The following is a 110359-nucleotide window of genomic DNA, read 5'->3' as shown; positions in this document are numbered from 1 at the left end:
TTGATTGCGTCGGCCGACTGGAAGGGGGCCGATCTCGGTGATCTCGTCGAGACACAGATGGCGCCCTTCTATGCGGGTGACACCTATGAGATTGCAGGGCCGTCCCTTGCGTTGGTACCAGTCGCGATCGAGAATCTCGGCATGGCGATCCACGAGCTGGCGCTGAATTCGCTGCGCAACGGTGTTCTGAAAAATCGAACCGGCGCGATCTCCGTGCAATGGGCGCTTGCCCAACGGGGGCCGATCCGAGGCTTCTCAATCACATGGGAAGAGCGTGCCGAACCGGGAAGCAAAGGTCCGAGTTTTCCGCACTCCGGGTTCGGAGCAGTCGTGCTGAGGCGCAGCGTGGCGCAAGCGCTGAGCGCGACGGTGGACGTCATCTGCGGTGACGGGGTGCTCCGGTGGCGGTTGGCGGGACAGGCGGACCGTTTCCTGGAGCCATACCAGACCGCCTCGGAGCCGCGCGCGACTGATGGGTTATAGCGGCTCTGCGGCTCGCGCAGTCACCTTGCCAGGTGCTGGCGAGGTTCATTCATGTATTTGTCGAGATCACTGCGCGCTGGCCCGACACGACCGAAAATCTCGCGCGCGACCAAGGGCGTCAAACCGTATTTGGCAATGAATTCCGCGAGGTCGTAGTGCCCGTAATAGACGGCTTCCAACGGATTGATGATCTTCGCGCGCCCTCGTTTTGCAGGTGCAGACGGTATGCTCCCATCGGAAGCGGGCTGGTGCTGTGCCATCTCAGATCTCCTGATGCCCTATGACGTCGGTGTTCGCTTCGCAGCGCCGACCTGTGGGACACCCAAAGTGCTCCAAACGGCTTTTTGTTCCCTGTAGAAACCTTCGAGCGCTACGGAAGAAATGGTTCGCCGCTGTCGCATCGTCAGGGTGGGCAGGGGCGGTCGGTCGATTTGGTCAGTCGATCTTTCCCATCAGCGCCGTGCCGAGACTGCCCATCGCGAACGAAGCGCCGAAGGCGAAGATTTGCATGAGTAGGGCGACGGGTTCGATTGAGCCATTGTGTCCAAGCGCCTGGGGGTTCTGGGCAACGATCACCAGAGCGGTCATTGTTCCCAACAGGAAGCCGGACGACAGGTGCCAAAAGAGAAAACGCAACAAGCTAGGCATTTTCCACCTCCGTGGATGAAAGGCGAGTGCCTTTGGCAACAGGGGCTGTCGCAAGCTGCGCTCAATCGGAATTGATCGCCTCGCGGCCCACACGTTCCTCCAGCATCACCAGGCTGGATTGCAGGCGGAGAAGCTTCTTCCGATTGTCGGCAACGAGCGCTTTGATCACCTTGGCGCGGTTGATGCCGGGCGCCGCGCGAACGACCTCGCGCGCATCCGCAAGGATTGCGTCGATCTCGTGTTCGAGCCCTTTCGTCATTTGCCGCAGCATCACCAATTGGTCTTCGAGCCGATGTTCATCCGCATCTGCATCGAGATAAGGCAGGTTGTGTGGTCCAGCATCGAGCGTCGGCGCTTCCTTGCCCATCACCGTGCACTCCTCCGGCAGCCGAACCGGCTAGCACGCAATTGGTTCCCAGCATTTGATTTCGCTGGGCTAACGTGCGGTCCGGGAGGCTGCAATTGATCTTCGTTGTTATCCGGCCGTGACTTCAGAGTCTCCGGATCACGGACGCCCGATCGAAACTGTATTTGAGCGGGAGCGCCAACAAGGCGGTGCTCGTGTGCGGCATCGTTGGCTCTATTGCGACTTCTTCGGCCCGCGCCGTCTCAGAAATCGAGCAAGCTGCGCTTCATCCGTTCGAAGGCCGTTGGCGGGCTTCACGTTGCGGCTTGCACGCGGGATAGTTTCGTCCGGTTTTGAAAGAGCGAGAACGGCCGGATGGACATAGCTCTTGCGGCAAACGGCAGGCGTGTTGTGGAGGACTTCCGCCGCCGCCTCGCACATTTGCTTGACTGTCGGGTGCCGGCCCTCCTGCAGGGCTTGTCGCGCGACAGCAAAGGCAGCAACACTTCCCGCCCAGGTTCTGAACGTCTTGGCGGAGATCGGGGTGCCGGAAATATCGGCGAGGTAACGATTGAAACGGCCGGACTCGATAGGTTTAGCCTTGCCGTCGGGCCCCACTGACACGAAGAGCTGCCGCCCGGGAAGTTCGGCAATCTCCTCCAGAATCCGCTGTAGACGGGGATTGCGCAGGCGCCTTCGGATCCGCTGCCCGCCCTTGCCCTTGAAGTTCAGCTCGATGCGGCCGTCGCGGATCCTGACATGTCGCTTGAGAAGCGTAACGGCGCCGTAGCTCCCGTTCTGTTCCACGTAGCTCGAATTCCCGATGCGAAGAGGTGCTTGATCGAGCAGGGCTGTCAGTACAGCAAGAATTGTGGTCGGGTTGTCAATCGGCCCATTCATCTGTTTGCGGACGGTTCGCCGCATCCGCGGAAGCGCTTTGGCAAAGGTCGGAAGCTGGTCGTACTTGGCGCGGCTACGCAATTTCTGCCAGGCATCGTGATAGCGATATTGTTTCCGGCCGCGCGCATCATAACCGGTTGCCTGAAGGTGACCGTTCTTGTTCATGCAGATCCAGACACGCTCGTAGGCTGGCGGCAGTCCAAGCGCCTCGATGCGCGCAATGATGCCGGGGTTCTTCAGGGGCGCGCCGTTCGGGCGTCGATAACAAAAGCCGTTCGCTGTGCGCGACCGGCTGTAGCCCGGTTCCTTGTCTGAAACGTAGACAAGATCGGGCTCAGCCGGTGATGCACTCTGGCCATCTCCAATCAGATCCGCCCCATCAACAAGAGGACCAACAGGACGACGACCAGAACGCCCAGGAGACCGGATGGCCCGTAGCCCCAACTCGAAGAATGGGGCCATGCGGGAAATGCGCCAACCAGCAGCAGGATCAGGATGATCAGCAGTACGGTTCCAAGCATCTTACGGTCCTTCCGCTATTTGTGCCGTTGGTTGATAATCATTGCAGGACCTCGATGACCTCGCGGGTCTGCGGATTGATGAGCACTCTCCGGTCGTTAAGGACCACGTAGCCATAGGTAGGCTGATCCGGGATCGTATGGATCTCGACGGTGTCGGGAAGGCGCGTTCCGACCACCAAGTCGCCCTGATAGACTACGGAAGGGCTGCTCTGCTCAAGGACGTATGTCTTAACTTCACCGGGCACGACAACGGTCGTCTGCGCCACGGCGATACCGCCGAAGGCGAGGCCCGCGAATACACCTGCTAGGATGATTTTCTTCATGATCAAGCCTCCTAACTTGCGGGGGACTAACCGACGAGCACGGGAATGGTTCCGAAATGCCGCAACCAGCGTCGGGCGGAGCGGGGCGGGTGGGCGAGCGTCTTCGGTCGGTCGCAAGGGTGCCGTGACGATGTCTATTAGCGGCTCAGCATCCGTTGCCTATCCAACGGAGATATCGCGCTTTTTCGCGCTTTAGCTCCGGGTCCGGTTCGATGGACTGCGGCCGGTCGATCAACTTGGCCGGAACCCGCGGTCGTCCTCCGAGTTTATTTGTCGAACAGGAGGAACGATGGTGAAAACGATCGAAACGAATGTCGACGCCGGTGCCGAACGTGGCTTCGAGTGTCAGTTGGCGATGAGCGATCAATTTAGGCTCCTGACGGAATGTGCCGAACGTGCCGGTTGGTCGTGGGACGAAATCGCGATCGCTTTGCTGGACTTGACGGATGATTATGTCGCCGCCATGCGCACGCCGTTGGAAGCCGCCGTGGAATGCGCCAAATTTCTCCCGAAGAGCAACACGCGGCACTGAGGTGACTGGCATGCGTTGCGCACCAGGGCATCATGCGGTCATGATCGCAGCCGCGAAGCTTGGCTTCCACTCCTGTGGGGCGTATCCTTCGTACGGTGTCGCCACGACTGGCGACGCGCATGCCCGGCAGAGGACTGTAGGAACGACCAAGGTAGAAGCGATGGCTTCGAGCAAGAAGACAGATGATGAAAACGATCGCTTGCTGATGGGCGATCCGGCTCGTCGTGCGGTCGAGCCGGAGGTGGAACGAGTCGATGATGTCCCGGACCGGCTGTTGATACTCGCCAACAGGCTGCAGAGGGCTCTCGATTCCCGGCGAGCCGCAACCGCGCACAGCGCCAGAACTGAGGTGGACAGAAATACCGAGGACGAACAATGATGCCGAGCCTGCAGCATTTGCGGGTGCTGGTGGCGGAGGATGAGTTCTTTGTCGCAAATGACATCGCCCTGTGGCTCGAGCGGGCCGGGGCGACCATCATTGGCCCCACACCTACGGTGCAAGAAACCTTGAAGAGCCTGTCGAAGGCGGACGATATTCAGGTTGCTATCCTCGACATCAACCTGAATGGAGAGTTGGTCTTTCCCGTAGCGGATGAGCTCACGCGCCGTTCGGTGCCCTTGATCTTCTTCAGCGGCTACGATGATGTGGGCCTTCCGGAGCGGTTCGGGTCGGCGGCACGTCTTAGCAAATGCGCTAGCTCCTCAGACCTGGTGAGCGCCGTTTTTGAGCAATACCTCATGAATGTGTCGACCCTTGCCCCAACCTACGGTGGCCTGTCCGATCAACTCGTTACAGATCTCGTTCCTGGCCTGCGTCTCCGGGCCAGGGTGCTGATGTCGAGCGTCAAGGCGGCCGATTATCTCGTCGAGCGCACACTCGAACGTGCGATTGCCTTGGCTGCCACGAGAGAGAGGGCACAGCCGCTCGACATGTGGCTACATGAGTTGATGACGAACATTTACAGCGAAGGCCCATACGGGCCGAACTGAGAGCGACCATACCCGGTTACCCGAATGATGGGTGGGTGTGAATGGGTGGTTCACGGACTTCGTCCGGGTTGGGCGTTCGCTTTTCATCCGGCAGATCTTCGGGTTCTGGTTCCTCGATCGGGCGCGGTGTCCGGTTCGGCTCTGGTACTGGGGGCGGCTGCTGGCCGGGTCTATATGGGCTCGGGCTCATTTCGCTCTCCTCGTTTCCATGAAGAACCGGCGTTTTCCCGCATGGTTCCGAGAAGTTTTCGAGGATCGTTGCGGGCGGCGCTTTCGAGGGTATCGGACAGATCCGCCTGGCGCGGGATGGACGGATTCCAGCATTGTCACAGAACCCTTGTCGGCGCGGAAATCCGCCAAGGCGGAAACGGAACAAATCCATGTTTTCAGAGTTTGCAGAGCAACACTTGAGGAGGTCAGTGTCATGGACGACAAGGATGAACTCATTCGCCGGCGTGCCTATGCGATATGGGAAAGCGAGGGACGGCCCGAGGGTCAGGACGAGCGACATTGGGAACAGGCAAGCCGCGAACTGGCTGAACGTGAGCGACCCCAACCCACGCAAGAAGCCGACGACGATACAGGAACCCTTGTTGCGCCGTCGACGGCTCCGCACGGAAAGGCCGGTCGCCCCGCCGATGAATCCTGAACGTGGAAGGAGAACTCTCATGCGAATTGCCGAAATCATGACAAGGGACGTTCACATTGCCAGCCCGGACGACACGATCTCAACGGTTGCGCGTGAGATGGCCGATAACGACATCGGCTTCCTGCCGGTCAGCGATAACGATCGCCTGGTCGGCATGATCACCGACCGCGATATCGTCGTACGCTGTGTCGCGGATGGTCGCGACGACAAGACCCGCGTCGGCGATATCATGACTGCCGACGTCAAATACTGCTTCGACGACGAAGACGTGTCCGAGGTTGCCCGCAACATGGGCGACGAGCAGGTGCGCCGCCTGCCGGTCGTCGATCGCAACAAGCGCCTTGTCGGCATCGTTTCGCTGGCTGATGCGGCGCGTCGCGATCCTGCGCTCGCAGGCATCGGCCTCAAAGGCGTGACCGCTCCGGGGGGCGCTCACAACCAAAGGCCATAACGATGGCAGACACCCGCGATCGACGCTCACTATGGCGCTCCCCAGTCCTGCTGTCCGCGCCCGAGGAGCATGCTTGGGCGCGAGAAGTCGCTGTTCACGCCCACGCCGGCCAGCGCGACAAGGCGGGTGAACCGTATATACGGCATTGTCAACGTGTTGCCGATGCCGTTCAGGGTGACAAGACCAAGACCGTTGCCTTCCTGCACGATGTCCTGGAAAAGTCGCCGGGATGGACAGCTGAAAGGCTGCTGGATTCCGGCTTTTCGCCAGAGGTCGTTGCCGCCGTCGAATGTCTGACGCGGCGGCCCGGTGAAACGAAGGATGCGTTGACGATCCGTGCCGCCGCCAACCTGCTTACGCGTGAGGTGAAGCGGGCGGATCTCGGCGACAATCTTGCCCAGCTTGAACGCCAAGGCAAAAGCGGCGCCGAATATAGGCGCAGGCTGCACCTGCTTGAAGAAGTGCTCAGCGATAAGGAGGACGCGGCGGCGGGCCTCGAGCCCGGCGATGCAGACCTGACGAGCGAAGCGCGGCTTGCCCGCATTGATGCCGCTCGCCGCGCACTTCGTAGCCAGTATACCGCTCGTGTCGCGAAACGATCTCTCGTCGTTCTTTTCGGCCTGGCGATCGTCGGTGCGTTCTATTTGATTTTCATGCAGTGATCCGAACGTGCCGGTTCATTCAACCGGCACGCCGTTCATGCGATAGGCGAGCTCGTCACGAGCTCGGCTGAGCCTGCTCTTGATGGTTCCAACGGCGCAGTCGCAGATATCGGCGGCCTCCTTGTAGCTCAGGCCGTAGCCGGCGACGAGGACTAGGACCTCCCGATGGACGGGGGCCAGCGTTTCGAGCGCAGTGCGCAATTCGCAGTTCAGCACACACCACTCTTGCGGCGGCGCCATGGGTATCGGCAATTCTGCGCAATCGATGACGCCTGGCGCTTCGCGCCGGCGCAACTTGTACTGGGTGCGGAACGCATTGTGCATGATGGTGAAGAGCCACGACTTCAAATTTGTGCCGGGCTCGAAACCATCGATACCCCGCAGTGCGCGAAAAAGCGTTTCCTGCAGGAGATCGTCCGCCTCGAAGCTGGAGGTGACAAATGTGCGTGCAAACGCTCGCAACGCCGGAATGAGATCTACGACCTGGGTTTCCAGCGGCTGCGTATGCTCTTCCTTCTTGAGGGTGGAAGGCATGGGGAAACTGCCTTTCGGGATAGTTTTGTTGCTGTTTTAACAATGCGTGGTTGGCCTTTATGTTCCGCCTCCGCTACGAGCGCCGGGGATGAAACCGAAGGGAAGTAGCGGAACCGTCATCGCTTCGCCAAGCACTCGGCCGCCCTCCTAGAGCAAGAACATTCCGGCCGTTGCAGCCAGCATCACCAAGGCAGTCGCGCCGCCGAGCGTCAACATCCACCAGGGCGCCTTGAGCTGGCCCATGATGTGACGATTGGCGGCCATCATCGTCATGATGGCGATGAGGGGGGCTGCGAGCATGCCGTTTATGATCGCGCTCCAATAGAGCAGCAGGAACGGGTCTACCCCGACGAGAAAGACTACGGCACTTCCAAGCGTCGCCACGGTGATTGTGCCATAGAAGGCCTTTGCCCCGCGCGGTGCGCGATCCAACCCTTCGGGCCACTGAAACAGTTCGGCAACGGCGTAGGCGGCCGACCCCGCAAGCACCGGAACCGCCAACATGCCCGTTCCAATAATGCCAGCGGCAAAGAGCGCAAAGGCGACATTGCCGGCGATCGGTTGCAGAGCTTCTGCCGCTTGTGCGGATGTCTCGATGTGGGTGGTCCCGTTGGCGTGCAGTGTCGCGGCGGTCGCAATCATGATCGACAGGGCGACGACGCCGGACAACGCCATGCCGACAATCGTGTCTATCTCAATGCGCACGAGCTCCGGTATGGCGGCCTGCGGGTTGGCGCCCAATCTCTGGTGATGCCGTCGTCCGAGTTCTTCCACTTCCTGGCCCGCCTGCCAGAAGAGCAGATAGGGGCTGATCGTCGTTCCCAGCACAGCGACGAACGCTGTGGCTTGCTCGCCGCCGAATGTGAACGAAGGAACGAAAACGCCACGCGCCGCCTCCATCCAGGGAACGTCGACGACGAAGACGACCGCGACATAGGCAAAGAGTGAAAGCGTCAGCCACTTCAGAAACATCGCATAGCGTCTGTATCGTACGAAAATCTCGAGCAACACGCAGACGATGCCAAACAGCACGGCGTAGACGAGCTGTGGCCCGCCGGCGAGCAGACGTAGGGCGGCGCCCATGGCTGCGAGATCGGCGCCGATATTGATGACGTTCGCGACCAACAACATCAACGTGGCCACGCGCGCCAATGAAGCGGGGTAGTGCCGTCGCAGGTTCCGCGCGAGACCTTGACCGGTGACGGCACCAATCCTGGCGCTCAAGCCTTGCACACCAACCATGAGCGGGTAACAGAACAGCACGGTCCAGCCGAGGGAAAAGCCGAATTGCGCGCCGACCTGGCTGTAGGTGGCTATCCCGCTTGGGTCATCATCGGCAGCACCCGATATCAGGCCCGCGCCAAATTTGCGTGAGAAACTGCCGCCCTTTTGTGCGGGTAAAGTCGTTGATGAACGCCGCCCATGCTTTCCATCGCCGCCATCTTTGTCAAATGTGCTCGTCTGCCGGACCGGATCCACCATGATCGGTCCTCCGCTACTGGTGTCAGTTCAGCGTCGAACGGCCTTGCCAAGCGATTGTTCCCTCCCATCCGGCTGCTCTCCGGCGCTCCCACTTTGCCGCGTGATGAAACTGGCGACCCCTGCGCGCAATTCGGACTGCGCGGAGGGGTCGCCAGATGAGAGGATGTCCGCTGCTATGCGGTGACGTTCAGCTTCCCGCTGATGTATCGAAACTCTTGCGTCTTGCCGCCGTAGCCGTAGGCGGCGGCCGGCACCTCGTGCACGAGAATGTAGCTCTCCGAATGCAGCTTGCCGAGCAGTTGTTCGAAGCGGCCGTATACCGCCTCCAGATAGGCAGCCATTTCCGGCTTCGTGTTTGTCCCGTCGACGACTTTGATGTCCAGCCAGAAGCTGTTCAAGTCCTGCTCCGCCAACGACGTGCCGCCGGCGAACCAATGGGCGGGATCGATGTAGGCGACCGCGATCGCAGTGATCGTCGGGTCTTTGCGCAGGTGTGTGGCCGTCAGCTCGCTGACCGCAGCTGCGATCCGGGAAGAGAGAGCCGCGTCGGCCTTGCCGCTGACCGTAATGTTGATGATAGGCATGGAAGGCTCCTTTTGGTGAATTGTGATCCGTTGTTGAACTCAATGTGTCATCTTATTTCGTGAATAAAAATCGAATTGTTTAATATAAATGCTTCGATTATTGTGAAGTATGCAAGCTTTCGATCCCGACCTGCTCCGAACGTTCCTCGCCTTTGCCGAAGGCGGCTCGCTTGCTCACGCGGCTGCCGCAGTGGGCCGCACCGCTTCCGCTGTCACCGCTCAGATGCAGCGGTTGGAGGCAATGGTGGGAGAGCCGCTGCTCGCCCAGTCGGGCAGAGGACGGGTCCTCACGCCGGCTGGGGAGGAACTGCTCGTCCACGCGCGGCGGATTCTCGAAGTCCATCGGGATGCGTGGCTCAGCCTAAAGGGCGCGAAGGCCGATGGTCGCCTGACGCTCGGCTGCACCCAGGACTTTGCCGACAGCAATCTGCCTGATCTCTTGCGTCTCTTTGCGCGCACACATCCGCGCGTGCGCCTCGATCTCCGGGTTGGGCGCTCCCGGGAGCTGACGGCAGGCTACGACCAAGGAGCGATCGATGTCCTGATCGTCATGCGGGACGGCGCGCAACCGGACGAGATCGCGATGCTGAGCGAACCGATGCTGTGGCTATCCGCATCGGCTGATCCGGTTCCCGCCGGTGGTGAGCTTCCAATTGCGGTATTGGACCCGCCCTGCGGGTTTCGCTCGGCGGCCACCAGTGCACTCGAAGACGCCGGCTTTGCCTATCGTATCGCGGCGACCAGTCCGAGCCTTTCCGGGTTACGCGCTGCGGTCCGCAGCGGCATCGCGATCACGGCACGGACTGCGCGATTTGTAGGCGAGGGGGTCGTCGTCGCCCCCCAAGCCCTCTCGTTGCCGGCGTTGCCGAAAGCGGAGTTCAGCCTGCGGCTCAAGCCGAAGGCGGACAGGGCAGCCTCCAGTCTCGCGATGCTTCTCGCAGAAGGATTGCCAAACGAGGGCAGCAGACCTTGATGTTATCTTGGGGGCCAACGGCAGCTACATTTGCACGGTCATGCCGCCATCGACGGTCAGTGTAATGCCGTTGACGAAGCTTGCAGCGGGCGAAGCCAGGAACACGGCCGCCGGCGCGATTTCTTCCGGTCGGCCCCAGCGTTTCAGGGGAATGCGGACGTCAACGAAAGCCTGGAGCGCCGGATCGGCGGCAAGTGCCGCATTGGTCTCTGTCGCGAACCAGCCAGGCGAGATAGCGTTGACCGTCAACGTGTCGGAGCCAAGCTCGACTGCAAGCGAGCGGGTGAGTGCATCAAGGCCGCCTTTTGCGGCGGTGTAGGCTGGGTCTCCAGGGCGCGCGGCGAAGGCGGCGATGGAGGTAACGAAGATCAGCCGCCCGGAAACCGAACGGCGAAGGTAAGGAAGCGCAGCCTTCGCCATCCCATAGGCCGCCGTCAAATCCGCGTTGATCAGAGCCGCAAAGGAGGCGGGATCCATGGCGTCGGTGCCACGCCGGTCGCGTTCGCCAACCGCATGGATCAGGATGTCGAGCTGCCCTGTTCCCGCTACCGCCGCGTCGACAATCTCTGGCGCATCCGTCGCGACATTGCCCGGCGCAATATCGAGTGCGATGCCATTTTCGGCAAGCTGCCGGCGCACAGCTTCAAGTGTCTCGTGGTTGCGACCGTTGATTGCCACCGCCGCGCCGGCTGAGGCGAGAGCCTTTGCCATTTCAAGGCCGAGCCCGCGACCGCCGCCTGTCACCAGTGCCGTCTTTCCGCTGAGATTGAACATGTCGGCCCTCAGTGCCCGTTGTTTCCCGGTCGAAGCGAAATCAAATATTCAGGAACGAGATTTAGCGCCTGTCACTCTAACCGCCAACCTTTGATCCCATCAGCCATGCCGGTGCCGCTGGCCTGAAGGCCGGGAACCTTGATGCCAAGTCGGCGATCTCGATCTTAGCACCTGCCGGAGTTTGGGTGCTCACCTGGAGCGGGCGAGCGAGCATATCGAAGGGTAGGGGTTCCGAGCCGCTGGTGCCCGAGCCTTGTCGCTGAACGCCTGCGCTCGCTCAATAATTTCCGACGACTTGTCGATGGTGGTTGGCAGGGCGAAGCCGAATGGCTCGAAGGCTACTCGGCCCCGGAGTCGCTCATCGGTGATCCCGAATTCCGGTCATCGTAGCGCGGCAACATGCGATGAGTAACGATTGGGAGGTGACCGACCGCGCCCATGGAGGCGCGGTCAGATTTCTCAAGGGGCCTGGCTGATGCCAAGCGACTTACTTCATCGTGTAGACGTCGATCGAGAAGTATTTGTCGTTGATCTTCTTGTAGGTGCCGTCGGCACGGATTTCGTCGAGCGCCTTGTTGAGCTTCTCGCGCAGGTCATTGTCCTCCTGGCGAACGGCGATACCGACACCATCGCCGACAAACTTCTTGTCGGTAATCGGTTCGCCGATGAGTTCGCAGCAGTCCTTGCCATCGGCGTTCTTGGTCACCCAGTCGAGCAGCGGCAGCATATCGCCGACCTGCAGATCGAGACGGCCATTGACCATGTCGAGATTGGCTTCGTCCTGGGTCGGATAGAGCTTGATCTCCGCATCGGGATAGGTGGCGGTGATGTACTCGGCCTGGGTGGTGCCGGATTGAGCGCCGATCACCTTGCCCTTGAGGGCCTCATTGGTAAACTCGGTCATGCCGGAGTCCTTTGGCGCAGCATGCGTCATGGCGGCGAGATAATAGGGATTGGTGAAGGCAACCTGCTTCTTGCGTTCCTCGGTGATGAACATCGAGGCGATGATCAGGTCGTACTTCTTGGCAAGCAGACCGGGAATGATGCCGTCCCAATCCTGGGCGACCACTTCGCACTCGACCTTCATGCGCTCGCAGAGCGCAAGCCCGATATCCACATCGAAGCCGCCGATCTTGCCGGCGGGATCGATAAAGTTGAAGGGTGGATAGGCGCCCTCCGTGCCGATCTTGATCTTTTCCGCGGCCTGAGCCGACGAGGCGGTCGCTGCCATGATGGCCAGCATGGCTGCTGCAATCTGCTTCTTCATTCGCGTTCCCCTTTGTTTGCATCATTCTTGATGCTTCCAGGGAAGACTATGTCGCTCCGGCCTATAAGCGAAATAGATAGGCGCGATAACGGGTATTGTTTTGGTTGATTGACGTTGTTTGTCAGGCGTCACTTGTAGCGACCGTGGCGCTGAAGCACCTCGATCTTGTAGCCGTCGGGATCGACCAGGAAGAAGAAACGAGCGAGCAGGGCGCCATCGCGGTTGAAGGCGACGATCTTGCCAGGGTTGAGGCCCGCATCGGCGGCACGTTGATGCTCTGCATCGAGATCGTCGACCGAGAGCGCCAGATGGCCATAGCCATCGCCGAGCGCATAGGGCTCGCTTCGATCCTTGTTGACCGTCAGCTCGAGCTCGAATTCGCTCTCCTCATTGCTGAGATAGATGAGGGTAAAGGTTTCGAAGTCCAGCCTTTCGGCGACTTCAAGCCCAAAGGCGAGGCGATAGAAATCGATCGACTTCTTTTCATCGAGAACCCGGATCATCGAATGGATCGCCTTGGCCATCTGCCTCTCCTTCAGCGTTGATTGCCGGTGGGGTAGCAGAGTGCGACGCTCCACGAAACCCCGCCTGGGTGCTCATGCCTTCGCCTGCCGCTTCTTCAGTTGTTGCTCGCGGAAGAAGATGAAGAGGCCCGAGGCGACGATCAGCGCCGCACCGATGATCACGGTCGGGCGGGGCGTGTCGCCGAAGAAGAACCAGCCGAAGACCACGGCCCAGAAGAGCAGTGTGTACTGCAAGGGCACGACGGTCGCGGCATCGGCAAGCTTGAGCGAGCGGTTGACCAGAATGTGCGCCAGCATCGCAACGATACCGAGCATGCCGAGTTGCACAAGTGCCTCGCCGTCGACAGGCGCCCAGCCGGAAGGGTTGGCCGCAACGCCGACGAGCGAGAAGATCAATGCGCCGACGATCTGCCAGAAGACGAGGGTGGTGTCCGGCGTCGAGCGCAGCGTGCGGCCGAGCATCAGTGCGAAGGCGAACGCTGTGCTGCCTGCAAGCGCGATCAGCGCCGGCAGGCTGAAGCTCTCCTTGGAGGGTTCCAGCGCAATCAACACGCCGGCGAAACCGACGAGGATCGCCGTCCAGCGCCGCCAGCCGACCTTTTCGCCGAGCAGGAACGGCGAAGCGGCAGCGACATAGATCGGCGCTGCCAGCCAATAGGTCATTGTATCGGCAAGCGGCATATAGGCGACGGCGAAATAGAAGGCCGAGGCATCGATTGCGAAGAGCAGCGAGCGAAGCGCCTGTAGTCCCGGCCGCTCGACCCTGAACATCGAGCGCAGGCCACGCCTGAGGATGAAAGGCGACAGGAACAGAAGTGCCGCGATGCTGCGGATCACCATCAACTGACTGACGGAATAGGTCGCGACCAGCCATTTCCCCATGACGTCGTTCAGCGAGAACATCAGCATGCCGAGCAGCATGATGAGGACACCGGTTCGGGCGGCGTTCGGGGCGGCTACGGGGGCAGTGATCACGGTCATGTCGGGGCCTTCAGCAAGTTGCGCACGCCATGACACATTCCGCCGGGCCGATCCATTGCCGTCTGCATATGGAACCATAAGTTTTGCGAATGAATCGGTTTGGGTATTGCGCCTCGACCTCACGGGCAAAATTGGTTCCGACCGGGGGCTAAATTGATTTCACCGTTTGCGGCACATGTTCCGGAAAAAAAAGCGCACCGCCTCAAACAGGTAGATCCCAGGAATGAGCAGAGAGCTTGCGGGCGCAGTGATTGCGCCCGCAACGGGCTATGAATTTACTTTTCAAGTGCTGCTTGCGGCGTATTGCGGAAACTGATCGCCATACGATTATAGGCATTCATCAGGCCGATCGCGATCGTGAGGTCGGTGAGTTCGCGCTCGTTGAACTCGGCGCGCGCAGCCTCATAGGCCTCGTCCGGCACACCCGTCTCGGCGACACGTGTGACGGTTTCGGCCCAGGCAAGGGCCGCCCGCTCACGCGCGTCGAAGAGGTTGCCGGCTTCTCTCCACGCCTGGACCAATGCGATCTTTTCGATCGGTTGGCCCTTTTTCAGGAGGTCGCGGGTGTGCATGTCGAGACAGTAGGCGCAATTGTTGATCTGCGAGATGCGAAGATACACCAGATCCACCAGCACCGGCGGCAGGCCACTTTGCAGGACGTAGCCGTAGACGCCACCAAGGGCCTTGGCACCGGCCGGTGCGATCTGGTTGTAGTCGAGACGCTTGCTCATTGTTCCGTTCCTTGGGTTCGGGTCTACTTGATCGGGGTGGTGAGTTCTTTTTCACCGGTGTCGGCGACGAACACCGCCAGCAGCTTCGCCGGCGTCGTCTCGCTCGCGTTGCGGCTGACGAGGTGTTTCGATGCCGGCGGCTCGTACCAGCTCTCGCCGGCACGGTAGGTCTGCGTCGGGCCATCATTGACCTTGGACACGATTTCTCCGGAGAGAACGTAGGCGAAGATGAAGGACGACTTTGCATGCGCATGCGGAACCGAGGCACCACCTGGGGGATAGTCGACGATCAGGGCGGTCAAGGTCTTGCCCGGAATGTTGGGTATCGCCTTTTCGAAGTGCGGCGTGACAACATCGCCCGGATCGTGCGCTGCGGCCGGCAGCGCCGAAGCGATAGCGACAAAGAGTGCACCTGTGACAAATCGGGTGCTCATGATGATGTTCTCCTTGATGAGATCTGGCAAGAAGCGAGCCCCCAAGGGAGGTTGGCGGGCTCGCTTCTGCAACGATCAGGCGACAACGATGCGGAGCGGGTCGGCAGCGTCCAGGGCTGCTGCGCGATCGGCACTCGGCGGATAGATCCAGGTGGTGTTGATCTTCGTCTTGAGCTCTTTTGCTTTTGCGCCGGTCAGCTTTACCTGACGGTCCCACCCTTCGGTGTAGACAGCACCCCACGGGCCGAGATCGAGACAGGTGACGTACTTTTCCTGGCTATAGGGAATCGAGGTCACGCCAAGCAGATCGGCTGCAACGTTGTGCCCTGCGGAACGCCCGAGGTTCTGGGCGTGCTGACAGCTCATCATCGTTCGGTTGCCGATATCGTCCGTTGCTGCACATGCGACGTCGCCGGTCGCAAAGACGTTTGCGTGGCCGATGACCTTGAGGTTCCGATCAACGTGAAGACGGCCGAACGAGTCCTTGTCCGCGTCGATCTCCTTGGTAATCGGATTGGCGCGGGCGCCCGCCGTCCAGATCACGGTGGCCGCGTCGATGCGCTCGCCGGATGAGAGGGTGACGCCGCTATTGTCGATGGCAACGATTGGAGACCGCAGCCGTGTCTCAATGCCCAATTCCGAAAGCGCCTGCTCGATGACCGGACGCGGGTCCGGCCCGAGATCCGGTCCGATCGCATTGCCGCGCTCGACGATCACGACGCGGACGTCTGCATTTTCTCCAAGCGCGGCGCGAAGACGATGCGGCAATTCGGCGGCCGTTTCGATGCCGGTAAAGCCGCCGCCGGCGACGATCACGGTGTTGCGCGCTGGGGTTTCCGGAAGACGACCCAATTGGGCGATGTGTTCCTCCAACTTCGCCGCATCCGCAAGCTGGTCGACATTGAAGGCATGGGCGAGCCCCGGGATATCCGGACGGAACAGGACACTGCCGGTCGCGAGAACAAGTTTGGTGTAGCCGATCGTCGCTTCCCGTCCCTCGTCGTCCGCATAGGTGACGGCGTTGTCCGCTGTCGAGACGGACGTCGCATAACCCTTGATGAAACGCACGCCTGCGTTGGCAAAGATCTCGGACAGGGGCGCCTTCATCTTGGCTGCATGCTTCTCGTAGAGACGCGGGCGAATGTGGAGCTCGGGCTGCGGCGCGATCACGGCAACCTCGACGGAACCGTCTGCCCTTCCTTGCTGGTCCAGTAGCCGCATGGCGCCGAGTGCCGACCACATTCCGGCAAATCCAGCGCCGATAATCAGGATTCGTTCACGCATTTCTTTTCCTCAGACAAGGCTTCGCCATTGGCTGAACAGGGCCAGCCATCGTGCGATTGCCGTTTCGGTAGAAGTCTCCAAACCGGAGACGGTATTCGCGATGATCCAATGTCGTCGCTTAACTAGGACTAACTTAGTCGGAGTAAATGAGCAATGTCGAATCCGACCAGTTTCGGAAACGCACTGTCAACGCGGCGAAGACGTCCAAGGACTTGCGCAGCCGGGGCTTCGATGTTACTCCGACTATATTTGTCGGTGTTTTGGTGTTTCCGTGGCCCACATAAGCGCAGGCGTCGAATACGCTCTCCACTGTCTCCTGTTCCTCATCGAGGCAGAGGAGACAGACCAGCCGGCAAGTGCACGTGATCTCGCCGAGCTGCAGAAGATTTCCGCCGAATTCGTTGCAAAGCTTTTCACCAAGCTCCAGAAGGCCGGCATCGTTGTCGCCCGAGAGGGGATCGGCGGCGGTTTCGCGCTTGCCCGCCCCGCCACCGACATCACCGCGCTCGATGTCATCGAGGCCATCGACGGACGGAAGCCGCTGTTCGAATGCAAGGAAATCCGGGGACAGTGCGCGCTGTTCGGCGATCGGACGCCTGCCTGGGCAAAGGACGGCGTCTGCTCCATTCATGCAGTCATGATCGAGGCCGAAAAACGGGCAAGAGAAGTGATGGCCGGCCATACGCTGGCGAGCATTGCCGGACGGGCAGCGTCGAAGGCGCCCAAGGAGCATGCGGGCAACATAAAGGATTGGCTCGCCGCCAGGACGCCGCAGCGTCGCCGCCGCGGCGCGGCAGCGAAGGCCGGTTGATGCTCGCCGCTGCGTTCGGCCGCGCTCTCAGGGGCCGTGCGCTCGGATTTTTTCTGCTTACGGACAAACACAACATCTAGAGGCGTGGGGCGAAGCGCCGTCGCAATGACGCGGTGGTCGCTTGATGTCGCCTCAGGCTAGGTGAAGTCGGGCAAGCTAACATGCTTGCCCGACTTCTTTGCGACATCGGCGGCCGGCTATTCAGCGGCGGACCGCCGCGGCAGCACCCAGTTCCGGCGTGGGAAGTGGTAGGTGTAGCCGTTGGGGTAACGCTCCAGGTAATCCTGGTGCTCCGGCTCCGCTTGCCAGAAGTCTCCGACCGGTTCGAGTTCAGTCACGACCTTGCCCGGCCACAGGCCCGAAGCGTTGACATCTGCGATTGCGTCCTCGGCAATTCGCTTCTGCTCGTCGTCGACGTAGTAGATTGCCGAGCGATAGGACATGCCGATGTCGTTGCCCTGGCGGTTCTTTGTGGTGGGGTCGTGGATCTGGAAGAACACCTCCAGAATCTGCCTGTAGCTGATCGTCCCCGGATCGAAGGCGATCTCGATACCCTCCGCGTGGGTGCCGTGGTTACGATAGGTGGCGTTAGGCACATCGCCTCCGGTATAGCCCACGCGCGTCGCAATGACCCCGGGGAGCTTGCGGATCAAATCCTGCATCCCCCAGAAGCAGCCACCGGCCAAAACAGCTCTGTCAGCTCTATCGGTCATTTAGATATCCTCCACCTGGTTGATGAACGCGCCGTAACCTTCGCTCTCCATTTCCTCGCGTGGAATGAAGCGCAGGGAGGCGGAATTGATGCAATAACGTAGGCCGCCCCGATCCCGTGGCCCGTCGGGGAATACGTGGCCAAGGTGACTGTCGCCATGCTTCGAGCGAACCTCGGTGCGGATCATGTCATGGGAGCGATCCTGCAGTTCCTCGACATTGGCGGACACGATCGGCTTGGTGAAGCTCGGCCAGCCACAACCGGAATCGAATTTGTCGGAAGAGGCAAACAACGGCTCGCCGGAAACGATATCGACATAGATTCCGGACCGCTTGTTGTCATTATACTCGCCCGTGAAGGGACGCTCGGTCCCGCTCTGTTGAGTGACGCGAAACTGCTCGGGCGTCAGTTTTCGGATCGCTTCGTCTGTCTTTCTGTAAGTCATTTGCTTGTCTCCAATAGGGGCGTGTTGCTTGGAACGGGCGATGAAGCTCAGGCTTCGTTGGCCGGCGCCACATCCGCGGCGCGCGGCCGGTTGCCTCGTTCTGGCCAGGACGCTGGCCGATGCACTTCGCGCAATACCTCGTTGCATCGGCCCCGCGTCGTGGCTTGGTCACGGGTTGAACCGACGGCGAGCGATATCGTCGATTTCGAAGCGGTCGATGCCGATGTCGTCGAGTTGGTGATCGCTATATCGCCCAAGTTCCAAAGCGGTCTGGCGGTAGCGCTGGTGAGCGCGGATTCTCGACAAAAGATAGTGCATGATCATGAGACGTTCCTTTGTTCAACCGGCCACGTCGCCGGAGATGGTGTAGTCGTAGATTGCAGTGGATGAGGCGGACCGTTGGGTCGCACAATTCGTCAATCAGGCCCGTGTCGAACGGAGCGCCGCAAACGAGTCGACGGCGATCCAGACGGAGAGGGCGAAGAGCCCGACATCCTTGAGCAGGAACTGCCCGGGAGCGACCGAGATCGCTGGAAAGCCGAGCTCAGGCACAAACACACCGGGTGTCGTCACCATGAAGCTGATGGTCGTTGCGAAAAGCCCTGCCGAGAGCAAGCCGCCGACGAGCGAGTAGATCGGCTTTATGAACCGGGCCACGATGAGGACGGCGATGCTTAGCTCGAGGATGCCGAGAAGGTTTGAGAAGCCTTCGACGCTGAAGAGCGAATAGGTCCAACTCAGCAAGGGATTGTTGCTGACCAGGCCAACCAGCCCTTCCGCTTCGTAACGGGTAAATTTCATGCCGCCGAACCAGCCGTAAACCACGGCGAGCGAGCCATAAAGGCCAGCCGCAGTGACGGCCTGGCCGTGGCTATCGATCAGGTCGAGCGCGGAGGCGGCGGAACGAACGTGGACACGCGGACGCGCCGCGCTGTGGTGTGCGAGATCACGAGGCATTGTCTTCTCCCGGTTGGCGGCGTCGGGCCATTCTCCCGATTGGCCTAGTAAACGATACAGGTCTGTATCGATGGGTGCCTAAATATACCGATCTGTATCGTTTGGCAATCCCGCATGCGGGAATTTGTTGTAATGTTACCCGAGAAATAAAGACTGAAGGCGTGGGAGATACGTTGGGGTCGGCCGCCTGGGCGGCCGGCGCGCGTGGCTTGCATTTCTCGCCGAGCGCGATAGAATGATACAAATCTGTTTTGTTTTAAGGAGTGAATATGCGCCGCTCAGAGATCCGGGGTCATCTGCTCGATACCGCTTTGCGCCTGTTCAACCTGCACGGCTACCACGCGACCGGCATTGATCTCCTCATCGCCGAAGCCGGGGTGGCCAAGACGACGCTCTATCGGCATTTTGAAACCAAAGAGGATCTTATCCTGGCCGCACTTGAGCGGCGTGACGAACAATCCCGCGCCGAGATGCGCATCTTTGTCGAGCAGCGTACGAACGATCCCTATGAGCGTCTTCTCGCGACCTTCGATTTCCTCGAAGCTTCGATCCGGGACAAACAGTTCCGCGGCTGCATTTTCATGAGCGCGGCGGGGGAGCACAAAGAGGCCGTCGATCCGGTGTTCCGCGCCGCTTTGATGCACAAACGTCTGGTCCTTGCCTATTTCGAGGAGCTCGCGCATGCGGCCCGGTTCGCGGAACCGAAACGCATTGCCGACACGATCAACCTCTTGCACGAGGGGGCGACGGCCATTGCGCAAATGACGCGAACAGGCGAGCCGGTTCGGCAGAGCAAACGCATGGCGGTCAGCCTGCTCGCGCAGGAGGTACGCTCTCCTCTGGAACTGTCGGCCAGGAGCGCGCGTGCAGAACTGCAGGCGACGGCTTCAGATGTTGGCGAAGCATAGGATCACAATGTCATAGGCAACGTCGGAAGCGCTTGCGGGGGATACGATGGATCGTCTTGAAGCAATGAAGATGCTGCTGGCAGTCGTCGATGCCGGCAGCATCTCTGCGGGGAGCAGGAAGCTGAATGCTCCTTTGCCCAGCGTCAGTCGCAAGGTTGCCGAACTCGAACGGCACCTGGGTGCGAGCCTTATCGTGCGCACCAGCCGCAATCTCCAGCTCACCGATGCCGGCCGGGAATATGTCGAGGCGGCCCGAAAGATCATGGCGGACCTCGAGGAAGCCGAGCGTCGGGCTTCGGGCGAGTATCAGACGCCTCGTGGCACTTTGACGATCACCGTGCCGGTTGAGTTCGGCGCCCGCTATGTGATGCCGATCGCGCTCAGCTACATGGAGATGTATCCGGAGGTGTCGCTCAATCTCCTCTCGCTCGACAGGACGGTGCATCTGGTGGAAGAACAGGTCGACATCGCCATCCGGTTGGGCGACCTCGCTGACAGTTCTCTCTACGCGGTCAAGGCCGGTGAGTTCCGCCTGCTGACTTGCGCGAGCCCCGCATATCTGCAGCGCCGGGGCGTGCCGGAGCATCCGAGCGATCTCGCGGACCATGACGGCATATTCTTCAACAAGCGGACTTTCTTCTGGACCTTCGATGTCGCCGGCCAACAACTCGAGTCAGTCCCTCGCAACCGTCTTGAGCTGAACACTGCGGCCAATTGCGTGGCAGCAGCGGTCGGCGGAGCCGGCATCGCCCGTTTGTTCGATTATCAAATCCCGGACGAGTTGGCTTCAGGCGCCCTCGTGTCGGTTTTGGAACCTTTCGACCAAGCGCCCCGACCGATCCACATTGTCTATTCCGGGCAGGGTCCGCTCACGCTGAAGGTACGGTCCTTCGTCGACTGGGCGCTGCCCCGCCTTCGCGCTTTCTGCAAACGAGGCGAGGCATCGCAGGCCTAGTTTGCAAATGCAGCCCGAACCTCTTCAACAGTACCGGCCGGATCCTGCAGATGCGGGAAGTGGCCGATACCTGCCAGAAGGTCGAACTCCGAATTGGTGCGCTCGGCAAACTCCTTGCCCATCTCCGGCCTGATGTAGATGTCTTTTTCGCCCCAGATCACTTTCACCGGCGTTCTCAGCTTGGCGAGGTTCGCCTCGAGATAGTCCTCGTCGCGCGTGAAATGGGAATAATAGAAGGCGAAGGCGTCGGCGCTTGTTACACCGTCGCGTGCCCAGGAATCCTTCATGTCCGCTTGTACCTCGGGCGGCAATTCGTACTGGGCATCCGGTGCAAGGCCTCGGCGATGTACGTTTTGCAGGATCTCGTCGCTGGTCTTGTTCATGTAAGCCCGCGTCGGCGTCGCCGCCGGCTCTGTCTTGAGGTTTTGCAGGCTCTCGTACATCCATTGCGGCCTGTTGAACGGGGCGAAGTCGCCGACGATGATCTTCCTTGCCACGGTTGGGTCGTCCAGTGCCAGCAGCAGTGCGGGAAGGCCGCCGATATCCGAGGCGTAGATGACCAAATTCGCTCGGTCGACGCCCGCCTTGTCGATATAGGCCTTGAGAATCTCGGCGTAGTCCCTCGGCGAATAGGAGAACTGCGGCGGTGAGGGGCGTGACGACTGGCCATATCCGGGCCAGTCGAAAGCATGCACCTCGTATTCCTTGCCCAATGTTCCCGCGATCTCTTTCCAGACGGCCAACGTTTCCGGGAAGCCGTGGAGGAAGAGAACCGTGCCCTTGGGATCACTGGGATGGGTAACCATGCGCCGCAGCGTGATGGTCTCGTCGATCTTGATGAAGTCGATCTTCGGTCCTGTCACGGAGATGGCGCCGGCGTGAGCCGATGCCGCCGATGCCATTGCCACCGAAGCGGTTGCGACAAAGTTCTTGAGCGATGGGATAACCATGTCAGGCGTCCTTCTGGTAAATCTGATCCTGACGAGAAGATCCTATATCCATTTGGTCGCTGGCAGATGGTGTTTCTGAGAGGAACCCTCTTGAAGTTACCAAATACTCCGCAGCGGTATCCTGCCTATTTCAATCCCAAAAGGACTGGCAGCAGACTAGGCGCAGCGGCACTGGCCGCGGCTGCGACCCAGCGTACGGCGCCTCGCTATCAGCCGTCCCGATCGAACCATGTATCCGCATGAGAGGATGGCTCTCAATTTCGCTGGGTGCTGGCCGCCCGACCTCGTTCTTAGATTTCCGTTCATTCGCGGATCGTTCGTTTTCGACGGCGATCCCAAGCGAACCAGCGAGCCGAAAAAATCGCTCGCTTAAATAAAGGAAGATCAGAATGAACGATATGACGTCCTCTTCGCAAAAAGCGGCTTTGGAAAAAGCCCGAGCGCTCCCTGGCCACTCGACCGTCGGTACGAACGATCTCGACGCTGCCGCTGCCTACTATGACAAATTCCTCGCCGTTTTTGGCATCGGTCGCGTGCTCGTTCAGCCGGGGCGTGCCGTCTACTACGGGCACCGGGCCCTCGAGTTCGGTGTGCTCAAGCCGTTCAATGGCGAGACGGCCATTGCTGGCAATGGTACGATGATCGCCTTTGAGGCCCGCTCTCGCGCGCAGGTGGATCTCGCTCATGCAACGGCTTTGCAAGCGGGCGGTTCGGACGAAGGCGCTCCCGGTCCAAGAGGCCCTGACGGCGGTGACCCTTACTGCGCTTACTTTCGCGATCCGGAAGGAAACAAGTTCCTCATCTACCGCACGGGTCCCGACGAAGCCTGACAATCAGCGTAGCTCGGGACCTCGCCGTAATCGGTGAGGCCCCGGCTTACGCCCAAACCCGTTCGATGACGATTGTGAGTGTTCAAAAGGGATCTCTCAAATGGACTTGGAAAACAAGGCTGGGAAGCGCCAGGTGACGCGACGCTCGTTTCTGCTTTCAGGCGCTGCGATCGGTGCAGCGGCAGCGGTACTACCGACGTCCGGCGTTGCCTCCAACGTCGCGAAAGCGCCGATCAGCAGCGACGACATCCGCCCCTTCAAGGCCGACATTCCCGAGACCGCCCTCGCGGATCTGAAACGCCGTCTCGCGGCGACGCGCTGGCCGGACAGTGCGACCGTCGAGGATCGTTCCCAGGGTGTCGATCAGCAGACGCTTCAGGACCTCGTGGCCTATTGGCTGTCCGCCTACGATTGGCGCAAAGCGGAACGAAAGCTCAATGCGTTTCCTCAATTCCTGACGAACATCGACGGGCTGGACATTCATTTCATCCACGTCCGCTCGCGCCATGAGAATGCACTTCCGCTGATCATGACCCATGGCTGGCCGGGTTCGGTCTTTGAGCTGCTGGACGTCATCGCCCCGCTGACCGACCCGACCGCTCATGGCGGCAAGGCTGAAGACGCATTCCATCTTGTCATTCCCTCTATCCCCGGCTTCGGATTTTCGCAGAAACCAACCTCGACAGGTTGGGACGCACAGCGGATCGCCATGGTCTGGGACACGCTGATGAAACGGCTCGGCTACAACCGCTATGTCTCGCAAGGCGGCGACTGGGGCGCAATCATCAGCGACGCCCTCGGGCGTCAGGCTCCGGAAGGCCTGCTCGGTATCCACGTCAACCGGATCGAGCGCGGGACGACGTTTCCAGCCGACGCCGCGCAAGCGTTGAAGAGCGGAGGGCCGGCTCCCGAAAGCTTGTCAGCGGATGAGAGGCAAATTTTCGACGAGGCTCGTGACTTCCTGAACAACGGTTTTGGCTACGCTTCGATCCTCAGCACGCGTCCGGAGACTGTCGGCTACGGGCTTGCGGATTCTCCGGTGGGCCTGGCGGCCTGGCTCTACGACAAGATCGCGGATTGGGTGTTCACTCGAGGCCATCCGGAACAGGCTCTGAGCCGAGACGATATCCTGGACAACATCACTTTGTACTGGCTGACCAACACCGGGCCGTCGAGCGGACGCATTTACTGGGAGAACCTCAAGGCTGGAGTAAAGCTCACCGCGGCCAAGGTTCCTGTCGCCGTAACCGTGTTTCCGGGGGAGGTCTATCGGCCGCCAAGAAAATGGCTGTCAAAAGCCTATCCGAAGCTCGTGTACTATAATCACGCCTCGAAGGGCGGGCACTTTGCTGCCTGGGAGGAGCCGGAACTCTTCGCCGAAGAAATCAGGGCAGGCTTCACGGCGATGCGTTTTCGCAACTAAGTTCGTCTCCATGCATGGCGGACAACGAATTGGCCAGGGATTGGCGGCGGCGACCACCGGTTGGCAATCCTGACGGCGATTGATTGATGCCCGGCTCATTGGTCAAGTTCCGGGATATGGCCGGCGAGGTGCGATGAAGCCTGGCCATTCGCGGTGAGTATCGCCGCGCACAATTCGTCAAATTGTGATCTCGACAACGCCGCGATCACGAGGGTCGTTTGCGTCGGACCGAAATACGGCGCCTTTGCGTGAACGACATCCTAAAGCGAGCAGCGCCCTCTTGACGTTCCACCGGACGCTGCTAATTAGAAAGCTGTCCCGCCCTTAAGACATCGGACGCGGGATGAACACTGGTGCCGGGCCCCTCTGGCGAGAGTTTTTACGGCGCTCTCGTGATGTCGGTACCGCCAGCAAATTAGCCGGCGGATTAGCTCCAATGAAAACTGATCTCATGCCTCACGCATGTGCCCCTTCGGCCGTGCGCACTTCCATTTTGATACCGCATTTCTTCACCGAATCCGGCGTCGTTCGCGCGAAGGAGGCCCGTCGATGACACAGCCTCAATCGCATACAAGCGCTCTCGGCTATTTCAAGTGGGCCTTCATTGTCACGGTGGTGGGCCTGGTGCTCGGCGCCTGGCTCGGTTGGCAATCGACCGGAACCATCGGCGGTATGGCCTCGGTCTTCTTCATCTGCACCGTGCTCGCGGTGCTCGAAATCTCGCTGTCCTTCGACAACGCAATCGTCAACGCCAACAAACTCAAGGACATGACGCCCGCGTGGCAGCATCGCTTCCTGACCTGGGGCATCATCATAGCCGTCTTCGGCATGCGTATCGTCTTCCCGCTACTGATCGTCGTCATTGCGGCGAAGATCGGACCGATCGAAGCGATCGTTCTGGCGGCAAGCAAGCCCGAAGAGTACGCGCGCATCATGAACGACGCGCACCTGCCGATCGCAGCCTTCGGCGGCACCTTCCTGATGATGGTGGGCCTGACTTACTTCTTTGACCATGAAAAGGACGTGCACTGGATCAAGTGGGTCGAGAGCAAGATGGCCAGGTTTGCGACCATCAAGGGCATCGAAATCGCCTTCGTTCTCGCCCTTATTCTTGGCTTTTCGACTCTGCTCGAACCGGCAGAGGTCCACACCTTTGTCTATTCGGCGATCTACGGCCTGTTGACGTTCCTCGTGGTTGAGGTGGTCGGCGGTTTGCTCGATGCCTCACAACAAACCATGAGTGCGGCGGCAAAGGGCGGCTTTGGTGCCTTCCTTTACCTCGAAGTGCTTGATGCCAGCTTCTCGTTTGACGGCGTCATCGGCGCCTTCGCCCTGACGCAGAACCTCTTCGTCATTGCGATTGGCCTCGGCATCGGCGCCATGTATGTGCGCTCTATGACGATCATGCTGGTTGAGAAGGGTACGCTCAACGAATACCGCTACCTGGAACACGGCGCATTCTATGCGATCCTGATCCTCTCAGTGGTCATGTATTTCCAGACGCTCGTCCACATTCCGGAAGTGATCACCGGTCTTGGAGGTGCTGCGCTCATCGGCATCTCCCTCTGGTCTTCGATCCGGTACAACAAGCGCGAACGCGAAATGGAACAGATGGAAACGAAGGATTCTGAGCAGCGACTGCGCGCCTGATAACATCTCAAAATGTGACAATGGACCCGGCGGACGCGTCCGTCGGTGCTGTTCGCCACATACTTTTGAACTTTCGCCATCAAAATTAAGCAGAATCTACTCAAGGTTTAAAGCCTTGAGTAGATTAAGATTTGGACAAAATACCAGGTTCTCCAGGGCTACGATTGGAAACGTTTCGCATTGGACCAGTTCAAAGGTTTCTGCTGCGTCGATGCCAGATGCGCGGATTTTTGCGACTTTGATCGTAGCGCACGATGCTACCTCCAGCGGGGTGTCGGTGGCTCGATATAGTTCACCTTCCACGCCTCATAGAAGGGTTGGAGTTCTACTGGAATCGCCTTCTCGAATTCTTCATCCATTGAAATATGCGGCATTGTCGCCTTCGTTGCCGACAACACTGCCATGCCTTGCCTGCGGTCCTTCGGCCTTTTCCGTGGGTCGCGCTTCTCCTGCACCGACATCCAAAGTTTTTGCAAGCCGAAGTACCGAGGATCGGGTACTACCAAACGAGCAGGAGTCCCATCACGGGCAACGACAACATGGCTCAGATGCGTTCCTAACAGCAGCCACTCCTGTTCCTCTAGCGGCAACGGGCTGGGCTTGTCATTGCTGATCATGTTGCCTACCGTCGACGGAGCGACCAGAAGCTCAAATTCAAATGCTTTTGCATTCCTAACCTGAAAAGTACGTTCTGTGTTCACGCTGTAGGTGCTGTCCACCGCTTTCAACATTGCCATCACGCCTAAGTCTGCGTCATCTCTGACGAGGGCTGACCACGCCATATCGAAATCGTCGGTTTCGGTCGGAGCATCATTGATCTCACCACCCGCCTCGACGCTGTAGGCAGGCATCGCATTCGTGCCCACCACAAGCAACTTGCTGCCGAGCATAGATCGCCGGTCTGCCTCGCGGAGAATTTTGGCTGCTTCGGATGGGATCATTGGCAGACGCAAGGAGCGATAAAGAGCGCAAGATTCTGTGAGCTTCTGAGCACTGGCTTGCCGACGCTCATTGATCTCGGTTTTGGATGACGTGTAGTTCGCCATGGCAGCCTCTGTCTCGTGCGACCTCGGGCCTAAGCTCTTGGCATTACCGATGCGGTCTAAGACCTGATAGAGGTACTCCTTACCCGATCTTTCCGCCCATTTCATTCCATATGGGAGTTCTGTCGCAGCACGTTCGGCTGCCATCCAGGTATCATAGTGTTGTTCGATATTGATCAGAACACGCTGCTGCTCATCTGAATAAGGGGATGTGTACTCAACCACTGGAGTTTGTCCTGCGTTTCAGCATTTACCATATTTTGCAGGACAAATGGAATTTTTTCAATAGCATAATTCAATTAAATGCTCCCAATGGTTGAATATAGTAGCTGCTTGGTATCGTTCGATGCAATCAGGCCTTGTTGCTGTTGCAAACGCGAAGCCACCGCAGCGACAATGAACGCAAGTGCCGGCTGATTGCGCGCTCGGCGTTGCGGGCGGCGATAGCACGGCTGCTCGATGGCCGCCCCGAGCGCATAGACGACGCGCTCACCGTCTCCAACCTGGCGTACGAGCCGGCGTCAGCCGGGCGACGGCGAATCATGCGGTCGGTCTTCTCGCCGAGTTCCGGACTGCCGAATCCCGCCGACGGCGATCATTACTCAAAGCCCTCAAGGAGCGCGCGTCCGCGCGCTCAAAGCCGAGCTTCGAGCCATTCGCGGGACCGAGATCGCCGAACTGCACGGCCTCGTCCACACGCCCGCCCGGTACAGCCAGGTGCTGACGCTGCAGGACGCGGGCCGGAATGACGTCATCGAGAGGGCCTGCGGCAAGAACTGGCCTGATCCGCTAGTGCCGGGGTTGTCCCCCTGAAGCGCGCGCCACGAGACGACGCTGGCTGAGAGGCGCGCATCATCCCGGTCGGTTTCTTCCACGTGCCGATCATGGCCTGCGCCTCCTTAAGCTCGCCCGTCGAGGCAGGGCTCGGGTGTGGCAGACGCTGCCAGCCCGTCAACCCCGTTCCGCACCAGCACCGAGAACAGGGTATGACGGGCAGGCTTCCCGCGTCTGCCCCTGCTGCCTCGCCCTCGACGGAGAGGGCGAGCTGAAGGAGGCACCCATGACCACAGATCGCAGACGCCAAACACCCGTCGATATCTACGAGCGCGTCACCAACCAGATTATCGCTGCCATCGAGGCCGGCGCCGGTGACTACCGGATGCCCTGGCATCACGACGGATCGGCCATCACCACACCCGTCAATATCGCCTCAACCAAGACCTACCGCGGCATCAACATTCTCTCACTTTGGGCTGCGGCGCACGCTGCGGGCTACCCTACCGGCATCTGGGGCACCTACCGTCAATGGCAGGCGCTCGGCGCCCAGGTTCGCAAGGGCGAGCACGGCCACCTTGTGGTGTTCTGGAAGGCCAGCGATCGCGACAAAGCGGATGACCAAGACGGAAATCGCGAAAGTGACGAGCCCGCCCGCAGCATGTTCGCTCGCGGCTATTCGGTTTTTAACTGCGCCCAAGTTGACGGCTACACACCGCCCGTGATGCCGGTGTTGGCCGAGGCTGAGCGGATCGATTGGGCCGAACGGTTCTGCGCGGCTCTCGGCATCGACATCCGCCACGGCGGCTCGCAGGCCTATTACCGCCCGGCTACGGACCAGGTGCAGATGCCAAGATTCCCGTGCTTCCGCGACGCGGTCGCCTACTACGCCGTGCTGCTCCATGAATGCGGCCACGCATCTGGCGCCAGCCACCGACTCGGCCGCGATCTCTCTGGACGCTTCGGCTCGGCAGCCTATGCGATGGAGGAATGCACGGTCGAACTCCTGAGTGCTATGATTTGCGCCGACCTGGGCCTCAGCGTCGAGCCGCGGCCGGACCATGCCCGCTACATTGCCTCGTGGGTCGAGGTCATGAATTCCGACAAGCGCGCCATCTTCACTGCCGCCAGCAAAGCGCAGGAGATCGCCGACTGGATGCATGCACAACAGCCCCAAGAGGACGAGGCCCGGGGCGCCGCATAGGCGTCCTTTTCAAGAGTGAAAGCCAAGGATCATCACCTGGCGAGCAAAAAAATTGCGAGGTGATGCTTGGGAGCGCCGACCGCGGCGACAGGGACGCAGTGTTCGAATTGCCGGTTGCCGACATCGCGGCAATCGCAATTTGAATTTTGTGAAGAAAGGACGTCGGCAAAGCGAGCTATGTTTGGCTCGCCGCATGACGGCACCTCTGCTGCTTAGCACCCTTTGTCGGCAAAGACGTTGCCGAGGATGCAATGGCAGTGAAGGCGACGTGCGCTTTCTGCGGTGCTGCCGGAAGAGCCATCCTTCCCGCAATCTGACGACTACGGCAGTTGCGGCATTTCCCCCTCGGCAATACACCAAATCCAAGGCGTCATCTCTGGTCTCGCCTCGATCATTTCCGTCAATGCCCGCTGGTAGTCCTCACTTGCACCGGCCGACACGATGAACATCGCGACCGGGGAGGGCCGCTGTTCCGGCAAGGTGACCGACACGATTGGTTGCTCCTGTGGGAGGTTGAAGCGTAGTCCTTTGACGACCTTGCGCCGCAGCCCTGCCAGTCTTTCCAGAAGATACCGTTCGTGGATGCTTTCGAATGGGATCCAGTTCTCGTTCACGACCATCATCGCGACTTCTTCGACGGCAGCGACCCCAGAAGCCGAAATCCCAAATGTCGCGATTATAATGAGATGCAATTCGTCGTTCGAGCGCCACAACTCAAGTTCCGCTTCGTATTTGGCGTTCAACCGTTTCCATGCTTCGCTTTCAATCATGAAGGGAAAGGGTAGATGCCGAAGCGCGATCCGATGCCCCAGGCGTGCCGGTGTGAACTCCTTCACTTCCGCCACTGCGATCATCAGGTTGCGCGGTCCCGTCCCGGGCGCTTGCGCACCGGCAAGCGCGGTCGCCCGGCGCGCGGCAATTCCTTCCTTGTCCTCCTGACGGAAAGTCTCCGGCACAAACAGCAGATCACTGAGCTGTCCGCCACGAACCGTCATTTGTGACGCGGCATTCATGAGGCTCGTGCGGACCCGACCCCAGCCACGCTTTCCGGTCCAGGAAGAACGCCATTCGGTCAGTTCCCCCATTTCCCACAGGTAGTGTAACATTGCGCGCAAGGAAAGCTTCCTCGTCTCGTTGCGAATGGTGGACTCCGACGGACCTGTGGATTGAAATGCGGCCGCACGCGGACCTTTCTTCGTCATCGAAAAATCGAGCTTCAAGATTGCCCGCCCGCTCGCATCGATCTGGATGGCGTTGCCGATCAAAGGCCCGAGGCCGGACAACTCGTAGGGAGGTTCATAGGACGGGCAGGTCGGGTCGTGATCGCGCCCGGAAAGCGGCATGCGCTTGACGAGATGCTGCCCATCGAGTTGCGCGATATACATCGGAACCGGCGGTTCCTTGCACTGACAATGTGGCCGGAGCCCCTGTTCGTAAGCACGCGGAAGAATAGCCTGGAATTCATTCGATTCCTCTTCGAACGACCTGTCGCCGATCAGAAACCGTCGCACATTGCATCTCCCACGCCCATCCAAGAGGCCCGTAAGGGTCGGTGACGATGTAGCACGGATCCCTCGTTTATACTATCGTAAATATGATGGTATAACTGAAAGCCCGTGCAACAGCGGTGGAAGAAGATGTTTTTCTGCGAAAACGGGCCGTCCGAAGATGTCGGCGGACGCGCTCGGCTACGTGCGCTTCCTGGGAATCATGTCGAACAGAGAAGATCCGAGTGCGTCGGCCGCGTCTGCCATAGCTGAAGCGCAGTGAACCGAAGACAGCGCAGCGTATCGCGACGTCACGGTTGGTCACCTCGTCGTTGGCGCTCAACTTGACGACGATGTCGCGGGTTCGTGCACATCGGGAATATCTGGATAATTCGGAGGATCAACAGAGGAGTCGGCAACACGCGACCTGAACAAGCACATTGGCGATGTCACCGCCGCCGCCGGCCGCGAACCCGTCGTGCTCACCTGGCATGGGAGATCCCGGTTTGCGCTGATGAGTTATGAACATTACGAGTGGATGCGCACTGGCGGCGATCCGCGCAGCGTGCATCGTGTTTCGGAGATGCCGGAGGAACATAAGGAACTGTTCGCCTCGGAGATCGATCGGCTGGCGCGCGGCGAGGGATCTGGTGAATCGTGAGTTCCTGCCCGGTCAGCGGATATCCGGGCGGTGTGTCGCGATGGCAGTGCACACCACTATTGGCATTGACGCGATCGCGGCTGGCTCATGCCTCGGGGGGATGCAACCTCGTATCGAGGGCAAAGGCCTCCTGGAACCTCAGGGTATAGGCACCGGTCGCGCCGCCGGCGAGAAAAATCAGGTTCCAGCTATGCGGCGAAGCCGCACTCGGAATCGCGACGAAACGGTGCCGCCGAAGAAGATCGTCTCCGAATGTTTGCTGTCCCGCGCCAGGAATGCCCGGGCGCAACCAATTGGGATTGGGCATTCTTCCCGGATCGACGACATGGACATCGCTGGGATTGGCAATGACTGCTGCCGTCATCATATGTGCCACCGTATCGAGCGCCCGGAAGCCCTTGTGGACTGCGACCTCAAGTATCGCCGTCGCGGGATCGAGGGAGCAGTAGATCGCGCGAACTCCCTTGCTGTTCCAGCGGCCACCGACCCGATAGGCGCCTTCCCCGCAATCCCACGTTGGTGCATGGATGGCCTGATCGAGCCGCCACGCGGCCAACTCGGTCCCGCCGAGCGCAATTGGCAGAAGGGTCATGCATAGACGCCGTATTCGAGGCGGTCGAGATGATCCTCGACAAGCTCGACGCCGGCGGGCGTTCCGAGAAGATCGATCGGGCGGCGCTGGTCAAGTCCGATCGCCGGACGCTCCAGCCACTGTTCGGCTTCCGCCTGCGACCCGAACACGTCAGTCGCCTTTGCGAGGATCTCGGCGAATTTCCACGTGCGACCACTCTGTTCCTGGCTGAGCGGCTTCGAGGGTGCATCCTTCCGCCGCTGCCAGGTGCGCAAGCTCATGCCCACCGCCTTTTCGAGGGACTCGTTCTTGCCGATGACGACGAGATTGCCGACAAGGTAATCCAACGCCGAGGCAGGCAGACCGTGCAGAAGCAGCTCGTGCGCGTCGAGCGCATTGGTGAGGCGCCGCGCCAAGATGCGCGAGCCGCCGAGCAATGCTTCGATTTTTTGCAGTTCACCGCCTGCTGCAGAGGAAGGTGCTCTTGTTGTCACCGCCATGATCTTTCTCTGCGCCATCTGTCGTTCAATATATGTCGTGTGTCGCTCGTGATTTCAAGGTTTGAGGGAACTGTCAGGTATTCCCGGACCTGACGCTATTTCGCCGACGAACCGGCCTGCAACGCGGGATCGCCGCGCGCGACGACCGACGAAGCCGGGCCCGGGTCGCTCGGGGCCACTCGCTGCCGATGGCGGTGTGTCTGTCGGTCACAGATTGATCAGATGGGCGGGCGACAAGGGGCGAATGGGGGAAAGATCCACCTTTCTCACGCTTCATGCGAACAGTTTCCCCAGGTGTTACCGCACGGTCTGCAGCCGACAATACCGGCACCGCATTGATCTAACGGTCGGCATAAGAGTGATGTCGGCACGGGCGGATCATTGGTTGCAGCAACTGGGAGCAGGCGAGGGTATGCAATTGACTGGCTCGAGGGCGAAACGCATCAAGGGATGCGCGGCTGATACGCAGCAGCGTCGGAGCGGGCGGCCATGATGGTTTGTCGCGGCCTTCGATTGCCCCGAACCATTCCCGTTTTATGTCGCTCGCATAGACGACCGCCTGCCTTTGCGGCCAACCCCTACAGGGGTAAGACTCGCCCGAAATTTTTGCAAAGTTCGATTTCGGTTTTCTTGTCTTGGCGGAAAATAGAATTTGCAAAATTTTCGGGCGAGCTGACCGCAGCAGATCGGCCGTCTCTTCGTGCACCATCGGGAATGGTCCCGAGCAACCGAAGGAGACAGAACCATGGCCACCACGATCGCAGCTCTCACGCAGAAGACCGATGGCACTCTCGAAGGCGTCTTCGCCACCATCCGAGTGAACGCCCCGATCGCCATCGTCCCCAACGCCAACAAGGCGAGCGAAGAGGCCCCTGACTACCGCGTTATCCACCGCAAGACCGGGTTCGAAATCGGCGCGGCGTGGAACCGCATCGCCCGCCAGACCGGAGAAGAGTACCTCTCCGTGAAACTGGAGGCTCCGGAGATCGGGGTGATCTTCGGCAACCTCGCACAGGCTCCCGGCGGCGATCCGAACCGCAAGGTGATCCTCTGGAACAATCCGAACTGAGCCACCAACGCCGGTCCCGATCAATCGGGACCGGCGCCCACTCGCTCTGAACGCGACCGGCCCCAAACGGGATGGTCACGTTTGTCGCTAGAAACAGGTACGGGCATCGAGCCCGCACCTGTTCTTTTACCCTGCCACACGAGATGAAAAACTATCTGCTCAGATCGCCAAGTCTGCCGCGAGGAATCGTGCCGCCTAAAGGACGAGCGGTTCCCCCAAAATGCTGACGCATTTCGGCTCCCCCGCTCGCCGGCTCCGCCGGTCGCATCCGCGATCCTTGACCCGGCCCGATCCTCGCGACCGCCGGCGTCATCTTTCACACTATGCAAGGAGATGACGACAATGACGGTTGCACTTGAAACCCACATCGAGGAATTGAAGGCCGAGCTGCGCCATTGCGATGCCGGCGAGCGCGATCAGATCCAGGCCGAACTGGAACAGGCCTGTGCGGAGCTTGAGGTCATCGTGGCCGAACTCGAGGGGCGCGTCAGCAGCGAGCCTCCCTTCTAGGGAGGCTTTCGCCATGCTTGCATTTACGGCAAATCCAAGAATACAGGAGATCGCCATGTCGCACTCGGGTTCCTATACGACGAGCGATCTTTCCCGGAAATCCGGGGACATCATCGCCGAGGCCCTGCGCTGGCCAGTGACAATCACCCAGCGCAACAAGCCGCACTTGTCCTCCTCAACATTGACGACTATGAGCGCCTGATGCGCCAGTCGGAAGCGCGGTCGGCCGGAACCATCGAAACGATGCCCGGCAGCCTCTTTGCGGACTTCGCGAGTGCCGTCGACGCCTTTGTAGCCGAGGACGAGGGCGCGCCTGAATAATTCGACGCAGGCAAATAACGCAGCCTTGCCGATGGTCAGCTCTTCAGGAAGCGGCAGGGACGTCGGTTACGCGCTGAGATTCGGCTTCGTTTGCCGATGGGCGAGCTTCGCTGGTGTAAGGCGGTGCCACACGTTACTATCGCGACGGGTCGTCTTTTATCAAATCCCATGCACCAAATGCCGGTTTCGGCGACAGTTCTCATTGGCAGAACAAACATCGGTGCCAAGCGGCGTGCATTGAAGGCAGCGTGTTCCGCTAACTCAGTGGCATAAGGGGATCCCGAATTTTCACGGACTATCTATTTGGGGTTCACCGCTTCCAACTCGACCGATTACGCGGGAGTCTACCCTCGGGATCATTGACTTCGATCCGGTTCTCGCCTTCGAGCCGTTCGCTAAAGATAACAACATTGGCGCCACCCGGATTCGCTATGCTGGGAAAAATGATGCCCGTATGGCCTGCAGCGAGTACGAGATCGCCCAGTACCCATGTCGGCGGCTCGACGTGCAGGTCGAATTTGAGGTGGCGCCAGTCCTCTCGCCAGCTATGCCAAAGGTCGTCCCACGGGTCGCCGCGGCTCAGTTGTTGAAGGTCGACGAGGTTCATCAATGTCGCGGTATACGAGCAAACGGTGCGGCAGAAACGGCGAGGTTTGCTGATACTCGCGGAGGGCGGTTACTTCGTCCAACGCCAGGTATAGAGCTTCGACGCCCTCTCGATTGAACCGGCCGCCCTTGAGCGCCGCGCCCGCACCGCTCCTTGGCAAGCTCGCCCATTCTGGCATATGCGCCCGATAGAGCAACGTGCCCGCGGGAAGGTGTTCGAGGATCACCCAACATATCCCGAACTGATGGATTCCAGGTAGTCGATTGCATCCTCTGTCCTGCCTTCTGTAACGAGTTGCAGGATCGTCTTGTGGCGAAACGCCGGGATTGGAGCATTCTTGATAAGGAACAGTGCGCGCTCCTTGTCTGGCTGCACGACAGATGCCGCGGACAGCACGCGCATCAAGTCGCGCAGCGCGGCCTGTAGCTTGGCGGAACTCGGATGGGTCCTGACCGTGTTACGATGCACCGCCGCGATCGCTGCGAGATCCTGAAGTTGAAGGCCAAATAGGTCCGCAACACCAGTTGCCGAAAGATCGGACGTTCCGGGTTGGTGAACGGCTTCGAGAGCATCGGGTAGAGCAAGCGCGGACATGGCGGTTCTCCTGGTAAAAATGCAGGACTAATTTATGCACATTTTACGCACATTTCAAGCGAAAGCACACACACTACTGCGGTTGCTTTAAGCAAAGTTCCGCTCGAAATTTCGGCCGCGCTCGATCCTGATTTCGACCAGATCGAAAATTGCCAGATAGGGAACTGGTGTGTCGACCTTAAGATCGTCGCCAAGGGCGCGGGAATCGCGCCCGGCAAGGACATTACCGCTTGCGTCACGAAGATAACTTGGCTCGCATCGGCGGTGCTGACGTCACTCAAGCCGGTTGGTCGGCCGGTCCAATGGGTAATGCTTGGCTTGGTGTGGAGGTTAAATCCGGACGAAGCGGTTTGCCTTAGCTGCCTGATCCATATCCTTCCGCCGAAAATAGATCGCGCGCCCACAACGGATCGGGCTATGACCTTGCACGATAATGATCTGTTCGTCCTTGCGCATCGACTGGGTGATTTCGTGTGGCATGATCAGCGACCGGCGCTGGAAATTAACGCTTTCGGATTGGCGGCCCCCGGCGGCTTTTGTGTCCCAGCCAACGTTACGGGAACTCCTCTTCACCTCTACCGTCATCTCACCGCATTGGGCGGAGACGTTGCGCGCTGTGTCCAGCGCTTTGATCGCGGCATAGCTCGTGAAGGCGCAGCCGTCGATCCACGACATCGCGCCATCCCTCCCGAAATGCCGCTCCAGCTGGCCGACCGATTGGTACATCAGCATCATGGAGATGCCGTACTTTCGGCCGCGGTCGCGCGCCTCTTCCAGCACCCGCATGTAGCCGAGCAGATCGACCTCATCGAGCATGAACAACGCCCGGCGCTTGAAGCCGCCATCGGCGTGGATCATGGCATTGATCAGTGAGCCGATGATCACGCGGCCGATGCTCGGATAGGAGCGCAGGATCGATGCCGGGATGTTGAGGAAGACGTCTTTCTTGCCCGAGACGATGTCACTCGATTTGAAAGCATTGCCACACACGAGTGCGGCGTAGCTGTCGAGCGATAGCCACTGGCAGTCCTTCGATGCTGTCGAGTAGACTCCTGAAAACGTCTGCTCAGTCATGTTGGTGAAGACGCCGAGCGTCTCGCGGATGAAAGCCGATTGCGAGTGCTCCTGAATGTCGCGCAGCATGGCGAGCACCGAGGGTTCCGGCTCGGATACAATTTGCCGGAGACTGCGTAAGTTCCGCCGCCCTTCATATTCCGGCGACAGCATCACGTGCGCGAGCAGGCCGGTCAGGAGATTGTGTGCTTGGTTCTGGAAGTAGGAAGCGCTCGAGCTTTCGAAGCGCACGCTCTCCGACAAGAGCATGTGGGCAATGCCGACGATGTCTTCTTCCTTTCGTCGCGAGTTCTCGATCCCGTCGAGCACGTTGAAGCCCATGATCGGGTTCGTCGGATCAAGCACCATCACCTCGCGGTCGAGCACGCGGGTTCGGTGCTGGATCACCATGGGCGCGACCTCGGTGGAAGGGTCGAGGCAGATCAGCGGCCCGGTATAACGCAGCGCCGTCGGCACGACATTGCTTGTGGTCTTGTATCCACCCGACCCGGCGAAGAAGAGCATGTGGGTGGAATCGAAATCCTGCTTGTAGGTCAGTAACGGCGCTTTGCCGCCTTTCCCCCATGTCGCCGGATCGTTTGGATCGAAGGGCAGTTCATGGACGATGTCCTTGTCGACGCGGTAGCGCTCGCCGACGACGATCTCGCCGTCCGGCGGAAACAGTCTTCCCGCCGCCGACATCGGCAGCCAGTCCGCGTCCCCGAAGGTTCCGCGCCTGGCGCGCTTTACCGGTTCGGGGACCACCGTGGAAACGCGCGCGGCCACAGCCACGGCCATGAAGCCAGCGACTGCACTGACGACAGCGACCATGTCGAGATAGGACAGCGCCCGATCCCATGATAGCGCGCCGCTTTCCACGGATGGGGACAGTCGGCCGAATTCACGCAGCGCGTAGAGGCTGGCGACTGTCAAAAAACAAACGAGGCTTGCCATGGCTACCGGCATTCGCCGGTGCAACGGCAAGGCCCAAACGGTCAACAGACCTGCGAGCGGCCCGAGCAATAACGGTGGTAGCGGTGAGGCTCGTAGAAACCAGTATGCCGCCTTCCCGGACAGTCCGGCGGCGAGCACCGACCAGCGCCAGCCCACGACGTAGACCGCAAAGGCGGTTACAGCGACGGGCAAGAGAATGAGCAAAAGGCTCGGATGCGGCTTTGACTTCAGTGCCATTCCGTCGTCTCCGAGATACGAGGTGATCCGGCCTCTGACGCGGGAGCCTTGAATGCTTCCTCGCCGATATCGCGCAGACGCCGATGCTCGGCGGTGCCCGGCGCGATGCTTGCAAGTTCGATGAGACCGCCGAGTAGAAACGCCCGGTCGGCCTTCGTGAGACCCGCTCTCGCGACAATGCCACCGAGCAGGAATTTCTCGCGGGTGTCCCGCTTTCGTTCACTCGTCATTAGAAACCTCCGCCGACGCTCCAGACCCGCCACTTGGCTGTCGACGCGGCGAAGCAGACGCGCTAGCGGGCCCTGTCCGATCTCCTTTACGAAATCGAGCCGCGATCTCCCCGAAGACCGCGTCAAGTTCCTCGTCAGTGATCTCGATTTCCGCCAGACCGGATTTCGTGGCGGCGCGCGCAAACCGCTCAGCGGATTTTACTATCAGCGTTCGTCTACGATCGCGCAGCTTCTCGATCTGGGCGTCGATATCGGATATCGATGATTTTAAGGCCATCCATGGGCTCCTTCCTGTTTGAGTAATCTTACCGGTGCTGATTATACTATCTACAAAATGACAGTAAATAAGGTTAGTGTCCACCATCCCGAAAACGTCGCAGCCGGAATGCAGGCCGTCGGTCCCTTCCGGAGAAGCGGCATCGGTCCTTCGGTCCGATCGGTTTGAGGGCGCAATATACGTCGCTGGCGCGACGTGCTCGGAGGGACGGAGACAGTCGTGGCGATCATGTTCGTCAGAGCGCAGGTGATCAGCAGGGGAGCGGGACGCAGTATCGTCTCGGCTGCCGCCTACCGCCACCGCGCCCGGATGGCGGACGAGCAGGCCGGGACGTCCTTCAGCTACCGTGGCGGCGCGTCGGAGCTGGTGCATGAGGAACTGGCACTGCCGGACGATATCCCGGGCTGGCTGCAGGCGGCGATCGCGGGGAAGACTGTCGCCGCGGCAAGCGAGGCGTTCTGGAATGCAGTGGATGCGTTCGAGACGCGGGCGGACGCACAGCTTGCGCGGGAGTTGATCATCGCCTTGCCGGAGGAGCTGACGCGAGCGGAGAACACCGCGCTCGTTCGCGAATTTGTCCGCGACAACTTCACATCTAAAGGAATGATCGCCGACTGGGTGTTTCACGACAAGGACGGCAATCCACATATCCACCTGATGACGGCGCTCAGGCCCCTTACGGAGGAGGGGTTTGGGCCGAAGAAGGTGCCGGTCCTGGGCGACGACGGGGAGCTGTTGCGCGTCGTCACGCCGAACAGGCCGAACGGCAAGATCGTCTACAAGCTCTGGGCTGGCGACAAGGAAACCATGAAGGCATGGAAGGTCGCCTGGGCGGAAACGGTCAACCGTCACCTGACGCTGGCCGGCCATGAGATCCGTCTCGATGGCCGCTCCTATGCTGAGCAAGGCCTCGATGGGATCGCACAGAAACACCTCGGTCCGGAGAAGGCGGCGCTCGCGCGCAAGGGTGTCGAGACGTATTTCGCGCCGGCTGATCTGGCGCGGCGGCAGGAGATGGCCGACCGGCTGCTTGCCGATCCGGAGCTTCTTCTCAAGCAGCTCGGCAACGAACGCTCCACCTTTGATGAGCGCGATATCGCCAAGGCGCTGCACCGCTATGTCGACGATCCAGTGGACTTCGCCAATATCCGCGCGCGGCTTATGGCTTCGGACGATCTGGTGCTGCTGAAGCCGCAGCAAGTCGAAACCCAAACGGGCAAGGCGACAGAGGCGGCGGTGTTCACCACGCGGGGGATCCTGCGCATTGAATATGACATGGCGCAGTCAGCCGAGGTTCTGTCGATGCGAAAGGGTCTCGGCGTCTCCGGTGCCAAGGCCGCCGCCGCCGTCCGAAGCGTCGAAACGGCCGATCCGGAAAAATCCTTCAGGCTCGATGCGGAACAGGTCGATGCGGTCCGTCATGTCACGCGCGATAGTGCCATCGCGGCGGTCGTCGGGCTTGCCGGCGCCGGTAAGTCGACACTGCTTTCGGCGGCCCGCGTCGCATGGGAAAGCGACGGCCGACGGGTAATCGGCGCGGCCCTTGCCGGCAAGGCCGCAGAAGGGCTGGAGGACAGTTCCGGGATCCGGTCGCGCACGCTGGCTTCCTGGGAGCTTGCCTGGGCCGGTGGGCGCGAAAGACTGCAACGCGGCGATGTGCTCGTCATCGACGAGGCCGGCATGGTGTCATCGCAGCAGATGGCGCGTATCCTCAAAGCCGTGGAGGACGCAGGCGCAAAGGCCGTGCTGGTCGGCGACGCGATGCAACTGCAGCCAATCCAGGCGGGTGCGGCGTTCCGCGCAATCACCGAACGGATCGGCTTTGCGGAACTTGCCGGCGTGCGGCGGCAGCGTGATGTCTGGGCGCGTGATGCATCCCGTCTCTTCGCGCGCGGCAAGGTCGAAGAGGGGCTCGATGCTTATGCGCAGAAGGGCTGCATTGTCGAGACCGAAACCCAGGCCGAGATCATCGATCGCATCGTTGCCGATTGGGCCGGTGCCCGCCGTGACTTGCTTGAGAAAACTGCCGTGGGCGAGTGTCCCGGACGTCTTCGCGGCGACGAACTGCTTGTGCTTGCCCACACCAACGATGACGTCAGGAAGCTGAACGAGGCCTTGCGCAAAGTCATGATCTACGAGGGCGCGCTGACAGGTGCGCGCCAGTTCCGGACGGCACGTGGGCTTCGTGAGTTTGCCGCGGGCGACCGGATCATCTTCCTGGAAAATGCCCGCTTCCTTGAACCGCGGACAAAGCGGCTTGGTCCCCAATATGTGAAGAACGGTATGCTTGGCACGGTCATTTCGTCCGGGGACAAACGCGCAGACGCGCTGCTGTCGGTGCATCTCGACAACGGCCGAAAGGTCGTGATCAGCGAGGACAGCTACAGCAATGTCGATCACGGCTACGCCGCGACCATCCACAAATCTCAAGGCTCGACTATCGATCGGACCTTCGTGCTCGCCACCGGAATGATGGATCAGCATCTGACTTATGTGGCGATGACCAGGCATCGTGACCGCGCCGATCTTTACGCCGCGCGTGAGAACTTTGAACCGAAGCCGAAATGGGGGCGCAGTCCACGTGTCGACCATGCAGCCGGCGTCACCGGTGAATTGGTGGACACCGGGTTGGCCAAGTTCCGGCCGCAAGATGATGATGCCAAAAAAAGCCCCTACGCCGATGTGAGGACGGACGACGGAACCGTTCATCGACTTTGGGGCGTGAGCCTGCCGAAGGCACTTGAGGAAGGTGGAATCTCGACAGGCGATACTGTGACACTGCGCAAGAATGGCGTCGAAACGGTCACGGTAAAGGTGGCCGTCACTGATGAGAAGACCGGCAAGAAGCGCGTCGAGGAACGTCAGGTCGAGCGCAACGTCTGGACTGGAAGCCAAGTCGAAACTGTAGATGCGCGGAAGGCCAGGATGGAGCGGGAAAGCCATCGGCCGCTCGTGTTCAAACAGCTTGTTGGACGCCTTGGGCGATCCGGCGCCAAGACGACGACGCTCGATTTCGAATGCGAGGAAGGCTATCGGGAGCATGCCCGTGATTTTGCCCGGCGGCGCGGCCTCGACTATCTTTCACTGGTGGCAGCCAAAATGGAAGAGAGCGCGGCGCGACGGTCGGCGTGGCTTGCTGAGAAGCGGTCGCAGTTGGCGAAGCTCTGGGAGCGGGCGAGCATTGCGCTCGATTATGCGATCGAACGGGAACGCAGCGTCTCGTACAGCGAGGAACGCACAGTATCCTTCGCAGCCGGCATCCCGTTGGGTGGAAATTATTTGATCCCACCCGCCTCCGAATTCCCCCGCAGCGCTGAAGAGGATGCGCGTTTCGCGCAGCTCTCGTCGGCACAGTGGAAGGAGCGGGAGGAAATACTCCGGCCATTGCTTCAGAAAATCTATCGCGACCCGGATGGCGCGCTATCGGCGCTCAACGCTCTGGCGTCAGGCGCAGGCGTCGAGCCGCGGAAGATTGCTGAAGAGATTAGCCTTGCGCCCGAACGCCTTGGCCGATTGCGCGGCTCTGACCTCATGGTCAATGGCCGCGCCGCCCGCGACGAGCGCAACACTGCCATGACCAGCTTATCGGAACTGCTGCCTTTGGTGCGCGCACATGCAACCGAGTTTCGCAGGCAGGCGGAGCGCTTCGCAATCCGCGAGCAGCGGCGGCGCGCATATATGTCATTGTCTATTCCCGCGGTTTCGAAAAAGGCGATGGCGCGTCTCGCCGAAGTCGAGGCGGTCCGCGAGCGAGGTGGGGCCGATGCCTACAAGACGGCATTTGCCTATGCCGCTAAGGACCGTCTGATGGTGCAGGAGGTCAAGGCCGTCAACGAGGCGTTGACCTCACGCTTTGGTTGGTCCGCCTTCACCGAGAAGGCCGATGCAATTGCCGCAGGCAATATTGCCGAACGCATGCCGGAAGGTCTCACGGATGAACGGCGAGGGAAACTCACCCGGCTCTTCGAGGTCGTGCGGCGCTTCGCCGAGGAACAATACCTTGCCGAGAGACAAGACCGGTCGAAAATTGTTGCCGGCGCAAGCGTCGGGTTGGGGCAAGAGACCATGCCCGTGTTGCCCATGCTCGCGGCCGTCGCGGAGTTCAAGACACCGATCGTCGATGAAGCGCGGGAGAGGGCCCTTGCCGTTCCCCACTACAACCATCATCGCGCCGCCCTCGTCGATGCAGCAACACGCATCTGGCGCGATCCGGCCGACGCGGTTGCCAAGATCGAGGAGCTTGTCGTAAAGGGATTTGCCGGTGCGCGGATCGCCGCCGCCGTCAGCAATGATCCAGCGGCCTATGGCGTGTTACGTGGCTCAGACCGCGTCATGGATAAGTTGCTTGCCATGGGCCGTGAGCGGAAGGGCGCTCTTCAGGCTGTGTCGGAAGCGACAAGCCGCATCCGTTGCCTCGGTACGTCCTATGCAATTGCACTTGAAACTGAAACCAAGGTTATTACCGACGAGCGCCGGCGTATGGCGGTTCCCATTCCCGGTCTGTCGGAGAAGGCCGAGGACGTACTGCGGCAGTTGACGGCGGAGAAGAAGAAGGACGGCAAGCTTGATGTTGCCACGGGTGCGCTCGATCCTAGCGTCGCCCAAGAATTCGCTGTAGTCAGCCGGGCGCTCGACGAGCGTTTTGGCCGCAATGCGATCCTGCGTGGGGACAAGGACGTGATTAGTTGCGTTTCGCCGACGCAACGACGTGCGTTCGAGGCGATGCAGGACAAGCTGAAGGTACTACAGCAAGCCGTGCGGATCGATAGTCCTCAGAAGATCGTTTCCGAGCGCCAACAGCAGGATCTCAATTGGGCGCGTCGCGTTGAGCCGTAGAGAAACTAAAAGCAGGCAGTTTCATCCACTCGAGAGGCTTAGCCGTTTGGCGCGGCATCAATGTCGCATAGAAAATCGCGGCAGCTCGTTGCGCGAGGCGTTTATGGTATAGGGAGTGATTGGCAGCCCACGGGCTGGACAAAAAAGACAGTTCTGTTGCTGCCACTGCGCTGCTGACGTAGCACGCTACTTCAGCCGCGACATAGTCACCAGCGCGGCGATGCTGCCGTCCCAGCGCCGGTATTCATAAGTGTTCCTCTCACAGGCAGCGAGCGTGGCCATCCCGGACATCGCAGCCTCGCGGTATCGTCTTTTGTCAACGCGATCTCGGCTCGGAGGCGGCTGACGCAGAGGGTCGACGCCACCGATCGCGACGATACGCAGTAGTCGAGCGAGAGATGCTCCGTGGATCGAGCTGAGGGAAAAGGTTGCGGTACGATAAGGTCCCTTGGCACGATCACGGAGCAAAAGATGCACCGCCCCGGTTCATTCGTTAGGGTTCCAGATTCTAAGGAAAAAAGCCTTTGCCAGAAATGGTAACCGGCTGGCTGTGTGCCATTCAACGTCTTTACCTGAAAATTCCGGTAAGGGTGCCAAAGCTACCTGCACAACCGTCCAGATACCGTAAAAGGCCAGGGTGTCTCGCGTATCGATCCGAAAATGCAGCCCCTCGTCCGTTGGGCTCAGCATCGCGCGGGCGTCACCGAAGTCGAGCAATCGATCGACCCCAGTGGCGCCGATCGAACGGCAATATTCGTCGTAAAGGGCGCAGACCTCGTTTACGCCCTGTTGCGCATGCTGGCCTGCCACGAACGCTTCGGCGGTATATTTGAACATAGGCACTCCTTGCCAATCCGCGCGCACATTGAATTATCAAATTCGGCCCTCGGTGACTTCGCCACCTTGGTCCTGCACGTTCATGGCGCGGGTTTTCGATACAGATCACTCGGCATATGACAACTCATACGTGCGGAATTCATGCACGCTTTCGTCGAGCGCTCGACTACTACTTCTATTAGTCGCCTGCGCGCCGAAACTCGTGTCCAGTACCCTCAAACGGGATTTCTTCGGAGAATGATGATGGAGATACTGGCTGTGCCGGCCGCAGCGCGCGGAGAATTTGCTGACTTGATCGATGCGATGCATCGGCTACGAGCCCGTGTTTTTGGCGAAAGGCTGGACTGGGACGTAGACATAAAGGACGACCGTGAGGCTGATGCTTACGATCAATTCAATCCAACCTACATCTTAGCTGTCTCTACCGCAGGTGCCGTGGCGGGCTGTGCGAGGCTTCTTCCGGCTAGTGGGCCGACGATGCTCGCCAATACCTTCCCGCAACTCCTCGCATCGCGAAGGTTGGAAGCTCATGCAGGCATGGTCGAAAGCTCGCGCTTTTGCGTCGACACCACGCTCGACGAGGGCAGGATGCAGGGGCTTCTCCACAGGACGACGCTTGAAATGTTCGCCGGTATAATCGAGTGGTCGATGGCGAACGGCTATCACGAGATCGTCACAGCAACTGACCTCCGTTTCGAGCGCATTCTGAAGCGCGCCGGCTGGCCAATGCAACGCCTTGGTCGGCCATGTACCATTGGCAGCACGATGGCCGTAGCAGGCGTGCTTCCTGCCGACGCCGCGAGCCTTAATCGGATTCTCGCTGCTGCCTGTCGCCAGGGACACATGTGCACCACAACTTCGCTGCTGGCTGCACGGCGTGGAATGGCGTCTTCTGCCGATTTAGCGCAATCGGCTACACCGCCCACAGAGAACGACGCAGGTCCTAACGAGGATCAGATCACAACTGACGCTGCGCAAAAGAGGATAGCTCTTTGAATTCCGCGCGACCGCAGATCCTGATCGGTTCGACCGATGCGGATTACTATCTGCTACTCGTCCACATCCTGGAATCCGAGGGATATCAAGTCATTCTTGGTTCCGGGGTCGAAGAGATCGTGCATTTTGCAGGCGAGTACGATGTCGGAGCCATCCTTCTTGATTGTCGATCGGGAGAAGACTGGGCTCCCGCAGCCTGTGTAAAGCTGAAGCAGGAGCCGCGGACATTCGGGATTACGACGGTCGGGTTGATTGGCCCCGGTGCGGAAAGTCGGTTTATCGATCTGCTGAAGGCCGGAATTGACGAGAATTTCGTACGACCGATTACTCCCTCCAAGCTGCTCGGCTTCCTTCGCGACCGTATCCTCCTTCCGCAACTTTCGGGTCCGATGGCGAGCGACGGTCACATCCTCGTCTATGCAGGAATTGAACTGAATACCAACAGGCATAGCGTCAGGCGTCTCGGCATCAACGTCCACTTGGGGCCGATCGAATTGCGGTTGCTGCAGTTTCTGATGGAGAACCACGAGCAGGCGTGTAGTCGCGCACAACTCATCGAAGCTGGTTGGCCCGAGCGCCGTTTCGTCGACGTCAAGACGGTGAATGTCCATATCGGCCGGCTGCGCAAGGCGCTGAGCGTGACCGGCGGCCCGGATCTCATCCGCACGGTTCGATCGTCCGGCTACATGCTCGATGGTTCCAGTCAGGAACGATCGCACCACAACCCGGGTCAGCCGGGTGAAGGGACTGGCGACTAGGACAGCATCCCGGTTGACGAAAGGAACAGCTCTCATGGATCTGGTAATCCGAAATGGAGGTCTCATCACCGGCGACGGCAAGACGTTTCACAAGCGGGGTGCCGTGTATGTCCGGAAGGGACGGATCGCCGGTGTCGACACCGCCGCAGGCGCTGAACTCGCGGCAAGAGAAACCATCGATGCAGCCGGCGGCATCGTTATGCCAGGTCTCATAAACGCACATGCGCATGGATGTATTCGGGGGCCTTCCATGCCGAGCGGCTCGAAGCCATTTGAAGGCGAAGATGTTGCCTATTTCCGGAACCGCCATCTTCTTCAGGGAACAACGACCCTTCTCAACGTTTGCGGCCTAGCTACGGCTGACGAAGTAGATGTAGACGAGGCAGAACCTCATGCAATGGATATCCGCATTTCCACGGCTCACACTCCGAAAAACATTGAGGCGGCGCTTGTGGTCGACGGCAAGGGACTTTCGGCACGGCACCTGAGTGCGACGATAGATGACCTGTTGGCCTCCGGCGCGGTCGCGCTTGGTGAGGCAGGTGGCGGGCAGACACTGGGTGGTGGAGCGCAAGAATACAGGTTCATCCCGCAAGCGTTCCTGCAGGAGTTCGGGGTCGAAGTGACGCCCGCAGCCGCGAGGCGTTTGAAGAACGCCGTCCTTGGCCGCTATCTCGATCCGGAAGACGGCCTAGCGAATTTGAAACTGACCGACGAGCTCGAGCGTTGCGGTCTTTCCGGGGTCACCGGAGCGGATCGCGTTCGCGACATCATTACGCAATCGGTGATGCCTTCGGTTGCCCTCTCGCTGGCCGGATTCGATGAAATCGCCCGCGAAGCCGAGCGGGTCGGATATCCCGCGATCTTCCACAACGCGGCGCCATCTGCGAAGCGCTTGATCGCCGTGGTCGAGAAGCACCCGAAGGCACGTTTCGTCGCCGGTCATAGCAATCACCCGAGCTTTCTCCCGGACGAGGCGGTCTCGATCGCCCAGAATCTGAGAAGAAAGGGGGCTATCATCGACGTTTCGACATTGGATTGTATCGGGACGCGCTGGCGCAACGATCCCTCCAACCTCGACGCACTGATCGATGCGGGCTGTGTCGATACGATTTCGACCGATTTTGCCGGCGGGCATTGGGATGGAATTCTTGAAGCGATCCAGCGGATGGTCAGAAAGAAGCAGTTGTCTGCCGCGGAGGCGGTTGCCCTTGCGACCGGGAATGTAGCGCGCGTCTTCACTCAAATGGCCGGTGATCGAGGGCTGATTGAAAAGGGCAAGCGCGCAGATCTGATCGTTGTCGACCACGTTAATCTGAGCCGCGTCAGGCATGTCGTGATCGCAGGCTGTATCGTTGTCAGGAATGGCCGGCTTGTCTGACGGCTTCAACCTGAGCCTGGCTCTCGCGCCGACGCCGACAATGTTCAGCCACGGCCGCAATTACGATGCCGACGGATGCGATCCGACTGACACAGGGCGCAGTTGTCGACATGTCAGTCGATCAATCGCGTCCTCAGGCACTGGAGGAGGGGAAAAGCATCTCCTCTTTTCAGTGCCTCAAAGGCCTGCAGGACAGTATTTTGTGCCTTGGGAGCAAGCTTGCCCCGCGTTGCTACCGAGAACTTGTTGATGAGATCTTCCCAGGCTAAGGGGCGCGCCTTGTCCCCGCGCGGCGAGGTCACCTTAGAGGTGATCAATCTGCCGTCGATCATTTGCAGGCATACCTGCGCGAGGGTCTCTGTCGGAAAGCGTGCGTCGATCTCAGGACTGACCGAGAGATGAACCTTGCGGGCGAATTCGAGGAGGTCGGCCCTATCCAACTGCGCATTACCGACTGGCGCCAGTGCCGTAGGCCCATCGACAACAGCAATCGCCATGCAATAAGGCAGGCTGTATTGGATCTCCGTCAATGTCCTGGGAGACACGGTGTTTGAGAGCCGGAGAGCCCATCGAAAGGTCTGAACTTCGATTGATGCAATTTGTTCGGTCCTGATGTCCGCAACTTCCGAAAGCGCCGCAAAGGCATCAAGAGCGGGATGGATGTAGCGGCAGCAGGAATAGGGTTTGAAATAGACCCTCGAGATCTCAGCTGGATCACCCAAGTCCGCGATGATGCTCGGCCAGTCGAAGTGCGACGCATGATCGAGCAAATCCTGTGGCCCGGTAAATCCCCGCTCCGCGAGGCGCAATGCGGTCAGGCCCGTCACGACACTCCAGGGAATACCCTCCTTGACGTCGTTCCCGGTGAGGTTGGCATAGCCGGAGCTGCCGTTTGCCTCCTGGTTTGGTGCGAGCACTCCGGCCACAGCGAGGGCGTGTGCGAGTGCCGGGGGATCGGTTCTGTACAGGCGCCCGGCCGTGGCCGCAGCAGCATAGCCGGTCCAACGTCCCGATTGTCGGCTTTTGATCGCTTGCGGGTTCTGCGCCACGGCAATCCGAAGTCCGATCTCGTATCCGAGAGCGATTGCGGTCAGGAGGTCGTTGGCGGACGTATCGATGGCAGATGCCACGGAGAGTGCTACGGGTATCACAGCCGCACCGGGATGACCGCGCGCGGCGCGATGACCGTCGTCGAAATCGAGCGCGGAGACTGACGCAGCATTACAGAACGCCGCGGCAGTGACTCCGAGACTTTCCCCCGTAAACCAGACCGAAGCCCGACCGGCTCCAAAATCGTAACGAGCGACCTCGCGGGCTTCGCGCGCACTCGGAATATCGCAACCGACGACGTAGGCGGTGACTGCATCCACAATACAGCAGGCCGCACTTAACCTCAGGTCGGGCGGCAGAGCAGCGGAAGGATAGTTCACCAGATACTCTGAGAGGATTTCGGTGACAAACATCCGGCGCTCCGTAGAGTTTGGGCCGCCTGACATCAGCTCGTGCCAGATGACTGCACAGGTGACGTCGTGCCCGCAACTGGCGAGAACCATGTTTCGTAAACATGAGCGGCGACGTAAAGGTCCAGCATCGGCAGGCCCACGCACGTCATGAGGATCGGGAATTCCGATCCTCCGTCCGCCTCGCAGAAATCCTTTAGGTTCATGACACCGAGCGCCGGGCCGAGCTGCTCCAACGTTGATCCGTTGCGCGAGAAGTAAAGCGCCAGGCTTTGCGAGTTTCGCCGCGACACCATGGAAATGTCGTCACAGAGCGCCAGTCCGGACCGAAGAACTTTTTGGATATGGCCGGACGGCGTCTCGTCTCCCCCAAGATGCAGGATAACGGCATTTGGGCAAATCTCTGCGCTCTCAAACACCGGTGCGCTGGCATTGGAGGCGGTGATGACAAACCGGCAATCACGCAGCCTCTGATTATCCGCGACAGCTTCAAGCCGAATTCCAGGTGACTGTCTCTGTCCTTTTACGAGTTGGTGCGCGGAAGTGCCTGAGCGGCTGCGCACGAATATTTTTGAGATGGTGCCGGCTCCGAAATGATCAAGCACTCTGATGATCTGCTCGGCAATGGGGCCCGCTCCAAAGAGGAAAACAGAGAGTTCTTCTGTTTCGGGAAAGAAAAGTTCAAGCGCCATTGAGGCATAGGTTGCCGTTCTTGCGGCAGAGATATCGGTTCCGTCCATCACGCAAAGCGGGCGCAGCGTGAAGCTGTCGAGCAGCAGGATCGTCGACGTCGAACGTGGCTGACCCAGTCGACGGTTTATCGCATTGGCACCAACCACCTTTACGGCGGCGTATCTGCCCCCGACGCTGGAGAGCGCAGAGAGCTTCCAGCCCAATCGCTCGCCTTGCAACGTATCCCGGTACGCTTCAAACTGGGGTTGGTTCCACAAGGCGGCTTCGGGAAAGGACAAAACAGATTTCAGGCCATGGGCCTGGCCCAAGCGGATGTCGGACCAAGCTGCCCTGGCGGCATCGTGGAGCGCGGATGCCTCGAGATGTACGCCGAGGCGTTTCATTTCCGCAAGTGAAATGTATCTGGGTGTGCTCTCCATCACCGTTCTCCGAGGAATTGTCGACGTCATGCGACCGGGAGCAATTTCACATCTGGAACGGCGGGATTAAAGGAAAGGTTCGGATACATTTTTGTCGTCTTTAAATGAACGACTTCTGTCGCTAAGCCGAAAGCCGAACCGTAGCTGTTGACAAAGTAGTTTTGGGCGCGTGGCCGCGCTACTGGAGCTACTTTTCTCCGTCCCCCAGATAAGAATCGATGCTGACTTTGTGGAGCCTTTTACGCGCTTCCACCGAGGCCAGCCTGACGTCGGACTTTCTTCTACCGATCTTCCATACCAATATTTGGCGGCATGCAGGTCGCCAAGGTTCTTATAACACTCCCCCAGTCGCTCTCCGAGATATCCGGCATCCAGCGACTGGTCGCCATCTGGCCCCATGAAAAGATAAATAATTGATGGCGTCCGCTGCATTCCCGCTCGCGATCAATTCTTTTGCACGGCGCACTAAATGATTGAAGTCATGCAAGACTTTGTCTCCAGCAACGCAACATGGGTACGTTGCGACTGTATCAATAATTGCGCAAGGATTGTTATTGTGGCATGCTGTTACGCAATCCGGAGGTGTGGCATGAACGTTTCCATTGGTGACCGCTGGGAAGCCTTTGTATCCAACATCGTGAAGGACGGCCGTTACGGCTCCGCGAGCGAAGTGGTGCGCGAAGGCCTCCGTCTGGTCGAGGAACGCGAACAGAAGTTGAGGGCTCTGAGCAGCCTCCTCAACAAGTCGATTGCCGAGGGCGGTGAAGTGTCCGATGCTGATATTGACGCGGCGCTGGAGGCTAAAGCCGCACAGCTGACCAAGGAGGGATTCTAAGCGTGCCGCAGCTTCGTATGCTGCCTTCGGCGCTCACCGATCTGGTCAATATCCTCGAATACATCACCCGCCAAAGCGGCAGCTTGGTCGCGGGCCGCCGCTTTGTGGGGGAACTTCGGCAAAAGTGCCGCACACTTGCCGACCTGCCTGGCACGCTCGGCCGATCGCGGCCGGAATTGCGGGCCGATATCCGCAGTTCGGCGCATAAGGGATATGTTATCTTCTTCCGCTACGTCGATGACCGTTTTGAGGTAGTCAACATCATCGAGGGACACCGCGACATCGACGAGCTGTTTTCCTCGGCTGATATGGACGAGTGACATCCTGGCTGCCTGTCAGGGCTGTCCCTGCGACCGCGCTTTTCGCCCGGCCGCGTTAGATATTAACTTCGGTCAGTGTAATCTCGGAGTACATACCCGCGCCCGCCAGCCACTGATTCAAGGCCAACATCGTGGTCGTCTTGGTGCGGCCGAGGCGGATCGACAGGCAGATGGGGAGGGGCGCACAAAGCCGCGACGCCTGGGCGGGAATGGGATCGAAGCGGGTGCGGCAGTATTTGCAAATCACTTCGTCTGGAGCGCGCGCCAATTGCTTTGCACATATTGCTCGTCGTTCTGCGCCGAAGACGCTAGACCCGCGCGTAAGTGAGTGATCAGGGAATTTAAGCCTTTGCTCAAGCTTGGCGGGGTCGCCACCCGCGATGGCGGCAATCGCCGATAGCTCGGCTAAGTGCGCAAAAAATGTGCTACTGAGTAGCAAACTGGGCTCGAAGGAGTTAAGCCGATGAGTGTGAAATCGTCGATCTCGCTTACTGAGCAGCAGGATTCGTTTGCCCGTTCGCTGGTGGAGAGCGGCCGGTATTCCAGCATGAGTTCCGTTCTTCAACAGGGCCTGGAACTGCTTCGCCAAAAGACCGAAACTGAGGCCGTCGAAACGGCAGCACTTCGCGAATTGGTCCAGCGGCGATTGAACGGACCAATGATTTCTGCGACGGAAATGGAAAGCCGCGTCGCGGCAATGATTGAGCGGAAGCGACGGGTTGTTCGTGTGGACTCTTGAATATTCTGAGGATGCCGAACGCGATTTCGAGTTGATCTTCGATCATTTGTTCGATGCCGATGTCGAACTCGGGGACGCGCCTGACGAGGCAGTGGAGCGTACCGCTGAACGGATCCGCAAATTGCGTGTCGAATCGATCGTCTCGTCGATACGCCTTATATCGGGACTCTGCGCCCCGATATTCATCAAGGGATTCGGTTTCTTCGGCGGGACAAGGCAGCTATTTGGATTCTTCCGGTGGAACATAGCCGCGCAATCGTTGTCGCGGCAATTTTCTATGGTGCGCAGGACCACATCAGAAATATGCTCGCACGTATGTTGGCGGGTAAGCCTACTGCCCCGATGCCTTCGTCAGATTGACTCTAAATCGGTCGCGTCGGCGGTGGTACCTGCGGCTGATTTCCGCACTCGCATGGCCAAACTGCTTTTGCACGTGGCGGTCGTCGCCTTCGGCCGAGGAGGCCAAGCGGGCGCACAGCGAATGACCGGAGAATTTGGCTGCTCTCACGTTGTCTTCGCCGAGGTCGCCATGCAGGCCGGTGGGGGGCCGTGGGGGACTCAGTGACCAAGTGATGTTGATTTTCGGTTGCAGACTGGGCTTGCAAACAAAAATGCCGTCACGTCGGAGTATGCCGGTATCAGCCGACCAATAAGCGGATGAGCGGCCGGAGCGATTCCTCTTTATCCAGTGCGCACACTTTATCAATGGCTTCGCAAGCACCGCTGTCTCCCACGACAGGGCTCGCAAGTCGTAAGAACTTGCCCTCGAGAGCTGATTTCTGCATGGGGTTACTAGCCTCTCCCTCCGCAACGTCTACGTGCCTTTCAAAGCTCTGCCCGTCGCGCAACTGTAACCACGCGCTTGCGGCGTGAGCGCCCCGAGGTGAGGCGTGGATGGTATTTGGCCTTAGCTCGATACTGTCTTGAAACCGCCCGGCGATCTCGTCATGAAGCCAATCATCCAAGAACCAGTCGGGACCCGGCTCAACGCCCAACACGGCCATAGCGATGGCGTACGGTGCGCTGAACTGCGCTGCCCACATGTGCCGCGGACGCGCTTCGCTAAATGGCGGTTCGCACACGATCGGAGGTGCGGTCACGACCAGCTTGGCGTGCAAGCCGTCGGCGGGATCAATGCCGGCCATCCGGACGACGTCGCGGCTGGCTTGGACACTGCTTTGGATGAGCCGACAGCAACTGAAGGGCTTGAAGCCAACCCGGAGAATTTCGAAGGCGGCACCCAAGCCATTGGTCAATCGATCGAAACGGCACTCGTCGGCGCCCGCCATTCGCCAGAAACCTGTCTCTCCCTCGAAGACATCCAAAGGCCCCTCGTAGCCGGCAGCGGCGAGGCGCGCGCCGATGACGCCCATTTGCGCGGCCATGCCGAAATTGTTCTTCGCCATCGATGGAGTGTCTCCATAGACGGTCTTCATGACGGACGCGACTGGTGCATTCGCGCCGGCGATCGCGATTGCATGCGCCGCTCGCCCGGGGTCGAGCCGCATGAGTTTCGCTGCCGCCGCCGCTGCACCGAATATCTGCCAAGTCCCATGGCCGTGAATCGCCTTTCTGGGCTGGACGTGAGCCAGCGAGATGCCAACGCGGCAGCTCACCTCATAGCCGGTGATCACGGCTTCGAGTAATTCTGTGCCCGAACACCTTGTGTGCTCGGCGACCGACAAGGCCGCGGCGATAACGGTGGCTCCCGGGTGGCCCTTCTCGTATATGTCGTCGAAGTCAAGCGCGTTGATCAGGGTCGCCCTGGCGAAGGCCGCCGTCGCCGGCTCCCTACGACCGTTGAAGGAACCGACGGAGGAGGGCACTACCTCGCTATCCGCTCGCAGTGCCGCCAGCATGCCGGCCACCGGCATTTGATACCCACCGAACAGGCAGCCAAGCGAGTCCAGGAGGCAGAGCTTGGCCTTGTCGATGACGTCGCCGGGAACGCGAGCGAGTGCTTCCTCGGCGATATAGCTGCCGAGCGTTTGCGTGATGAAAGCGGTCATATCTGGTGTCCGATTACCCGAGGATGGAGATTGGAGGTCCATTTTCAGGGGGGCGTTGTCTACGTGCTACTAGAAGAAATTGGTGCCCCGAAGGTCTGCACAGGCGAGCTGCAGGAGGAATTGCAGCGCTCACCGCGGCTGCAACCTCGGTAGACGCGTGCCTGATCGACAAACGAAACCTTGTGCGACGCGGCGGGAATGAGCTTGCGAACTGCCGCCACACGGTCGAGATCGAGGTGTGCGGAAACCAGGCCGACCTGATCGACGGCGCGGGCTATGACCTGTCCCCAGGGGTCGCAGACGAGAGAGTTGCCGTAGGTGAAACGGCGATCTCCGTCTGCTGCAGTGTAGCCTCCGCACTGACCACAGGCGACGAAATAGACCTGATGCTCGATCGCGCGTGCACGGCAGAGCACTTCCCAGTGGTCCTTGCCGGTCTGTAACGTGAAGGCCGCGGGTAGAATGACCACATCCACGCCGGCGTCTGCGAGCGCATCAAAGAGCCGGGGAAAGCGCAGATCGTAGCAGATGGCACAGCCGATCCTGAAGCCGCCGGCTTCGTAGAAGAATAGGCTTTCTCCAGGCGCAACGGTGGCGGATTCTCGATACTTCTTGCCATCTGGCGCCTCGATGTCGAACAGGTGAACTTTGCGGTAGCGGCCCACCTCGTTACCGTCCGGATCAAAGACGACCGTTGTGTTGTAGATCTTTGAACTTCCATCGACCCTTTCGAGCAAGCTGCCGCCGTGGATCCAGACCTTTTGCCGGGCGGCGAACGCCTGCAACATGCGATAGGCGTCGCCGCCCGGCATATGATCAGCCGCCGCCAGTTTTTCCGCGACCGTGCCGCCGGACCAGTCGAAATGTTCCGGAAGAACGATGAGATCTGGTGTATCGCGTGCGATTGCCAGCTGCATCAGGCTCTCGGCCGCGCGCAAATTGCTGTCGCGGTCGGGTTGGGAGTTCATCTGGACGAGGGAAATCTTCATGACGTGATCCGATCCAATTCGAAGATGGAATGGCCGGCCTCAAGGTAGGGCCGGAGCTTAAGGGAACGCTGTTGGCGCTCGAGGGCGGTGTCAGCGATGCAGCGCATATCGGAGGGATCGGCAACGAAGACACCCTCCGTATCTGCCAGGACCGCATGCCCGGGCAGCACGGCCGCCCCGCCACAGGCGATCGGGACGTTGATCGCGCCACCGATCTGGTGCCGGCGGCTGGTCGTCTTGGACGAGACTCCACGACACCAGACCGGGAAACGGCTGGCGCGGATCTCCTCAATGTCGGTGCAAGGACCGTCGACGATAATGGCAACGGCGCCGCGAGCTCGGGCAGCAGCAACGACACCGCCGCCGACGCAGGCAACGTCGTCCCGGTCGACCCGGGAGATGACGAGAACATCTCCCGGGCGGAGCAGATCGATTGCCGTATAGATGACGACTCCATCGCGGCCGGGCGCGGCGACCGTGACTGCCGTTCCAATTGCCTTGGCCGGAAAGACCGGCGCAATTCCTGCCCCAACAAATCCAAGATATTCGAAGTGGCCGATGGTTGCGGTTTCGACACCCTCCAGCAGTGTTCGCAGTGCGTCTGGTATCGCTTCAGGTTGTTTCTTAATCTTGTATGGCTGGGTCATCGACGAAACTCCGATCTGCCCTATGGTTCACAAATCAGACCGGGCGCTCGCCGGATGTCGTCGTCCGATGCATGATCCGGATGGTATTCGGGTCAAATGAATCGCGCCGGTGCATCGTGCAACGGTTGTCCCACATCACGATGTCGCCCACGCTCCATTTCTGGACGAAGACTTCAGGCGCGTTGGTGGTGTGCTCCCAAAGCCTTGAGATCAGGTCGCTGCTTTCATCGAGCGGCATGCCGACGATCCACGCCCCTTCCGACGTCCCACCAAGATAAAGCGCCTTGCGGCCCGTCTCGCTATGAGTTCTGACCAACGGATGGACGACGCCGCTCCACTCGCGAAAATCCGTGCTCGTCGGCTCGCCTTTCCCGAGGCGCAACTTGCCCGTCTTGTCGTACACATTCTGGAAGAAGATCTGCCGCCCCTCAACGCCCCTGCGCAGCTCCTCGGGGAGCGTTTCGAAAGCGTGGTAGGTTGACAGAAAATACGTGTCGCCGCCGGAAGGCGGAACCTCGATCGCCCGAAGGATGGCGCCGGCCGGTGGGCGTTCGTAAAACCATGTGTCCGTGTGCCATGTCGCTTCGCTGTTGCCGAGCGCGCCGCCAGGCTTGCCGTCCTTCATCACATTGCTGATCACCAGGATTTCGCGATGGATCGGGTGTCCGCCTTCCTGCAACTGCTTGGGATGGATAACGAAATCACCGAAGTGACGGGAGAAGTCGACCTGTTGCTGGTCTGTGATATCGGTCGTCCGAAAGCGGATGACGCCATATTGCAGCCAGTAGGATCGAACCGCGGCAATGTCCGCGTCGTCGTAACCGGAGAAATCGAACCCGACGATGTCTGCGCAGACGTTGCCGTCATTCTGGATTGCCGAAACTCTTGTTTTCATGTGCGTTTTTCGCCTCCGTGTGGGAAGATCCCGGGCTTGGGATCACATCGAGCTTAGCGGAGTGATAAATTGAAATTCCAATATCAATTCTTTCGCATTGATAATGGAGGGCAATAAATACCGCTATTGCTCCAGCAGTTGGACAGCGGAATGGGCGATGGCGAGGTCTACGCGGCAGCCGGCCGAGAGCTTCTCGAGACGGGTCGAGCGGATCATGGACTTCAAGGTGATCCCGCCATCGACGAGCATCCGAGCCTCGAGATAGGCGCCCAGATTGACGACCTTTTGGATGGTACCTGTCAGGCGGTTTGCAGGCTCGTCGAGCGCCCCTGCCGCATCTGCGAGCCTGACGGCCTCCGGTCTGATGCAGCAGAAGCGCACCTTGTCAGGAGCGACGTCGTCTCCCCGCGCGGCTGTGAGCACCGCTTTTCCCGCGCCGAGGGATACCTTCAGGTTCCGATCGGTCCCGGTCTCTGCGGATGCCGGGAGGATATTGGACTTGCCGATGAAATCCGCTACGAAGGAGGTCCTCGGGCGGCCGTAGATGTCCGCGGGCGCTCCTTCCTGCGCGACCACTCCGCCTTGCATGACGATGATCCGGTCGGACATGGCCATCGCCTCTTCCTGGTCATGTGTGACATAGATGAAGGTCATGCCGAGATCTTCCTGGATCTCCTTCAGCTCTACGCGCATCGCTTCCCGGAGCTTAAGGTCAAGGTTTGAGAGCGGCTCATCGAGAAGCAGCACCGACGGTGAGGGCGCAATCGCCCGAGCGACCGCGACCCGTTGCTGTTGGCCCCCTGAAAGTTCCTTCGGATAACGATCCTCAAAGCCCTCGAGACGGACACTTTTCAAGGCTCGTGAGACACCGTCGGCGATTTCCTCGCGGGGCCGGCCCTGCATCTTTAGGCCAAAGCCGACATTCCGGGCGACCGTCATATGCGGGAAGAGTGCGTAGTTCTGGAAGACCAGTCCGATTTTCCGGGCTTCCGGCGGGACGCCTTCCTGATCGCGACCGCGAATTCGGATCTGCCCGCTAGAGGGCGCTTCAAATCCGGCGATCATGTTCAGGGTCGTCGTCTTGCCACATCCGGACGGACCAAGAATGCTGACGAATTTTCCCTTTGGGATGGCAAGGCTGATATCGTCGACGATCCGGTTTGCACCGAACTGCTTGCTGACGGAAAGGAGTTCAATATCGATGGTGGTCATTTGCTACCCCCGTGGAATTGGGCGGAAAAGCCGCCGATCTTTTCGAAAAGGATGATTGCGCCAAGGATGAAGAGGAGTGACGCGACGTTCACGGCCGCAAGCACCGGATCCAGGCTGTATTCGAGATGGTTGATGACGGTGATCGGAAGTGTCGTCTGCCCGGGTCTGACCAGGAAGACGGAGAGTGGGATGTTGTTGAAGGAAATGATGAAGGCGAAGGTCATCCCCGAGAAGAGGCCGGAGCGGATCAGCGGCAAAAGCACATATCTGATCCTCTGCGTGACACTGGCGCCCAGTATGCGTGCCGCGCGGTCAAGCCGCTTGTCGAAACCGAACATCGCGGTGGCCGCCATGCGCACGACGTAGGGCAATGTCAGGATGATGTGAGCCATGACAAGGCCGGGCGTTCCAAGCAGGTCGTAAAGTCCAATCGAGGACAGAAACAGGACGATCGCCACGCCCTTGACGATTTGCGGGACCGACATGGGTGACAAGAGGAACGCCATGATGGCGGTGTGCCCCGGACATCTTGCGTAGGCGACGCTGTAGGCTCCAAGGACGCCGAGCAGTCCGCTTGCGAGCGACACGATGACGGCAAGTTCGACGCTGAGTAGAAACGGATCGAGCCAGCGGCTGTCCCAGAGCGCCGTGTACCATTGCAAGGTCCATTCGCTTGGCAGGAACGTCACGGCCGAAGTGGGACTGAAAGAGGCCGCGACGACGACGACCAGAGGAAGAGTGATGAAGGCCAGGATGGCGGCAAGCGCCATCCTGAACAGATATGTGAGCAGTCGGTTCATTGGAGCCTCCCGACATTAAAGGTGAAGTTTTTGGTGGAGGCGCGACTCCAGCCTGGATCCGATAAAGCCGGCGGCCAGCATCAGGATGAGCAGAACGTTCGCCATCACGGCCGCGAAGGGCCAGTCGAGATAGAACAGCACCTGCTCGTAGACCATTGTGGCCATGACTTTGAAGCCAGCGCCGCCAAGGAGGGCCGGGGTCGCATAAGCGCTTGCGGCCATGGTGAAGCCAATCAAGAAAGAGCTTACGATTCCCGGCACGGAGAGCGGCAGGATGATGTGCCGGATAACAGCAAGACGTGACGCGCCAAGAATTTGCGCAGATTTTTCCAGATTGGGGTTGATACCCTGGAGGCTCGTCAGAAGCGACAGCACACCAAACGGAAGGATGACGTGAGTAAGCCCAACCACAACGCCGAAAAGGTTCTTCGACAAGGGTAAGGGTTCGGTGATCAATCCGGTCCATATCAGCGCGGAATTGATGAAGCCGCGATCTTCGAGAATGATCAGCCAGCCATAGGTGCGAAGCACGACCCCCGCCAGTTCCGGCGCAATGGCAAGCGCGAAGATGACCGTTCGCCAGCGCGATGTGGCGCGTGCCAGATAGTAGGCGAGGGGGTAGGCTAGGACGGTCACGCAGAGCGCAACGAGGCCCGACATCACGACGGTGCGGGCCAGGCCAACAAGGACCAGGTCGTTGCTGAAGAAGCGGCTATAGCTCGCAAGTGTCGGGCTGCCCTCCGTTTGACTTTGAAAGCTGATCCCGATCATCATGCCCATCGGTATCGCGAAAAAGAGCACAAGGACGAGCGACGGGGCTATCAGCGGCACAAGGCCCTTGACAGGGACCGCGGCGCGCAGGGGCTTTGTCGGAGTGGAGCAAATAATAACGGCCATGATCTACCTCACTTGGCCGCCGCGACGACATCACGTTCCCATCGTTCGCCCCAGGCGGATATCCGCGACGCGACCGCAGCGAGATCGGGCAATAGAAGGGCCTTCAGATCCGCCTCGGTGGTGATTTGTTTGGCACGGATATCGGCGGGCACATCGATGTCGATCCGACCGCTGCCGACCTTGTAGCCGGTAACCCATGCCTCCTGGCTGGTCTTCTCGAGAAAGAAGTTGACGAACTTGAGAGCCGCGTCTCGGTTCGCCGCGTCCTTCGGCACGTTTAGGGTTGCGACCAAGGGGATCGAGCCTTCCTTCGGCAGGACATAGTCGACCGGCAGGCCGCTATCGACGAGCAGCTGCGCGCGCCCGTTCCAGAAGGGCATGGCCCAGACGTCGCCCGCCTTTATGTACGTTTCCATGACGGAGGATGATTGCTCAAAGCCGATCGACTGCCCGGCGAGCTTGGCCATGGCGGCAAAGCCGGGATCGACGTTCTCGAGCAGATCGCCGCCATGGGCGACCGAGAAGATCTCCATGAGGTAGGCGGCCATCACGTTTTGGAACGTCGGGAGGATGATCTTGCCTTTGAGGCCATCATCCAAAAGCGCGTTCCAGGAATTCGGACGCTCTGCCAACTTGTCCGTCCGGTAAAGAAGCGAGAGATATTGCACTTCGTGAACCGCGCCGCAGGGACCAGCAACGCCCGCAATCACCGATGACAGATGCTGAAGATTGGGAACCTCCTCTGGCGAGAATTCCTCAAGCAGGCCCTCCTTGCATCCTTCGAGCGATTGAGAAGCGGTCATTACGACGACATCGAAGCCAGGGCGGCCGTTGGTGGCCTTGATCTTGGCATAATCCTGGGAGGCCGAACCGACAGCGTCGTAGATTACCTCGATCCCGAATTTAGCCTCGAAAGGCTCAATGATCCGCTCCCGAATGATGGTTTCGTACGGCCCGCCATAGCTGTTGACGATGAGCGTTTCGGCGTGGCCGTTCGCAGCCAAAACCATTGATACGATCGCAGGTGCGCAAAGCGCAGTGTACCTCATGACGATCCCCTTTGTTGGTGTTGTCGGTTCGGTGACATTGCGCCCGTCAGTCTTGCGATCTCCAATATTGATTTCCCGGTATTGATACGGAAACCATATAAATCGTGTTGCATTCGCTGAACTGGCGGGCGGCTTGCATCGGATTCGGTCTTGTGTGCCTCAAGCTCTACGAATCCGAGCGTTGGGTTTATGCGCGCTGCCATAGGCAGCCGCTCCGTCACCCCGGCTGGCAGATTTCGTTGACCAGGTTTGGATTGGATTTCAGGGATTTGAAGATATGAAGCCAGAACCGGTAATGGCTTTCGCGATTGAGGTCCCTGGCCTCGAACGCGCGCTTGGCCGCGGCGGTCACGGCGTCGCAGCCGTAAAACTCCATTGCAAGTTCCACAGCCGCCGCCACCGCGACGTCATGTTGCGCATCCGCCTCGGTTGACGGTTCCAGTGCATTCATCAATGGCTTCGACATGGCGACTCTCCTTTGAGAGTCCGGCGGGGGAAATGTGGCCGGACGGTCTCACAGCGAAGATCGCGTCGTCCGGAAACACACGGTGCCACTCATATCGAGCAAGTTGAATCTTAGCTTATTTCCCGCTCTGGGAGAAGTCAAAATTCTCCGCCGACATCGTTCATCGACCCCTTGGAGGCCTTTGGGCCAACGTGGAGGAGATTTTGCCGTAGCTACTTTGACTGCTCGCCTGACGGATTTTATACGTAACTCACGATTGCCGTGGCACGATGTGGCGGCGGTTGATGGTCGCCGGGCGGCCCTTGATGGACCGGGTCGTATCGTGCTTTTCGCGTTCAGCCACGACGTTCCCCTTCGCCACGACGCAAAGCCGCTCGGCGCGCAAGCGCACCGCCTCGATCGGATTGCCCGCATCGAGCACCACCAGGCTTGCCGATTTGCCAACGGCCAGGCCGAGATGATCGAGCCCCATGATCTCGGCGTTGACCTTGTTGACCATGTTGAAGCAGGTGCACATGTCCGCGGGCGAGGACATCTGGGCGGCGTGCAATCCCATGAAGGCGACGTCGAGCATGTCGGCTCTGCCGAGGGAGTACCATGGATCGAGCACGCAATCCTGGCCCCAGCCGGGGCGGATGCCGGGCTTCAGCATCTCGGGCACGCGCGTCATGCCGCGGCGCTTGGGATAGGAAGTCAGTACGCTGTCGCTGTGCCCCTGGGTGTGTTTCGCTCTTCTCTTTCAATAGCGGAGATGGTCTAAAGGTCGTGGTTGGGAGACTTTTGAAGGGGCCAGAATCATGCGTTGTCCAAACGCGTGAGCAATGAAGCCGGAAACTGGAGCTTCTGTCCGGATAAAGAACCTGAGGGGCGTTATGTTTCTGATCGACCGTGAACTGGAGGCACTCACCGCCTTTCGGCGCGACCTGCACCGGCGGCCGGAGGTCTCGGGCGAGGAGCGGGAGACGGCGGAAACGGTCGTCAAGGCGTTGGCTGAGACAAAACCGGATGCGGTGATTAACGGCCTTGGCGGGCATGGGGTTGCGGCGATCTATGAAGGACGCGAGCCGGGCCGGACCGTCATGGTGCGGGCCGAGCTCGACGGGTTGCCGATCGAAGAGATTTCCGAGATTTCCCATCGCTCGGAGTTTAAGGGCAAAGGCCACCTCTGCGGCCATGACGGGCACATGACGATCCTGATGGCGCTGGCCAAAGGGCTCGGGCGCGAGCGGCCGGTGAGGGGCCGTGCGATCCTGATGTTCCAGCCGGCGGAGGAAAACGGCGCGGGTGCCGCGGCCGTGCTCGCCGACCCGAAATTTGCGGCAATCAAGCCGGATCTCGTCTTCTCGCTGCACAATTTTCCGGGCATCGGCTTTGGTCATGCGGCGCTTCGCAGCGGGCCAGTGAACTGCGCCTCGCGCGGCATGCGGATTTCGCTGTCGGGAAAAACGGCGCATGCCTCGACGCCGGAGGACGGCATTGCGCCGACCTTTGCTGTTGCCGCGCTGCTTTCCGGCCTGACGGCGCTCGGCAACAACGGGCCGCTCGACGACACCTATACGCTTGTCACGGTGACGCATGCGCGGCTCGGCGAGGCGGCCTTCGGCATCAGCCCAGGATACGCCGAGATCTGGGCGACGCTCCGGACGCTGACCGACGAGCGCATGGCCCACCTCGTGGCCCGCGCTGAGGCTCTGGTTGCCAGGGAGGCGGAGGCTGCCGGGCTGAAGGTGACGATCGGCTATGAGGACGTGTTCCACCAGTGCAGCAATGCGGAGGCGACTGTCACCGCGCTCGAACGTGCCATGGACGAGGAGGGCGTCAGCCACGACAAGGGCGAGGGCGTGCTGCCGATGAAGGGGTCGGAGGATTTCGGCCTTTTCGGGAGCGTGGCGCCAGCGGCGATGTTCTTCCTCGGCGCTGGCGAAAACCATGCGCGGTTGCACAATCCGGACTATGACTTTCCCGACGATCTGATCGGCATCGGCGCCAGGGTGTTCATGCGGGCGATCCGCAACGAACTGGGGTGAGGGCGACGGGCGGTCGATTGCACGGCGGCTGTTGTGACGGCACTCTCTGACATTGCGCAGTTGCGGAGGAAAGCCGTTTCACGTCGCGTCGGATGTACGCTGAGGAGGAGCAAGGGATGAGGCAGTCCAGCGTTCGTGTCGCGCTTTGCCTGGCGCTTGCCATTGCGGGGATGACCGCCGCTCATGCGGCGGATACGCCGGGTGCCGATGCTGTTCCTGAGCCGCGACAGACCGAGAACGCCAGCCTGCGGGACTTCATCAGGGCCAATCCGGATTGCCTGGAATTCACCGATCAATGCTCGCACTGCGTTGTCGTAAACGGCATTGCCGAATGCTCGACTGTTGAGATCGCCTGCATCAAGCAGCAAATCCAATGCACCAGGCGGACCGCTAATTGATACATCCTGGAAACAGGACGTGTACAGGACCTCGTCGCTGACGAAGCCCTGAAGCGCGGCAGTATGGACGCCGCACAAATGTGGTGCGCCCGACTGCATCGGCGATGGCTCATGCCGTGCCGAGATGTAGGCATGTGGAAGCTAGGCTGAGCCCCATTCCAACTCCGCCAGCCGCTCCGTGCAGATCACCTCGACGAGGCGGTGGAGATGTTCGGTTCGCTCGATAAGCCAGGCGAGCGCTTCTTCGGTGACCTCGAAGTGTTTCGAATAGCGTGCCTTCACATAAGCTTCGTTGAGAATGTTGTACCAGGCGGTAAAGCGATGCTGGTCCCGCGGCCAGGCCCCGACGAGCCGCTGATCACGATCCTCGGCGAGACCGCGGAGAAATTTGAGGTTATGCGAAGGTGGGCTGTAGTTGGTAAGGGTGAGGAGCACGCAGGAATAGGCCGTTTCGACAGCTTGATGAAGTTCAAATACTGCGCGGCGTTTGTTTTCCTTCGCGAGATAGAATCTTGAACCTGCGATCAAGTCGCCAATCTCCGGCAGATGAAGATTCGCGCGCTCCTTCGCGACCCTGAGTGCATCTGCAGGCGAGAGCCGTTTCGGCTCGGCCAGCGGCCGGTCATCCAATTCGTAAAGCACGATGCCCTCGCGCAGGATGTCGACGAAGAAATACTGTCCGTCAGCAAGGAAGTTGTTCACTTCCCGGGCGCCATGGACGATCAGCCCAACCGGTGTCGACACTCCCTTGTCCCACATCAGACGATCGGTCGCCTTGTCCCAGTATTCCGGTTCTGCGAGCTTCTTCGAATTGACGATGACGAGGATGTCGTAGTCGGAGCGGTAACCCTTCATCGTATGCGGTTCATCGACCCACGTTCCGCGGGCGTAGGAACCGAACAGGATAATCTTCAGGATCCGGCCGCGCTTCTTGAAGTCGGCCGAGCTTCCCTCGAGCGCATCGGCAAACTCCTCGTGGATGATCTCCACAACGCGGGCAAGCTCGCGCTGTTTCTTCTCGGGAAGATGTTCGAGGCTCGTTTTCATATTCAACCGATAGGATAAAGACGACTCGCCGTCTACTACCGAAATTCATGGGCACTGGATTATAAAAAAACAGCATATTGATATACGGTGGAAATTAATGAAAGATCTACCGGCTTGTGGATTGATTGGCGCGGATGCAGAGGGCCGGGAATGGAACTCCGTCAGATGAGATGTTTTGCGACGCTGGCTGAGGAGCTTCATTTCGGCCGCGCCGCGGCGACGCTGTCTATGGCGCAACCTGCCCTCAGCTTGCAGATCCAGGCGCTGGAAAAGGAGCTTGGCGTGCAGCTTCTCATTCGCTCGACGCGCCGTGTTCAACTGACAAAACCCGGCGAAGTTTTTTACGAGCGGTGCATCAGTGTTCTGCGGGAAATCGAAAGCAGTTCAGCGATCGTCCGGGCCGTTGCAGGCAAGAATGTCGATCGGATCACGATTGGAACCATATACCCAGCGACCTTCGGTGTCCTGCCGCTCTTTCTAAGCAAGCTCGGCAAGCGATTTCCCGATATCCAGATCCACGTGAGCAGCGGTTCCACGGATGCAATCATCCGGGACCTGGAGAAGGGCCGCATCAACCTTGGCTTCATCCGGCCGGTCGAAAATATCGGATCGCTGCGTTGGCAGAGCATCGCCAACGAACGATATCTTCTGGCGGTGCCCCTTGGCAGCCGGCTTGAGACGGCGGAAACCGTCACAATGGACGATCTGAAACGGGAGCGGATCATCTCATTTTCCCGCTCAAATCTGTCTTACACGGAGAAGTACTTCTTCGAGCAGTTCAAAAAATTTGGCCTTCTCGATCAGGTTGCCTGTAGTTGCGACGACACACTCTCCTTGGTTTCGCTGGTCGCGGCCGGGATGGGCGTGGGTTTCGTGCCGGAATGGACCAGGGATTTGCCCCACCAGTCATTTCGCCTTCGGGAAGTGAAGGGGGTGGATTTCACGATCGGCATGGGGCTTGCTTGGAACAAGGAGGATCCTACCGCAAACCGTGAAGAGATCGTGGAGATTGCCCGCACGCTGGCAGCGGCATCAAGATCGCTTAAAGCTGTGGGCGACCATTCCGGAAGACACAACACTAAGCGCCGTCCTGCCGGCGCATGGCGAGTAGATAGGTAAGTGGCAGCGTAGGCGGCCAGAGGTTGGCGACGACGGTCCTCGGACCTTCATATTGAAGGCGAGGCAGGAGCACAGCTCGCCGGCTGCTTCGCACGCCGGTCTATGGCAATTGGCCACCGACGAAAGGTCCAGGATGTTGCTGGGCCGAGCATTGCTTCAGTATGGGCAAAAAAGGAGGAGAAGGTGAAGAGCTGGTTTCAGAAGTTAACCGATGTTTCCACCGTGGCGCGCACCAAGGAGATGTTCAACGAAGCGCTCACCGAACTCGCTGAAGAACTCGGCTTCGAGTATTTCGCCTACCTTAATCTTCAACCAATCGGAACGTTCGCCGTGTCGAATTATCATCCGGAATGGCAGGATTGGTATTTCTCCAAGAGCTTCAACGAGATCGACCCCGTGATCCAGATTGCCAAGGCCACGATGAAAGTGTTCACCTGGTCTTCCGAAAATTCAAGGAATGTCAGATCGAGGCGTGTTCGGCAGTTTTATCTGGATGCCGCCGGTTTCGGCATTCGGTCGGGTATCACCATTCCGGTCGCAACCCCGTTCAGGCGCATGGCGATGCTGACAATGGCCTCGCACAATCCCTCCCTTTCGCTCAATCGGGATATCGATCCGGTTGCAGCCGCGATGGCGGTCGCTCAGCTCCATGTACGAATCGAGCAAACAGAAATTGAACCCACAGCAAGGCCGAGCATCGCCTTAACCGCCAGACAGGCGCTTATGCTCAAGTGGGCGTCCGAGGGCAAGTGCATGAGAGATATCGCCGCCATCGAGAACATGAGCTACTGGAACGTCAACTTCCACATGAATAATGCGCGCAGGAAGCTCAATGCCTACTCGCTTCCGCAGGCGACGGCACTGGCGACGAAGCTAAAGCTGATTTGAAGCCCAGCGCATCGTAGGCGAGCTTTCGAAGTCGAAGTTTTGAGGAGTCCAGATGCAGCAAGCGGAGAACAAGCGCGCGGAGCATCTACGGGCGATTTCGCGTGAACGGCTTGAGGCGCTTGTGCTCGAACGCGCCGAGAGAGACGAGGGCTTTGCCCTTTGGCTCGATGCCAGATTCGCGGTTTCGGTGGCTGACGAGGCGAGCACGCTGCTCGACCCGGTCCCGTTTCGTCGTCGCGCTGAAGCGCTTTTCTCTGCGACCAGTTCCGGGCGCCATCGGCACAGTCGGGACGAATGGACTGCGGGTATCGACGAAGCAGCGCTCGAACAACTGATCGACGAGGCTGAACCCTTTCTTGCCGAGGGGCGCGGCGCCCATGCATTGACGATCTTGAAGCCCGTGGCCGCGGGGCTGGCCGCATATTGGCCGGCGAACGCCGATTGGGATGAAACCCTGCACGAGTTCTTTCCTCGGCTTGATCAATTGATCGCTCAAGCCGCCCTCATGGATGGGGTCTCACAGGAGGAGCGCGATGACCTCGCAGATGAATTGGCCGACTGGCAGGGCGAACTCGCAGAAACTGGCACCGACAATGCCTTTGCGACTGCCCTTGCAGCTTGCATGCAGGGCTGGGACGAGCCAGGCCTTCAGGCGACGCTCGCGGGGCTTGGGCAGAGCTGGCCGCCTAGGGGAGGTGGTGATCCGCTTGATGACGATCTGACGCGGGCTAGACTTGCCGCGCTCGAAGCCATGGGACGTAGTGAGCATTTCCTCAACCTTTCCCGTGCCGCGGGGTTTCATTGCGACCATGCTGTGAAGTTGGCGCAGACGGGACGTGTCGATGAGGCGGTCGCGCTCGCCCATGTGCGCCTAACCACACATGGTGACCTCTTGCGGCTTGCCGAGGCCGTCGCTGCTGTCGGCCGGGTGGAAACCGCGATCGACCTCGCTGCCTGGGGGCTGTCGCGAGACGGGCGCGGCGAAGGTGACAAAAATTGGCATCACAGAACAGACAGGGCCATTCTAGCCCGCTGGCTGCGCGAGAAGGCGCATGAGGCGGGTAACCGGGATATGACGTTCACGGCAGCGCGCGTAGCCTTCGAAGAAAGCCTTGCACGTGAAGATTTCCGCGTGGCCGAGAAACTCGCCGCTCGGTCGGACTGGCCGAAATTGCGCGAAATGCTGCTTGCGGCGCTGATGGCGGCACCTTACGCCAATGAGCGGATCGAAATCCTGCTCGACGAGGACTTGGTTGCCGACGCCGTTGCTTGCATAAACCTGCATGAAACTCGTTTCTTGAGTCCGCGTGACCCGACGCTGGGTCGGCTTGCTGAACGGGCATTGGCGGATCACCCCGATTGGGTGATTGTCCTTGCATGCCGCATGGCCGATCCGATCATGTCTGAAGGAAGATCAAGTCGCTATGAGACGGCCGAGCTGTGGCTCGGCATTGCCGCGCGCGCCCATAAGGTTTGCGGGCGGTCCGGCGAGTGGCTTGCGCATCTTGATAGGCTCATCGAGCAGCACCGGCGCAAGCACAAACTGCGACCGCTACTGGAAGGGCTGCGGCGTACGGCCAGGTGAATAGTATCTTTCTTTGGGAATCTGCTTCAGTAAGTGAATGTCGAGATGCAGGCATTCGCCCGACGGCCGTCGAAAAGCAGATCTGGATGGCCGAATTGAAGTTGTGGGCCCCCAAATTAACGCCCTCTTGGACGCCACGAAGCTTCTCGCGGTTGCTTGCCATGCCCTTCACGTGGTCAGAAGCCAAGGCGCCGCCGTGTGCCTCTGTTAGTGTCGCAAAAAAATCACTACGTTCCAGGTTTTCGCTGTTCCGGGCTTAATCTTAGGCGATCGAAAACGTCTGGGCAGAACTCAAACTGCCTCGCAGTTCCTCGTCCCATCGAGTTCTTCACAATCGTTTCGGTCAATATGCCCCGCTCAATGAGAGGATCGATCGATTCCGCCACTGCATTGCGAGTCAGTCCGGTAATTTGGCTTATATTCGAAAGCGTTAGCTTCTCGTGATTTTGATGCATCATATAGAGCACCGTCATCATCCCGACCTGCTTCAAACGCGATTGCGGCGTTTCTCCCTCAACCGGTTTGTCGAAAACTTCTTGCAAGGCGTAAGCCGAAAACAGCTGGCTCTGCCAATGAGCATTGAGTGCGCTTGTCATTTTTTATACTGTCAGATATATGATTGTAAAACGCGTCGCGAATTTGCGCCGCCTGTTAGGATTGCACACAATCGCGTCAGTGAAGGGTGGTGGTCATGAACAAGTCTCTCGCACGGGCAGTTGTCGCTGCAGCCAGTCTAGCGCCATTCTATCTTGTTTTCGACAGTAAAGCGCGAGCGGCTGAATGGGGTTGCCAGGTTATCCTGTGCCTTTCCAATCCGAGCGGTCCGACGCAATATGCGGAGTGCCGGGCGCCAATCCACAAGCTCTGGCGCGCGCTTGCAAAAGGGCGCTCCTTTCCCACCTGCAGCGGCGTTGGGTTTCAGACCACGCGTCCCCGATTCGAGCCCTATTCCTGCAATGAAGGTTATCGCTTGACAACGCGGTCTGGAGATCGCGGGCTCGAAGCGAGTTGTATCTCGACCACGCCACAGACTGTCTCGAACGCTGAATGCTATTCCAACGATGATCGGACAACCTCGTCGGCAGTGTGGCGGCGGAGGGACGGCCGTACACAGTGCCAGCGCTATGTGACGACGCGACCGAACGTCCGCCCGCAACCCCACTACATCGACGTGATCATCGACGGTGTTGGCAAGCAACGAGTGTGGTACTGAGCATGCCTGTTGCTTTCCTCGATTTGGCGCAAACGTGTGCACCCGTAGTTGCAGCCGAGACACTCGCCGCCATCGTCAGCCTTGAAAGCCGGCTCGAACCCTTCGCCATCCGGGTCAACAGCGGCGCACCACTCTCGGAGCAGCCCACGACGAAGGTGGAGGCGATCGCAATCGCCACGTCATTGGCAGCCGGTCGGCAGGACATCCAGCTCGGTCTCGGCGGCATCGGCATGGAAGAACTCCGCAAGCTCAACCTTTCGATTTCCGACGCCTTCGACCCATGCCTCAACCTTCGGGCCACGGCGACGCTTCTCGACGGATATTACCGGCTGGCGGTGAAAGCCGGCGCGGACCCGAACCGCGCCGAACAGGTGATGCTGCACTCCTACTACGGACGGAACGATCCCTCTTTCGGCGCGATGGTCAGGTACGACGAGCAGGTCCGCCAGGAAAAAAGCCGGCTCGCCAGAAACATCACGACTCTCATGATCGAAGATGGCGGGCGGGAGAGGGAGCTCAACGAAGCGCCTCTTGTCGAGGCGATCGGCGATGTCGGCAAGGACGAGGCCCTGGCAGATCAAACGGTGTCTGTGCCGTCCTGGGACGTTTTCAGTTCGAGACGGAGGTCCTCCGTCCTCGTGTTTCAGAACAGTCAAATGGAGGAGAGTAAATGACTTTCAGTGCCCGTATCCGCCCGGTCGCCGCATCCGTCGTCATGGCAGCGGCCATTGTGGCATCCATGGTCGAACCTGCCTTCGCGCAGGCCGCCGGTATCGAAACCGTGCTGCAGAACATCGTCGACATGCTGACCGGCAACATCGCCAAGCTTCTGGCCGTCATCGCGGTGATCGTGATCTGCATTGCCTGGATGTTCGGCTACATGGACCTGAGGCGCGCAGGGTTCTGGATCATTGGCATTGGCGGCATTTTCGGCGCTACCGAACTCGTGAACACCATCGTCGGAAGCTGACGCCATGGCGAGTTCGCGGCCGGTCCTTGAGGAAGACACGCTGTTTATAGCCTGCACCCGGCCGGCGATGATCGCCGGCGTAACGATGGAAGCCATGGGCATGAATATCATGCTGACGACCATCCTCTATATCGTCGCAGGCTCGGTCGCCTATGCGCTCGTTGGCGTCGTCTTCCATCTCCTGTTTCGCGCACTCGTCAAACACGACCACAACATGTTCCGCATATTGCTGGCCTGGGTGGAAACACGCGGTCGGTCCCGCAACAGCGGCTATTGGGGCGGAGCGACGCTTAGCCCCCTAAAGCTCGCCCGCAAATACGACGAAAGGGATCTCGGACTTGCCTAACCTCGCCACACTCAGATCTCGCGAACTCGGTCCTGAGACCTTCATCCCCTACGTCCGCCACGTCGACGAGTCGACAATCGCGCTCGATTCCCGGGCACTGATGGTGATCATCGCGCTAGAGGGCGTCTCTTTCGAGACCGCGGACGCCCTCGACCTGAACGCTCTCCATCGCGACCTCAATACGCTCTATCGCAACATCGCCGACGAGCGGCTCGCCTTGTGGACGCATCTCATTCGCCGCCGGGACGGCGACTATCCCGTGGGCACTTTCGCGACCGCATTCTCGGCCGCGCTCAACGACAAATACCGCGAGCGCATGGTGGGCCAAGATCTGTTCCGGAATGATCTTTATCTTACGATCCACTGGTCTCCTGCACGCGACCCGGCCGACAAGGCAGCGACGTTCTTGTCGCGTCTGTTGCAGTCCCGTCGGGCAGGTGCCGAATTGGATGAGGAGGCTCTCAAGCAGCTTCGAGACAAGGTCGTCGACGTTACGGCCGCGTTGAAACGTTTCGATCCCCGCGTGCTGTCGCTTTACGAGCACAGGGGCCTGATCTTCTCGGAGCCGAGCGAGGTGCTGCACCAGCTCGTCGGCGGCCGGCGGGAGCCGGTTCCACTGACGGAGGGTCGCATCGCCTCGGCGGTCTACTCCGACCGGGTCATCTTCGGCCGCGAGACGATCGAGATTCGCCACGAGGCCGAAAGTCGCTTTACCGGCCTACTAAGTTTCAAGGAATATCCGGCCAGAACTCGGACCGGCATGCTCGACAGTGTGCTCACCAGTCCTTTCGAAGTTATTCTGGCGCAATCCTTCTCCTTCGTATCGAAGGCGGACGCCCGCGTCATCATGGGCCGCAAGCAGAACCAGATGGTCAGCAGCGGCGACAAGGCGTTCTCGCAGATCGAGGAGATCGATGAAGCGATGGACGATCTGGAGTCCAATCGGTTCGTACTTGGCGAACACCATCTGACGCTTGCCGTCTTTGCTCCGTCGGTGAAGGAGCTGACCGACAATCTCGCCAAGGCACGCGCCGGTCTGACCAGTGGTGGTGCAGTTGTTGCGCGTGAGGATCTCGGCCTTGAGGCTGCCTGGTGGGCGCAGTTGCCGGGCAATTTCCGCTATCGCGCCCGGTCCGGCGCGATCACGTCCCGCAACTTCGCGGCGCTTGCGCCATTCCACTCCTACCCGATCGGTCGGAAGGACGGCAACGAATGGGGACCTGCCGTCGCCCTTTTCAAGACGGCGTCGGGTTCACCGTACTACTTCAATTTCCATTATGGCGATCTCGGCAACACCTTTGTCTGCGGACCGTCCGGTGCAGGAAAGACCGTGCTTTTGAACTTCATGCTGTCGCAGCTCGAGAAGCATGACCCGCATGTGGTGTTCTTCGACAAGGACAGGGGAGCTGATCTCTACGTGCGCGCCGCCGGCGGCACCTATCTGCCCCTCAAGAATGGTGTCCCGACCGGGTGCGCTCCCCTCAAGGCACTTGAGCTGACGCCGGAGAACAAGGTGTTTCTTGCGCGCTGGGTCGGCAGGCTTGTCGGCTCGGCAACTCGGGAACTGACTGTAACCGAACTCCGCGACATCGCCGCCGCCATCGACGGCCTTGCCGACTTGGCGGTGGAGCGCCGGACGATCGGCGCGCTCAGGACCTTCCTCAACAACACCGATCCTGAAGGGATTGCCGCGAGGCTGCGGCGGTGGGAGAGCGGAGGTCCGCTCGGTTGGGTCTTCGATAACATCATTGAGGACATCGGCGTCGGCGGCAAATTCGTCGGCTATGACATGACCGACTTCCTCGATAACGAGGAAATCCGCACGCCCCTGATGGCCTACCTCTTCCACCGGGTCGAGCAGCTGATCGATGGCAGGCGCATCATCATCGTTATCGATGAGTTCTGGAAGGCGCTCCAGGACGAAGGGTTCCGAGATCTCGCCCAGAATAAATTGAAGACGATCCGCAAGCAGAACGGCCTTATGCTCTTTGCGACGCAAAGTCCGCGCGATGCGATCGTATCACCGATCGCTCATACGATCATCGAGCAATGCCCGACGCAGATCTTCCTGCCGAATGCCCGCGGTAACCACGCCGACTATGTCGACGGCTTCAAGCTCACCGAGCGGGAGTACGAACTCATTGCACGCGAGCTCTCCGTCGAGAGCCGCCGATTCATATTGAAGCAAGGGCACAATAGCGTCGTCGCCGAACTGAACCTCGGCGGTTTCGACGACGAACTAGCCATCCTCTCCGGCCGGACCGCGAATGTCGAACTCGCCGATACCATCCGCACTGAAGTCGGCGACCGGCTTGCGGATTGGCTTCCGATTTTTCAGCAAAGAAGGAGTTTGAACTAATGGCTTCCTATCGAATTCACAGCGCGGCAATAGCCGCCGCGCTCATCCTTTCCGCCGGCACGGCAGCCGGGCAGGGGATCCCGGTGATCGACCGGACCGCGATCGCCAAGCACCTCGAGAGCATCGCGCAACTGAAAGCACAACTCGATGCACTCAATCAGCAGATTGAGCAGGCACAACAGCTCTACGGCTCGTTCAACAAGATCACTGATATGGCGGATGTTGCCGGCGTCTTGAACGATCCGGGCGTCCGCAAGGCGTTGCCGGAGGATTTCACCGCCATCGAGGGGCTGTTCAAGGGCAATGGCACGGGCGTCTTCGGCGATACGGCCTCAAAGTTCCTTGAGGGGAATTCTACGTATCGGACCAGCGCAGATGACTTCTACGCGCAGGAGCTTTCGCGCATTCAGAACAGGAATGCGGGACAGATGAGCCTAGCGCAGCATATCTACGATGCCGCGGCCAAGCGCGTCGATGGCATTGACCAACTGCGTGCGAAGATTTCGACGGCGGGTGACGCCAAGGACATTGCTGACCTTCAAGCGCGGCTTCAGGCAGAGACCGCGTTTCTGCAGACCGATATATTGCGCATGGAGGCCCTTCGGATGGTGCAGCAAGCCCAGGCACAGGTCGACGAGCAGCGTAAGGTGGAGGACTGGCGCCGACGCATGGATTCAATGAAGGCTGCGCTGCAATGAAGGGCCATGTCGTTCTTCTCGCTGTGCTATTGGTCAGCTGCTCCGAGCAAGCCGAACGGACCTATACGGTCGACGAACTCATCGCAGATGAGGCTCTGCTGTCCGAAATCATCGCGGCGTGTCGAAACAACCCAGGTGAACTAGGCAATACCCCGAATTGCCAAAACGCCGGCGCCGCAGAGTTTAAGGCTCGTTTTCGACGAATGCGAAAAGCGCTTGGAGGCTGAGGCATGTATCAGGTCTTCGCTTCAGTCGACGAGCAGTTCAAGACACCGCTGGAGACCTTTATCTCCGACGGGACCTCAAACGTCTCCGAGTGGATCTCGGGCCCTTTGACGGCAGCGGTTACCCTCTATATCGTCCTTTACGGCTATCTCGTTCTTCGCGGCTCGGTCCAAGAACCAATCCTTGACTTTGCCTATCGGGCGATCAAGCTCGCCATCATCGTCATGCTGGTGAAGAACGCCGGCGAGTACCGGACCTATGTCACCGACATCTTCTTCGATGTGCTTCCGCGTGAGATATCGCAGGCACTGAACACCGGCGCGGCGCCGAGCGCCACTACCTTCGATAGTCTTCTCGACAAGGGACAGGATTCAGCCGCCGATATCTGGTCCCGAGCCTCCTGGTCGCTGGATATTGTGTTGGGTATCGGTGGCGCGATGGTCATTGGCGCGAGCTTCATCGTCGCCGCCATCGGCTACATCGTCTCGCTCTATGCCCGGCTGGCGCTTGCCATCGTGCTCGCGATCGGGCCGATCTTCGTGGCGCTTGCGATGTTCCAGTCGACGCGACGTTTCACCGAGGCCTGGATCGGCCAGCTCGCGAACTTCGTGATCCTCCAGGTCCTTGTCGTCGCTGTCGGCTCTCTGTTGATCACCTGCATCGACACCACCTTCACGGCGATTGAGGGATACAGCGATGTGCTGATGCGGCCGATCGCGCTTTGCGCCATCTGTATCGCCGCTCTGTATGTCTTCTACCAGCTTCCCAACATTGCTTCGGCGCTTGCCGCCGGCGGGGCGTCGTTGACCTACGGTTACGGCGCCGCACGCGACGCCCACGAAAGCACGCTCGCCTGGACGGCGTCCCACACTGCCCGTGCAGCCGGACGCGGTGTCCGCGCCATTGGTCGAACCTTTAGCTCGAAAGGCTCCGGATCGTGACGCATTTCGCACGAACAAGACAAGAGGCTCTTCAGGAATGATCAGAACATTTCCGCTGCTCTGCATAGCGGTCGCCTTAAGCGGTTGCGCATCGCTGACCTATCCGCTCACGAAATGCGACGGCTATTCGCGCCGCCCCCTCAATCGCTCGATGTGGCAGTGGGAAGACAATAGCAGCCTCAAACAGAAACAGTTCGATGCTGGACCGGCGACCTCTCAGTCCGTCGCCACAGCTTATGTCGAAGAGGGCAGGGAACCTCCCGCCTTCGCCCATCTCGACATCGACGCTTCCTATCGTTCGTGCAAAGGGTGACGCTATGGTCTCCGGGGACGAACTCAAGTCATATTTCGAGAGGGCGCGGCGTTTCGACCAGGACCGCGTGATCCAGGTCGAGCGCTCGGCGCGCATCGCTTGGTCCGTGGCCATTGTCGCAGGTATCCTTGCCGGGGCTTCGACTTTTGCTGTTGCCGGCCTCACGCCGCTGAAAACGGTCGAGCCATTTGTTGTGCGGGTCGACAATTCGACGGGCATCGTCGATGTCGTCTCGGCATTGACGTCTACGGCCGGTACTTATGATGAGGCCGTAACCAAGTACTTTGCCGCGAAGTACGTGCGCGCTCGCGAAGGCTATGTCTGGAGCGAAGCGGAGGAGAACTTCCGCACCGTCGCCTTGCTGTCTACGCAGCCGGAGCAGGCTCGGTTTTCGGCGCATTATCGCGGCAGCAATCCGGAGTCGCCACAGAACACCTACGGGCGCGGCGCCACTGCACGCATCAGCATCGCCTCGATCTCGCTGATCAATCCGCATGTCGTATCCGTCCGCTACATGCGCACGATCACCCGCGGGGAAGAAGTCCGGACAACCCATTGGGTTGCGACGCTCACCTTCTCCTATGCAAACGCGCCGATGTCGTCGACGGATCGGCTGGTGAATCCTCTCGGTTTTGCGGTCGGCGAATACCGAGCCGATCCGGAGGCCATCAACTGATGCGGACTATCTTCATCGCCACCCTCCTCCTTACTACCTCCGCCTCCACGGCGCTCGCCCTCGAAATCCCTCGCGGTGCGTCGCAGGACAGCCGTGTCCGCTTTGTCGACTACCAGCCCTACAATATCACCCGCATCATCGGCTCGTTGCGCTCGTCGGTGCAGGTGGAATTTGCCGCCGACGAGGAGATTGCTCACGTCGCGCTTGGCAACAGTGTTGCCTGGGAGGTCGCGCCGGCAGGTAACATCCTGTTTCTTAAACCGCGGGAAAATCAGCCGGTCACCAATATCTCCGTCGTAACCACCCGGCGCGACGGATCGACCCGAAGCTATCAGATGGAACTCACGGTGCGGGATGGGAAGGTGGAGGTCGGTCATAACACCTACTTCTACGTCAAGTACCGCTATCCCGCCGACGAAGCCGAACGGCGACGCCAGGCCGCGGCGGCGCGAGCGATCGCCGCGCAGGGGAAGGAGGCCGACAACATGCTGGCCATTCATGAGGCCTATGGTCCGCGAAATTGGCGCTACTCGGCGCAAGGCTCCCAGGCGCTGGAGCCGCACTCGGTCTACGACAATGGCAAGGTCACGACGTTTGCCTTCGTCGGCAATCAGGAAATGCCTGCGATCTACATCGAGAACTCAGACGGCAGTGAAAGCCTGGTGCCGAAATCCGTTGATGGCAATCTTGCCCTGGTCCATGCGATCGGCCGGAAGTTCATCCTGCGGAGGGGACGGGACGTGCTCTGCGTCTTCAATGAGGCCTACGATCGGGCAGGTATCAACCCGGACACCAACACGACCTCGCCGTCGGTCGAGCGCGTCATTAGCAACGACGCCGGTGTGGCACGATAGGAAGCTGTCATGGTTCAGGAAGATGAAAGCCGGATACCGGGGGAACGCGCCGAAACGGTTTCCGGCGGGAAGATCGACAGCAATCCCGTCTTGAGGCGCGGCGCGGTCGCGTTGGCCGTTGCTGCCTTTGTTGCCTTCGCCCTGTGGTCGGTGAGCGGCGAGAAGACGCCGGCGGACATAACGAGACCCGAGCGGGTTGTCATTCGGCAGGCGGCGGATTTCGAACCGGCCAAAGAAAGGGTGGAGCCGGTTCAGCAGGTACCGGAAGTGAAGCTGCCGACCCCTGTCGTGTCCGAGGAGGTAAAGGAGGAAGATCCGCTGCTCGACTCGGCGCGCCGGGCTCCGGTCATGGCCTTCAGCGGTGGACCGAATAACACGACATCGCACCGTGAGACCGCAGATCCACTTATGTCCGGGGACACCAATTTCGTGCCGCTCGATGGAAACATAATGGGGCAGAACTCGGCCAATACTGACGAACAGCGGTTCAACGGGTTGCTACGGCCAACGAAACTTGAGGGCTCGCGCGCTGGCGCGCTCGGTAATCGGAACTTCATCGTCGCGATGGGCACCTCGATACCCTGTGTCCTGGAAACGGCACTGGCGTCTGATCAGCCCGGCTTCACCAGCTGCGTGATCAACCGGGATGTCCTGTCGGATAATGGCCGCGTCGTGCTGATGGAAAAAGGCACGCAAGTCGTCGGCGAGTATCGCGGCGGCCTTCAGCGAGGACAGAAGCGCCTCTTCGTGCTCTGGAACCGCGCGAAAACGCCGAACGGCGTCATCGTCACCTTGGCCTCGCCGGCGACGGATGCGCTCGGCCGGGCTGGCGTCGACGGCTATGTCGACACTCATTGGTGGGAGCGGTTTGGAAGTGCGCTTCTCCTGTCCATCGTGGGCGACGCCACGAGCTATGCCAGCAGCCGCCTGCGGGAGAGTGACGTCGACGCTGAGAACACGACAAGCGCCGGCCAGCAGGCGGCCGCAATTGCTGTCGAGCAATCCATCAACATTCCTCCGACGCTCAACAAACATCAGGGCGAACTCGTCTCGATCTTTGTGGCGCGTGATCTCGATTTCTCCGGCGTCTACAGGCTGCGGGTGACGGAACCGCGCAACAAGGTGCTCGACCGGGCAGCGCTGGGGAACTTCAGCCCGCGACCGACTCTCGTCACGAAGTAGGGCAGGGGTGATGATCGAGGGTTCTGACGAGACGGTCGTTCGTGAGCTGCTTTCGCCGTTCGTGCCGTTCCTCGATGATCTCTCGCTCTACGAAATAATCGTCAATCAACCCGGGCAGGTGTTGACGGAAGGCTCCGGCGGTTGGCGGAGCCATGATCTGCCGGAGCTTTCCTTTGAAAAGCTGTTGCGCCTTGCCCGCGCCGTTGCCAGCTTTTCCCACCAATCCATCGACGAAACGCGACCGATCCTGTCGGCAACACTTCCTGGCGAAGAGCGGATCCAGATCGTCATTCCGCCGGCAACAAGCAAGGGTACGGTCAGCATAACGATCCGAAAGCCCTCGTCGGCGACATTAAGCCTTGGCGACCTGGAGAAGGGTGGCTTGTTCGCTGACATGACGCCCGGCGGTCACGTGGCCGGTGCGACGGACCGGAAACTTATCGATCTGCATCAAAGGGGCGCGTGGGCCGAGTTCCTCCGCGAGGCCGTGCTGGCCCGAAAGAATATTGTGATCTCAGGGGCGACGGGCTCGGGGAAGACCACGCTCTCCAAGGCACTCATTGGTCATATTCCGGATGATGAGCGGGTCATCTCGATTGAAGACACGCCGGAACTTGTGATCCATCAGCCGAACCATGTGCGGCTGTTCTATTCCAAGGGAGGCCAGGGGCTTGCGCGAGTCGGTGCGAAGGAACTTCTGGAATCCTGTCTGCGCATGCGGCCCGATCGAATCCTTCTGCAGGAGCTGCGCGATGGGACGGCTTTCTATTACATCCGTAACGTAAACTCCGGGCATCCCGGCTCGATCACGACCGTGCACGCTGACTCGGCGAAACTGGCGTTTGAACAGTTGACGCTTCTCGTAAAGGAATCGGAGGGCGGACAATACCTTGAGCGCACCGACATCCGCGAACTCCTGAAAATCGCAATTGACGTCGTCGTACAATGCAAGCGCATCGATCGGCAATTTCGCGTGACCGAGCTCTATTTCAGGGCACATTGACGGACAAATGTTCGGGAACGGCGCTGGAAACGTCGACCTATCTCGTTGGGTCGTCCGTGCCTCGCATTGCCAAACCGCGCGCCGCGCCGGATAAACATTCAATGCTGGCCAGCGATTTAAGGAGTGTGCTTGAGGAGCTTTACAGGGCTGGTGCCTACCGGGTGCCGGCAGACGAAATCTATTGGCCACGGGAACTGCATGCGGCGGTCTTTCGCGCCCTCAATATGCAATACATTACCCGAAGAGAAGGAGGCGGCGGCCGTGTCGAGTTCTCGCTGACGCAAGCCGGCTACGAGGCGATCGATGCAGAGGTGCCCTGGTCCTACATCCTGCGCCGGCGACTGCGGGATTTCTTCCTCTTCGGCAAAGGCCGCTAAGCGGCTTCGCCAAAAATGCAAAACTGCTTCGCGATCTCGCGCTGCTCTATCCAGGCGATGGCAAGGCACCCCTCAGGGCTTAGTCGGCGTCTCCGTGCTGAAGTCCGGAACGTTGATCGGGACCAGGAAAAAGGGGCTGGGGACGGTAGGCTTGAATGAACCTGGAGAAGGAGGATCCCATGTTTCGCAATATTCTCATACCCACCGACGGTTCGCCGTTGTCGATGCAGGCATAGCCTTCGCGAAGGAGGCCAGCGCAAAAGTGACCATCCTTGCCGTTACCGAACCATTCCATCTCTTTTCGGTCGATCCCGAGCAGGTGTCGGGCACGCGCCACGAATACGAGGCGCTGGCCAGCAAGCACGCCGCGGAAATGCTCGCGGCTTTGGCGCGCAAGGCAGAGGCGGAAGGCGTGGCGTGCCAGACGGAGCAGGTCAGCAGCCACGAGGTCTACCGCGCAATCATCGACCAGGCGACACGCAAAGATGCCGATCTCATCGTCATGGCGTCGCATGGTCGCGGTGGCGTCGGAAGCCTGATGCTCGGCAGCGTAGCCGCCAAGGTGCTGGCTCATTCGACGATACCGGTATTGATCTATCGCGCGAAGAAATGAGGGGACGTAACGCTACGCGTCGTTATGTCCTGCGTACGCCGCCAGCGCGTTGAAGGCGTTCGACGAAGCCCGATGAGGTAGGGACGCGCTTGTCCAACATAGCAACGGCCCGGCGATCTACCGATCCCGAGCCGTTTATCCTTGGGAGGATATGGCGCCAATTAGGCACCGGAATTCGTTAGCCGCGGCGCGTGTCCGGGAAGTTCGCCGGGTCGATGCCGAGGGTGCGCAGGTCGCTTGCCTTCGGGCGGCGGTGACCTTCGACAGCGGCGGCGGCAGCGCTGGCAGCGCCGAGAACTGCGAACGCACGACCGATGAAACCCTTGTGGTAAGTTGTGGTAGCCATCTTGTTGCTCGCTTTCGTTTTCTCTTTGATGAGCAAAAGATGGGGGCTGGCTGGACTTTTTGCAATGCACAATTGGGCACGTCAGCCATGCAGGGAAAGCAGTCCGGTTTCGCGCGTCGAGGCTCTACCCCATAAACGCATAACGGCCCGGTGATCTACCGATCCCGAGCCGTTTATCCTTGGGAGGATAAGGCGCGCCTTAGGCGCGTTGAAATTCACTAGCCGCGGCGCGTGTCCGGGAAGGTTGCCGGGTCGATGCCGAGGGTGCGCAGGTCGCTTGCCTTCGGGCGGCGGTGACCTTCGACAGCGGCGGCGGCAGCGCTGGCAGCGCCGAGAACTGCGAACGCACGACCGATGAAACCCTTGTGGTAAGTTGTGGTAGCCATCTTCTTGCTCGCTTTCGTTTTCTCTTTGATGAGCAAAAGATGGGGCTGGCCGGTCTTGTTGCAATGCACAATTGGGCATTTCAGCCATGCAACGGAAGCAGGCCCGGTCGGCAATCAAACCGACCGGGCCTGCGGATAGGCCTTGGGAGGGAGGCGCTATTAGTCTTCGTTCGCCGCAAGCTGCGAAAGGACTTCGCCACGACCACGTGCCCGCAGGATCAGGGGCACGATCAGGGCCGCTGCCGCAATGATCAAGAGCACAGCGGCGATCGGCGAGGTGAACAGCACGCTGTAGTCACCCTGGCTGATGGCAAGCGCCCGGCGAAGCTGCTGTTCGGCCAGCGGACCGAGGATCAGGCCGACGACGACGGGGGCGATCGGATAACCGAAGACACGCATGGCGTATCCGAGCAGGCCAAAAGCGAGCAGCATGCCGAGTTCGTAGACGGATGGGTTGGCGCCGATGGTTCCCAGCGTCGCGAACAGCAGAATGCCGGCATAGAGCCACGGCTTCGGGATCGTCAGTAGCTTCACCCAAAGACCGATCAGCGGCAGGTTCAGGACCAGCAGCATGAAGTTGGCGATGAGCAAGCTGGCGATCAGGCCCCAGACGAGCTGCGGATTGGTCGCAAACAGCAGGGGGCCTGGCTGCAGGCCGTATTGCTGGAAGCCGGCGAGCATGATTGCAGCTGTTGCGGTCGTCGGCAGGCCGAGCGTCAGGAGAGGTACGAGCGTTCCGGCGGCGGACGCGTTGTTGGCGGCCTCGGGACCTGCAACGCCCTCGATTGCGCCATTGCCAAACTCTTCCGGATGCTTCGTCAGACGCTTTTCTGCAGCATAGGACAGAAAGGTGCCGATCTCGGCGCCACCGGCCGGCATGGCGCCGATCGGGAAGCCGATGATGGTGCCACGCAGCCAGGGCTTCCAGGAACGTGCCCAGTCGGAGGCATTCATCCAGACCGAGCCACGAACTGCCTCGACCTTGTCGGGCCCCTTGTCGCCTTGCGCAGCGATGAAGAGCGTTTCGCCGATGGCGAACATGGCAACGGCGAGCGTCGTAACTTCGATGCCGTCAAGCAGTTCCGGAACGCCGAAGGAGAGGCGCGCCTGGCCGGTCAACTGGTCGATGCCGACGACGGAAAGTGCCAGCCCGACAAATAGCGACGTCAGGCCGCGAAGGGTGGAATCGCCGAAGGCCGAAGAGACGGTGACGAACGCCAGCACCATCAGCGCGAAGTACTCGCGCGGACCAAAGACCAGGGCCAGCTTGACGATATAGGGCGCGATGAAAGCGAGGCCGAGCGTGGCGATGAGGCCGGCGACGAACGAGCCGATCGCAGCTGTCGCCAGCGCCGGGCCGCCGCGTCCGGCGCGCGCCATCTTGTTGCCCTCGAGCGCGGTCACGATCGACGCGCTTTCGCCTGGTGTGTTCAGGAGGATCGACGTGGTCGAGCCGCCATACATGCCGCCATAGTAGATGCCGGCGAACATGATCAGCGAACCGCCGGGATCGAGCCGATAAGTAACGGGCAGGAGGAGAGCCACGGTCAGTGCGGGCCCGATGCCGGGCAGAACGCCGACGGCGGTTCCGAGCGTGACGCCGATCAGCGCATAGAGCAGGTTCATCGGCTGGGCAGCAACCAGCAATCCCTGCAGCAGGAAATCAAAAGTAGCCATGGTCGTCGGCCCTCTTAGAAGAACAGGCGTTCAAGCGGCCCCGCGGGCAGCGACAGTTGCAGGAGCTTGGCGAAAATCACCCAGACGACGAAACAGAGCACGATGCCGACGGGGAGAGAAAACCAAAGCTTGCGTTTGCCGAAACCGCGCGCGGTCAGCGCGAACAGAATGCCGGTGGCGATCGAAAAACCCGCGACTTTCAGCAGGAGCATCTGGGCAGCAAGGCCGCCAACGATCCAGATGACCGGAGCAACCTCCTGGCGTTCACGCTCCGGGAAATCGCCGCGAAACGCTTCGAAGCCCGTCCAGATAGCGAGAGCCAGAAGACAGCAGGCAATCGCATAGGGCACCGTCGTCGGTCCGACCTGGGAGTAGCCGGCAGCGCCTGCCAGGCGCGACACATCCCAAAAAATGAGGCTAGCGATAGCGGCGAGAACCACCGCGATGAAGAGCGCCGCCCGATCCGGGCGACGCGTTGCGGTTGAAGGGTGATGCCCCTTGGTCATTTCACCAGTCCAATGTCCTTGAGAACACCTTCGGTTGCCGCAACGTCCTTTTCGAGCTGGGCGTTGAAGGCATCACCGGCGAGATAGCTGTCCTGCCAGCCCTTGGTCTTCAGAACTTCCTGCCAGCCGGCGGACTTCGCAAGCTTCTCGATATCGGCCGAGACGGCAGCCTTCTGCTCATCCGACAGTCCCGGAGCGGCTGCGACCATCCGCCAGTTTTCGACGACTACGTCGAGGCCCGATTCCTTGAGTGTCGGAGCGTCGACGCCCGCAATGCGCTCGGGGCCCGATACGGCGAGCAGGCGGAGCGTGCCGGCCTTGACCTGAGATTCGAATTCGCCGTAGCCGGAAACGCCGGCAGTCACCTGGCTGCCAAGGATTGCGGCAAGCGCTTCACCGCCGCCGGAATAGGCGATGTAGTTGATCTTGGTCGGATCGACGCCGGCAGCCTTGGCGATCAGGCCAACGGCGATATGGTCGGTGCCGCCGGCCGAGCCGCCTGCCCAGGAGACTGCGCCCGGATCTTTCTTCAGGGCTTCGACAAGGTCGGCCATCGTCTTGATGTCCGATGCAGCCGGCACGACGACCGCTTCATATTCGCCGGTGAGGCGAGCGATCGGCGTCACGTCCTTAAGGGTGACCGGGGATTTGTTGGTGAGGATCGCGCCGACCATGACATAGCCGCCGACGATCAGGGCGTTCGCATTGCCCTTCTGCTGGCTTGCGAACTGGGCGAGGCCGATCGTGCCGCCAGCACCTGGAACGTTCTGAACTTGAACGTTGCCGGAGATGCCTTCCTGCTGCATGACGGTCTGCAGCGAGCGTGCCGTCTGGTCCCAGCCACCGCCCGGGTTTGCCGGCGCGATGATGGTGTAATCAGCGGCGAAGGCCGGCAGCGACATGGCGCCGGCGAGAATCGTTGCGAGGAAAAAGTGTTTCAAGGTCAGTCCTCCGTGAGGCGCGTTTTCACCGCGCACGTTGTTGCTCAGTGCGAACGGGAAGACGGCGACGGGTTCTTTCGACCCTTGTCGCTTGACCGGATTGGTGGCTTCCTCCCAGTGCGCAACCGGCGACCCGCCTCCACGGGTGCCAGTGACCCTAAGGCAACATAGAAAGCTGACATTTAGCTGACATCAAGCCCTGAATGCGCTTTTCGGGGCGTGACGTTTACGAAATCTTAGATTCTTGGCCGCGCCAACGAGGGAGATAGCCTCTGTCAGCCTCGGTGGCCGAATTCGGAGAGGTTGGTCCACCGGGAAATGGGCGAATCGAAACCTCGGAGCCGAGGTGCCGGTTCCACGTATGATGGCAGCGATATCGCGAGGACGGCAAGCTGTGGTAGTGTCGCGCCGGCCACCCCGAAGACCTGTTCGCCCCGAGACCTGTTCGAAAGGATGGAGCAATGACCAAGACAGCCAACTCCAAGATCGCCAATGTGACATCGAAGCGACCAACAAAGGGAAACGCCACGCGGACGCGAATGTCAGTCAAAAAGGAAGGCGAAAAAGAGGAGAAGGGACAGGCGGTTGCAGATCAGCCGAAATTGCTCTCAGGCGGCAATCCCCAGATCGCCGAGGGCCATGGCGATGCGCCGGTGCAGGCCTATATCGCCGCCATGCCGGGCTGGAAGAGTGCGGTCGGGCGCCATCTCGACCTGCTTATCATGAGCGCCGTCCCGAAGGCGCAAAAGGCCGTGAAGTGGAGTTCGCCGCTTTATGGCATGGAGGGCGACGGATGGTTCCTCGGCGTTCACTGCTTTGCGAAATACGTCAAGGTCGCGTTCTTCAATGGCGCGGCCCTCAGCCCGCCGCCACCTGTCGAATCCAAGATGGCAAATGCGCGCTATTTCCATATCCACGAAAAAGACGAGATAGATGAGGCACAATTCAGCGATTGGGTAAAACAAGCGAGCCAATTGCCCGGCGAACGTATGTGAGCGGAATGTCAGTGACGTCGTGCAGAGCGCACCCCGCGTGATGTGTGATACCTGCGTGGAGATGATCGGATGAAGAAAGCAACGGGAAAGATGACGAAGACTGATGCGGTGGAGGGAGAAGCGCCTGCCTCCGAACGGATCGATGCCAGGATAGCTGAACTGGGCGACTGGCGGGGAGAGATGCTTGGGCGGGTTAGGAAGCTCATCAAGGAGGTCGATCCCGAGGTCGTCGAGGAATGGAAATGGAGAGGCGTTCCGGTTTGGGAACATGCGGGGATCATCTGTACCGGCGAGACCTACAAGGCGGTGGTGAAGATGACCTTCGCCAAGGGCGCATCACTGGAAGATCCCTCGGGTCTCTTCAATTCAAGCCTCGACGGCAATATCCGGCGGGCGATCGATATCCACGAGGGCCAAAGGATCGATGAGGATGCTTTGAAGGCCCTCATTCGAGCTGCCGTGGATCTGAACCTGTCGGTACAAGCCGAACGTAGCGGCCGCTCCAGGAAGAAAGCCTGACGTTCCCATTCAGGGCGCCGCCGAATTGGCGCGCGCCCTGATTTCAGTGGAGCCGCAGGACTTCGTTCCATTTGGCGATCAGACGCGAGCGCTTTACCTGGTCGAGATAGACCATCAGTCCGGGGCTAACGGGAACCGGGCGCAATTGAGCGCCGAGCATTTCCTGCATGGTGTTTGCGGTGTTTTCTCCGGCGACCTCTGGGCTGACGGCGGCGATCTGCAGTTCTCGCGCCATAATCGTCTGTCCTTCCTTGGACATGAAGAATTCGAGGTAGCGGCGTCCAAGGTCCGGAGAGGCCGAGGCCTGAGGAACGAGGCCAATTCGCGACATCACCACCGTGTAGTCCTTGGGCAGAACGATCCCGACATCCGGATGCCGCGCTGCCCAGTCCGCCGCGTAGGAGCCAAGGATATTATAGCCGAGCACGAAGCGCCCGTCGGCAACACGCTCGAGGATGGCCTCGCTGGTGGAGTAGAGCTTGACGCCAGCGGCACCCATGGCCTGGATCACATCCCAGATATCGCCGAACTGCTCCTGGTCACGTGCCATGAAGAGGAAGCCGACACCGGAGCGCTCGATGTCGTAGGTTCCAATGCGGCCGAAGACGTTGGCGCCCTGGCGCTTGAGGTAGTCGACGAATTCGGCACGTGTGGACGGCGGCTTTTCCGTCGTAAAACTCGGTTTGTGATACACAAAGACGGCCGGTTCGAAGGTGAGTGCGTAAGCGGTGTTGCGCCAGTTCGCCCAGGCGGGCCAACGGTCGCTCATCGGCAGGTCGCTGCGCTGGGCATAGCCATCGTTGCTGAGCTTGACTTGCAGGTCCATGGCGGAAGAAAAGGCGAAGTCCGCCGTCTTCATGCCGGCATCCGTCTCCTTGATGATGCGGTCATAGATCTCGCCGGTCAGCATGTCTTCGTAGCGCACAGTGACATCCGGATTGGCCCTCTGGAAACCGATGATCATCGGCCTGGCGAGAGGCTCATCGAGCGAGGAATAAACCACCAGCGTGCGCGCGTCGGAGTTGCCAGAAAGGGCCGGAAATATGATCGGCGCCGCAAGGAGCAGCCGGGGGCAAAGTGCAAAAAAAAGAAGAGAAATCAAGAACCGCATGAATCCACAATGCCTCAGCGTGTCACCGTTCACAAGCAAGGCGTCGCCGGATAAGGTGGATCGGGGAGTGACGATATTTGCGTATCTTGCTTGTTGAGGACAACCAGGACCTGGCCGAGGGCCTGTCTGCCATTTTGCGTGGCAGCGGCTACGCCGTCGATGTTGTCAGTGATGGCGCGTCGGCGCATGCGGTTGCGGCAACTGAAACCTTCGATCTCGTCATCCTCGATCTCAACCTGCCGGAGATGGACGGGCTCGACGTTTTGCGGGGGATGCGCGCCCGGCAGAACCGCGCGGCGGTGCTGATCCTCACGGCGCGGGGCGCGCCCGAGGAGCGGATCAAAGGTCTCGATCTCGGCGCCGATGATTACATGATCAAGCCGTTCGACGTTGGCGAACTCGAAGCGCGGGTGCGCGTGTTGCTGCGCCGGCAGGCCGGGCTCAGAGCATCCACTGTGAGCTATGGCAATGTTTCGCTCGATCTCAATACGCGCAGCTTCTCCTCAGGCGGCGTGCCGATCGAGATCCCGGCGCGCGAACTCGGGCTTCTCGAACTCCTGTTCATGCGGGCCGGAAAGGTGGTTGCCAAGGACGCGATCATGCAGTCGCTGACCGGCTTCGACGATGATTTGAGCTCCAACGCGATCGAGCAATATGTCAGTCGGCTGCGCAAGCGGCTGGCGCCGCATGGCCTCACAGTTCGCACGGCCCGCGGCATCGGCTACTACCTCGACAAGATGGCCGGGCCGGAATGAAGGCGACGGTCTACTCCCTCCGCCGGCGCCTGCTTGGCTGGCTGCTGATTTCGACGGTCGTCATCGGCGTCATAGCGCTCACGGACACCTACCGCGAGGCTGTGACGACCGCCAACGTTGTCTCCGACCGCGTGCTTGCCGGCTCCGCATTGGCGATCGCGGAACGCGTCGTTGTCGCGGAGGATGGCTCGCTGGAGGTCGATATTCCCTATGTTGCCCTGGAGATGTTGACCTCTGCGGCCCAGGATCGCGTTTTCTACAGGGTCGACGGACCGCCCGGACAGTTCATCACGGGTTACCAGACGTTGCCGTCGCTTGCGGAGGAGCCGGGGACATCCACGACCTTTGCGGATTCGTCCTTCCGCGGCGAACCGATCCGCATCGCAGCGCTCCGCCGTTCCGCCTCGACCGGGATCAATTCGGTACCCTTTGTCGTGACCGTTGCCGAAACGACGATCGCGCGGCGGCAACTTGCGCAGACCATCCTTTTCCGCTCGGCGCTGCGCCTCGGCATGATGATCGCAGGTGCTGCAGTCATCGTCTGGATCGCAGTCACGTTTTCGCTGCGCCCGCTCTACCGGCTCGGAGATGCGATTTCGGAGCGTAATCCGGATGATCTGCACCCTATCGGAGAACGCGTACCGAACGAAGTCCAAGGGCTCGTCGATACCGTCAATTCCTTCATGGGACGCCTGCAGTCGGCCCTCGATGCGCTACGCAATTTCACCGGCAACGCCAGCCATCAACTCCGCACGCCGCTGGCGATTATTCGAACCCAGCTCGCCCTGGCGCAGCGCGCAGGGTCGATCGAGGAAACGCATGGCGCGGTGAAAAAGGCCGATGAAGCGGTCGCCAATGCCGAACGCATCCTGGGGCAATTGCTGCTGATGGCGAAAATCGACGCGGCCGGGAAGAACGAGGCGCGGATGCTGGTGCGCGTCGATCTCGTCGATCTCGTGCGGGAGATCACGGCAGAACATGTACCCGCTGCAGGCGAAGCGGATATCGATCTCGGCTTTGACGGCGAGGGCGAAGCCTTCATTCGCGCCGAGCCGCTGCTGGTGGCTGAGATGCTGAAGAACCTGATCGGCAACGCGCTGCTTTATGCCGGCCGGGGTGCAGAGGTGACAACGCGCGTACTCGCCGAAGGCGGTTCGGTGTCGCTCGAGGTGGAGGACAACGGGCCGGGAATTCGGCCGGAAATGCGCGAATCGGTGCTCCGCCGCTTCGAGCGCGGAGGCAGCGAAGCGCCGGGCTCGGGGCTTGGTCTGCCGATCGTCGAGGAGATTTCCGAACTCTACGGCGCGACGACCCGTCTCAGCGAGGGGGCCGATGGCCGGGGCCTCAAGGTGACCATCCTCTTTCCAGCGGGCTAGTCACAGATCGGCTCTGTCGGGCCGGCTCTGTCCGGCGCCGCGATTGCGGGCCGGATGAGCAAAAACCATCTGCAGGCCGTCAGGTCGACACGCCCAAAATGGTTGCGGCATTTTCGATTGTTTGCTTAGCGGCCGCGGTGGCCGAAGAGGGAAGCTGTCTCGCGGGTCTGTACCCGCAGCATCGCGTTCCAAAGCTGTAGAACGAAACGCGGATGAAACTGGCTCGCAAGCTTGCGCTGCGACAACATGATAAGTCTCCGATAGTTTTGGACGCCTGTCGTATAGTGCATTGGCGGGGATTTTGCCAGAGCGCTCGCGCCGGGGCAGCTCTGCGCGCCAAGCATATGTGGAAAACGGCATATGGCGGACGAAATACCTGCCGGCGAAAAAGAAAATGCCGGGATGATTTTCATCATCCCGGCCAGTTGGCTTCACTGGGAGGAGGGTTATTCTTTTGAGCGTCAAGCCTTCTTGCGGTTTTTCTGTCGGTAGACGTCGATGACGACGGCTGCGACGATGATCAGGCCCTTGACGATTTCCTGGTAGTAAGCGTCGACGCGCAAGAAGGTGAATCCAGAAGTCATGACGCCGAGGATAATGGTGCCGATCACCGTGCCGGTGATGCGGCCGACGCCGCCGGTGAGCGACGTGCCGCCGATGACGGTCGCGGCGATCGCATCCAGTTCGTACATGACACCCATGCCTGCCTGTGCGGTCTGGGCGCGGGCAGCGGTGACGACGCCGGCGAGGCCCGCCAGCATGCCGGCAATGGCATAGACCTTGATGAGGTGTGCTTCGACATTGATACCCGAGACGCGGGCTGCCTGAACGTTGGCGCCGATCGCATAGGTAAACTTGCCATAGCGGGTATAGCGCAGGGCGATGTGGAAGATGATCGCGACGACGAGGAAGACGATGACGGGCCAGATGCCGGTGCCGATGAAGTTGAACTGCTCGGTGAGGCCGGAGACCGGCTGGCCCTTGGTGTACCACTTGGAGATACCGCGTGCCGACACCATCATGCCGAGCGTCGCGATGAAGGGCGGGATCTTGGTGCGGGCGATGAGCTGGCCGTTGATGAAGCCTGCGAGGAGGCCGATACTAACGCCAAGCCCGATCGGAACGATCGCCGGCATGTCGGTCAGGGACGGATAGAGCGCTCGGGGCCAGGTGGAGGCCTGGGCGACGCTTGCCGAGATCATCGCCGTCATGCCGACCACGGAGCCCGAGGAAAGGTCGATGCCACCTGTGATGATGACCTGGGTCACGCCGACGGCGATGATGCCGATCACCGAGACCTGCAGGATCATGATCGTCAGGCGCTGTGGGTTCATCAGGAAGCTCTGGCCGACGAAGATCCAGCCAAGAACCTCATAAACCAGCGCAATGCCGATCAATACGAGGAAGATGTTGAATTCGGGGGGCAGGCGGCGCTTTGCGCCGGTAAGCGATGTGCTCGCGCCCTGTGCGGCGACATTGGTATCCATTTTCATTCCTCCCTTTCGTCGGGTCGCTTCCCGCTCAACTCGCGGCGAGCTCCATGACCTTGATCTGGGTTGCTTCCGCCCTGTCGAGGAAGCCGGTGACGCGGCCCTCGTGCATGACCATGATGCGGTCGCTCATGCCGAGCACCTCTGGCATTTCCGAAGAAATCATGATGACGGCGACCCCGTTTCGCGCGAGTTCGGTGACGAGCCGGTGAATTTCCGCCTTGGCGCCGACGTCGATGCCGCGCGTCGGTTCGTCGAGGATCAGGATGCGCGGATTTGTGAGCAGCCAGCGGCCGATCAGCACTTTCTGCTGGTTGCCGCCGGAGAGGTTCTCGATGCGCTCCTGCAGGTTCGGCGTCTTGACGCGCAGCTTGCGGCTCATCTCTTCGCAGGCGGCGGTGATCTGTTTTTCGGTGACGAAGCCGCCTTTGACGAAGCGATCCTGCAGCACGGCAATCTGCATGTTCTCGAGGATGTCGAGGATCAGAAGACAGCCTGTGTCCTTGCGGTCCTCGGTGAGGAACGCCATTCGGTGCCTGATTGCAGTGTTAGGGCTATTGATTGAAAGGGTTTTTCCGTCGATCGATATCGTGCCGGAACTTGCCGGTGTCACGCCAAAGAGCGTCTCGGCGACGTTGGAGCGGCCGGAGCCGACGAGGCCTGCAATGCCGAGGATTTCGCCGGCGCGGACATCGAAGGAGACGTCGCGGAAGACACCGTCGAGCGCCAGGTTCTTTACCGAAAGGACGACATCGCCGATCGGCACTTCCTCCTTCGGGAACATCTGGGTGATTTCGCGGCCGACCATCATGCGGATGATGTCGTCGCGGGTGACGTCGCTCGAGGCATGGGTGCCGATAAATTTGCCGTCACGAAACACCGAGAACTCATCGGCAATTTCGAACAGCTCGTTCATCTTGTGGGTGATGTAGACGATGCCGATCCCTTGCTCGCGCAGGTCGCGGATGATCTCGAAGAGGTGCGCGACCTCGCGCTCGGTCAGCGCCGAGGTCGGTTCGTCCATGATCAGCACGTCGGATTCATAGGAGACCGCCTTGGCGATCTCGACCATCTGCCGGCTCGCAACGGACAGATGGCGGACCTCAATCTCCGGATCGATCTTGATCTTCAGGCGATCGAACAGCCGGGCGGTGATGCGGTTCATCTCGCCGTGGTCGACGAAGCCAAAGCGGTTCTTCGGCTCACGGCGGATCCAGATGTTTTCCGCGACCGTCATGAACGGCATCAGGTTCAGTTCCTGATGGATCATCGCGATGCCGTTTTCGAGTGCGTCGAGCGGCGATTTCAGTCGGATGTCGACGCCCTTCAACCTGATGTCGCCCTTGTCGGGCGTATAGATGCCGGCGAGGATCTTCATCAGCGTCGACTTGCCGGCGCCGTTTTCACCCATCAGCGCATGGACCGTGCCGCGCTTCAACTTGAATTCGACGTCGTCAAGGGCGACGACGCCCGGGAATTCCTTGCGGATGCCTTCCGCCGAAAGAAGATATTCGGCCTTCGGTACGGCGCCGCTGGCGCGCACGGCTGCCATCGTTGTCGGACTGAGCGTCATGTTCCTTGCCTCCCCCGTCGTTTCCGGCTGTCGCGGAAAAGTCCTCATCGCTGGCGGGTCACCAGCCCATTTAATCGCAGGTCGCATCCAAAAGGACGCAGACATCCGCAGCGGGACTTGCATATTTGAGCGGGAGCGCAGGTGATCCTGCGCTCCCGCTGCAGGCGATCAGTTCTTGGCCTGATACTTGTCGAGGGTTTCCTTGGTCACCAGCTCGAAGGGAATGTAGACCTTCTTGTCGACCGCCTCGCCCTTGGCGAGTTTCAAGGCGGCGTCGACCGAACCCTTGCCCTGGCCGGCGGCGTTCTGGAACACCGTCACGTCGAGATCGCCCGCAGCCATGGCGGCAAGCGCATCCTGCGTTGCGTCGATGCCGCCGATGACGACGGAGTCCATCGAACGGCCGGCGGCCTTCAACGCCTGGATCGCGCCGATCGCCATTTCGTCGTTGTTCGCGATGACCGCATCGAACTCAAGTCCGGCGGAGAGCCAGTTCGTCAGAAGGTCCGACCCTTGCGTACGCGACCAGTTGGCCGTCTGCTCCTCGACGATCTCGATACCCTTGCATTGGTCGGTCGCGAGCACGTCGTGAATGTCCTTCGTGCGCATACGGGCGGCCTGGTTGGACAGTTCGCCCATCATGACGACGGCCTTGCCCTTGCCGCCAAGCATCTTGCAGATTTCCTGCGTCTGCAGCGTGCCGGATTCCTGTTCGTTCGACGCGACGAAAGCCTGCTTTTCCGGCAGAGTGTCGACGTTGACCGGCTCGCGGTTGACGTAGACGAGCGGAATGCCGGCGTCGGCGGCAATCTTCGACATGGCTGCCGTCGCATCGGTATCGACCGGGTTGACGATGATGGCGGTCACGCCGGCTGCGATGAAGTTCTGGATCTGGCTCTGCTGCTTCGAAACGTCGTTCTGCGCGTCTTCGATCTGCAGTTCGACGCCGTCGAGCGTCTTGGCGTAATCGGACATGCCGTTGCGCAAGACCGTTAGGAAGTTGTCATCGAAAAGGGCCATCGACACGCCGATGGTCTCGGCATGCGCAGCCGTCGACATCATCACGGCCAGCGCTGTACCCAGCACGAATTTCTTCATTGTCTCTCTCCTCCACAATGGTGCCCGGCGACACCTTCTCCTGCCGGGAGCGAAATCCTTGTCGGATTGCGCTCATTCACATCGAAAGCGTCACTCCCGTTACGCCTTCGGATAAAACGGAATAAACGAACCAGTAAATTGCAATTACGGAATATGTATTCCATTTTATGGGGGCGTCGTCAAGACCTGATGCGGCGCCACGCATCGTTTTCCCGCAGCCAGGCCGCGGCGGATCAGATCCGGGTTTGAATGTGGTCCACACTCTGCCTGATCGCAGCCGCCGGATGGGCGACCGCGTGGACTTCGGCGGCAAACGCTTCAAAGGAAAGCGGCCCTGCATAGCCCTCGGCACGCAGGCGCCGTATCTGGCCGACATTGTCGAGAACGTCATCCTGATCGACCAGAACGCGATGCGAGTCGCGCAGATCGGAAACGGCGACCCGACCGTCGGTTACGCCGGAAATATGCACGAGCCCGGTCATCTCAGGAGAGGTTGCGGGTTCGCCGGCGAGGTGGTGATGGAACGTATCGTGCACCAGTCGGAAGGTACTTTCTCCTCCGACCGCCTTGATCCCCTCGACAGCCTCCGTCTTCGAGCGCAGCGAGCAGATTTCGAAGCCCAGCGGCTCGACAAGGCCGATAATTCCGGCCGATTCGAGCATCGGTTTCAGTGCGGCAAGCGCTTCACGAAGGTTTGCCTGTCGCTCGCCGTCCGCCTGGCCGGAGCCGTCGTTGACGGGCACGAGGACGAGGGCCTTGGCACCGCAATCGCGCGCATAGGCTATCAGCTCTCCGGCTTCTTTCTGACGATCCGAATTCCACTCGTTGAAGCGCTGCAACGCGTTGATCGAGATAATCGTAATGCCATTGCGACTGGCGATAGCCGCTACATCCTTGGCCGGCGTGCCGTCGATGATGGCATTGCCGGAAAGGTCGTTGCGGATCTCGACGGAGGAGATCCCGAGGGATTTGGCAAGTTCGAAGAAGGCGCCGAGCGGAAGACCGGGCGTGGTCATATGATTGAGGGCGAAGGGCAGGGTTGTCACGGGAATGTCTCCTCCAGTGGGACGGGTCACGCTTTGCAAATAGAACGTTCATTCCATTTACAGCGTCGCAGACATTTCACCAACTGCTGGAGGACAGTCAAAGAGCGAGTGACGCAAAGGGCTTGCATTGCTGCAATATTGCCTTTCGTCAATGATTGGATTCTTTCATCCTTCGCTAGATATTTTCAGGCGTGAAGAGATCGAAGGGCAGGAAGGTCTGCCCTGGGGCACCCGTCGGGCCCTTGTCGATCGCCTGGATCATCAGATTGACCGTTTCGCGCGCAAGCGTCGCTGTTGGGGTTGAGATCGCCAGCGTGACGACATCATCTCCAAGGGCCGCCCGGGACTCCGGCGTCAATTCGTTGACGACGGCAATAAGCTTGCCTTCCAGCTTTTCCTCGCGGATTGCCGAGATGGCACCTTCCATGCCCCCGCCGCAGACGTAAAAGCCGATCAGACCCGGATGACGTTGCAAAAGGTTCAGTGTTGCCTCGTGCGTGATCTCGGCCGTATCGAGGTTGACCATCGTATCAAGCACTTCGAAATCCGGCGCATGTTCGCGAAAATAGGAGCGGAACCCGATTTCTCGAAGTTCGTGGCCGAGGAAGCGATGGCTGCCGACGAAGGCGGCGACCTTGCCGGGGCGTTTGGCTGCCTTGGCGATCATCCATGCCGCGGTGCGACCGACCTTGTGGTTATTGAGCCCGACATAACCTTCACGCACGCCGGCCGCGAAGTCCGAAAGCAGTGAGAAAACCGGGATCCCGCGCTCCTTCAACTCCTCGATCGCGGCCGTCACCGCCGGATAATCAGGAGCAACGAGCGCAACCGCCTGGTTTCGCGCCGCAGCCGCACGAAGCTTTTCCGTAATCGCCGTCGGTGTCGAATTTGCTACGAAGTCGACCTGGGCGAAAACACGTGCGTTTGACAGCGAAAGCGCCGCGTTTTCGATCTCCTTTGCAACCGCCTTGTAGAAGGACTGGTCCGGCTTCTGCAGCACAAAGCCAAGTCTGTACTGCGGCAGGTCTTCGAAGACGCGCTGCCGGATGAGGCCAACCGCGTGGTAGCCGATAGACTTGGCTGCCTCGTAGACACGGCGCGCAGTCTCCTCTCGAACCGGATGCCGTCCGTTCAGGACGCGATCGACAGTCGCGACGCTGACACCGGCGGTCCGTGCGAGGTCGGCAATGGTCGGACGGTTGCTCATCGCTTCTCCTGATAGGTTTGCATCACAAATGATATGCAGAAGATGACATCATTTGATAGAATATATCATTGCTGCATTGAGACCTAGCAAAAGTCAACCTATCGTCATTGCACGACATCGGACGCTCCTGGCCAAACTGGCCGGATCGCAGGGGAGGAGAGCAAATGGCGATGGTTCCAACGAAGCGAGACTACAGTCTCCTCGGGCGGGATGCCCGGGCGGCCGTCGCCAATGGCCTCTCGGCCGCGGAGTGGTATCACACGGAGATCCCGCGCAAGCAGATGAAGGAACTGATGAAGCGTGAGGACGGACCCGCCATCCGCGATACCGCGATCTGGCTCGGTTGCCTCGTTCTTTTCGGCGGGCTCGGCATCACCTTCTGGGGCACCTGGTGGGCCGTTCCGTTCTTCCTCGCCTATGGCGTTCTCTACGGTTCGGCCTCCGACAGTCGCTGGCACGAATGCGGGCATGGAACGGCGTTCAAGACGATGTGGATGAACAACGCCGTCTACCAGATCGCCTGCTTCATGATCATGCGCAATCCCGTCACCTGGCGTTGGAGCCACACCCGTCACCACACAGACACGGTCATTGTCGGCCGCGATCCCGAGATTGCCGTCATGCGGCCGCCGGATCTCCTGCGCCTCGTCTTGAACTTCTTCGGCATTCTCGATGTCTGGCACGCGATCGTCGACATGGTTCGCAACACGCTTGGCATCATCAGTGCCGAGGAAGCGACATTCATCCCGGAAATGGAGCAGCCGAAGGCAATCCTCGTTGCCCGCATCTGGTTTGCCATCTACTCCGCAACGATCGCGCTCTCGTTCTATCTCGGTTCGATCCTGCCGCTGATGTTGATCGGTCTGCCGCGGCTCTACGGTGCCTGGCACCATGTGCTGACCGGGCTGCTGCAACATGGCGGTCTTGCCGACAACGTCACGGATCATCGCCTGAACAGCCGCACGGTTTACATGAACCCGGTGAGCCGCTTCGTCTATTGGAACATGAACTACCATGTGGAGCACCACATGTTCCCGATGGTGCCCTATCACGCGCTTCCGAAGCTTCACGCCATGATCAAGCACGACCTACCGGAGCCGAACCCCTCGATGCTGCATGGCTATCGCGAGATGATCCCGGCCTTCCTGCGGCAGTTGCGCAACGAGGACTATTTCTTGAAGCGCGAACTGCCGGCGACGGCGAAGCCTTATCGGGAAGAGTTTCACAGCGACGCGATCGTGCATGCAGCCGAATAACCAACGAAATTAGGAATGGGAGGAAGTCATGAGCGGAAGCTGGGTCGAAGTCTGCGCGGCGGACGAAATCGATGAGGAAGACGTCATCCGATTTGATCACGAAGGGCGCACGTTCGCGGTCTACCGGAGCCCGGATGACGAATATTTCGCGACCGACGGGCTTTGCACGCACGAGCACATCCATCTGGCGGATGGCCTGGTGATGGACGACATCATCGAATGTCCGAAGCACAACGGTCGCTTCAATTACAAGACCGGCGAGGCTAAGGGCGCCCCGGTCTGCGTAAACCTAAGGACCTATCCGGTGAAGGTCGAGGCAGGAAGCGTGTTCATCGCGATCGCTTGATCGCGGCTTCAATGCGAAGAACTCAGCGAGAGCGGGCAGGGAGGTTGAAATGGGTGGAATCGTCATTGTTGGTGCCGGTGAATGCGGCGCGAGAGCCGCCTTTGCCCTGAGGGAGCGGGGCTACGACGGCTCAATCACGTTGATCGGCGCCGAGCCGCATCTTCCCTATGAGAGACCGCCGCTTTCGAAGGACGGCCTGAAGGAACAGGTTCAGCCGAAATATGTCGCCGATGCCGAGCGCTATGCGAGCGCAAGAATCGACGTACTGACCGACACCCCCGTCAAGGCCATTGACCGCGTCGCCAAGCGTGTTGAATTCGTCGATGGCGGCAGCATCGCCTATGACCGGCTATTGCTGACGACTGGCGCCCGAGCGCGAACGATACCGGGAACCGATGATGTATCTCGGCGCGTTCGCACTCTCAGAACGCATGCCGACGCCGAGGAAATTCGCCGCGAACTTCTGCCCGAGCGGAGGTTTGCCATCATCGGTGGCGGATTTATCGGCTTGGAGCTCGCGGCGACGGCGCGCACCCTCGGTGCAGACGTCGTCCTGATCGAAGGGCTGCCACGCATCCTTTCGCGCGGTGTGCCGGTTGAGATCGCGAGTGTCGTCGCAGAGCGGCACCGCACGGAAGGCGTCGACATTCGTTGCGACACGAAAATCGATCGCATCGATACTGATGAGAACGGCGTGCAGATCCTGCTTGCGAACGGACAATCGGTCGATGCTGATTTCCTGGTCGTTGGCATCGGCGCATCGCCGAACACGGAGCTGGCAGAAGCCGCTGGCCTTCAGGTGGAAAACGGCATTGCCGTCGACGCGACGCTCAGGACTTCGGATGCCGACATATTCGCGGCCGGCGATTGCTGCTCCTATCCGCTCTGTCACTATGGCGGCCGCCGCGTGCGTCTTGAGGCTTGGCGCAATGCGCAGGACCAAGGAACGCTCGTCGCCGGCAATCTGCTGGGCGCGAGTGAGACAGTCACCAGCGTGCCGTGGTTCTGGTCCGACCAATACGACCTGACGCTGCAGATTGCCGGACTTTCGGACGGCGCGACTGTGACTGTGCGCCGCGATCTCGCGGACGGCGCCTTCATTCTTTTCCATCTCGACGACACCGGCCGCCTGCTTGCCGCCTCCGGCATCGGTCAAGGCAATGTGGTCGCGCGCGATATTCGGCTGGCGGAAATGCTGATCGCGGCCGGAAAGCGGCCCGACCCTCAGGCGCTCATCTCGCCGGAAACCAAACTCAAGGCCCTGCTCGCCGCCTAGTGCGAGAGCCTGTCGCTACCCCTTGCTTGCTCACTGATATCGGAGACTTCTCATGAAAAGCCGCCGCCCGACTGTTGCCGACCTCCTTTCGATGAAGGGCAAGCGCCAGCTCACGATGTTGCGTGTGGAAACGCTTGACGAGGCGCAAGCGGCCGAAGCCGCCGGCATCGACCTCGTTTCCGTGCCGCCGGTACTGCTGGGACCGCAGTTTCGCGAAGCGGCGCCGACGTGTTTTGCCTTTCCCGGCCTCGAATATGGCGACTATGTCTCGGCGGATGAATACATCCGTGCAGCATTCAAGGCGCTGAAGGCCGGCGGCGATGCTGTCTATTGCGCCGCCGGTCTTTCGACCGTCAGGCGTATGCGGGAAGAGGGCATTCCGGTTTGCAGCCATGTCGGACTCATCCCATCCAAGGCCACCTGGACCGGTGGGTTCCGCGCAGTCGGCAAGACGGCGGTAAGCGCGCTCGAGATCTGGCGGCAGGTGAAGGCGCTGGAGGAAGCTGGAGCCTTTGCTGCCGAAATCGAGGTCGTCCCTGGCGACGTCGCATCGGCGATCAGCGCGCGAACCTCGATGCTGATGCTGTCGATGGGGGCGGGGGCGGGCTGCGACGCCCAGTATCTGTTCGCCGATGACGTGCTCGGCAGCAATCGTGGCCACGTGCCGCGCCATGCCAAGACTTATCGAAACTTCGCTGCCGAGTATGACCGCTTGCAGCGCGAGCGGATTGCCGCCTTTTCGGAGTTTGCCGAAGACGTCCGGTCCGGGGTTTATCCGCAGCAGCGGCATCTCATCGGCATCGAGGAGGCGGAACTGCGTGCGTTTCTGACAGAGCTGGAGCGCGGCTAGGACCGAACGACTTGCGCCGGAGAGGGCGGTTGGTATAGTCCCCGCACCAATTCAACTTATCTCCGCGATGGATCCCGATTTGAGCGCCCTTATCCAGGACAGTCTCACCTTTGTTGCCTTGCTTGCCGCGATCTATGCGGCGACCGTGCTGTTGTATTTCATCTTGGGCTACGGCATCACCTGGCTCAATGACCGCAACCCCGAACGCCGCATCCAGAAGGGGCGGCGCGGCGAGAAGCGCAAGGCCATCGAGATCCGCCAGAGCATGGCCTCGATCCTCGTCACCTGCACGTCCGTGGCGATCGGTCTCTTTGCCCAGTATCAGGGCTGGACCTTGTTCTCGCCCTGGTCCTTCAGCTGGTGGACGGCCGTTCCGCTCTTCGTACTTTGCATGGTGCTCTTCGACGCCTGGTTCTATTTCGCCCATCGCCTGCTACACACGAAGCTTTTCTACAAATACCACGTGCTCCACCACCGCAGCGTCGCGCCCACAGCCTGGAGCAACGATTCGATCGGCCTTGTGGATACGGCGATGTGCCAGGGTTATTACGCCGTCATCGTCTTCTTCGTGCCGTTCCCGCCGATCATTCTGTTGGCACACCGGCTGTTCGACCAGATCAACGGCACCTTCGGCCATGCAGGCTTCGAATACTTCGCCTCGCGAACGGCGCGGTATCCCTCACCCATGCTTTGCACGACCTATCACGACCAGCACCACGCCGAGTTCAAATACAATTACGCGAACTATTTCTCGTTCTGGGACCGGGTAATGGGAACTGTCGCGCCGAATTATGATCGGCGTGTGGAGGCGTTTGAAGGGGAGGCGCCTCGAATTAGCCTCAGAAATCGCCTTGAGATGGCGGCAAGGAATAGAGCGGAGCCTTGACACGCAAGAGATCGTAGTCCGCGTCAAGTACATGAAGAGGACTGTTGAGCCGTATAGTTGCGAAATTATTCGCGGCCTCGCTAGGTGACCTGTGAGGTCGCAGCCGCTGGGCGAACCCGGATTTTTCCCTTGACTGCGGACTACCGTATGCTGATTTTGCGACCCAACGTTGAACATAGGAAATAGAGGCGTGACTACAACGGAAAAGAAAATTACTCCCGTACTTTTAGCTGGTGGGGCGGGATCCCGGCTGTGGCCCGTTTCCCGAGACCGGCTTCCGAAGCAATTTCAGCCCTTGGTGGGCACTCTTTCGACGTACCAGCAAACCCTGAAACGGGTGTCAGACACTAATCTTTATTTAGACCCGTTGGTAATTACGAACGAAGATTTTCGCTTTTTCGCTAAACGCCAGGCTGAGGAAGTGGGGGTGCATGCAACAGTCGCTCTAGAGCCAGCTCGTCGAGATAGCGCGGCCGCGATGGCGATCGCGGCGGTTGTGGCCAGCCGACGAATGCGCGATGGGCTCGTGCTAGCGCTGGCAGCGGACCATGTAATTTTGGACGATGACCTGTTTACTAACGCCGTCAAGGTCGGACAGAAGGCGGCGACGGAAGGGCACATAGTGGTTTTCGGTTTGGCGCCAACAGAGCCGCGAACCTCCTACGGCTACATTAAACCTGGAAGTGCTATCGACGACATAAGTGATCTATACGTGGTCGACGCGTTTGTCGAAAAGCCGGATGTGAACACTGCCCTAGAATACCTTGAGAAGGGCTTTCTTTGGAACTCAGGAAATTTTTTATTCCGGGCGGACGTGATGATTGATGAGCTTGCGACTTTCGCTCCGGATATACTCGCCGCAGCACATGCGTCAGTTGACAAGGCGTCGAGCGATTTGGGCTTTCTGCGTTTAGATAGGGAAAGTTTCGAAGCATCGCCGAAGGACTCAATTGACTATGCGGTAATCGAACAATCAAACCGGATCGCTGTGGTGCGTGGCCACTTTCCATGGTCGGACATTGGCAGTTGGGACGCTATCTGGGAAGTTACCACTAAGGATGACGGCAAAAATGTCATCGAAGGCGACGGATTGGCTCTTGGAAGCGAAGGATGTCTCGTTCACTCGAATGGTATCCTAACTACGGTGGTAGGTGCCAAGGACCTTGTCGTGGTTTCTACAAAGGACGCAGTGCTGGTTGTGCCGAAGTCGCATGCCCAGGAGGTTAAAGGCCTAGTCGAGAGGCTTAAGGCTACTGGCCACAATGCAGTGACGGAACTTCATAAGAGAACGTATCGCCCTTGGGGGCAGGTTGAAGAAATGCTGACGGGAGATCGATTCAGTGTACGGCGCCTCTTTATTGACCCCGGGTATCGAACTTCTTCCCAGCGCCATATGAATCGGGCCGAGCATTGGGTAGTTGTTAGCGGCACCGCAACTGTCACAATTGGGGAGCGCGTGCAGACCATTACAGAGAATGAGTCTGTATACGTACATCCGGGAGAGCCACATTGCATCGCAAACGATGGGCCAACTCCCCTTGAGCTTATCGAAATCCGAACAGGATCCTACATTGAAGAGGACGACGTTGGCCGTGTTCTGGATCGCCGTCGGGCCTAGGAGCAATCCATAGCCATTGGAGCCTGCCAATAGCGGACGGAATTGTAAAAGGCAGTCGAAAGTGGGAAGTACTGGAAAGATTGTCCCAACTTGTTTCAGTGGCAATGCCCCGCGTGTGTCAGTGTGATTGAATGAAGGGAGTCCTACCTGGGTGCAAAAACAAGCGAGAACTTCGTGGTAGATTGGCAGTGCTCTTTGTAAGGGCCGAGCAGTAACCGTTTGCGCGGAAACTGGCGATGAAGTCTTTCTTTCTCAGTGGATCTTCCCGAAGGCTGGACGAAAATGATCTCCCGTTCGTCTCGTAAAGAGAGCTGCGGTGATCGAAGTTCTTCACGTGCCGCCAGGTCGCGCTGCTTCTGGCGTATGATTGTTGCTATTGGAAATTCCGTTGGCTTCGGGCGTGAAAGTTGCCGGAACTGTGCATCTTGTGACGACCATGTTGCAGGGAGCGGCCTGCCTCTCGCCCACTGGGGCAGCAAAAATAGCACTATTCTGCCACAAGTACGCCTACTTTCGGACGGAGCACTTCTGTGCTGCTCTCGAAGTTTGGGCGGCACAGATTGAGCGCATTGCTCACAATTATCTTCTTGCGTAAGGGGGGCGGCTGTTGCGGCGAAGTGCTTGACGCACGGCCAAATTCGGCGCATTCGTCCGGCAAGTGGATGGGGCGCTGGTCGAATTGTGGGGCACGGCTGAACGTCCGAGCAACGTTTGCTGAAAGCGCAAAGCGACCTATGGTTGAGGAGTTGGCGCTCGGGTCACGAGATTTTAACGGCTCAGTGAAAGACGCTTCGACAGAAGCATGTGAGGTTGTTCTTGCAAATACATAATAAGAAAATCGAAGAGCTGGAATGGCACGGTGAGAACGAGCGAAGTTTTTCCTTTCGCGCATTAGCCGATCGTCTCACTAGGCTCAACTATTCTTCGATATTGTTCCTTGTCATATTCGCGATCCCAACCGTTATTTCTTTCCTCTATTATGGAATTATTGCGTCAGACCGATACATATCAGAGTCAAAATTTATTGTCCGCGGGGTGAACGGCGGGCAAATAGGTGGCTTGTCAGTCTTATTGCGAACTTTTGGGATATCCAGGTCAAACGACGACACGTTTGCCATCGAGGAATACATTCTGTCGAGAGACGCATTAAGCGATCTCTCAAAAGTAATCGATGTGCCGACCGTTTATAGGAGGGAAGGAGCCGACTTCCTAACGCGCTACGGTACGGCCTTTGGGGAAAATACGTTTGAATCCCTTTACTCCTATTTTGGAGATCAGATCAGGGTCGTTCGGGACGTCGAAACGGGCATTACCACGTTGACTGTGTCCGCGTACGAGGCGCGGGACGCGAAGGAAATCGCTGAGGGTCTGCTTAAGCTCGGTGAGGCGCGGGTAAATGAAATGAATACCAGAAGTCGAAAAGACGCCCTCGCTAGCGCGATCGAATCGCTTCAAATGGCAGAGTCGAAAGTTCTTGCAGCCCAAACGGAGTTGACTCGCTTTCGGAATGCTGAGTTCACCGTTGATATGAAGAAAAGTGTCAGCGGCAACCTTGAGATTATCACTGAACTTCATAAGGACCTCGCCGCGCAGCAGGTGCTACTTCAGCAGCTGGAGGCGAGTTCACCTTCGAACCCTGGAATTCACTCTCAAGTTCAAAAAGTAACCGCTATAGAAAACCAGCTCGCGACAGAAAAGGCGAAGATTGCCGGCTCGGACGACGCTATTGCCACAAAGCTTGGCGAATATGAAGGACTGTTGCTGCGCAAGGGGCTTGCTGACAGCTTGTACGAAACCACGATAACTTCGCTAGATCAAGCCAGAGACGAGGCCCGAAGAAAGCAGATTTATCTGGAGCCAATTGTTCGACCAAACCAACCCGACAGGCCGATGGAGCCTCGACGAATACGATCAATCTTCACAATTGCCCTTTTGACCTTTGCAAGCTACCTCATGATTTACCTCCTGGTCTCGGGTAGCAGAGAACACCTTAACATTCATTGATCTAATTACTGAGATTCATGATGGGATATCTTCATAATAGTGCTGCCTACGGAAAACTCTCAGAGAAGCGTCGTGTGATTAATGCACTCTTAATCCGAGACCTAATGCTGAGGTTTGGACACGGCAACATTGGGTTCATGTGGCTGGTGGGGGAGCCGTTGATCTTGACCGTGGGTGTGATGCTAGCTTGGACCGTTATCTATGGTGAGCAGAAACATGGTGTGACCATCATGCCGCTCGTGTTGACCGGCTATTCGATGTTAACTCTGCTGCGCCACTTCGTGAATCGTTATGTGCATTGCTTTCGGCAAAACGCTGGTCTTCTATTTCACAGAAGTGTCCGGCCGGTTGATACATTGGTTGCTCGTGGGGTGCTGGAGACTATCGGAGTTCTGGTAGCCTTCTTTGTAGCGTACGTGCCGCTGTTGCTGCTTGGGCTTACAGAGCCGATCGACGACTACTTGATTTTGTTGGGCGCATGGTTCCTAACTTGTTTTTTCATCAATGGCCTCGCAACGATACTAGCTTGTTTGTCCGAGCTATCGGACACCATGGAGCGCTTCATTCAGCCGTTGATGTACCTTGCAATCCCGTTAACTGGGTCGTTCTATATGGTCGCATGGCTTCCGCAATCTGCGCAGAGGTTGATCCTGTATTCGCCAATGGTGCATGGTACGGAAATGCTGCGGGCCGGATACTTCGGTGCGAGCGTTCCTACCCATTGGGATGCAGGATATCTGTTGTTGTGCGGTCTTGGCCTGAACGCTATAGCGCTACCGCTCGTTCAGATGGTGCAGGATAGGGTGGAGATCGAATAGATGGTATATGGGCGTGCCTCAGGCTGGTTTGTGGCCCAAAATGATTGAGCCTTCCGTTCAGAACAAAGCCTTGCAGCAGAAGTTGGTTTTGGAGCCGGCTGTTTCTAAGGGTGAACTTGACACTTTTCGGTACTCCGCGGGAGCTATGCCTGAAAAGGGGGGAACCGTACTGGTTTCCGGAGCACGCTTGCTCCTGATGATCGCGTTCGTTCCGATTGTCTGTTCGTTGATCTATAATTTTGCTATCGCAGCAGACCGATACGCGTCGGTTGCGTCATTCGTCGTGAGGCAAAACAAGCCGGGATCGGGTGTCTTGTCAATCCTAGACGGCGGTGGCCTGTCTCGTTCTGACGATAGCAGTTACGCGGTCGCGGAGTATATGCAATCTCGAGACGCTGTAACCTACTTAGATCGTGACGGATTTTTGACGGGAATGTTTGCGCAGGAAACCGTTGACATATTCTCAAGATTTCCGAGCCGCTTGGCGGGCAAGGGCAATGAAGATCTCTTCGAACACTTCCAGCACTATCTTGATGTCGAGTTTGATTCAGCGACAGGGATAACGTCGTTTGAGGTTCAGGCATTCACGCCCGAGCAGGCTCAGCAACTAGCACAACGATTACTTGAAGGGGGCGAGGAACTCGTCAATGAGCTGAATAAGCGGGCTCAGAAAGATTCAATCAAGTTTGCCAATGAACTTGTCGCGGACGCGACTGAAAAGCTCAGGAACATTCAGGCCGAGATGACGGCTTTTCGAAATGAAGCGAAACTTCTAAGCCCGGACGCAGAGATTGAGGTTTCCACAAAGCTCATTGCGAACCTGATGGGTGAGATTTCGCGACTAAGCATTGAAATAGGTCGTATTTTGTCCGCTGCTCCCGAAAGTCCACGCTTGCCGGAAATGCTCAGGACGCGTGATTCACTTCAGGCGCAGCTTGATGCTATTCGTCAAACGTTTGGAGGTGAAAAGACCTCCACCTCTGCCAAGATTGAAAGATATGAAGAGATCGCCCTTCGAAGGGAGATTGCCGAGAAGGAACTAGTAAATGCAACTGCCACGTCCTTGAAGGCGAAGCAAGATATGGCCGTAAGTCGCCTTTACGTTGATAGGGTTGTGAACCCGAGCAATCCAGATAGACGTGCTTATCCGCAGCGTCTCGTAAACCTACTTTTGACGATATTTATCACGCTTTCAGTCTATTCGATAGTTCGAACTTCCATGAAGCTGATTATGGAGGAGAACTAAGTGCATTATATGATTGACAATGAAGCAACGAGCGACGGAAAGATTGCGCTGCGCAATATAGTGAAAGAGTACCATACTCCGAGCGGCGCCAAAACGGTTCTCAATAATGTATCGTTCGATGTTTCAGCTGGAGAAAAGATCGCAGTTTTGGGACGTAACGGCGCTGGCAAGTCGACCTTGGTAAAGCTCATCGGGGGGGTGGAGAAGCCGACGAGTGGAACCATACATCGGGGAATGACGATGTCATGGCCTGTCGCCTTTGGAGGTGGTTTCGAAGCTACGATGACAGGGCTCGACAACATTCGCTTCATCGCGCGGATATACAATCGACCTATCCAGGAAACGATTGAAAGAGTGGACGATTTCGCGGAGCTCGGCCAGCACTTACTGATGCCAGTAAAGGCCTATTCATCAGGCATGCGGGCGCGGCTCGCTTTCGCTCTTACTTTGGCAATCGACTTCGACTGCTTCTTGATAGATGAAGTGATCTCCGTTGGCGATCAACGCTTTCAACGCAAGAGTCATGATGCTTTGTTCGTCAAACGGCGTGATTGCGCGATGATTTTGGTGAGCCATGACATTAGCATGGTGAAGAACTATTGCAGTAAGGCGCTCATTCTGAAGAATGGTCGCGGACGGGTCTTCGATGATCTCGATTTTGCGATAGACGTATATTCGTCGTTGTAAGAATGCCTCGGTTCGACACAGGTGCATCTTGATCTATGCGAACATCGGTCCGGCTTCTCCGCATTCCGTTCTAGTCGGCAGGTTAGCCAAAGAAATTGCGGAGCATTTCCTCGGGTCTGTGCAAGAGATTTCCGCAAATATCTCTAGCGAGCTTAGGCCCGAGCTCGAACGTCGGGGATCTAACAATTGTCTTTTTAGTCTGAGCACGCCCGACCGTGAAATCGCACAAGCGATCGTACGAAACGGTGTGCCGTCCATACTCGTGATCCGACCGTTTTCAGAATTGAGTTGTTATGCTATGCAGCGCAGCGGGCTAGATCTGCTTGCCGCCGTTCGCCATGTAACGTGTGAAGTATCTTGTCTATACCCCATAGCGCGCAATGCGAACCTCGCCCCGCTTCCAGTCGATGATGATGAGCCGCTATCGCAGTTAACCACGCGTATCGGGGTGTTTCTCGGGTTTCCAGTTTCTCAAGTGAATATCGGCGATATTTTGGGCAAGAACTTCGCAGATTGGCGCAGTATGTCGGTTGGAAACGCGCTTCTGGTTTTTGTCGCTGGAGCACAGGAAACCTTTGCATTGCAATCGCGCCTTTCCCGCCGAGACAAGGCATTGCTGGGCGAAATGGACGCTAGCTATCTGCCACTCCTTGCCCGAGGAGGTGGAGGGCGGTTGAGTTGGCCGCTTGATGCGATGTTCATCGCTGAGCCGCCCTATAATTCTATAACCGCACCAATAGATATGCTCGGACCGGCTAGAATCCTTACGTTCGGCCCGTACTTCCATCTACCAGAGGGCGACTGGATCGCTGAGATTACATTTGCACTCACAGAGAATTACTCCGGCAACAGCCTGATGGTGGATGTATACACCAGTGCGGACGAAATCCTTGCCGCTTCTAGGGGAGAACTGCCGCACGGAGGGACTTTTGCTACCCACCTTTCATTTCGTGTAGTCTCCAGTGCCGACAGGCTCGAGTTGCGAACCTTTGTTTTATCGGGTGCACTTGAGGGTCGCATCGAAATCCTGTCGGTGACCCTGAGTCGGACGGAAGACCCCCTTTGATAGTCACCGTGTTGCGATCGTTGAACGTCTGCGCGTTGACGCGGGCGGCCCAAACATTGGTGTAACGCCGCAGCTTGACGCTAATTCTTCCTTTTGAGTTGCCTAGCGAGTTGAATATTTCTAAAGGTCTAGCATGCGCATCTTTCTCGACGTCACTAGAACACTCGTCCACTCGCGTAATCGCACACCTACTGGCATAGATCGAGTTGAACATGCGTATGTTCGGAATCTGCTGACACAGGGCAGCGATGACATCTGGTTTATCGCAAACACGCCTTTCGGAGCTGGTGCCCTATCTGTAGAGGAAATGCGACGGACATTTAGCGCGATTGAGGAGCGTCATCAGCTCTCAGAAGAAAGTAGCCCTGAATTCACCGAATTGCTTTCAGTGCTCGGAAGTCCAATTGAAGGTTCTCGTGAAGTGCCGCTGGTGATAGGAAAAAAATACTCCACGAAAGCCGATAGTAAGAAGTCGGTCGCGGCGGCATTCCTCCGCGGCGCGCTTCGTTTTTCTAGATTGCTGCGGAATAACGTTCCCACAATATATTTGCACACCTCGCATTTGCAACTCGACGAGCCGAATTGTTTTAGTTGGCTTCGACGACCAGAGATCTTCCCTGTATTCTTTATCCACGATCTGATCCCAATTGAATTCCCTGAGTTCTGCTCCCCAGGCGCTGCCGGTCGCCATCGGATTCGCGTACATACGGCACTGACCCACGCTCGGGCACTCATAGTGAACTCAAAGTTCACACGTGATTCGCTTCTAAGATACACAGAGGAGCAAGTTCCACCGATTGGAGTGGTGCCGCTCGCCAATAGTATCCGTGAAACACAGCAAGTGTACGAGCCTTCCCCGTTGCGCAGCCAACCGTTCTTCCTCCACGTAGGCACGATTGAAGGTAGAAAGAACTTAGGCCACCTTCTCAATGTCTGGCGGCATTTGATCAAGACAATGGGCGAGGTGCATGCGCCGCGGCTTGTGATTCTCGGTAGTCGTGGTTGGGAATGCGAGAATGTAACTGCGGCTCTTGATCGCAGTCGAGAGCTTGCGAACCATGTTATTGAGATATCTAGCGCAAACGATGCAGAGCTTCATTGTCTAATGAGAAGGGCCAATGGTCTCATAACCGTCTCTATGACTGAAGGCTTCGGACTACCTCCCGTGGAAGCGGTTCGCCTAGGTCTGCCGGTTATTGCCTCAGACATCCCAGCCCACCGCGAAGTCCTGGGAGACGGATGTGAGTTCGTCGCCCCGCACGACGGAGAGGCGCTTGCAAACAAGATTATTGCGCTTATGACAAAGAGGAAGAACAGCCAAGCGCAAGGCGTCGGACTTGCGCCCTTCGGTTGGCACGAACACGTCGAGCAGGCACTTTCGTTCATAAACTCGGTGATTAGCGAAAATCGGTAATTCAGCTGCCATTCAGAGATACTTGAAAATGACCGAGCCCACTGGAATCGCTTCAATCGTCGTTGATGGAAAAAACCTAGCGCTACGGCAGGGTACGGGCGTAGCCACGTACGCAAGGTCCTTGTGTACTAATCTGAGGCAGTTGAATAAGCGCGTCGAGCTTCTCTATGGGGAGCCAATCGACATCAATATCGATCGAAACGGCGAAGTGGTGAACTTCTTCGATGCTAGCGCTAGAACGCGCCTTCCGTGGTTGCTTCGCTCAGCATCCCGTTTTGCGAGGCAATGCAGTCAGCCGTTTCGGACAATGGTTCCGCGAGAACTTGTATTTGCAGGTTCATCAATATCGGAGCAACAACTTGCGAGACTTCCGGCCGCGAATCGCTCTTGGAACGCCAAGGACGTTTTTGATATGCCGGGTTTAGCTGTTGAAAGGGGGCACTTCCAAAAGGTTCGAAATGTAATGGGGGCTGATGCCGCTCACTGGACCTATCCGGTGCCCGTACGCTTGGATAACGCGGCAAACATCTATACACTTCACGACCTCGTTCCGCTAAAGCTTCCACATACAACGCTGGATAACAAGCGCATATACTATGCTATGCTCAAGAAGATCGTGGAAACGGCGGACCTTATTACTACTGTATCCGAACAATCGAAACGAGACATTCACGCGTTGTTCAGCGTCCCCGACGCGCGCGTAGTCAACACATATCAAGACGTTGACATCGATGCCCCAATGCTGAGCCAGAACCAGCAGGAAGTTTCGGATGCGCTACGCGGCGTCCATGGGCTGGAATTCGGCAAGTATTTCTTGTTTTACGGAGCGATTGAGCCCAAGAAGAATGTTGGTCGCCTGATCGAAGCCCATCTCGGCTCAAACTTAGACATGCCCTTGGTCCTGGCTGGTAAAGATGGTTGGCTCGTTGACGGCGAGTTGCAGTTGTATGCGGAACACTTGGAGCGTCGCATTGGCCCACAACGCGTTATCCGGCTGCCTTATGTATCCCGCGCGCAATTGATCAATCTAATACGCGGGGCCTGTGCCGTGACATTTCCGTCGCTCTATGAAGGTTTCGGGCTTCCTCTCGTCGAAGCCATGGTCTGTGGCACCCCACTTGTGACCAGCAATCTCGGAGCAATGAAGGAAGTTGCGGGGGAAGCTGCGGTGTTCGTTGATCCGTACGATGTGTCGTCGATACGAGACGGGCTTAAACGCGTGGCGAACAATAAGCCGCTACGAGATGAGCTGCGAACCGCCGGCGGCGAACGGGCTTCTCTTTTTTCCAGCGAGAGATATCGCCAACGTCTTATTTCAGCCTACGCCAGCATATGATATTGAAGGAAATATTTATATGCAGCTTGGAGCAGATGTGGGAGACATTCGACTGCGCGTGAGACCGGGATAGGTCGCGTCTGAAGGCGCTCGAGGAGGAGAATGCTAAGCTGAAGAAGCTGTTGGCCGAGCAGATGCTGGACGCCGCCGCGCTCCGCGAGCTTCTGGCAAAAAAATGGTAGGGCCTGCCGCCAAGCGCGAAGCCGTCGCGCACCTGAAGACCGTGATGGGTCTTTCGGAACGGCGGGCCTTGCGGGACACGATGAAGGGGGCCGCAATTGGGCCCGGTTTGCCAGCCTGCCTGATCGGCACTTGTAAAATGAACGGCGTTGAGCCCTACGCCTATCTGTGCGACCTCTTCACCCGCCTCGCAAACGGCCACCTCGCCAAAGACATCGATGCCCTGATGCCATGGGCCTATGCCGCCCGCATCAAGGCCTCACAATGAGCTCGTCAGGTACTCTTCGGTGAGCTCATTTGACGGCCCGTAGATCAACCGTACGCATCCGAGGTGGGCCGCCTTGTCAGGCTTGTCGGATTTGGCACTGACTGTCCTTATTGACGTCAATAAGGACAGTGCGGAATGGAACGACTTGAGATTATCGATAGCGGCCGGCGGCGACGCTTCAGCAAAGAGATGAAGCTGCAGATTGTCGCCGAGAGCTATTCGGAACCTGGCTTGTGTGCGACGACGGCGCGGCGACATGGAATATCGCGTTCGCAGTTGTATGAATGGCGCCGGCTCGCACGAGCGGGGCAACTGGATGTTGCGTCGCCTGTCGGCGGCTTTGTCCCGGCGCTGCTTGTTCCAGGGGTAGAGCCGGCAGCAGGGTCATTGCCGACCGCCGGCCGGATGGAGGTTGTCAGCGCCAACGGTCGTCGCGTGATCGTGGACCGCGATGTCGGGGTTGAGGCGCTGCTTCGGATCCTGCGCGGACTGGAGACACTGCGGTGAATCCGTTTCCGATGGGAACAGGCGTCAAGGTCTGGCTTTCGACGGGGTTCACGGACATGCGCTGTGGCTTTCCCTCTCTGGCGCTTCGGGTGCAGGAGGTTCTGCAGCATGATCCGTTGTCCGGGCATCTCTTCGTCTTCAGGGGGCGCAGACCGGATATTTTGAAGATCATCTGGCATGATGGTCTGGGCGCCTGCCTTTTTACCCGGCGGCTGGAGAAGGGCCGGTTTATCTGGCCGAATGTGGAGGGCGGCGCGGTAGCGATCTCACCGTGACCTGCCCCTGAGAATTTCCTCCAGAATGGATTAGAGTCTGGCCTATTAAAGGACGGACGTGCGTATTCCGATGATGCCGGACGGCTATTCCAATCTGAAGCCGGACAGGTATTCCAATCGCATGCCGGACGCGATTCCGATTTGAAGCCGGACAGTTGGCGTGCCTCTGGGTCGTGTGGTTTTTTGACCTGAGCTCGTTTCGCGGTCAAGCCAAGGTTGTTTGATCGGTGGTCACGGCTTTCTGTTTTCGCATGCTCTCGCCGCTGAGTTCGATGCGATAGGCATTGTGAACAAGCCGATCCAACACGGCGTCGGCGATGGTTGGATTGCCGATCATGTCATACCTGCGGGTTTCGGTAATTCGCGGACATGGATTCCATTAAATCCCGGACAGCGATTTCACTAAATCCGGGACAGCATTT

At 59.2% G+C, this 110359-nt stretch carries 119 protein-coding genes and 9 pseudogenes (1 of these 128 cut by a window edge); 68 read left to right on the top strand and 60 right to left on the bottom strand.

Annotated features, from left to right (window positions below):
* A protein-coding gene (locus AC070A_RS20435) for a PAS domain S-box protein (RefSeq protein ID WP_082615938.1) crosses the window boundary here: on the top strand, positions 1-483 show its final stretch. Its footprint begins 597 nt before the window's first position; only the last 483 of its 1080 coding nucleotides appear in the window; its start codon lies off the left edge, out of view; it ends in the stop codon at positions 481-483.
* Positions 484-503: 20 nt separating this feature from the next.
* Here the strand turns inward: AC070A_RS20435 and AC070A_RS20430 are convergent, their stop codons facing one another.
* The 6 genes from AC070A_RS20430 to AC070A_RS20405 form a co-directional block, all read right to left on the bottom strand.
* Positions 504-743 (bottom strand): hypothetical protein, encoded by a 240-nt coding sequence (locus AC070A_RS20430; protein WP_112997390.1) that lies wholly within the window; start codon positions 741-743, stop codon positions 504-506.
* A gap of 175 nt (positions 744-918) precedes the next feature.
* Complete coding sequence (locus AC070A_RS20425; RefSeq protein WP_057252187.1) at positions 919-1131, bottom strand: hypothetical protein; 213 nt, start codon at positions 1129-1131, stop codon at positions 919-921.
* Between the two features lie 61 nt (positions 1132-1192).
* Entirely contained in the window at positions 1193-1498 is a 306-nt protein-coding gene (locus AC070A_RS20420; RefSeq protein WP_113133730.1) for a hypothetical protein, read from the bottom strand.
* 213 nt (positions 1499-1711) lie between these two features.
* Positions 1712-2743 (bottom strand): DNA topoisomerase IB, encoded by a 1032-nt coding sequence (locus AC070A_RS20415; protein WP_494773583.1) that lies wholly within the window; start codon positions 2741-2743, stop codon positions 1712-1714.
* The gene (locus AC070A_RS20410; RefSeq protein ID WP_082663635.1) at positions 2743-2898 is read right to left on the bottom strand and encodes a DUF3309 family protein; all 156 of its coding nucleotides are present in this window, start codon (positions 2896-2898) and stop codon (positions 2743-2745) included. Before AC070A_RS20410 ends, AC070A_RS20415 begins: the two co-directional genes overlap by 1 nt.
* A gap of 38 nt (positions 2899-2936) precedes the next feature.
* On the bottom strand, positions 2937-3221 hold the full coding sequence (locus tag AC070A_RS20405; protein ID WP_112997393.1) for a DUF1236 domain-containing protein: 285 nt from the start codon (positions 3219-3221) through the stop codon (positions 2937-2939).
* Positions 3222-3510: 289 nt separating this feature from the next.
* Here AC070A_RS20405 and AC070A_RS20400 point away from each other — a divergent pair, with 289 nt between their 5' ends.
* The 6 genes from AC070A_RS20400 (at position 3511) to AC070A_RS20375 (ending at position 6505) form a co-directional block, all read left to right on the top strand.
* A complete protein-coding gene (locus tag AC070A_RS20400; RefSeq protein WP_492384233.1) occupies positions 3511-3753 on the top strand; it encodes a hypothetical protein in 243 nt (80 codons plus the stop codon).
* Between the two features lie 160 nt (positions 3754-3913).
* The gene (locus AC070A_RS20395) at positions 3914-4132 is read left to right on the top strand and encodes a hypothetical protein (protein WP_492384232.1); all 219 of its coding nucleotides are present in this window, start codon (positions 3914-3916) and stop codon (positions 4130-4132) included.
* Positions 4132-4743 carry a response regulator gene (locus AC070A_RS20390; RefSeq protein ID WP_494773577.1) on the top strand — a complete coding sequence of 204 codons (612 nt, stop codon included), beginning with the start codon at positions 4132-4134 and terminating at the stop codon, positions 4741-4743. Before AC070A_RS20395 ends, AC070A_RS20390 begins: the two co-directional genes overlap by 1 nt.
* A 424-nt stretch (positions 4744-5167) precedes the next feature.
* Complete coding sequence (locus tag AC070A_RS20385; protein ID WP_492384230.1) at positions 5168-5392, top strand: DUF2934 domain-containing protein; 225 nt, start codon at positions 5168-5170, stop codon at positions 5390-5392.
* A 19-nt stretch (positions 5393-5411) separates the two neighbouring features.
* Positions 5412-5843, top strand: coding sequence for a CBS domain-containing protein (locus tag AC070A_RS20380; RefSeq protein WP_057252182.1), 432 nt, complete (start codon positions 5412-5414; stop codon positions 5841-5843).
* A 2-nt stretch (positions 5844-5845) separates the two neighbouring features.
* Positions 5846-6505 carry an HD domain-containing protein gene (locus tag AC070A_RS20375; protein ID WP_492384229.1) on the top strand — a complete coding sequence of 220 codons (660 nt, stop codon included), beginning with the start codon at positions 5846-5848 and terminating at the stop codon, positions 6503-6505.
* Positions 6506-6520: 15 nt separating this feature from the next.
* Here AC070A_RS20375 and AC070A_RS20370 read toward each other — a convergent pair whose 3' ends face one another.
* The 3 genes from AC070A_RS20370 to AC070A_RS20360 all read right to left on the bottom strand — a co-directional run bounded on the left by AC070A_RS20370 (position 6521) and on the right by AC070A_RS20360 (position 9105).
* A complete protein-coding gene (locus tag AC070A_RS20370) occupies positions 6521-7039 on the bottom strand; it encodes a sigma-70 family RNA polymerase sigma factor (RefSeq protein ID WP_057252181.1) in 519 nt (172 codons plus the stop codon).
* A 147-nt stretch (positions 7040-7186) separates the two neighbouring features.
* Entirely contained in the window at positions 7187-8521 is a 1335-nt protein-coding gene (locus AC070A_RS20365; RefSeq protein WP_492384228.1) for an NRAMP family divalent metal transporter, read from the bottom strand.
* 173 nt (positions 8522-8694) lie between these two features.
* Complete coding sequence (locus tag AC070A_RS20360; RefSeq protein ID WP_093234149.1) at positions 8695-9105, bottom strand: tautomerase family protein; 411 nt, start codon at positions 9103-9105, stop codon at positions 8695-8697.
* A gap of 109 nt (positions 9106-9214) precedes the next feature.
* Here AC070A_RS20360 and AC070A_RS20355 point away from each other — a divergent pair, with 109 nt between their 5' ends.
* Positions 9215-10078, top strand: a complete 864-nt coding sequence (locus AC070A_RS20355; RefSeq protein WP_492384227.1) for a LysR substrate-binding domain-containing protein — start codon at positions 9215-9217, stop codon at positions 10076-10078.
* Positions 10079-10102: 24 nt separating this feature from the next.
* On the opposite strand, the gene AC070A_RS20350 is transcribed toward AC070A_RS20355, so the two are convergent.
* The 7 genes from AC070A_RS20350 to AC070A_RS20320 all read right to left on the bottom strand — a co-directional run bounded on the left by AC070A_RS20350 (position 10103) and on the right by AC070A_RS20320 (position 16073).
* On the bottom strand, positions 10103-10852 hold the full coding sequence (locus AC070A_RS20350; protein WP_492384226.1) for an SDR family oxidoreductase: 750 nt from the start codon (positions 10850-10852) through the stop codon (positions 10103-10105).
* Between the two features lie 487 nt (positions 10853-11339).
* Positions 11340-12119 carry an ABC transporter substrate-binding protein gene (locus tag AC070A_RS20345; RefSeq protein ID WP_492384225.1) on the bottom strand — a complete coding sequence of 260 codons (780 nt, stop codon included), beginning with the start codon at positions 12117-12119 and terminating at the stop codon, positions 11340-11342.
* Between the two features lie 128 nt (positions 12120-12247).
* Positions 12248-12643 carry a VOC family protein gene (locus AC070A_RS20340; protein WP_492384224.1) on the bottom strand — a complete coding sequence of 132 codons (396 nt, stop codon included), beginning with the start codon at positions 12641-12643 and terminating at the stop codon, positions 12248-12250.
* 72 nt (positions 12644-12715) lie between these two features.
* Positions 12716-13624: a DMT family transporter gene (locus AC070A_RS20335; RefSeq protein WP_492384223.1), complete on the bottom strand. Its 909-nt coding sequence runs from the start codon at positions 13622-13624 to the stop codon at positions 12716-12718.
* A 275-nt stretch (positions 13625-13899) separates the two neighbouring features.
* The gene (locus AC070A_RS20330) at positions 13900-14355 is read right to left on the bottom strand and encodes a carboxymuconolactone decarboxylase family protein (protein ID WP_492384222.1); all 456 of its coding nucleotides are present in this window, start codon (positions 14353-14355) and stop codon (positions 13900-13902) included.
* Between the two features lie 23 nt (positions 14356-14378).
* Positions 14379-14789, bottom strand: coding sequence for a cupin domain-containing protein (locus AC070A_RS20325; RefSeq protein WP_492384221.1), 411 nt, complete (start codon positions 14787-14789; stop codon positions 14379-14381).
* A 75-nt stretch (positions 14790-14864) separates the two neighbouring features.
* The gene (locus tag AC070A_RS20320) at positions 14865-16073 is read right to left on the bottom strand and encodes an NAD(P)/FAD-dependent oxidoreductase (protein WP_492384220.1); all 1209 of its coding nucleotides are present in this window, start codon (positions 16071-16073) and stop codon (positions 14865-14867) included.
* 271 nt (positions 16074-16344) lie between these two features.
* Between AC070A_RS20320 and AC070A_RS20315 the strand changes: the two genes are divergently transcribed.
* The gene (locus tag AC070A_RS20315) at positions 16345-16884 is read left to right on the top strand and encodes an RrF2 family transcriptional regulator (protein WP_492384219.1); all 540 of its coding nucleotides are present in this window, start codon (positions 16345-16347) and stop codon (positions 16882-16884) included.
* 197 nt (positions 16885-17081) lie between these two features.
* On the opposite strand, the gene msrA is transcribed toward AC070A_RS20315, so the two are convergent.
* From msrA to AC070A_RS20295, 4 genes are all read right to left on the bottom strand, one after another.
* Positions 17082-17597 (bottom strand): peptide-methionine (S)-S-oxide reductase MsrA, encoded by a 516-nt coding sequence (msrA, locus tag AC070A_RS20310; protein WP_492384218.1) that lies wholly within the window; start codon positions 17595-17597, stop codon positions 17082-17084.
* Complete coding sequence (gene msrB, locus AC070A_RS20305) at positions 17598-18041, bottom strand: peptide-methionine (R)-S-oxide reductase MsrB (RefSeq protein WP_492384217.1); 444 nt, start codon at positions 18039-18041, stop codon at positions 17598-17600.
* Positions 18042-18209: 168 nt separating this feature from the next.
* Complete coding sequence (locus tag AC070A_RS20300) at positions 18210-18365, bottom strand: DUF1127 domain-containing protein (RefSeq protein WP_492384216.1); 156 nt, start codon at positions 18363-18365, stop codon at positions 18210-18212.
* A 96-nt stretch (positions 18366-18461) separates the two neighbouring features.
* The gene (locus AC070A_RS20295; RefSeq protein ID WP_113736860.1) at positions 18462-18998 is read right to left on the bottom strand and encodes a YkgB family protein; all 537 of its coding nucleotides are present in this window, start codon (positions 18996-18998) and stop codon (positions 18462-18464) included.
* A gap of 269 nt (positions 18999-19267) precedes the next feature.
* Here AC070A_RS20295 and AC070A_RS20290 point away from each other — a divergent pair, with 269 nt between their 5' ends.
* Together AC070A_RS20290 and AC070A_RS20285 are read left to right on the top strand one after the other, a co-directional pair.
* Positions 19268-19906 carry a TetR/AcrR family transcriptional regulator gene (locus AC070A_RS20290; RefSeq protein WP_492384215.1) on the top strand — a complete coding sequence of 213 codons (639 nt, stop codon included), beginning with the start codon at positions 19268-19270 and terminating at the stop codon, positions 19904-19906.
* A 46-nt stretch (positions 19907-19952) separates the two neighbouring features.
* Positions 19953-20861 carry a LysR family transcriptional regulator gene (locus AC070A_RS20285; protein ID WP_113736862.1) on the top strand — a complete coding sequence of 303 codons (909 nt, stop codon included), beginning with the start codon at positions 19953-19955 and terminating at the stop codon, positions 20859-20861.
* Here the strand turns inward: AC070A_RS20285 and AC070A_RS20280 are convergent.
* Entirely contained in the window at positions 20858-21811 is a 954-nt protein-coding gene (locus tag AC070A_RS20280; protein WP_425987480.1) for an alpha/beta fold hydrolase, read from the bottom strand. The genes AC070A_RS20285 and AC070A_RS20280 overlap by 4 nt on opposite strands.
* Positions 21812-22200: 389 nt before the next feature.
* Between AC070A_RS20280 and AC070A_RS20275 the strand changes: the two genes are divergently transcribed.
* The 3 genes from AC070A_RS20275 (at position 22201) to AC070A_RS20265 (ending at position 25714) form a co-directional block, all read left to right on the top strand.
* Positions 22201-22641, top strand: coding sequence for a VOC family protein (locus AC070A_RS20275; protein ID WP_113736863.1), 441 nt, complete (start codon positions 22201-22203; stop codon positions 22639-22641).
* 100 nt (positions 22642-22741) lie between these two features.
* Complete coding sequence (locus AC070A_RS20270) at positions 22742-24064, top strand: epoxide hydrolase family protein (RefSeq protein ID WP_492384214.1); 1323 nt, start codon at positions 22742-22744, stop codon at positions 24062-24064.
* A gap of 549 nt (positions 24065-24613) precedes the next feature.
* Positions 24614-25714, top strand: coding sequence for a DUF475 domain-containing protein (locus AC070A_RS20265; protein ID WP_492384213.1), 1101 nt, complete (start codon positions 24614-24616; stop codon positions 25712-25714).
* 257 nt (positions 25715-25971) lie between these two features.
* Here the strand turns inward: AC070A_RS20265 and AC070A_RS20260 are convergent, their stop codons facing one another.
* Positions 25972-26982 (bottom strand): GSU2403 family nucleotidyltransferase fold protein, encoded by a 1011-nt coding sequence (locus tag AC070A_RS20260; RefSeq protein ID WP_492384212.1) that lies wholly within the window; start codon positions 26980-26982, stop codon positions 25972-25974.
* An 835-nt stretch (positions 26983-27817) separates the two neighbouring features.
* On the opposite strand from AC070A_RS20260, the gene AC070A_RS20255 reads away from it, so the two are divergent.
* Positions 27818-28735: an ArdC family protein gene (locus AC070A_RS20255; RefSeq protein WP_492384211.1), complete on the top strand. Its 918-nt coding sequence runs from the start codon at positions 27818-27820 to the stop codon at positions 28733-28735.
* A gap of 320 nt (positions 28736-29055) precedes the next feature.
* On the opposite strand, the gene AC070A_RS20250 is transcribed toward AC070A_RS20255, so the two are convergent.
* Complete coding sequence (locus AC070A_RS20250; protein WP_494773576.1) at positions 29056-30246, bottom strand: DUF1173 domain-containing protein; 1191 nt, start codon at positions 30244-30246, stop codon at positions 29056-29058.
* 403 nt (positions 30247-30649) lie between these two features.
* Between AC070A_RS20250 and AC070A_RS20245 the strand changes: the two genes are divergently transcribed.
* Entirely contained in the window at positions 30650-30883 is a 234-nt protein-coding gene (locus AC070A_RS20245; RefSeq protein WP_113476754.1) for a type II toxin-antitoxin system Phd/YefM family antitoxin, read from the top strand.
* An 85-nt stretch (positions 30884-30968) separates the two neighbouring features.
* Here AC070A_RS20245 and AC070A_RS20240 read toward each other — a convergent pair whose 3' ends face one another.
* The 3 genes from AC070A_RS20240 to AC070A_RS20230 form a co-directional block, all read right to left on the bottom strand.
* Positions 30969-31475, bottom strand: coding sequence for an RES family NAD+ phosphorylase (locus AC070A_RS20240; RefSeq protein ID WP_492384209.1), 507 nt, complete (start codon positions 31473-31475; stop codon positions 30969-30971).
* Positions 31472-31954 carry a type II RES/Xre toxin-antitoxin system antitoxin gene (gene parS / locus AC070A_RS20235; protein WP_494773582.1) on the bottom strand — a complete coding sequence of 161 codons (483 nt, stop codon included), beginning with the start codon at positions 31952-31954 and terminating at the stop codon, positions 31472-31474. Before parS ends, AC070A_RS20240 begins: the two co-directional genes overlap by 4 nt.
* A 340-nt stretch (positions 31955-32294) precedes the next feature.
* On the bottom strand, positions 32295-32663 hold the full coding sequence (locus tag AC070A_RS20230) for a hypothetical protein (protein ID WP_494773575.1): 369 nt from the start codon (positions 32661-32663) through the stop codon (positions 32295-32297).
* Between the two features lie 36 nt (positions 32664-32699).
* On the opposite strand from AC070A_RS20230, the gene AC070A_RS20225 reads away from it, so the two are divergent.
* The 3 genes and pseudogenes from AC070A_RS20225 (at position 32700) to AC070A_RS20215 (ending at position 33854) form a co-directional block, all read left to right on the top strand.
* The gene (locus AC070A_RS20225; protein WP_113476761.1) at positions 32700-33023 is read left to right on the top strand and encodes a DUF736 family protein; all 324 of its coding nucleotides are present in this window, start codon (positions 32700-32702) and stop codon (positions 33021-33023) included.
* 342 nt (positions 33024-33365) lie between these two features.
* Entirely contained in the window at positions 33366-33533 is a 168-nt protein-coding gene (locus tag AC070A_RS20220) for a hypothetical protein (RefSeq protein WP_492384435.1), read from the top strand.
* 55 nt (positions 33534-33588) lie between these two features.
* Positions 33589-33854: pseudogene (locus tag AC070A_RS20215) on the top strand (type II toxin-antitoxin system prevent-host-death family antitoxin).
* Between the two features lie 310 nt (positions 33855-34164).
* Here AC070A_RS20215 and AC070A_RS20210 read toward each other — a convergent pair.
* The 5 genes and pseudogenes from AC070A_RS20210 to AC070A_RS20190 form a co-directional block, all read right to left on the bottom strand.
* A pseudogene (locus AC070A_RS20210) lies at positions 34165-34639 on the bottom strand (RES family NAD+ phosphorylase).
* A gap of 44 nt (positions 34640-34683) precedes the next feature.
* Positions 34684-35055, bottom strand: a complete 372-nt coding sequence (locus AC070A_RS20205; protein ID WP_113476765.1) for a DNA-binding protein — start codon at positions 35053-35055, stop codon at positions 34684-34686.
* Positions 35056-35385: 330 nt separating this feature from the next.
* Positions 35386-37299, bottom strand: a complete 1914-nt coding sequence (gene traG / locus AC070A_RS20200) for a Ti-type conjugative transfer system protein TraG (RefSeq protein WP_494773574.1) — start codon at positions 37297-37299, stop codon at positions 35386-35388.
* The gene (locus tag AC070A_RS20195; protein ID WP_112996671.1) at positions 37290-37529 is read right to left on the bottom strand and encodes a conjugal transfer protein TraD; all 240 of its coding nucleotides are present in this window, start codon (positions 37527-37529) and stop codon (positions 37290-37292) included. Before AC070A_RS20195 ends, traG begins: the two co-directional genes overlap by 10 nt.
* On the bottom strand, positions 37519-37806 hold the full coding sequence (locus AC070A_RS20190) for a TraC family protein (protein WP_492384207.1): 288 nt from the start codon (positions 37804-37806) through the stop codon (positions 37519-37521). Before AC070A_RS20190 ends, AC070A_RS20195 begins: the two co-directional genes overlap by 11 nt.
* A gap of 219 nt (positions 37807-38025) precedes the next feature.
* Here AC070A_RS20190 and traA point away from each other — a divergent pair, with 219 nt between their 5' ends.
* Positions 38026-42642: a Ti-type conjugative transfer relaxase TraA gene (gene traA, locus AC070A_RS20185; RefSeq protein ID WP_492384206.1), complete on the top strand. Its 4617-nt coding sequence runs from the start codon at positions 38026-38028 to the stop codon at positions 42640-42642.
* 486 nt (positions 42643-43128) lie between these two features.
* On the opposite strand, the gene rctB is transcribed toward traA, so the two are convergent.
* Positions 43129-43479 carry an SMa0974 family conjugal transfer regulator gene (gene rctB / locus AC070A_RS20180; protein WP_492384205.1) on the bottom strand — a complete coding sequence of 117 codons (351 nt, stop codon included), beginning with the start codon at positions 43477-43479 and terminating at the stop codon, positions 43129-43131.
* A 243-nt stretch (positions 43480-43722) separates the two neighbouring features.
* Here rctB and traI point away from each other — a divergent pair.
* The 3 genes and pseudogenes from traI to AC070A_RS20165 form a co-directional block, all read left to right on the top strand.
* A pseudogene (traI, locus tag AC070A_RS20175) lies at positions 43723-44319 on the top strand (acyl-homoserine-lactone synthase); the annotation flags it as partial.
* A 152-nt stretch (positions 44320-44471) separates the two neighbouring features.
* Positions 44472-45233, top strand: a complete 762-nt coding sequence (locus AC070A_RS20170; protein WP_492384204.1) for a winged helix-turn-helix transcriptional regulator — start codon at positions 44472-44474, stop codon at positions 45231-45233.
* Between the two features lie 34 nt (positions 45234-45267).
* Positions 45268-46614, top strand: a complete 1347-nt coding sequence (locus AC070A_RS20165; protein ID WP_492384203.1) for an amidohydrolase family protein — start codon at positions 45268-45270, stop codon at positions 46612-46614.
* 113 nt (positions 46615-46727) lie between these two features.
* Here the strand turns inward: AC070A_RS20165 and AC070A_RS20160 are convergent, their stop codons facing one another.
* On the bottom strand, positions 46728-48077 hold the full coding sequence (locus AC070A_RS20160; RefSeq protein WP_492384202.1) for an MmgE/PrpD family protein: 1350 nt from the start codon (positions 48075-48077) through the stop codon (positions 46728-46730).
* 32 nt (positions 48078-48109) lie between these two features.
* On the bottom strand, positions 48110-49186 hold the full coding sequence (locus tag AC070A_RS20155) for an ornithine cyclodeaminase (RefSeq protein WP_492384201.1): 1077 nt from the start codon (positions 49184-49186) through the stop codon (positions 48110-48112).
* A 589-nt stretch (positions 49187-49775) separates the two neighbouring features.
* Here AC070A_RS20155 and AC070A_RS20150 point away from each other — a divergent pair.
* From AC070A_RS20150 to AC070A_RS20135, 4 genes and pseudogenes are all read left to right on the top strand, one after another.
* Positions 49776-50021 carry a type II toxin-antitoxin system ParD family antitoxin gene (locus AC070A_RS20150; protein ID WP_223729066.1) on the top strand — a complete coding sequence of 82 codons (246 nt, stop codon included), beginning with the start codon at positions 49776-49778 and terminating at the stop codon, positions 50019-50021.
* 17 nt (positions 50022-50038) lie between these two features.
* Positions 50039-50341, top strand: a complete 303-nt coding sequence (locus AC070A_RS20145) for a type II toxin-antitoxin system RelE/ParE family toxin (RefSeq protein ID WP_492384200.1) — start codon at positions 50039-50041, stop codon at positions 50339-50341.
* A 463-nt stretch (positions 50342-50804) separates the two neighbouring features.
* On the top strand, positions 50805-51080 hold the full coding sequence (locus tag AC070A_RS20140; RefSeq protein WP_492384199.1) for a type II toxin-antitoxin system ParD family antitoxin: 276 nt from the start codon (positions 50805-50807) through the stop codon (positions 51078-51080).
* A pseudogene (locus tag AC070A_RS20135) lies at positions 51061-51440 on the top strand (type II toxin-antitoxin system RelE/ParE family toxin). Before AC070A_RS20140 ends, AC070A_RS20135 begins: the two are co-directional and overlap by 20 nt.
* Here AC070A_RS20135 and AC070A_RS20130 read toward each other — a convergent pair.
* The 11 genes and pseudogenes from AC070A_RS20130 to AC070A_RS20080 form a co-directional block, all read right to left on the bottom strand.
* Positions 51412-51618 (bottom strand): annotated as a pseudogene (locus tag AC070A_RS20130) (integrase); the annotation flags it as partial. The pseudogenes AC070A_RS20135 and AC070A_RS20130 overlap by 29 nt on opposite strands.
* Before the next feature lie 100 nt (positions 51619-51718).
* Positions 51719-53089, bottom strand: coding sequence for an MmgE/PrpD family protein (locus AC070A_RS20125; RefSeq protein ID WP_492384198.1), 1371 nt, complete (start codon positions 53087-53089; stop codon positions 51719-51721).
* 59 nt (positions 53090-53148) lie between these two features.
* Positions 53149-54078, bottom strand: a complete 930-nt coding sequence (locus AC070A_RS20120) for a carbon-nitrogen hydrolase family protein (RefSeq protein WP_492384197.1) — start codon at positions 54076-54078, stop codon at positions 53149-53151.
* On the bottom strand, positions 54075-54725 hold the full coding sequence (locus AC070A_RS20115; protein ID WP_492384196.1) for an RraA family protein: 651 nt from the start codon (positions 54723-54725) through the stop codon (positions 54075-54077). Before AC070A_RS20115 ends, AC070A_RS20120 begins: the two co-directional genes overlap by 4 nt.
* A gap of 34 nt (positions 54726-54759) precedes the next feature.
* Positions 54760-55620, bottom strand: coding sequence for a TauD/TfdA dioxygenase family protein (locus tag AC070A_RS20110; RefSeq protein WP_494773573.1), 861 nt, complete (start codon positions 55618-55620; stop codon positions 54760-54762).
* Between the two features lie 123 nt (positions 55621-55743).
* Entirely contained in the window at positions 55744-56832 is a 1089-nt protein-coding gene (locus AC070A_RS20105) for an ABC transporter ATP-binding protein (protein WP_492384194.1), read from the bottom strand.
* Entirely contained in the window at positions 56829-57632 is an 804-nt protein-coding gene (locus tag AC070A_RS20100) for an ABC transporter permease (RefSeq protein WP_113133562.1), read from the bottom strand. Before AC070A_RS20100 ends, AC070A_RS20105 begins: the two co-directional genes overlap by 4 nt.
* Before the next feature lie 15 nt (positions 57633-57647).
* Complete coding sequence (locus AC070A_RS20095) at positions 57648-58412, bottom strand: ABC transporter permease (protein WP_492384193.1); 765 nt, start codon at positions 58410-58412, stop codon at positions 57648-57650.
* 125 nt (positions 58413-58537) lie between these two features.
* A complete protein-coding gene (locus tag AC070A_RS20090) occupies positions 58538-59578 on the bottom strand; it encodes an ABC transporter substrate-binding protein (protein ID WP_492384192.1) in 1041 nt (346 codons plus the stop codon).
* 217 nt (positions 59579-59795) lie between these two features.
* Positions 59796-60044 (bottom strand): Y4oE-related protein, encoded by a 249-nt coding sequence (locus AC070A_RS20085; protein ID WP_492384191.1) that lies wholly within the window; start codon positions 60042-60044, stop codon positions 59796-59798.
* A gap of 250 nt (positions 60045-60294) precedes the next feature.
* Positions 60295-60762 (bottom strand): annotated as a pseudogene (locus AC070A_RS20080) (amidohydrolase family protein); the annotation flags it as partial.
* A gap of 154 nt (positions 60763-60916) precedes the next feature.
* On the opposite strand from AC070A_RS20080, the gene AC070A_RS20075 reads away from it, so the two are divergent.
* Positions 60917-62071: an amidohydrolase gene (locus tag AC070A_RS20075; protein ID WP_492384190.1), complete on the top strand. Its 1155-nt coding sequence runs from the start codon at positions 60917-60919 to the stop codon at positions 62069-62071.
* A 116-nt stretch (positions 62072-62187) separates the two neighbouring features.
* Entirely contained in the window at positions 62188-62469 is a 282-nt protein-coding gene (locus AC070A_RS20070; protein ID WP_492384189.1) for a hypothetical protein, read from the top strand.
* 141 nt (positions 62470-62610) lie between these two features.
* On the opposite strand, the gene AC070A_RS20065 is transcribed toward AC070A_RS20070, so the two are convergent.
* Entirely contained in the window at positions 62611-63516 is a 906-nt protein-coding gene (locus tag AC070A_RS20065; RefSeq protein ID WP_492384188.1) for a nucleotidyltransferase and HEPN domain-containing protein, read from the bottom strand.
* Between the two features lie 150 nt (positions 63517-63666).
* Between AC070A_RS20065 and AC070A_RS20060 the strand changes: the two genes are divergently transcribed.
* The 3 genes from AC070A_RS20060 (at position 63667) to AC070A_RS20050 (ending at position 67108) form a co-directional block, all read left to right on the top strand.
* Entirely contained in the window at positions 63667-64635 is a 969-nt protein-coding gene (locus AC070A_RS20060; RefSeq protein ID WP_492384187.1) for a LysR family transcriptional regulator, read from the top strand.
* Positions 64636-64818: 183 nt separating this feature from the next.
* Positions 64819-65523 carry an autoinducer-binding transcriptional regulator TraR gene (gene traR, locus AC070A_RS20055; RefSeq protein ID WP_492384186.1) on the top strand — a complete coding sequence of 235 codons (705 nt, stop codon included), beginning with the start codon at positions 64819-64821 and terminating at the stop codon, positions 65521-65523.
* A 121-nt stretch (positions 65524-65644) separates the two neighbouring features.
* On the top strand, positions 65645-67108 hold the full coding sequence (locus tag AC070A_RS20050) for a hypothetical protein (RefSeq protein ID WP_494773572.1): 1464 nt from the start codon (positions 65645-65647) through the stop codon (positions 67106-67108).
* A gap of 227 nt (positions 67109-67335) precedes the next feature.
* Here AC070A_RS20050 and AC070A_RS20045 read toward each other — a convergent pair whose 3' ends face one another.
* On the bottom strand, positions 67336-67704 hold the full coding sequence (locus AC070A_RS20045; RefSeq protein WP_494773571.1) for a MarR family transcriptional regulator: 369 nt from the start codon (positions 67702-67704) through the stop codon (positions 67336-67338).
* A gap of 95 nt (positions 67705-67799) precedes the next feature.
* Here AC070A_RS20045 and AC070A_RS20040 point away from each other — a divergent pair, with 95 nt between their 5' ends.
* From AC070A_RS20040 to AC070A_RS19970, 15 genes are all read left to right on the top strand, one after another.
* On the top strand, positions 67800-68321 hold the full coding sequence (locus AC070A_RS20040; protein ID WP_494773570.1) for a hypothetical protein: 522 nt from the start codon (positions 67800-67802) through the stop codon (positions 68319-68321).
* A gap of 2 nt (positions 68322-68323) precedes the next feature.
* Entirely contained in the window at positions 68324-68995 is a 672-nt protein-coding gene (locus tag AC070A_RS20035) for a lytic transglycosylase domain-containing protein (protein ID WP_492384183.1), read from the top strand.
* The gene (locus AC070A_RS20030) at positions 68992-69291 is read left to right on the top strand and encodes a TrbC/VirB2 family protein (RefSeq protein WP_492384182.1); all 300 of its coding nucleotides are present in this window, start codon (positions 68992-68994) and stop codon (positions 69289-69291) included. Before AC070A_RS20035 ends, AC070A_RS20030 begins: the two co-directional genes overlap by 4 nt.
* A gap of 4 nt (positions 69292-69295) precedes the next feature.
* Positions 69296-69637, top strand: a complete 342-nt coding sequence (locus AC070A_RS20025; protein ID WP_492384181.1) for a VirB3 family type IV secretion system protein — start codon at positions 69296-69298, stop codon at positions 69635-69637.
* Positions 69630-71996 carry a VirB4 family type IV secretion/conjugal transfer ATPase gene (locus AC070A_RS20020; protein ID WP_492384180.1) on the top strand — a complete coding sequence of 789 codons (2367 nt, stop codon included), beginning with the start codon at positions 69630-69632 and terminating at the stop codon, positions 71994-71996. The genes AC070A_RS20025 and AC070A_RS20020 overlap by 8 nt, the downstream gene beginning before the upstream one ends.
* Entirely contained in the window at positions 71996-72694 is a 699-nt protein-coding gene (gene virB5 / locus AC070A_RS20015; protein WP_492384179.1) for a P-type DNA transfer protein VirB5, read from the top strand. The genes AC070A_RS20020 and virB5 overlap by 1 nt, the downstream gene beginning before the upstream one ends.
* Positions 72691-72921 carry an EexN family lipoprotein gene (locus AC070A_RS20010; protein ID WP_492384178.1) on the top strand — a complete coding sequence of 77 codons (231 nt, stop codon included), beginning with the start codon at positions 72691-72693 and terminating at the stop codon, positions 72919-72921. The genes virB5 and AC070A_RS20010 overlap by 4 nt, the downstream gene beginning before the upstream one ends.
* Before the next feature lie 3 nt (positions 72922-72924).
* Entirely contained in the window at positions 72925-73860 is a 936-nt protein-coding gene (locus tag AC070A_RS20005) for a TrbL/VirB6 family protein (protein ID WP_492384177.1), read from the top strand.
* Between the two features lie 37 nt (positions 73861-73897).
* Complete coding sequence (locus tag AC070A_RS20000; protein WP_492384176.1) at positions 73898-74173, top strand: hypothetical protein; 276 nt, start codon at positions 73898-73900, stop codon at positions 74171-74173.
* Between the two features lie 4 nt (positions 74174-74177).
* The gene (locus AC070A_RS19995; RefSeq protein ID WP_492384175.1) at positions 74178-74849 is read left to right on the top strand and encodes a VirB8 family type IV secretion system protein; all 672 of its coding nucleotides are present in this window, start codon (positions 74178-74180) and stop codon (positions 74847-74849) included.
* Positions 74849-75703: a P-type conjugative transfer protein VirB9 gene (virB9, locus tag AC070A_RS19990; RefSeq protein WP_492384174.1), complete on the top strand. Its 855-nt coding sequence runs from the start codon at positions 74849-74851 to the stop codon at positions 75701-75703. The genes AC070A_RS19995 and virB9 overlap by 1 nt, the downstream gene beginning before the upstream one ends.
* Positions 75704-75712: 9 nt before the next feature.
* On the top strand, positions 75713-76885 hold the full coding sequence (virB10, locus tag AC070A_RS19985; RefSeq protein WP_494773569.1) for a type IV secretion system protein VirB10: 1173 nt from the start codon (positions 75713-75715) through the stop codon (positions 76883-76885).
* Between the two features lie 10 nt (positions 76886-76895).
* On the top strand, positions 76896-77888 hold the full coding sequence (gene virB11 / locus AC070A_RS19980) for a P-type DNA transfer ATPase VirB11 (RefSeq protein ID WP_492384173.1): 993 nt from the start codon (positions 76896-76898) through the stop codon (positions 77886-77888).
* Positions 77889-77989: 101 nt separating this feature from the next.
* Positions 77990-78265, top strand: a complete 276-nt coding sequence (locus tag AC070A_RS19975) for a hypothetical protein (protein ID WP_492384172.1) — start codon at positions 77990-77992, stop codon at positions 78263-78265.
* Between the two features lie 94 nt (positions 78266-78359).
* Positions 78360-78878 (top strand): universal stress protein, encoded by a 519-nt coding sequence (locus AC070A_RS19970; RefSeq protein WP_492384171.1) that lies wholly within the window; start codon positions 78360-78362, stop codon positions 78876-78878.
* A 178-nt stretch (positions 78879-79056) separates the two neighbouring features.
* Here the strand turns inward: AC070A_RS19970 and AC070A_RS19965 are convergent, their stop codons facing one another.
* The 5 genes from AC070A_RS19965 to AC070A_RS19945 form a co-directional block, all read right to left on the bottom strand.
* Complete coding sequence (locus AC070A_RS19965) at positions 79057-79224, bottom strand: hypothetical protein (protein WP_089045897.1); 168 nt, start codon at positions 79222-79224, stop codon at positions 79057-79059.
* A 218-nt stretch (positions 79225-79442) separates the two neighbouring features.
* On the bottom strand, positions 79443-79610 hold the full coding sequence (locus AC070A_RS19960; RefSeq protein WP_110881099.1) for a hypothetical protein: 168 nt from the start codon (positions 79608-79610) through the stop codon (positions 79443-79445).
* Between the two features lie 159 nt (positions 79611-79769).
* Positions 79770-81287 carry a tripartite tricarboxylate transporter permease gene (locus AC070A_RS19955; RefSeq protein ID WP_110881100.1) on the bottom strand — a complete coding sequence of 506 codons (1518 nt, stop codon included), beginning with the start codon at positions 81285-81287 and terminating at the stop codon, positions 79770-79772.
* A gap of 14 nt (positions 81288-81301) precedes the next feature.
* Positions 81302-81793, bottom strand: a complete 492-nt coding sequence (locus tag AC070A_RS19950) for a tripartite tricarboxylate transporter TctB family protein (RefSeq protein ID WP_492384170.1) — start codon at positions 81791-81793, stop codon at positions 81302-81304.
* Positions 81790-82734, bottom strand: a complete 945-nt coding sequence (locus tag AC070A_RS19945) for a Bug family tripartite tricarboxylate transporter substrate binding protein (protein ID WP_112948249.1) — start codon at positions 82732-82734, stop codon at positions 81790-81792. The genes AC070A_RS19950 and AC070A_RS19945 overlap by 4 nt, the downstream gene beginning before the upstream one ends.
* 539 nt (positions 82735-83273) lie before the next feature.
* Between AC070A_RS19945 and AC070A_RS19940 the strand changes: the two genes are divergently transcribed.
* Positions 83274-83729, top strand: coding sequence for a DUF1801 domain-containing protein (locus AC070A_RS19940; protein ID WP_492384418.1), 456 nt, complete (start codon positions 83274-83276; stop codon positions 83727-83729).
* A 69-nt stretch (positions 83730-83798) separates the two neighbouring features.
* Entirely contained in the window at positions 83799-84248 is a 450-nt protein-coding gene (locus tag AC070A_RS19935) for a DUF1801 domain-containing protein (protein WP_492384168.1), read from the top strand.
* 43 nt (positions 84249-84291) lie between these two features.
* On the opposite strand, the gene AC070A_RS19930 is transcribed toward AC070A_RS19935, so the two are convergent.
* Positions 84292-85359, bottom strand: a complete 1068-nt coding sequence (locus AC070A_RS19930; protein ID WP_110881105.1) for an ABC transporter substrate-binding protein — start codon at positions 85357-85359, stop codon at positions 84292-84294.
* 77 nt (positions 85360-85436) lie between these two features.
* Here AC070A_RS19930 and AC070A_RS19925 point away from each other — a divergent pair, with 77 nt between their 5' ends.
* Together AC070A_RS19925 and AC070A_RS19920 are read left to right on the top strand one after the other, a co-directional pair.
* Positions 85437-86114 carry a response regulator gene (locus AC070A_RS19925; RefSeq protein ID WP_492384167.1) on the top strand — a complete coding sequence of 226 codons (678 nt, stop codon included), beginning with the start codon at positions 85437-85439 and terminating at the stop codon, positions 86112-86114.
* Complete coding sequence (locus AC070A_RS19920) at positions 86111-87490, top strand: sensor histidine kinase (RefSeq protein ID WP_492384166.1); 1380 nt, start codon at positions 86111-86113, stop codon at positions 87488-87490. Before AC070A_RS19925 ends, AC070A_RS19920 begins: the two co-directional genes overlap by 4 nt.
* A 125-nt stretch (positions 87491-87615) precedes the next feature.
* Here AC070A_RS19920 and AC070A_RS19915 read toward each other — a convergent pair whose 3' ends face one another.
* The 6 genes from AC070A_RS19915 to AC070A_RS19890 all read right to left on the bottom strand — a co-directional run bounded on the left by AC070A_RS19915 (position 87616) and on the right by AC070A_RS19890 (position 93904).
* Entirely contained in the window at positions 87616-87738 is a 123-nt protein-coding gene (locus tag AC070A_RS19915; RefSeq protein WP_425987491.1) for a hypothetical protein, read from the bottom strand.
* Positions 87739-87951: 213 nt separating this feature from the next.
* Entirely contained in the window at positions 87952-88977 is a 1026-nt protein-coding gene (locus AC070A_RS19910) for an ABC transporter permease (RefSeq protein ID WP_113736872.1), read from the bottom strand.
* 34 nt (positions 88978-89011) lie between these two features.
* Entirely contained in the window at positions 89012-90553 is a 1542-nt protein-coding gene (locus AC070A_RS19905; RefSeq protein WP_113736873.1) for a sugar ABC transporter ATP-binding protein, read from the bottom strand.
* Positions 90554-90721: 168 nt separating this feature from the next.
* Positions 90722-91651 (bottom strand): sugar ABC transporter substrate-binding protein, encoded by a 930-nt coding sequence (locus AC070A_RS19900; protein WP_057251408.1) that lies wholly within the window; start codon positions 91649-91651, stop codon positions 90722-90724.
* A gap of 233 nt (positions 91652-91884) precedes the next feature.
* Entirely contained in the window at positions 91885-92697 is an 813-nt protein-coding gene (locus AC070A_RS19895) for a TIM barrel protein (protein ID WP_492384164.1), read from the bottom strand.
* Positions 92698-92872: 175 nt separating this feature from the next.
* Positions 92873-93904, bottom strand: coding sequence for a LacI family DNA-binding transcriptional regulator (locus tag AC070A_RS19890; RefSeq protein WP_492384163.1), 1032 nt, complete (start codon positions 93902-93904; stop codon positions 92873-92875).
* 164 nt (positions 93905-94068) lie between these two features.
* On the opposite strand from AC070A_RS19890, the gene AC070A_RS19885 reads away from it, so the two are divergent.
* The 17 genes and pseudogenes from AC070A_RS19885 to tnpB all read left to right on the top strand — a co-directional run bounded on the left by AC070A_RS19885 (position 94069) and on the right by tnpB (position 109937).
* Positions 94069-95160 carry a fatty acid desaturase family protein gene (locus AC070A_RS19885; protein ID WP_492384162.1) on the top strand — a complete coding sequence of 364 codons (1092 nt, stop codon included), beginning with the start codon at positions 94069-94071 and terminating at the stop codon, positions 95158-95160.
* A gap of 28 nt (positions 95161-95188) precedes the next feature.
* Entirely contained in the window at positions 95189-95506 is a 318-nt protein-coding gene (locus tag AC070A_RS19880; RefSeq protein WP_492384161.1) for a MocE family 2Fe-2S type ferredoxin, read from the top strand.
* Between the two features lie 49 nt (positions 95507-95555).
* Positions 95556-96782: an NAD(P)/FAD-dependent oxidoreductase gene (locus tag AC070A_RS19875; protein WP_492384160.1), complete on the top strand. Its 1227-nt coding sequence runs from the start codon at positions 95556-95558 to the stop codon at positions 96780-96782.
* Between the two features lie 52 nt (positions 96783-96834).
* Positions 96835-97632, top strand: a complete 798-nt coding sequence (locus AC070A_RS19870; RefSeq protein WP_494773568.1) for a 3-methyl-2-oxobutanoate hydroxymethyltransferase — start codon at positions 96835-96837, stop codon at positions 97630-97632.
* Positions 97633-97711: 79 nt separating this feature from the next.
* Positions 97712-98518 (top strand): sterol desaturase family protein, encoded by an 807-nt coding sequence (locus tag AC070A_RS19865; RefSeq protein WP_492384158.1) that lies wholly within the window; start codon positions 97712-97714, stop codon positions 98516-98518.
* 190 nt (positions 98519-98708) lie between these two features.
* Complete coding sequence (locus AC070A_RS19860; protein ID WP_492384157.1) at positions 98709-100136, top strand: mannose-1-phosphate guanylyltransferase/mannose-6-phosphate isomerase; 1428 nt, start codon at positions 98709-98711, stop codon at positions 100134-100136.
* Between the two features lie 816 nt (positions 100137-100952).
* On the top strand, positions 100953-102140 hold the full coding sequence (locus tag AC070A_RS19855; RefSeq protein WP_492384156.1) for a KpsE/RkpR family capsule polysaccharide export protein: 1188 nt from the start codon (positions 100953-100955) through the stop codon (positions 102138-102140).
* Positions 102141-102160: 20 nt separating this feature from the next.
* Positions 102161-102958 carry an ABC transporter permease gene (locus AC070A_RS19850; RefSeq protein ID WP_492384155.1) on the top strand — a complete coding sequence of 266 codons (798 nt, stop codon included), beginning with the start codon at positions 102161-102163 and terminating at the stop codon, positions 102956-102958.
* 7 nt (positions 102959-102965) lie between these two features.
* Entirely contained in the window at positions 102966-104204 is a 1239-nt protein-coding gene (locus AC070A_RS19845; protein ID WP_492384154.1) for a KpsE/RkpR family capsule polysaccharide export protein, read from the top strand.
* Between the two features lie 9 nt (positions 104205-104213).
* Positions 104214-104891 (top strand): ABC transporter ATP-binding protein, encoded by a 678-nt coding sequence (locus AC070A_RS19840; protein ID WP_492384417.1) that lies wholly within the window; start codon positions 104214-104216, stop codon positions 104889-104891.
* A 28-nt stretch (positions 104892-104919) separates the two neighbouring features.
* Positions 104920-105957, top strand: coding sequence for a hypothetical protein (locus AC070A_RS19835; RefSeq protein WP_492384153.1), 1038 nt, complete (start codon positions 104920-104922; stop codon positions 105955-105957).
* Positions 105958-106090: 133 nt separating this feature from the next.
* A complete protein-coding gene (locus tag AC070A_RS19830) occupies positions 106091-107371 on the top strand; it encodes a glycosyltransferase family 4 protein (protein ID WP_492384152.1) in 1281 nt (426 codons plus the stop codon).
* Positions 107372-107399: 28 nt separating this feature from the next.
* Positions 107400-108707 carry a glycosyltransferase family 4 protein gene (locus tag AC070A_RS19825; RefSeq protein ID WP_492384151.1) on the top strand — a complete coding sequence of 436 codons (1308 nt, stop codon included), beginning with the start codon at positions 107400-107402 and terminating at the stop codon, positions 108705-108707.
* A gap of 68 nt (positions 108708-108775) precedes the next feature.
* Positions 108776-108957 (top strand): annotated as a pseudogene (locus AC070A_RS19820) (IS3 family transposase); the annotation flags it as partial.
* Positions 108958-108959: 2 nt separating this feature from the next.
* Positions 108960-109155, top strand: a pseudogene (locus tag AC070A_RS19815) (transposase domain-containing protein); the annotation flags it as partial.
* Between the two features lie 135 nt (positions 109156-109290).
* Positions 109291-109662 carry an IS66-like element accessory protein TnpA gene (gene tnpA, locus AC070A_RS19810; protein WP_492384150.1) on the top strand — a complete coding sequence of 124 codons (372 nt, stop codon included), beginning with the start codon at positions 109291-109293 and terminating at the stop codon, positions 109660-109662.
* Positions 109659-109937 carry an IS66 family insertion sequence element accessory protein TnpB gene (gene tnpB, locus AC070A_RS19805; protein WP_492384149.1) on the top strand — a complete coding sequence of 93 codons (279 nt, stop codon included), beginning with the start codon at positions 109659-109661 and terminating at the stop codon, positions 109935-109937. The genes tnpA and tnpB overlap by 4 nt, the downstream gene beginning before the upstream one ends.
* Positions 109938-110142: 205 nt before the next feature.
* Here the strand turns inward: tnpB and AC070A_RS19800 are convergent.
* Positions 110143-110280 (bottom strand): annotated as a pseudogene (locus AC070A_RS19800) (ATP-binding protein); the annotation flags it as partial.
* Positions 110281-110359 lie beyond the last annotated feature (79 nt).

The sequence above is a fragment of the Ensifer sp. GW101-20A05 genome, from assembly GCF_059424735.1.
The sequence above is the reverse complement of the archived record's forward strand: the minus strand, read 5'-3'. Positions and strand labels throughout refer to the sequence as shown.

Bases quoted from the DNA above. Each gene is read 5' to 3' on its own strand.
- msrA (WP_492384218.1), bottom strand. From the start codon at position 17,597: ATGACCGATAGAGCTGACAGAGCTGTTTTGGCCGGTGGCTGCTTCTGG.
- AC070A_RS20355 (WP_492384227.1), top strand. From the start codon at position 9,215: ATGCAAGCTTTCGATCCCGACCTGCTCCGAACGTTCCTCGCCTTTGCC.
- parS (WP_494773582.1), bottom strand. From the start codon at position 31,954: ATGGCGGTGACAACAAGAGCACCTTCCTCTGCAGCAGGCGGTGAACTG.
- AC070A_RS20270 (WP_492384214.1), top strand. From the start codon at position 22,742: ATGGACTTGGAAAACAAGGCTGGGAAGCGCCAGGTGACGCGACGCTCG.
- AC070A_RS20255 (WP_492384211.1), top strand. From the start codon at position 27,818: ATGACCACAGATCGCAGACGCCAAACACCCGTCGATATCTACGAGCGC.
- AC070A_RS20365 (WP_492384228.1), bottom strand. From the start codon at position 8,521: ATGGTGGATCCGGTCCGGCAGACGAGCACATTTGACAAAGATGGCGGC.
- traG (WP_494773574.1), bottom strand. From the start codon at position 37,299: ATGGCACTGAAGTCAAAGCCGCATCCGAGCCTTTTGCTCATTCTCTTG.
- AC070A_RS19940 (WP_492384418.1), top strand. From the start codon at position 83,274: ATGTCAGTCAAAAAGGAAGGCGAAAAAGAGGAGAAGGGACAGGCGGTT.
- AC070A_RS20300 (WP_492384216.1), bottom strand. From the start codon at position 18,365: ATGATCATGCACTATCTTTTGTCGAGAATCCGCGCTCACCAGCGCTAC.
- AC070A_RS19995 (WP_492384175.1), top strand. From the start codon at position 74,178: ATGGTCTCCGGGGACGAACTCAAGTCATATTTCGAGAGGGCGCGGCGT.
- AC070A_RS19850 (WP_492384155.1), top strand. From the start codon at position 102,161: ATGGGATATCTTCATAATAGTGCTGCCTACGGAAAACTCTCAGAGAAG.
- AC070A_RS20095 (WP_492384193.1), bottom strand. From the start codon at position 58,412: ATGGGCATGATGATCGGGATCAGCTTTCAAAGTCAAACGGAGGGCAGC.
- AC070A_RS20000 (WP_492384176.1), top strand. From the start codon at position 73,898: ATGATCAGAACATTTCCGCTGCTCTGCATAGCGGTCGCCTTAAGCGGT.
- AC070A_RS20030 (WP_492384182.1), top strand. From the start codon at position 68,992: ATGACTTTCAGTGCCCGTATCCGCCCGGTCGCCGCATCCGTCGTCATG.
- AC070A_RS20075 (WP_492384190.1), top strand. From the start codon at position 60,917: ATGTTTCTGATCGACCGTGAACTGGAGGCACTCACCGCCTTTCGGCGC.
- AC070A_RS20220 (WP_492384435.1), top strand. From the start codon at position 33,366: ATGACGGTTGCACTTGAAACCCACATCGAGGAATTGAAGGCCGAGCTG.
- AC070A_RS20195 (WP_112996671.1), bottom strand. From the start codon at position 37,529: ATGACGAGTGAACGAAAGCGGGACACCCGCGAGAAATTCCTGCTCGGT.
- AC070A_RS20410 (WP_082663635.1), bottom strand. From the start codon at position 2,898: ATGCTTGGAACCGTACTGCTGATCATCCTGATCCTGCTGCTGGTTGGC.
- AC070A_RS20330 (WP_492384222.1), bottom strand. From the start codon at position 14,355: ATGAGCAAGCGTCTCGACTACAACCAGATCGCACCGGCCGGTGCCAAG.
- AC070A_RS20165 (WP_492384203.1), top strand. From the start codon at position 45,268: ATGGATCTGGTAATCCGAAATGGAGGTCTCATCACCGGCGACGGCAAG.
- AC070A_RS20370 (WP_057252181.1), bottom strand. From the start codon at position 7,039: ATGCCTTCCACCCTCAAGAAGGAAGAGCATACGCAGCCGCTGGAAACC.
- virB5 (WP_492384179.1), top strand. From the start codon at position 71,996: ATGGCTTCCTATCGAATTCACAGCGCGGCAATAGCCGCCGCGCTCATC.
- AC070A_RS20265 (WP_492384213.1), top strand. From the start codon at position 24,614: ATGACACAGCCTCAATCGCATACAAGCGCTCTCGGCTATTTCAAGTGG.
- AC070A_RS20100 (WP_113133562.1), bottom strand. From the start codon at position 57,632: ATGAACCGACTGCTCACATATCTGTTCAGGATGGCGCTTGCCGCCATC.
- AC070A_RS19965 (WP_089045897.1), bottom strand. From the start codon at position 79,224: ATGGCTACCACAACTTACCACAAGGGTTTCATCGGTCGTGCGTTCGCA.
- AC070A_RS20190 (WP_492384207.1), bottom strand. From the start codon at position 37,806: ATGGCCTTAAAATCATCGATATCCGATATCGACGCCCAGATCGAGAAG.
- AC070A_RS19975 (WP_492384172.1), top strand. From the start codon at position 77,990: ATGCTGGCCAGCGATTTAAGGAGTGTGCTTGAGGAGCTTTACAGGGCT.
- AC070A_RS20380 (WP_057252182.1), top strand. From the start codon at position 5,412: ATGCGAATTGCCGAAATCATGACAAGGGACGTTCACATTGCCAGCCCG.
- AC070A_RS19905 (WP_113736873.1), bottom strand. From the start codon at position 90,553: ATGACGCTCAGTCCGACAACGATGGCAGCCGTGCGCGCCAGCGGCGCC.
- AC070A_RS20375 (WP_492384229.1), top strand. From the start codon at position 5,846: ATGGCAGACACCCGCGATCGACGCTCACTATGGCGCTCCCCAGTCCTG.
- AC070A_RS20275 (WP_113736863.1), top strand. From the start codon at position 22,201: ATGAACGATATGACGTCCTCTTCGCAAAAAGCGGCTTTGGAAAAAGCC.
- tnpA (WP_492384150.1), top strand. From the start codon at position 109,291: ATGGAACGACTTGAGATTATCGATAGCGGCCGGCGGCGACGCTTCAGC.
- AC070A_RS19955 (WP_110881100.1), bottom strand. From the start codon at position 81,287: ATGGCTACTTTTGATTTCCTGCTGCAGGGATTGCTGGTTGCTGCCCAG.
- AC070A_RS20430 (WP_112997390.1), bottom strand. From the start codon at position 743: ATGGCACAGCACCAGCCCGCTTCCGATGGGAGCATACCGTCTGCACCT.
- AC070A_RS20280 (WP_425987480.1), bottom strand. From the start codon at position 21,811: ATGGTTATCCCATCGCTCAAGAACTTTGTCGCAACCGCTTCGGTGGCA.
- AC070A_RS20090 (WP_492384192.1), bottom strand. From the start codon at position 59,578: ATGAGGTACACTGCGCTTTGCGCACCTGCGATCGTATCAATGGTTTTG.
- AC070A_RS20010 (WP_492384178.1), top strand. From the start codon at position 72,691: ATGAAGGGCCATGTCGTTCTTCTCGCTGTGCTATTGGTCAGCTGCTCC.
- virB9 (WP_492384174.1), top strand. From the start codon at position 74,849: ATGCGGACTATCTTCATCGCCACCCTCCTCCTTACTACCTCCGCCTCC.
- AC070A_RS20420 (WP_113133730.1), bottom strand. From the start codon at position 1,498: ATGGGCAAGGAAGCGCCGACGCTCGATGCTGGACCACACAACCTGCCT.
- AC070A_RS19960 (WP_110881099.1), bottom strand. From the start codon at position 79,610: ATGGCTACCACAACTTACCACAAGGGTTTCATCGGTCGTGCGTTCGCA.
- AC070A_RS20070 (WP_492384189.1), top strand. From the start codon at position 62,188: ATGAGGCAGTCCAGCGTTCGTGTCGCGCTTTGCCTGGCGCTTGCCATT.
- AC070A_RS20205 (WP_113476765.1), bottom strand. From the start codon at position 35,055: ATGTCCGCGCTTGCTCTACCCGATGCTCTCGAAGCCGTTCACCAACCC.
- AC070A_RS20400 (WP_492384233.1), top strand. From the start codon at position 3,511: ATGGTGAAAACGATCGAAACGAATGTCGACGCCGGTGCCGAACGTGGC.
- AC070A_RS20240 (WP_492384209.1), bottom strand. From the start codon at position 31,475: ATGACCCTTCTGCCAATTGCGCTCGGCGGGACCGAGTTGGCCGCGTGG.
- AC070A_RS20325 (WP_492384221.1), bottom strand. From the start codon at position 14,789: ATGAGCACCCGATTTGTCACAGGTGCACTCTTTGTCGCTATCGCTTCG.
- AC070A_RS20120 (WP_492384197.1), bottom strand. From the start codon at position 54,078: ATGAAGATTTCCCTCGTCCAGATGAACTCCCAACCCGACCGCGACAGC.
- AC070A_RS19845 (WP_492384154.1), top strand. From the start codon at position 102,966: ATGGGCGTGCCTCAGGCTGGTTTGTGGCCCAAAATGATTGAGCCTTCC.
- AC070A_RS19935 (WP_492384168.1), top strand. From the start codon at position 83,799: ATGAAGAAAGCAACGGGAAAGATGACGAAGACTGATGCGGTGGAGGGA.
- AC070A_RS20060 (WP_492384187.1), top strand. From the start codon at position 63,667: ATGGAACTCCGTCAGATGAGATGTTTTGCGACGCTGGCTGAGGAGCTT.
- AC070A_RS19840 (WP_492384417.1), top strand. From the start codon at position 104,214: ATGATTGACAATGAAGCAACGAGCGACGGAAAGATTGCGCTGCGCAAT.
- AC070A_RS20405 (WP_112997393.1), bottom strand. From the start codon at position 3,221: ATGAAGAAAATCATCCTAGCAGGTGTATTCGCGGGCCTCGCCTTCGGC.
- AC070A_RS20225 (WP_113476761.1), top strand. From the start codon at position 32,700: ATGGCCACCACGATCGCAGCTCTCACGCAGAAGACCGATGGCACTCTC.
- AC070A_RS20115 (WP_492384196.1), bottom strand. From the start codon at position 54,725: ATGACCCAGCCATACAAGATTAAGAAACAACCTGAAGCGATACCAGAC.
- AC070A_RS20035 (WP_492384183.1), top strand. From the start codon at position 68,324: ATGCCTGTTGCTTTCCTCGATTTGGCGCAAACGTGTGCACCCGTAGTT.
- AC070A_RS20045 (WP_494773571.1), bottom strand. From the start codon at position 67,704: ATGACAAGCGCACTCAATGCTCATTGGCAGAGCCAGCTGTTTTCGGCT.
- AC070A_RS20155 (WP_492384201.1), bottom strand. From the start codon at position 49,186: ATGGAGAGCACACCCAGATACATTTCACTTGCGGAAATGAAACGCCTC.
- AC070A_RS20340 (WP_492384224.1), bottom strand. From the start codon at position 12,643: ATGGCCAAGGCGATCCATTCGATGATCCGGGTTCTCGATGAAAAGAAG.
- AC070A_RS20140 (WP_492384199.1), top strand. From the start codon at position 50,805: ATGAGTGTGAAATCGTCGATCTCGCTTACTGAGCAGCAGGATTCGTTT.
- AC070A_RS20110 (WP_494773573.1), bottom strand. From the start codon at position 55,620: ATGAAAACAAGAGTTTCGGCAATCCAGAATGACGGCAACGTCTGCGCA.
- AC070A_RS19825 (WP_492384151.1), top strand. From the start codon at position 107,400: ATGACCGAGCCCACTGGAATCGCTTCAATCGTCGTTGATGGAAAAAAC.
- AC070A_RS20345 (WP_492384225.1), bottom strand. From the start codon at position 12,119: ATGAAGAAGCAGATTGCAGCAGCCATGCTGGCCATCATGGCAGCGACC.
- AC070A_RS20085 (WP_492384191.1), bottom strand. From the start codon at position 60,044: ATGTCGAAGCCATTGATGAATGCACTGGAACCGTCAACCGAGGCGGAT.
- AC070A_RS20125 (WP_492384198.1), bottom strand. From the start codon at position 53,089: ATGACCGCTTTCATCACGCAAACGCTCGGCAGCTATATCGCCGAGGAA.
- AC070A_RS20230 (WP_494773575.1), bottom strand. From the start codon at position 32,663: ATGGTGCACGAAGAGACGGCCGATCTGCTGCGGTCAGCTCGCCCGAAA.
- rctB (WP_492384205.1), bottom strand. From the start codon at position 43,479: ATGTTCAAATATACCGCCGAAGCGTTCGTGGCAGGCCAGCATGCGCAA.
- AC070A_RS19920 (WP_492384166.1), top strand. From the start codon at position 86,111: ATGAAGGCGACGGTCTACTCCCTCCGCCGGCGCCTGCTTGGCTGGCTG.
- AC070A_RS20320 (WP_492384220.1), bottom strand. From the start codon at position 16,073: ATGCGTGAACGAATCCTGATTATCGGCGCTGGATTTGCCGGAATGTGG.
- AC070A_RS19830 (WP_492384152.1), top strand. From the start codon at position 106,091: ATGCGCATCTTTCTCGACGTCACTAGAACACTCGTCCACTCGCGTAAT.
- AC070A_RS20160 (WP_492384202.1), bottom strand. From the start codon at position 48,077: ATGTTTGTCACCGAAATCCTCTCAGAGTATCTGGTGAACTATCCTTCC.
- AC070A_RS19915 (WP_425987491.1), bottom strand. From the start codon at position 87,738: ATGTTGTCGCAGCGCAAGCTTGCGAGCCAGTTTCATCCGCGTTTCGTT.
- AC070A_RS20040 (WP_494773570.1), top strand. From the start codon at position 67,800: ATGAACAAGTCTCTCGCACGGGCAGTTGTCGCTGCAGCCAGTCTAGCG.
- AC070A_RS20350 (WP_492384226.1), bottom strand. From the start codon at position 10,852: ATGTTCAATCTCAGCGGAAAGACGGCACTGGTGACAGGCGGCGGTCGC.
- AC070A_RS20285 (WP_113736862.1), top strand. From the start codon at position 19,953: ATGGATCGTCTTGAAGCAATGAAGATGCTGCTGGCAGTCGTCGATGCC.
- AC070A_RS20065 (WP_492384188.1), bottom strand. From the start codon at position 63,516: ATGAAAACGAGCCTCGAACATCTTCCCGAGAAGAAACAGCGCGAGCTT.
- AC070A_RS19885 (WP_492384162.1), top strand. From the start codon at position 94,069: ATGGCGATGGTTCCAACGAAGCGAGACTACAGTCTCCTCGGGCGGGAT.
- AC070A_RS20335 (WP_492384223.1), bottom strand. From the start codon at position 13,624: ATGACCGTGATCACTGCCCCCGTAGCCGCCCCGAACGCCGCCCGAACC.
- AC070A_RS19880 (WP_492384161.1), top strand. From the start codon at position 95,189: ATGAGCGGAAGCTGGGTCGAAGTCTGCGCGGCGGACGAAATCGATGAG.
- msrB (WP_492384217.1), bottom strand. From the start codon at position 18,041: ATGACTTACAGAAAGACAGACGAAGCGATCCGAAAACTGACGCCCGAG.
- AC070A_RS19875 (WP_492384160.1), top strand. From the start codon at position 95,556: ATGGGTGGAATCGTCATTGTTGGTGCCGGTGAATGCGGCGCGAGAGCC.
- AC070A_RS19950 (WP_492384170.1), bottom strand. From the start codon at position 81,793: ATGACCAAGGGGCATCACCCTTCAACCGCAACGCGTCGCCCGGATCGG.
- virB10 (WP_494773569.1), top strand. From the start codon at position 75,713: ATGGTTCAGGAAGATGAAAGCCGGATACCGGGGGAACGCGCCGAAACG.
- AC070A_RS20105 (WP_492384194.1), bottom strand. From the start codon at position 56,832: ATGACCACCATCGATATTGAACTCCTTTCCGTCAGCAAGCAGTTCGGT.
- AC070A_RS20295 (WP_113736860.1), bottom strand. From the start codon at position 18,998: ATGCCTCGTGATCTCGCACACCACAGCGCGGCGCGTCCGCGTGTCCAC.
- AC070A_RS19870 (WP_494773568.1), top strand. From the start codon at position 96,835: ATGAAAAGCCGCCGCCCGACTGTTGCCGACCTCCTTTCGATGAAGGGC.
- AC070A_RS20025 (WP_492384181.1), top strand. From the start codon at position 69,296: ATGGCGAGTTCGCGGCCGGTCCTTGAGGAAGACACGCTGTTTATAGCC.
- AC070A_RS20290 (WP_492384215.1), top strand. From the start codon at position 19,268: ATGCGCCGCTCAGAGATCCGGGGTCATCTGCTCGATACCGCTTTGCGC.
- AC070A_RS20425 (WP_057252187.1), bottom strand. From the start codon at position 1,131: ATGCCTAGCTTGTTGCGTTTTCTCTTTTGGCACCTGTCGTCCGGCTTC.
- AC070A_RS20395 (WP_492384232.1), top strand. From the start codon at position 3,914: ATGGCTTCGAGCAAGAAGACAGATGATGAAAACGATCGCTTGCTGATG.
- AC070A_RS20150 (WP_223729066.1), top strand. From the start codon at position 49,776: ATGAACGTTTCCATTGGTGACCGCTGGGAAGCCTTTGTATCCAACATC.
- AC070A_RS20385 (WP_492384230.1), top strand. From the start codon at position 5,168: ATGGACGACAAGGATGAACTCATTCGCCGGCGTGCCTATGCGATATGG.
- AC070A_RS19890 (WP_492384163.1), bottom strand. From the start codon at position 93,904: ATGAGCAACCGTCCGACCATTGCCGACCTCGCACGGACCGCCGGTGTC.
- AC070A_RS19910 (WP_113736872.1), bottom strand. From the start codon at position 88,977: ATGGATACCAATGTCGCCGCACAGGGCGCGAGCACATCGCTTACCGGC.
- AC070A_RS19930 (WP_110881105.1), bottom strand. From the start codon at position 85,359: ATGCGGTTCTTGATTTCTCTTCTTTTTTTTGCACTTTGCCCCCGGCTG.
- AC070A_RS19900 (WP_057251408.1), bottom strand. From the start codon at position 91,651: ATGAAGAAATTCGTGCTGGGTACAGCGCTGGCCGTGATGATGTCGACG.
- AC070A_RS20005 (WP_492384177.1), top strand. From the start codon at position 72,925: ATGTATCAGGTCTTCGCTTCAGTCGACGAGCAGTTCAAGACACCGCTG.
- virB11 (WP_492384173.1), top strand. From the start codon at position 76,896: ATGATCGAGGGTTCTGACGAGACGGTCGTTCGTGAGCTGCTTTCGCCG.
- AC070A_RS20360 (WP_093234149.1), bottom strand. From the start codon at position 9,105: ATGCCTATCATCAACATTACGGTCAGCGGCAAGGCCGACGCGGCTCTC.
- AC070A_RS20145 (WP_492384200.1), top strand. From the start codon at position 50,039: ATGCTGCCTTCGGCGCTCACCGATCTGGTCAATATCCTCGAATACATC.
- AC070A_RS20390 (WP_494773577.1), top strand. From the start codon at position 4,132: ATGCCGAGCCTGCAGCATTTGCGGGTGCTGGTGGCGGAGGATGAGTTC.